This is a genomic window from Micromonospora sp. RL09-050-HVF-A, from assembly GCF_019374995.1.
GTDB classification, from domain to species: domain Bacteria; phylum Actinomycetota; class Actinomycetes; order Mycobacteriales; family Micromonosporaceae; genus Micromonospora; species Micromonospora antibiotica.
The window spans coordinates 1,526,374-1,641,716 of sequence record NZ_JAGKQP010000002.1; the positions used below are offsets into that span (position 1 = coordinate 1,526,374).

Annotated in this window: 76 protein-coding genes (2 of these 76 only partly in view); 31 read left to right on the plus strand and 45 right to left on the minus strand. The window is 72.8% G+C overall.

Annotated features, from left to right (window positions below; genetic code table 11):
• From J7462_RS06990 to J7462_RS07015, 6 genes are all read right to left on the minus strand, one after another.
• Positions 1-481, minus strand: partial view of an SDR family oxidoreductase gene (locus tag J7462_RS06990; protein ID WP_255597620.1) — the beginning only. 512 nt of this gene lie to the left of the window's left edge; only the first 481 of its 993 coding nucleotides appear in the window; it begins with the start codon at positions 479-481; its stop codon lies beyond the left edge, outside the window.
• Positions 478-735: an acyl carrier protein gene (locus J7462_RS06995; protein ID WP_208566720.1), complete on the minus strand. Its 258-nt coding sequence runs from the start codon at positions 733-735 to the stop codon at positions 478-480. The genes J7462_RS06990 and J7462_RS06995 overlap by 4 nt, the downstream gene beginning before the upstream one ends.
• Before the next feature lie 55 nt (positions 736-790).
• Positions 791-1,921 carry a 4Fe-4S cluster-binding domain-containing protein gene (locus J7462_RS07000; protein WP_219462819.1) on the minus strand — a complete coding sequence of 377 codons (1,131 nt, stop codon included), beginning with the start codon at positions 1,919-1,921 and terminating at the stop codon, positions 791-793.
• A 10-nt stretch (positions 1,922-1,931) separates the two neighbouring features.
• A complete protein-coding gene (locus J7462_RS07005; protein WP_208566722.1) occupies positions 1,932-2,654 on the minus strand; it encodes a Phenylacetic acid catabolic protein in 723 nt (240 codons plus the stop codon).
• Positions 2,655-2,817: 163 nt separating this feature from the next.
• A complete protein-coding gene (locus J7462_RS07010; protein WP_219462821.1) occupies positions 2,818-4,380 on the minus strand; it encodes a class I adenylate-forming enzyme family protein in 1,563 nt (520 codons plus the stop codon).
• Complete coding sequence (locus tag J7462_RS07015; protein ID WP_219462823.1) at positions 4,373-4,621, minus strand: acyl carrier protein; 249 nt, start codon at positions 4,619-4,621, stop codon at positions 4,373-4,375. The genes J7462_RS07010 and J7462_RS07015 overlap by 8 nt, the downstream gene beginning before the upstream one ends.
• A gap of 205 nt (positions 4,622-4,826) precedes the next feature.
• Here J7462_RS07015 and J7462_RS07020 point away from each other — a divergent pair, with 205 nt between their 5' ends.
• Positions 4,827-5,909, plus strand: a complete 1,083-nt coding sequence (locus J7462_RS07020) for a helix-turn-helix domain-containing protein (protein WP_219462826.1) — start codon at positions 4,827-4,829, stop codon at positions 5,907-5,909.
• A 225-nt stretch (positions 5,910-6,134) separates the two neighbouring features.
• Here J7462_RS07020 and J7462_RS07025 read toward each other — a convergent pair whose 3' ends face one another.
• Both J7462_RS07025 and J7462_RS33205 read right to left on the minus strand, forming a co-directional pair.
• Complete coding sequence (locus J7462_RS07025; RefSeq protein ID WP_219462828.1) at positions 6,135-10,403, minus strand: family 43 glycosylhydrolase; 4,269 nt, start codon at positions 10,401-10,403, stop codon at positions 6,135-6,137.
• Positions 10,404-10,574: 171 nt separating this feature from the next.
• A complete protein-coding gene (locus J7462_RS33205) occupies positions 10,575-11,891 on the minus strand; it encodes a GNAT family N-acetyltransferase (RefSeq protein ID WP_219462830.1) in 1,317 nt (438 codons plus the stop codon).
• A gap of 696 nt (positions 11,892-12,587) precedes the next feature.
• On the opposite strand from J7462_RS33205, the gene J7462_RS07035 reads away from it, so the two are divergent.
• Genes J7462_RS07035 through J7462_RS07055 form a run of 5 tightly spaced genes read left to right on the plus strand, consistent with a single transcriptional unit; the run spans position 12,588 to position 15,739 of the window.
• Positions 12,588-12,752: a lasso RiPP family leader peptide-containing protein gene (locus J7462_RS07035; protein WP_219462838.1), complete on the plus strand. Its 165-nt coding sequence runs from the start codon at positions 12,588-12,590 to the stop codon at positions 12,750-12,752.
• Positions 12,753-12,776: 24 nt separating this feature from the next.
• A complete protein-coding gene (locus J7462_RS07040) occupies positions 12,777-13,391 on the plus strand; it encodes an ATP-binding cassette domain-containing protein (protein WP_219462840.1) in 615 nt (204 codons plus the stop codon).
• Entirely contained in the window at positions 13,388-14,263 is an 876-nt protein-coding gene (locus J7462_RS07045; protein ID WP_219462842.1) for an ABC transporter permease, read from the plus strand. Before J7462_RS07040 ends, J7462_RS07045 begins: the two co-directional genes overlap by 4 nt.
• Positions 14,264-14,270: 7 nt before the next feature.
• Positions 14,271-15,464 (plus strand): asparagine synthase-related protein, encoded by a 1,194-nt coding sequence (locus J7462_RS07050; protein WP_219462845.1) that lies wholly within the window; start codon positions 14,271-14,273, stop codon positions 15,462-15,464.
• The gene (locus tag J7462_RS07055; protein WP_219462847.1) at positions 15,461-15,739 is read left to right on the plus strand and encodes a PqqD family protein; all 279 of its coding nucleotides are present in this window, start codon (positions 15,461-15,463) and stop codon (positions 15,737-15,739) included. Before J7462_RS07050 ends, J7462_RS07055 begins: the two co-directional genes overlap by 4 nt.
• A 77-nt stretch (positions 15,740-15,816) precedes the next feature.
• Here the strand turns inward: J7462_RS07055 and J7462_RS07060 are convergent, their stop codons facing one another.
• From J7462_RS07060 to J7462_RS07075, 4 genes are read right to left on the minus strand one after another with little or no spacing between them, the layout of a single operon-like run.
• On the minus strand, positions 15,817-16,242 hold the full coding sequence (locus J7462_RS07060) for a lasso peptide biosynthesis protein (protein WP_219462849.1): 426 nt from the start codon (positions 16,240-16,242) through the stop codon (positions 15,817-15,819).
• Positions 16,235-17,182: a nucleotidyltransferase family protein gene (locus tag J7462_RS07065; protein ID WP_219462850.1), complete on the minus strand. Its 948-nt coding sequence runs from the start codon at positions 17,180-17,182 to the stop codon at positions 16,235-16,237. Before J7462_RS07065 ends, J7462_RS07060 begins: the two co-directional genes overlap by 8 nt.
• Positions 17,179-18,081, minus strand: coding sequence for a hypothetical protein (locus J7462_RS07070; RefSeq protein ID WP_219462853.1), 903 nt, complete (start codon positions 18,079-18,081; stop codon positions 17,179-17,181). Before J7462_RS07070 ends, J7462_RS07065 begins: the two co-directional genes overlap by 4 nt.
• 37 nt (positions 18,082-18,118) lie before the next feature.
• Positions 18,119-20,830 carry a fibronectin type III domain-containing protein gene (locus tag J7462_RS07075; protein ID WP_219462854.1) on the minus strand — a complete coding sequence of 904 codons (2,712 nt, stop codon included), beginning with the start codon at positions 20,828-20,830 and terminating at the stop codon, positions 18,119-18,121.
• Between the two features lie 437 nt (positions 20,831-21,267).
• On the opposite strand from J7462_RS07075, the gene J7462_RS07085 reads away from it, so the two are divergent.
• The gene (locus J7462_RS07085; RefSeq protein ID WP_219462856.1) at positions 21,268-21,825 is read left to right on the plus strand and encodes a GNAT family N-acetyltransferase; all 558 of its coding nucleotides are present in this window, start codon (positions 21,268-21,270) and stop codon (positions 21,823-21,825) included.
• Positions 21,826-21,832: 7 nt separating this feature from the next.
• Here J7462_RS07085 and J7462_RS07090 read toward each other — a convergent pair whose 3' ends face one another.
• The 3 genes from J7462_RS07090 to J7462_RS07100 form a co-directional block, all read right to left on the minus strand.
• Positions 21,833-22,438 (minus strand): YdeI family protein, encoded by a 606-nt coding sequence (locus tag J7462_RS07090; RefSeq protein ID WP_219462859.1) that lies wholly within the window; start codon positions 22,436-22,438, stop codon positions 21,833-21,835.
• 109 nt (positions 22,439-22,547) lie between these two features.
• A complete protein-coding gene (locus J7462_RS07095) occupies positions 22,548-23,663 on the minus strand; it encodes a MerR family transcriptional regulator (protein WP_219462861.1) in 1,116 nt (371 codons plus the stop codon).
• Positions 23,664-23,787: 124 nt separating this feature from the next.
• Positions 23,788-25,506 carry a cellulose binding domain-containing protein gene (locus J7462_RS07100; RefSeq protein ID WP_219462863.1) on the minus strand — a complete coding sequence of 573 codons (1,719 nt, stop codon included), beginning with the start codon at positions 25,504-25,506 and terminating at the stop codon, positions 23,788-23,790.
• Positions 25,507-25,822: 316 nt separating this feature from the next.
• On the opposite strand from J7462_RS07100, the gene J7462_RS07105 reads away from it, so the two are divergent.
• The 3 genes from J7462_RS07105 (at position 25,823) to J7462_RS07115 (ending at position 29,160) form a co-directional block, all read left to right on the plus strand.
• Positions 25,823-26,392: a hypothetical protein gene (locus J7462_RS07105; protein ID WP_308290797.1), complete on the plus strand. Its 570-nt coding sequence runs from the start codon at positions 25,823-25,825 to the stop codon at positions 26,390-26,392.
• 822 nt (positions 26,393-27,214) lie between these two features.
• Positions 27,215-27,514 (plus strand): hypothetical protein, encoded by a 300-nt coding sequence (locus J7462_RS07110; protein WP_219462865.1) that lies wholly within the window; start codon positions 27,215-27,217, stop codon positions 27,512-27,514.
• A complete protein-coding gene (locus J7462_RS07115) occupies positions 27,514-29,160 on the plus strand; it encodes an amidase (RefSeq protein WP_255597621.1) in 1,647 nt (548 codons plus the stop codon). The genes J7462_RS07110 and J7462_RS07115 overlap by 1 nt, the downstream gene beginning before the upstream one ends.
• Positions 29,161-29,375: 215 nt before the next feature.
• Here the strand turns inward: J7462_RS07115 and J7462_RS07120 are convergent, their stop codons facing one another.
• A complete protein-coding gene (locus J7462_RS07120) occupies positions 29,376-30,245 on the minus strand; it encodes an LLM class F420-dependent oxidoreductase (RefSeq protein ID WP_219462870.1) in 870 nt (289 codons plus the stop codon).
• A 24-nt stretch (positions 30,246-30,269) separates the two neighbouring features.
• A complete protein-coding gene (locus J7462_RS07125; RefSeq protein ID WP_219462873.1) occupies positions 30,270-30,857 on the minus strand; it encodes a TetR/AcrR family transcriptional regulator in 588 nt (195 codons plus the stop codon).
• A gap of 107 nt (positions 30,858-30,964) precedes the next feature.
• Here J7462_RS07125 and J7462_RS07130 point away from each other — a divergent pair, with 107 nt between their 5' ends.
• Both J7462_RS07130 and J7462_RS07135 read left to right on the plus strand, forming a co-directional pair.
• Positions 30,965-31,381, plus strand: coding sequence for a nuclear transport factor 2 family protein (locus J7462_RS07130; protein ID WP_308290798.1), 417 nt, complete (start codon positions 30,965-30,967; stop codon positions 31,379-31,381).
• The gene (locus tag J7462_RS07135) at positions 31,378-32,235 is read left to right on the plus strand and encodes an NAD-dependent epimerase/dehydratase family protein (RefSeq protein WP_219462876.1); all 858 of its coding nucleotides are present in this window, start codon (positions 31,378-31,380) and stop codon (positions 32,233-32,235) included. Before J7462_RS07130 ends, J7462_RS07135 begins: the two co-directional genes overlap by 4 nt.
• 131 nt (positions 32,236-32,366) lie before the next feature.
• Here the strand turns inward: J7462_RS07135 and J7462_RS07140 are convergent, their stop codons facing one another.
• A complete protein-coding gene (locus J7462_RS07140; protein WP_219462877.1) occupies positions 32,367-33,905 on the minus strand; it encodes a ricin-type beta-trefoil lectin domain protein in 1,539 nt (512 codons plus the stop codon).
• 344 nt (positions 33,906-34,249) lie between these two features.
• Between J7462_RS07140 and J7462_RS33210 the strand changes: the two genes are divergently transcribed.
• Positions 34,250-35,944, plus strand: coding sequence for a tetratricopeptide repeat protein (locus J7462_RS33210; protein WP_219462878.1), 1,695 nt, complete (start codon positions 34,250-34,252; stop codon positions 35,942-35,944).
• A 98-nt stretch (positions 35,945-36,042) separates the two neighbouring features.
• On the opposite strand, the gene J7462_RS07150 is transcribed toward J7462_RS33210, so the two are convergent.
• From J7462_RS07150 to J7462_RS07185, 8 genes are all read right to left on the minus strand, one after another.
• Positions 36,043-38,439 (minus strand): ricin-type beta-trefoil lectin domain protein, encoded by a 2,397-nt coding sequence (locus J7462_RS07150; protein WP_219462880.1) that lies wholly within the window; start codon positions 38,437-38,439, stop codon positions 36,043-36,045.
• 53 nt (positions 38,440-38,492) lie between these two features.
• Complete coding sequence (locus J7462_RS07155) at positions 38,493-39,476, minus strand: aldo/keto reductase (protein ID WP_219462882.1); 984 nt, start codon at positions 39,474-39,476, stop codon at positions 38,493-38,495.
• Positions 39,473-40,336 carry an amidohydrolase gene (locus J7462_RS07160; RefSeq protein ID WP_255597622.1) on the minus strand — a complete coding sequence of 288 codons (864 nt, stop codon included), beginning with the start codon at positions 40,334-40,336 and terminating at the stop codon, positions 39,473-39,475. The genes J7462_RS07155 and J7462_RS07160 overlap by 4 nt, the downstream gene beginning before the upstream one ends.
• Positions 40,333-41,094: an SDR family NAD(P)-dependent oxidoreductase gene (locus tag J7462_RS07165; protein WP_219462885.1), complete on the minus strand. Its 762-nt coding sequence runs from the start codon at positions 41,092-41,094 to the stop codon at positions 40,333-40,335. The genes J7462_RS07160 and J7462_RS07165 overlap by 4 nt, the downstream gene beginning before the upstream one ends.
• 88 nt (positions 41,095-41,182) lie before the next feature.
• A complete protein-coding gene (locus tag J7462_RS07170; RefSeq protein WP_208566745.1) occupies positions 41,183-42,421 on the minus strand; it encodes a mandelate racemase/muconate lactonizing enzyme family protein in 1,239 nt (412 codons plus the stop codon).
• A gap of 1 nt (position 42,422) precedes the next feature.
• Complete coding sequence (locus J7462_RS07175) at positions 42,423-43,250, minus strand: carbohydrate ABC transporter permease (protein WP_208566746.1); 828 nt, start codon at positions 43,248-43,250, stop codon at positions 42,423-42,425.
• A complete protein-coding gene (locus J7462_RS07180) occupies positions 43,250-44,083 on the minus strand; it encodes a carbohydrate ABC transporter permease (RefSeq protein WP_219462887.1) in 834 nt (277 codons plus the stop codon). Before J7462_RS07180 ends, J7462_RS07175 begins: the two co-directional genes overlap by 1 nt.
• 147 nt (positions 44,084-44,230) lie before the next feature.
• Positions 44,231-45,499 carry an ABC transporter substrate-binding protein gene (locus J7462_RS07185; protein WP_219462889.1) on the minus strand — a complete coding sequence of 423 codons (1,269 nt, stop codon included), beginning with the start codon at positions 45,497-45,499 and terminating at the stop codon, positions 44,231-44,233.
• 152 nt (positions 45,500-45,651) lie between these two features.
• Between J7462_RS07185 and J7462_RS07190 the strand changes: the two genes are divergently transcribed.
• From J7462_RS07190 to J7462_RS07200, 3 genes are all read left to right on the plus strand, one after another.
• Positions 45,652-46,416, plus strand: coding sequence for a FadR/GntR family transcriptional regulator (locus tag J7462_RS07190; RefSeq protein WP_219462891.1), 765 nt, complete (start codon positions 45,652-45,654; stop codon positions 46,414-46,416).
• Positions 46,417-46,999: 583 nt separating this feature from the next.
• Positions 47,000-48,754 (plus strand): family 43 glycosylhydrolase, encoded by a 1,755-nt coding sequence (locus tag J7462_RS07195; protein ID WP_255598279.1) that lies wholly within the window; start codon positions 47,000-47,002, stop codon positions 48,752-48,754.
• A gap of 128 nt (positions 48,755-48,882) precedes the next feature.
• On the plus strand, positions 48,883-51,222 hold the full coding sequence (locus tag J7462_RS07200) for a beta-L-arabinofuranosidase domain-containing protein (protein WP_219462893.1): 2,340 nt from the start codon (positions 48,883-48,885) through the stop codon (positions 51,220-51,222).
• A 273-nt stretch (positions 51,223-51,495) separates the two neighbouring features.
• On the opposite strand, the gene J7462_RS07205 is transcribed toward J7462_RS07200, so the two are convergent.
• From J7462_RS07205 to J7462_RS07240, 8 genes are all read right to left on the minus strand, one after another.
• Positions 51,496-53,601: a family 43 glycosylhydrolase gene (locus tag J7462_RS07205; RefSeq protein WP_219462895.1), complete on the minus strand. Its 2,106-nt coding sequence runs from the start codon at positions 53,599-53,601 to the stop codon at positions 51,496-51,498.
• Between the two features lie 346 nt (positions 53,602-53,947).
• Positions 53,948-55,198, minus strand: coding sequence for a multiple monosaccharide ABC transporter permease (mmsB, locus tag J7462_RS07210; RefSeq protein ID WP_219462898.1), 1,251 nt, complete (start codon positions 55,196-55,198; stop codon positions 53,948-53,950).
• The gene (mmsA, locus tag J7462_RS07215; RefSeq protein WP_208566753.1) at positions 55,195-56,733 is read right to left on the minus strand and encodes a multiple monosaccharide ABC transporter ATP-binding protein; all 1,539 of its coding nucleotides are present in this window, start codon (positions 56,731-56,733) and stop codon (positions 55,195-55,197) included. Before mmsA ends, mmsB begins: the two co-directional genes overlap by 4 nt.
• Positions 56,734-56,819: 86 nt before the next feature.
• Positions 56,820-57,962: a multiple monosaccharide ABC transporter substrate-binding protein gene (gene chvE / locus J7462_RS07220; protein ID WP_219462899.1), complete on the minus strand. Its 1,143-nt coding sequence runs from the start codon at positions 57,960-57,962 to the stop codon at positions 56,820-56,822.
• Between the two features lie 663 nt (positions 57,963-58,625).
• Positions 58,626-59,780: a serine hydrolase domain-containing protein gene (locus tag J7462_RS07225; RefSeq protein WP_219462901.1), complete on the minus strand. Its 1,155-nt coding sequence runs from the start codon at positions 59,778-59,780 to the stop codon at positions 58,626-58,628.
• A 2-nt stretch (positions 59,781-59,782) separates the two neighbouring features.
• Complete coding sequence (locus tag J7462_RS07230; RefSeq protein ID WP_219462904.1) at positions 59,783-60,607, minus strand: carbohydrate ABC transporter permease; 825 nt, start codon at positions 60,605-60,607, stop codon at positions 59,783-59,785.
• The gene (locus J7462_RS07235) at positions 60,604-61,422 is read right to left on the minus strand and encodes a carbohydrate ABC transporter permease (RefSeq protein WP_255597623.1); all 819 of its coding nucleotides are present in this window, start codon (positions 61,420-61,422) and stop codon (positions 60,604-60,606) included. The genes J7462_RS07230 and J7462_RS07235 overlap by 4 nt, the downstream gene beginning before the upstream one ends.
• A gap of 148 nt (positions 61,423-61,570) precedes the next feature.
• Positions 61,571-62,929: an ABC transporter substrate-binding protein gene (locus tag J7462_RS07240; protein WP_208566758.1), complete on the minus strand. Its 1,359-nt coding sequence runs from the start codon at positions 62,927-62,929 to the stop codon at positions 61,571-61,573.
• A 411-nt stretch (positions 62,930-63,340) separates the two neighbouring features.
• Here J7462_RS07240 and J7462_RS07245 point away from each other — a divergent pair, with 411 nt between their 5' ends.
• Together J7462_RS07245 and J7462_RS07250 are read left to right on the plus strand one after the other, a co-directional pair.
• Complete coding sequence (locus J7462_RS07245; RefSeq protein ID WP_219462907.1) at positions 63,341-64,366, plus strand: LacI family DNA-binding transcriptional regulator; 1,026 nt, start codon at positions 63,341-63,343, stop codon at positions 64,364-64,366.
• A 111-nt stretch (positions 64,367-64,477) separates the two neighbouring features.
• Entirely contained in the window at positions 64,478-65,416 is a 939-nt protein-coding gene (locus tag J7462_RS07250) for a family 43 glycosylhydrolase (protein ID WP_219462909.1), read from the plus strand.
• A gap of 259 nt (positions 65,417-65,675) precedes the next feature.
• On the opposite strand, the gene J7462_RS07255 is transcribed toward J7462_RS07250, so the two are convergent.
• Positions 65,676-67,247 (minus strand): glycoside hydrolase family 27 protein, encoded by a 1,572-nt coding sequence (locus J7462_RS07255; protein ID WP_208566849.1) that lies wholly within the window; start codon positions 67,245-67,247, stop codon positions 65,676-65,678.
• Between the two features lie 768 nt (positions 67,248-68,015).
• Between J7462_RS07255 and J7462_RS07260 the strand changes: the two genes are divergently transcribed.
• The 5 genes from J7462_RS07260 to J7462_RS07280 all read left to right on the plus strand — a co-directional run bounded on the left by J7462_RS07260 (position 68,016) and on the right by J7462_RS07280 (position 75,720).
• Positions 68,016-69,008: a LacI family DNA-binding transcriptional regulator gene (locus J7462_RS07260; RefSeq protein ID WP_219470104.1), complete on the plus strand. Its 993-nt coding sequence runs from the start codon at positions 68,016-68,018 to the stop codon at positions 69,006-69,008.
• A gap of 556 nt (positions 69,009-69,564) precedes the next feature.
• Entirely contained in the window at positions 69,565-70,548 is a 984-nt protein-coding gene (locus J7462_RS07265; RefSeq protein WP_219462911.1) for a LacI family DNA-binding transcriptional regulator, read from the plus strand.
• Positions 70,549-70,912: 364 nt separating this feature from the next.
• Positions 70,913-72,304: a PHB depolymerase family esterase gene (locus tag J7462_RS07270; RefSeq protein WP_219462912.1), complete on the plus strand. Its 1,392-nt coding sequence runs from the start codon at positions 70,913-70,915 to the stop codon at positions 72,302-72,304.
• Between the two features lie 98 nt (positions 72,305-72,402).
• Positions 72,403-73,869 carry an arabinofuranosidase catalytic domain-containing protein gene (locus J7462_RS07275; RefSeq protein ID WP_219462914.1) on the plus strand — a complete coding sequence of 489 codons (1,467 nt, stop codon included), beginning with the start codon at positions 72,403-72,405 and terminating at the stop codon, positions 73,867-73,869.
• 21 nt (positions 73,870-73,890) lie between these two features.
• Complete coding sequence (locus tag J7462_RS07280; RefSeq protein WP_219462916.1) at positions 73,891-75,720, plus strand: alpha-galactosidase; 1,830 nt, start codon at positions 73,891-73,893, stop codon at positions 75,718-75,720.
• A gap of 160 nt (positions 75,721-75,880) precedes the next feature.
• Here the strand turns inward: J7462_RS07280 and J7462_RS07285 are convergent, their stop codons facing one another.
• From J7462_RS07285 to J7462_RS07295, 3 genes are all read right to left on the minus strand, one after another.
• Positions 75,881-77,194, minus strand: coding sequence for a PHB depolymerase family esterase (locus tag J7462_RS07285; protein ID WP_219462918.1), 1,314 nt, complete (start codon positions 77,192-77,194; stop codon positions 75,881-75,883).
• A 238-nt stretch (positions 77,195-77,432) separates the two neighbouring features.
• Entirely contained in the window at positions 77,433-78,821 is a 1,389-nt protein-coding gene (locus tag J7462_RS07290; RefSeq protein ID WP_208566767.1) for an endo-1,4-beta-xylanase, read from the minus strand.
• A gap of 256 nt (positions 78,822-79,077) precedes the next feature.
• Positions 79,078-80,535 carry a LacI family DNA-binding transcriptional regulator gene (locus J7462_RS07295; protein ID WP_255597624.1) on the minus strand — a complete coding sequence of 486 codons (1,458 nt, stop codon included), beginning with the start codon at positions 80,533-80,535 and terminating at the stop codon, positions 79,078-79,080.
• 550 nt (positions 80,536-81,085) lie between these two features.
• Between J7462_RS07295 and J7462_RS07300 the strand changes: the two genes are divergently transcribed.
• Complete coding sequence (locus J7462_RS07300; RefSeq protein WP_255597625.1) at positions 81,086-83,197, plus strand: cellulase family glycosylhydrolase; 2,112 nt, start codon at positions 81,086-81,088, stop codon at positions 83,195-83,197.
• Between the two features lie 82 nt (positions 83,198-83,279).
• Here J7462_RS07300 and J7462_RS07305 read toward each other — a convergent pair whose 3' ends face one another.
• The gene (locus J7462_RS07305) at positions 83,280-86,186 is read right to left on the minus strand and encodes a condensation domain-containing protein (protein ID WP_219462920.1); all 2,907 of its coding nucleotides are present in this window, start codon (positions 86,184-86,186) and stop codon (positions 83,280-83,282) included.
• Positions 86,187-86,325: 139 nt separating this feature from the next.
• Here J7462_RS07305 and J7462_RS07310 point away from each other — a divergent pair, with 139 nt between their 5' ends.
• The 4 genes from J7462_RS07310 to J7462_RS07325 are packed head-to-tail and all read left to right on the plus strand — an operon-like array spanning position 86,326 to position 97,008.
• The gene (locus tag J7462_RS07310) at positions 86,326-91,941 is read left to right on the plus strand and encodes a non-ribosomal peptide synthetase/MFS transporter (protein ID WP_219462922.1); all 5,616 of its coding nucleotides are present in this window, start codon (positions 86,326-86,328) and stop codon (positions 91,939-91,941) included.
• Entirely contained in the window at positions 91,938-93,446 is a 1,509-nt protein-coding gene (locus J7462_RS07315; RefSeq protein WP_308290799.1) for a class I adenylate-forming enzyme family protein, read from the plus strand. Before J7462_RS07310 ends, J7462_RS07315 begins: the two co-directional genes overlap by 4 nt.
• Positions 93,447-93,469: 23 nt before the next feature.
• Entirely contained in the window at positions 93,470-96,739 is a 3,270-nt protein-coding gene (locus tag J7462_RS07320) for a non-ribosomal peptide synthetase (RefSeq protein ID WP_219462924.1), read from the plus strand.
• Entirely contained in the window at positions 96,739-97,008 is a 270-nt protein-coding gene (locus tag J7462_RS07325) for a phosphopantetheine-binding protein (RefSeq protein ID WP_219462926.1), read from the plus strand. Before J7462_RS07320 ends, J7462_RS07325 begins: the two co-directional genes overlap by 1 nt.
• A gap of 59 nt (positions 97,009-97,067) precedes the next feature.
• On the opposite strand, the gene J7462_RS07330 is transcribed toward J7462_RS07325, so the two are convergent.
• The 5 genes from J7462_RS07330 to J7462_RS07350 are packed head-to-tail and all read right to left on the minus strand — an operon-like array spanning position 97,068 to position 109,251.
• Complete coding sequence (locus J7462_RS07330; protein WP_219462928.1) at positions 97,068-98,939, minus strand: hypothetical protein; 1,872 nt, start codon at positions 98,937-98,939, stop codon at positions 97,068-97,070.
• Positions 98,936-102,487 (minus strand): DUF5682 family protein, encoded by a 3,552-nt coding sequence (locus J7462_RS07335; RefSeq protein WP_219462930.1) that lies wholly within the window; start codon positions 102,485-102,487, stop codon positions 98,936-98,938. Before J7462_RS07335 ends, J7462_RS07330 begins: the two co-directional genes overlap by 4 nt.
• On the minus strand, positions 102,471-103,634 hold the full coding sequence (locus J7462_RS07340) for an AAA family ATPase (RefSeq protein ID WP_208566775.1): 1,164 nt from the start codon (positions 103,632-103,634) through the stop codon (positions 102,471-102,473). The genes J7462_RS07335 and J7462_RS07340 overlap by 17 nt, the downstream gene beginning before the upstream one ends.
• The gene (locus J7462_RS07345; RefSeq protein WP_219462932.1) at positions 103,631-108,379 is read right to left on the minus strand and encodes a hypothetical protein; all 4,749 of its coding nucleotides are present in this window, start codon (positions 108,377-108,379) and stop codon (positions 103,631-103,633) included. Before J7462_RS07345 ends, J7462_RS07340 begins: the two co-directional genes overlap by 4 nt.
• Positions 108,376-109,251 carry a DUF4132 domain-containing protein gene (locus J7462_RS07350; protein ID WP_208566777.1) on the minus strand — a complete coding sequence of 292 codons (876 nt, stop codon included), beginning with the start codon at positions 109,249-109,251 and terminating at the stop codon, positions 108,376-108,378. The genes J7462_RS07345 and J7462_RS07350 overlap by 4 nt, the downstream gene beginning before the upstream one ends.
• A 609-nt stretch (positions 109,252-109,860) precedes the next feature.
• On the opposite strand from J7462_RS07350, the gene J7462_RS07355 reads away from it, so the two are divergent.
• From J7462_RS07355 to J7462_RS07365, 3 genes are all read left to right on the plus strand, one after another.
• The gene (locus tag J7462_RS07355; RefSeq protein WP_219462938.1) at positions 109,861-111,219 is read left to right on the plus strand and encodes a nucleotide sugar dehydrogenase; all 1,359 of its coding nucleotides are present in this window, start codon (positions 109,861-109,863) and stop codon (positions 111,217-111,219) included.
• A 1-nt stretch (position 111,220) separates the two neighbouring features.
• Complete coding sequence (locus tag J7462_RS07360) at positions 111,221-112,597, plus strand: glycosyltransferase (RefSeq protein WP_219462941.1); 1,377 nt, start codon at positions 111,221-111,223, stop codon at positions 112,595-112,597.
• 112 nt (positions 112,598-112,709) lie between these two features.
• On the plus strand, positions 112,710-114,242 hold the full coding sequence (locus tag J7462_RS07365) for a polysaccharide deacetylase family protein (RefSeq protein ID WP_219462948.1): 1,533 nt from the start codon (positions 112,710-112,712) through the stop codon (positions 114,240-114,242).
• 49 nt (positions 114,243-114,291) lie between these two features.
• On the opposite strand, the gene J7462_RS07370 is transcribed toward J7462_RS07365, so the two are convergent.
• On the minus strand, positions 114,292-115,343 hold the 3' portion of the coding sequence (locus J7462_RS07370; RefSeq protein ID WP_219462950.1) for a DUF4139 domain-containing protein. Its footprint extends 529 nt past the window's final position; the window shows 1,052 of its 1,581 coding nt (coding positions 530-1,581); its start codon lies beyond the right edge, outside the window; its stop codon occupies positions 114,292-114,294.

Sequence of the window (115,343 nt, forward strand, 5' to 3'; positions counted from 1 at the left end):
CGTATCCGGGCAGCGCCCGGGTCGAGTCGACGGTCAGCCCGACCACCGCGCCGCCGCCGGGGGCCTGACTCAGCAGCGGCGACAGCGCGGTGGTGAGCTGCTGGAACGAGTACGCCGACGCGCGGAACCCGTCGAGCACCCCACCGGCTGCGGCGGTGACGAACCCGGCCCCCAACGCGTCGGGCGGGGCGGCGGCGATGCTGTGCAGCACCCCGTCGAGCTGCCCCCAGCGGCTGCCGATCGCCTCGGCCAGCTCGTCGACGCTCGCGTCGGACATCACGTCCAGTTCGAGCACCTCGGGGCGGGACGGCAGCAGCTCGGCCACCCGTCGGGTGATCCGGCCGACCCGCCCGTACGAGGTCAGGATGACCTCGCAGCCCTCCCGTTGCAGGGCCGCCGCCACGTGCCAGGCGATGGACTCGTTGTTGAGGACCCCGGTGACCAGGTAGGTGCGCTTGTCCAGGCTCAGCAACGAGCTCAACGCGACGCGCCCGCCACGATCCGCTCGACGAGTTGACCGACGGTGACGTCCGCGAGTTCGCTGCGCGGGATCTCCACCCCGTACTCCTTGACGACCATGGCCATCAGGTCGGCCACGTCGAGCGAGTCGATGTCGAGCGCGTCGAACTTGGCGTCGGCGCTGATCGCGTCCTCCTCGACGCCGAGGTCGATCAGTTCGGCGCGCAGGCGCTCCTCGACGGCGGGGGCGGTGATCTCGGTCGATGGGGAAGACATCCGGATGCTCCTTTTCTCGGTGCGGGTCGCCTAGGCTTTTCTCGGTGCGGGTCGCCTAGGCGGCGAGCGGGGCCTGGCGGGCGAGGTTGGTGTGGTGCCGTTGCGCCCAGTACCACTGCCGCCAGTAGCTCTCGGCCAGCTCCAGCCAGGTCTCCAGCCGGCCGGTGTCGTCGAGGAAGCGGTTCATGCTGACCAGCAGCCAGCTGTAGACGCCCTGGCTGTCCCGGCAGTCCGCGCAGTTGCCGGAGGTGCAGCAGAACTGGAGGGTCTGGTAGTCGGCGCCGTAGACGGCGAAGCCGTCCAGGACCGGGTTGCCGTTGCGGATCCGCTCGGCGTGGTCCGGGTGGTCCACGCTGATGCTGGGGCAGACGTCGTAGCCGAACTGGCCGTCCCAGTGGGTGCGACCGGTGATCAGCGCCTCGATGAAGTACGGGTGGCAGACCACCGTCTCGGGGTACGCCTGCTTGACCCGGAGCGCCTCGGCGAGGGTGCGCTGCTCGTTCTCGATGCGCAGGGCGTGGTCGCTGCCGTGGGCGGAGTAGAAGTTGAAGGTGACCTGGTTGCCGTTGTCCTGGATGGCCCGGACGGTCGGCTCGACGTACTGCAGACCCTCCTCCGACAGCGCGTACACGAAGATCACCCGGGGGTCGTTGCGGTAGTGCCCGAGGGCGGTCTCGAACAGCCCGGAGAACGACGAGCCGTTGACCCGGTAGCCGCGCAGCGCGTCGTCGAGCGGGCCGCCACCGAACAGGCTGATGGCGACCGCGACCTGCTCGAAGCCGACCATGGGCAGCGGCCGGATGCCGTTGGTGGAGATGGTCACGTACGGCAGCCGCTCGACGAACGGCACCACCCGGGGCAGGACCAGGGTCGGCTCGCCGCCGATCAGGGTCGCCTGGGTGACGCCCTTGGCCACGAGCGAGTCCACGAACCGGGAGATCAGCTCCGGGTCGGAGGTCTCGGGGACGGCCGCGTCGAAGCCGCCCTCGAAGTACCAGCACCCCTTGCACCGGATGTTGCAGGTGGTGGTGAGGTGCACCTCGGTCGCGCTGACCCGGCGGCCCATGTCCCGCACGACCTGCAACCGCGCGGCCAGGTCGGGGCGGTCGGCCAGCAGGGACGCCAGACGGGTCTTGGCCTCCCGCCGGGACAGCGGACGGGGATTGATCGCGATGGGAGTGGGCATGACCGTCCTCTCAGGTGCCTGCGGACGGGACGACGAGCCCCAGTGCGTGGATCCGGGGAACGACGGTGTCCTCCCACTGCTGCAACGCCTCGCCGTTGGTGGTGCGGCGCAGGCCGTACCGGACCGCCCGCTTGGAGCGCTCGGATTCGGGCGTGCCGAACAGGTCGCGGAACACCGGCCAGAGCCGGTCCAGCGCGGCCTGCAACTGCTCGCGCCCCTCGTCGGTGGTGGCGAGGTTGCGGCAGACCCGGGCACCGTGTGCGATGTGGATCTTCTCGTCCAGGATGATCGTCCGGACCGCGTCCGCCCACGGTTTGTAGCTGCCCTGGGCGAACTCCTTGATCATGATCAGGGCGCTCTCCTCGCCGATGTAGGAGTAGATGCCCCGCTCGGCCCAGGTGGTGCACTGGTGCAGCCGCTTGTCGGCGAAGAGCCGACGCTCCTCGATGGTCTGGCTCTCCATGTGGGAGGTGTCGATGCCGATCTCGGCCAGCACCCGCTTGCCGATCTTGTAGTGGTCGTACTCCTCGGCGGCCCGCTCGGCGCAGACCTGACGCTCCTCGGCGTTGGGCGCCAGCGGCAGGAACATCATCGTGTAGTCGTCGCCACCGGAGAGCTCACCCTCCGTATTGATCATGATTTGACTGATCAGTGCCTTCTGGTAGGCCCGAGGCATCCGCTTCAGCTCTTCGGGGGTACGGACCACCACTTCTTCGTCGTCAAGGATCTCCACCGACATAACGCAGACCGCCTCCTGTCGCCATTCACACCCGCAAATTACGGAAAAGGGGACACCGGCGCTGCCGCGCCGCCACGACGGACCCGGGACGACTCCCGGTGACCCGATCCCCTGCGAAAATCCCCCCGTTCCTCCTCGCCCGCCACCGACGGTGACGTCAGGTCAGGTTCTCGATCGCCAGCCTGCGCACGTCCGACCGTTGGATCTTGCCGAGCGGAGTACGCGGAAAACTGTCGACCCCGATCTCCTTGAGCGGCACGAACCGACGCGGCACCTTGAAGGCGCTGAGCTGTTTCAGCAACAGCCCACGCCATTCGTCGTCCCGGGCCTCCGCGCCGGGCAGCAGGGTGTACACCAGCACCAGCTCCACCCCCGTCACCGGGTGCGGCAGCGCGGCGACCACCGCATCTTCGATCCCGTCGAGCTGCGGCACGACGTTCTCGATCTCGGCGGGATAGACGTTCTCCCCGCTGACGATGACCATGCTGTCCATCCGGTCGACGATGGTCAGCTCACCGCGTTCGTCGAGGTGGCCGAGATCGCCGCTGCGGACCCAGCCGTCGACCAGCCGCCCGGCGGTGAGTTCCGGCGCCTGCTCGTACCGGGTGAAGATGCTCGGCCCGCGCATCAGCACCTCGCCGCTCTCCCCCGACGGGACGTCCCGGCCGGCCTCGTCGACGACCCGCACCTGGGCGAACGGCACCGGCAGCCCGGCCGTACGGCGGTCGGCCGGCCGGCGGTCCCGGGGCTCCACCACCGTCAGGGAGGTCATCTCGGTCATGCCGTAGACCTGGAACACCGGGATGTCGAAGGTGGCCTCGAACCGGTGGATCAGCTCTGGGCTGAGCGCCGAGCCACCGGCGAGGACCCCCTTGAGCCGGCTGGCGGCCGGTCGTTGCGGTCGTTCGACCAGGTGCGCGAGGTAGGCGTTGACCACCAGGGTCCAGGTGGGCCGGAACCGGTCCACGTAGGTCCAGAACCGGGCCAGCGCCACCTCCGAGCGGACGCAGACCGAGCGCCCCCCGGACCACAACGGCGTCAGCGTGGGCAGGCCCTGCCCACCGACGTGCAGCATGGGGATGACGTTGAGGAAGACGTCGTCGCGGCCCGCGTCGGCCCACTTCACCATCGCCAGCGAGTTGGCCAGCAGGGCGCGGTGCGACAGCACCACCCCCTTGGCCGCGCCGGTCGAACCGGAGGTGTAGACGATCTCGGCGTCCCCCGCCGCGCCGCCCGGAGGTGCGGGCAGGTCCCCCGGGCGCGCGACGCCCCGGTCGAGGACCTCGGTGAGGAACACCTCCGCGTCGTCGACAGGCAGCCAGCGCCGGCCGGGCGACGCCTTCGCGGCGGTCGCTGACGGACCGAGCACCAGCCTGACGTCGGCGTGGGCGAGCAGGGTGTCCAGCTCGGCCGGGCCGGACTTCGGGTTCAGCGGCACCAGCATCCGCCCGGCGGCGATGATCCCGAGGAAGAGCAGCGCGGCCAGCGAGGAGTTGTGCAGGACCACGGCCACCCGGCCGCCCGGTGGCACCCGGTGCTCGTCGAGCAGCGCCGCACAGCCCCGGGTGAAGGTCAGCACGTCGGTGAAGCTGACCACCCGCCCGCCGGGCTCCGCCGGGAGCAGGTACGGGTCGTCGCCGTAGGCCGCGGCGGCCTGGGAGACGAGGTCCAGCAGGTTCGCCGTGACGGTGAGATCCGGCTCGACCAGCGGACTAGGCATGCGACTCGTCGCGGACGGCGGACTCCTCGACGACGGCGCAGAGCCGGTTGACCGTGGGTGTGTCGAAGATGACGTCGACCACGTCCACCCCGTACGCCGCCTCGACCCGGGTCACGATCTCCACCGCGCCCACCGAGTCCATGCCGAGCTCGACGAGATCGTCGTCGGGGCCGACGGTGACTCGGTTGAGCACGTCGGCGCAGATCGAGGTCATGTTCTCGTGCAGATCGGTCGCGGTCACTGAAGCGGTCCCCCCATGTCAGATCACCACACGGGCCACGGCAACGTTGCGGCAGCGGTCCCTTCCCCCAACTCTCGGGACTCGTCGGGACCATACTCAGTCGCGTCGTGAACCGTCCAGGGCAACCGTCGGGGCAATCGTCGGCACCCGCCCCCTACATCGTCATGCGTCATTAGTCCGTGCCATATCCGGATAGGATCCGGGCATGGGGAAGGGGCGACCGAAGGCCAGGCTGGTGCTCACCGACGAGGAACGGGAACAACTGGCGAGGGGGGCCCGCGCGGCCCACTCGACGCAGGCGTTCGCCATTCGCTGCCGCATCGTTTTGGCATGCGCCGACGGGGCCACGAATATCGAGGTCGCGACCCGGTTGAACGTTTCACCCGCGACGGTCGGGAAATGGCGTTCCCGGTTCGCCGCCGCCCGGCTGTCGGGGCTCGCCGACGACCTGCGTACCGGCCGGCCCACCTCGGTGCGTCCCGAGCAGGTGGACCGGGTGGTGGCGGCCACCCTCGGCGGCACGCCCGCGCCGGCCCGGCGGTGGTCCCGGGCGTCGATGGCCGCCCACACCGGGCTGTCGGCGTCCACGGTCGGCCGGATCTGGCGACAGTTCGACCTGCGCCCGCACCTGCAGGACGGCCCGACCCTGGCGGCCGACCCGGGGTTCGTCGCCTCGGTGGTGGCCCTGGTCGGGCTCTACCGTCATCCGCCGGAGCAGGTTCTGGTGCTCTGCGCCACGCCCCGGGGCGACCGCTCCCCGACCAGCGGCAGCCCGCCCCCGACCGGGTCCGATCCGTACCGGCCGGGGTCGCCCGCACCCGTCGGGGAGGACGGCCCGCAGCGGCGGCGACGCGCGGCCGCGTACCGGCGGTTCCTGGTGGCGGTGGACCGGGCGGTGCCCGCCGGGCTGCTGGTGCACGTGATCGCCGACGACCCGGCGTCACACGGGGCTGCGGCGGTCCGGGGTTGGCTGGCCCGGCACCCCCGCTTCCACCTGCACCTGACCCCGACCGGCGGGGCCTGGGCCGACCAGGTCCGACGCTGGTCGGCCCTGCTCGCCGCCAGACACCCGGACGACGCCGGCCCGGTCCGCCCCGACACGGTCGGGCCGGCCCCGGACGGGGCGGTCGGGACCACCGGCGTCGGGGAGGGGCCGACCCGCTGGATCAGCACCGCGGACGGGGTACGGCAGGCGCTCGCCCGACATCGTCAACGGACTTCGGACGCATCGACGTCCGCCGACCGACGGCATGCGCCGGGCCCGCCCGCTGCGGCTACCGGCATGTGAGATGTCGGAGTCGCATCGTGCTCCGGCTCGGACCAGGCGTCGGCCGGACCCGGCACCGCGTCGTACGCCCGAACCGGTCGGGGCCGACCCCGCACCCACGCTCCCGGGGCCGCGACACCCCTCGGGGACCGGCCTGCCCCGGGCAGCGGCCCGCGCCGCCCGACCGTGCTCCGGTCGGGCGGCGCGGGGCGGCTGACGCGTCGGGGCGACGCGGGAGGGCGGCGGTTACCTGACTGCGGGGACCCGCAGGACACCCACCTCACCGACGTTGCCGGCCACGTCGACCGCGCGGTAACGGACCCCGTGCGCCAGGTCGTCCAGCGGCACTGGCCCGGTCCAGGTGGTCCACTCCCCACCGTCGAGGCGGTACTCCACCCGGGCCACCCCGGAGTCGCCGTCGCGACCGGTGACGACCAGCGTGCGGCCCACCAGCGTCGCCTCGGCGGTCGGTGCCACCCGGTCCACCTGCACCGACACCGACCAGGGCTCGCTCCAGAACAGGTTGACCCCCTGCGCCCGGTACTGCACCGTGTGCCGGCCCGCCGGCAGGGCCACCGGCTCCCGGTACGGGAACCAGCCTCCCCCGTCGATCTGGTACTCCACCAACCGGATCAGCTCGCCGTGGGCCAGGGTGAGGGCGGCGTTCGCGCCGTACCAGCCGTCGGCGCCCGGGTCGGTGATCCGCAGCCGGGGCTGCCCGCCCCGGTAGCGCAGCGGCTCGACGCCGCTGAGCGTGGGCACCACCGGTTCGATGGTGCCGTCGTCGGCGAAGTACAACCGGTCGATGGTGGTCTCCCGGTGGGTGCCGTCACCGCCCGGGATGGCGAACCGGTGGTACGCCACGTACCAGTCGTCGGTACCGGGCACCTGGATGATCGAGTGGTGCCCGGTGCCCAGGATGCCCTGGCTCGGGTCCTTGGTGAGGATCTCCCCCTTGCTGGTGAACGGCCCGAGCGGGCTGCTGCCGATGCCGTAACCGACCCGGTAGTTCTCGCTGCCGGTGTCGTCGATCGACCAGGACAGGTAGTAGACGCCGTTGCGCTTGTGCATGAACAGGCCCTCGCGGAAGCCGGTGAGCCCGGTCAGCCGGACCCGCCTGCCGACGTCGTAGGAGACCATGTCGTCGTTCAGCGGCACCACGTACGGGGTGCCGTTGCCCCAGTACAGGTAGCTCTTCCCGTCGTCGTCGGTGAACACCGCCGGGTCGATCTGCTGGGCGTTGCCGTAGTCGGCCTTGCTCACCAGGGGCCGGCCGAGCGGGTCCACGAACGGCCCGAGGGGCGAGTCGGCCACCGCGACGCCGATGTTCTGCTGCGCCGAGAAGTACAGGTAGTACTTCCCGTTCTTCTCGATCGCGGCCGGCGCCCAGGCGTTGGTGTCCGCCCAGCTGATGTCCGGCCCGAGGTCGAGGATGGTGTCGTGGGCGGTCCAGTCGACCAGGTTGCGGCTGGACCACACGGTGAACGTCGAGCTGCCCCAGCCGGGGAACCCGTCGGTGGTGGCGTAGATGTAGTAGGTGTCGCCGAACCGGACGATGTTCGGGTCGGCGTTGAAGCCGGGCAGCACCGGGGTGTTCATCGGCACCGCCCGCACCGTCCAGGCCCGGCTGGCCCCGGCGGCGCTGGTGACGGTGACCGTCACCGGTCGGGTGTAGTTACGCGGACCGGCGGGCTTGACCGTGGAGGTCGGCGCGACCAGGTAGCGCGGGGCGAGGCTGGTCAGGTCGGTGCCCGGCCGGACCGGCAGGGTGATGGTGCCGGTGGCGGCGTCCACGATGGCCGGCACCTTCAGGCTGTCGAGTTCGACGGAGACCACGCTGGTGCCGTTGCTGCCGAGCGCGGCGACCTCGGCGTCGGTGAGCGCCCGGTTGTAGAGCGAGAAGTCGCGGATCCGGCCCTTGAGGTAGCGGTCGCTGGCGTACTGGGAGCGGCCCAGGTAGTTCGCGGTGGTCCGACCGCCGCCGATGTCACCGGGGGCGACGGTCAGCCCGGTCTTCTCGGCCACCCGCACCCCGTCCAGGTAGATCCGCGCGGTGCCGGCCCGGTTCAGGGTGTACGTCAGCGTCTTCCACGCTCCCCGGGGGAGCGCCCGGCCACCGGTGACGGTCTGTTCGCCGGTCCAGTTGCCGAGGCTGATCGAGGTGCGGTAGTCGTTGCCGGTGGTGAACAGGTAGCCGTTGCCGACGCCTGCGGAGTCGGTGTTGCCGAGCCCCCAGAGAAAGTACGGGGTGGCCTGGTCGGCGGCGATGTTCACGTCCATCGACACGGTGATCTCGTCCAACCCGGCCATGATGTTGTCGGGCAGGTCGACGTGGCCGTTGGTGCCGCCGAGGGTGAGGCTGCCGTCGTCCCACCGGGCGTCACCGGCCAGCGTGGCGTGGTGGCCGTTGCCGGAGTCGTCGGTGACCGTGCCGCCGCCTGCCTGGTCGAGCCGGTAGTGGGCCACCACCCCGTCGGCGTTGGCGCTGACCGGCGGCGGCGCGTCGTTGAGCGCGTCGAGTTCGGCACGGGTGACCGGGATGACGGTGCCGTGGCGGGGGCTGGCCGGCAGCCGGTAGGAGGCCGGCACCTTCCAGTTCGGCTTCGCCAGGTCGTCGGTGCCCAGCGGGATGTAGCCCCGGCCGCCGTACTCGTCGACGAAGAGGTAGTAGCGCGAGCCGGAGGTGTCGCCGGGGTTGGCCTTGAAGACGGTGGGGCCCTCGACGGCGGAGGTGCCGGCGTCGCGGCCGATGCACGAGTCGAGCATCGTCCACGCGGGCCGGCCGGGCAGGTCGACGGCGGTCAGCGAGGTCGACTTCTCCTGGATGATGTCGGAGCAGCCGGTGCCACCGCCGCCCTCGTCCTTGGTGAACCGGTAGTAGGTGTCGCCCTCACGGATCATCGTGGAGTCGATCCGCGACTCGCCCCGGTCCTGCCAGATGGTCGCCGGGCTGAACGTGACGAAGTCGCGGGTGGTGGCGGCCAGCATCCGGTTGTAGGTGTTGCCGGTGTGGTTCGGGTCGTTCTCGGCGAACAGCTTCGAGGCCCAGAAGACCAGGTACTCGCCGCGCTCGGCGTCCCAGTACGCCTCGGGCGCCCAGGTGTTGCCGGCGGTCGGCGGGGAGACCTCGACGTGCCGCTGCGCCGACCAGTTGACCAGGTCGGTGGACTCCCACACCTCCAGGTAACGGCTGCCCCGGCGCTGGGCGGCGTCCCAGTCGCCGTTGCGGCCGATCGACAGGTCGGTGGCGATCAGGAAGAACCGGTCCCCCTCCGGGCTGCGGATCAGGAACGGGTCGCGCAGGCCCCGGGTGCCGTACGTCGACTCCAGTTTCGGCTGGCCGCCGTTGACCTCGGTCCACTGCAGGGCGTTGTTGCCCCGGCTGGCGGCGAAGTAGATCTTCTCCCCGGCGATCGAGTTGCCGGTGAAGTAGCTGAACGCGTAGCCGGCGTACGGCGCGGGGGCCGGCAGCTCCCGAACGGTCAGCGGGATGGTCCGTTCGGCGGTGGCGCTGCCGACGGTGACGGTGGCGGTCACCGGGACCGTGACGTCGCCCGCGCCGTGCGCCGGGCGACGGACCACGCCGTCGGGGGTGACCACCTCGGGCCGGGCCGAGCGCCAGGCGACCGTCGCGCCGTGCCGGCCGGTGCCGGGCAGGGTCAGGTTGCCGCGGACGTCGTCGGCGTGCACCAGGGACAGCGCGGCGGCGGCCGACTCGGCCCGGGTCTGGTCGGACTCCTCGGGTCGTACGATCGCGGCGACCTCGGCGGGGGTGAGCGCCCGGTCGTAGATCCGGAAGTTCGCCACCCGTCCCTTGAGGAACCGGTCGGTGGCGTAGGTGGACCGGCCGAGGTGGTTGCTGGTGGTGACGCCGTTGCCGACGGCGCTGGGCGGCACGGTGACGGCGGTGTTGCGGGCCACCTGCACACCGTCGGCGTAGAGGGTGCCGGTGGTGCCGGTCTGGGTGTAGGTGACCGACTTCCAGACCCCCCGGGTCAGGTTGCCGCCGGCGCCGGTGACCTGCTCGCCGGCCCAGTTGGTGGTGGTGATGCCGGCGCGGAACGCGTCGCCGCTGGCGAACAGGTAGCCGGTGCCGGCGGCAGAGGTGGCCGGGTTGCCCAGACCCCAGAGGAAGTACGGGGTCTGCTGGGTCGGGTCGACGAGGACGTCGACCGCGACGGTGAGCGACGACCGGCCGGCCAGGATGTCGTTCGGCAGCTTGACGTGGTCGTCGACGCCGTCGAGCAGCAGCCCGTCCGGGCCGGTCCAGGTGCCGCCGCCGACCAGGGTGCCGTCGTTGCCGTGGCCGGAGGTGTCGGTGATGGTGGTGCCGGTGCGCTGGTCGAGGTCGTAGCGCAGCAGCAGCCCGTCGGTGACGTCGGCGGCAGCCGCGTCGGCCGGGGTCGCCACGGCGGGGGTCAGCGCGGCGACCAGGGTGAGCAGCGTGGCGGCGGCGAGGGTACGGGTGCGGCGGGGGGTGGCGGCGTGGTGGTCCCGGGGAACTGCTGAGCGCATGGGGGATTCCTCGGTGTCATGTGAGCGTTAACAGGCTGGAATTGTCAACGCAACAATCAGACTCCGTCAAGGAGGTGGACCCCGCCGATGCGCTGCGCTCACGCCCGCTCACCGCAGGGCGACCCGGGGGGCCCTTGACGCCGTCGAGCGACCCGAAACCACCCCGCCGACCTACTTGATCTTGCGAGTGGACCGGACCACGATGTCCGCGTACTCCGGGTGCCGGCCCAGCCAGTCACCGAGGAACGGGCAGATCGGCACCACCGTCCGGCCCCGGGAGCGGGCGTCGTCCATGACCGCGCGGGCCAGCGTCGAGCCGGCCCCCCGACCCTCGAAGGCCGGCTCGACCTCGGTGTGCGTGTAGGCGATGATGGTGCCGGTCAACTGGTAGGTGACCATCCCGGCCAGCGTTCCGGTCTCGTCGCGCGCCTCGAACCGCTCCCGGTCCGGCGCGTCTGTCACGGTGAACTCCACCGGACCATCCAAACACGCGACGGCCGGGTCAGGATCGCAGCGTGCGGCTCGGCGGCTGGCCGTAGGCGGCCCGGTAGTCGGTGGCGAAGCGCTTCGCGTCCGTGAACCCCCAGCGGGCGGCGATCGCGGCCACCGTGTCGCCCGCCGCCGGGCCCCCCGGAGCAGGTCCTCGTGGGCGCGGCCCAGCCGAACCCGGCGGGCGTACCGGGCGGGGGTGGTGTCCTGGTAACGGCGGAACGCGTACTGCAACCCTCGGGCGGAGACGCCGGAGGCCTCGGCCAGCTCCGCCAGCGACACGTACCGGTCGCTGTGCGCCTCCACGTGGTCCATCGCCCGGCGTACCACCGAGGGCGCGATGTCACCCGGGCCGCGCGGCTGGGGTACGACGGCGGCGCTCGGGAAGACCGCCAGCGCCGCCGCCGCCAGCATGTGCCGGACCTGCTCGATGACCAGCGGGTTGGTGGCCAGGGCGAGGTCGGCCAGCACCACCTGCCGCACGTACGCCAGCGTCCCCAACCAGTGCCGCTCCAGCCCGACCGAGACCGGACGGGTTCCCACGAAACGCACCCGCCCACCGCCACCTCCGGACCAGGTGTGGGCGACCTCGTCGACCAGCGACGTCGGCAGCCCGACGGCGAACGACTCAACGGCCTCGCCCTCCAACTCCAGCGCCTGCTCGGCCGGCAGGAGGGCCACCTGGCCGGGTGTGACTCGGTGGACGTCCCGGCGGTCGCTGACCGACAACCGTCCGTCGCGCACGTGCAAGATGTTGACCAGTCCGTGCGCGACGGCCTCCACCCGGAGGCATGCCGAGCACCGCAGTCCGTACAGCGTCACATCGCCGAGCATCGCTCTCATGCCCCGCAGTTGCGCCCCCTCGGCCCCGAACTCGGACACCGCGACGGTGACGTCGGCGAACGTGGCCCGCAGGAACGCGCGCACCTCGTCGGCGTCGGTCATGGTGTACCGCTGCCAGGGCAATGGCTGCACCCCGGCCTCGGGATCGGCTTCCACGGCTGGTCGCGCCGTCGATCGCCGGGAAAGGGGCGGCCGGTAGCCAGCCATCCGGTGCCCTCCCGCGGCCACGCCGCCTGGCAACGCACCGGGCAGCAGAAATCCAATAATGCCGCACTATAGGCGACATCACCGATCTGCTACCTGCCCTACCCCGGATCGGACACTCTAATCACGCTACATATTCGCGATTCGCGCACCAAGGTGGTGAAAGACGAAGGTAGAACAGATCCAAGCAGCGCGAAAGCAAATTTCTCGCTCGCGAGAAAAGGTTGCGGCACACGAAGAAGTCAGGTCGAAATCACCCCGGCACACACCAGCCATCGCCCCCCGCCCGCCGGATACCGCTCTGGCCAGCGCAGATGACCCCCTCGACAGAGCACCGTGGACAGTAACCACAGCCGGGAACCGCTCCGACGCAGGCCGCCGCCGGCAGTCACCAGACGGTCGACGCGCGTCGGCCGACTTGCGCGGGATCCCCGGATAGGCAGCCACGACGCGCACAAGGCGCAATTCGCGGAACGAGACCGCCGAGCAGCGTGACCACCACGGTCTCCAAGCGTTAATTCCGACAACGGCAACGCCGCAGGAGTCCGATACCGGAAACACTCCATAGCAGCTACTATCGCCCCAAACGCCTTTCATGACCCGCAATGGGGTTTTCTGGGCGTCCATCTACCGAAGCAGGGAACTGACATGGATTCACTCCGCGACCTCGACGGCACTCCCACCGCACCCGACGCCTCGGGCTACCGGCCCCCGACCGTCACCCGGCTCGGCACCCTCGCCGAACTCACCCAGGGCGGCACCGTCGGGCCCGACGACGGGCTGGGCGGCAACGGCGACGCCTCGCTGCTCTGAACCAACGGTGAGGGCCGGACGCCGATGCTGCGTCTCGTGCGGGCCACCCGACGGTTCGGTCACCGCAGTGTCTTCACCGACCTCGACTTCGAGGCGGCGGCCGGCGAACGGGTGCTCCTGGCGGGGCCCAACGGATCCGGCAAGACCACCCTGCTGCGGTGCCTGTCCGGCACGCTGGCCCTGAGTGCCGGGCAGGCCACCGTGGCCGGCCATCCGGTCGGCTCGCCGGGTGCCCGGCGCGCGACCGGCGTGTGCCTGGCGCCGGAACAGGGCCTCTACGAGCAGCTCACGGCACACCAGAACATCACGCTCGTCGCCCGGCTCCGGCTCCCCCGGCGGGCCGTCCGCGCCGCCGTCGACGCAATCGAGGAGGAGTTGGGCATCGCCCGCTACGCCAGCATGCCGGCCGCCCGCTGCTCGGCCGGCATGCGCGCCCGGATCAGCATCGCCCGGTCGCTCGTCGCCGCACCCGCGCTCCTGCTGCTCGACGAGCCGGGGCGCTCCCTCGACGAGGAGGGCCGGCGGTTGCTCTGGCAGACCATCGACCGGCGGACGGAGCTGACCTGTGTGGTCGCCTCCCACCACGCCGACGACGGCAACCGTTGCCAGCAGCGGCTCACCCTGGCGGCGGTCGGATGACGCCACGGGCCGGCACGCGTCTGCACCCCCGGCCGGCTCCGCCCGCCCCCGGCCCGGCTCCCCGGCCCGGGTCGGCGGCGGGCGGTCGGGCCGTGCTCGCCCTGGCCCGGCGGGACCTGGGCGAGCGACAGCTGATCCGGCTGCCACTGCTGCTGGACCTCGTGTTCGGGGTGGTGAACCTGCTGGTCTTCCTGTTCATCTCCCGGGTGTTGACGCCACCGGGGGCGCACCGCCTGCTGGGCGCGACGACCTACTTCGACTTCGTCGCGGTCGGCATCACCTTCATGCTCGTCCTCCAGGCCGCGAGCACCCAGCTGACCTCGCGGGTGGCCCGGGAGCAACGCAGCGGCACGCTGGAGCTGCTGGCCGCGCAGCCGGTGCCGGCGTCCGCCCTCGCGGTGGGCACGGCCGCGTACCCTTTCCTGCTGGCGTTGCTGCGCGCCGGGTTCTACCTGGTCCTGCTGCACGCGCTGTTCGGCCTGCACACCGCGCGGGCCGACTGGTGGGGCGTCGCCGCGGTCCTGGTGGCCGGCAGCGCGGCGATGATGGGTATCGGCATCGGGTTGACCGCGTTCGCCGTTGCCGTCGGGTACGGCGAGAGCGCCGCCCGCCTGATGATCGTCGGATTGTCCTTCCTGTCCGGGACGTACTTCCCGGTGGCCGCGCTTCCCGGTGGCCTACCCACCCTGACCGCCGTGCTGCCCAGCCGGATCGCGCTGGACGGCCTGCGCGCCGCGTTGTCCGGCGACGCCTGGGCCGGCTCCGCACTCACCCTGTTGGCCGCCACCGTGTTGCTGTTACCCCTGTCGACCTGGTTCTTCGGGCGCGCGCTACGGATCGCCACCGCCCGGGGAACCCTGACCCGTGATTGAGGTGCCCATGCTCCGTCCGACTCCGCTCGACATCGCGTCCGGCACCGTGCTGGGCGTGGGGCCGCCGACCCTGCGGGTCGTCCCCCCGGTCGCCCCGGACCCGCTCGCCGCGCTGGGCCAGGCGGTGCTGCCCGCGCTGCGCCGACCGCCGTGCGTGGTGAGCTTCTCCGGCGGGTTGGACTCGTCGCTGGTGCTCGCCGTGGCCGTCCGGATGGCCCGGTGGGAGGGCCTGCCCGACCCGGTCCCGATCACCTGGCGGTTCACCGGCGCACCCCGGGCCGACGAGTCGCCCTGGCAGGACCGGGTCGTCGCGGCGCTTGGCCTCGGGTCCGCATGGGAGATCCTGCGGGCCGACCACGACCTGGACCTGGTCGGCCCGGTCGCCAGCCGTTTCCTGCACCGTTACGGGGTACGGCATCCGGTGAACCTGCACCTGCACCTGCCGCTGCTGGAGCTGGCCACTGGCGGAAGCGTGCTCACCGGCCTCGGCGGGGACCAGGTGTTGTCGGGATGGCGTCGTCCGCCACCCCGGTCGACCCGGGCCCGCTTGGGACGGGTCCGGGTCCTCGCCCGTGAGCTGTCGCGCCGGCACCGGCCGAAGCGGCTGTTCCCGTGGCTGCCGGCCGAGACAGCCCGGCAGGTCGGCCGCGCGCTGCGGGCGGAGCAGCGGGCCGAGCCGCGCCGGCTCGGCCCCCGCGTCGCGTGGCACACCCGCCGCCGTGACCTGGTGATCACCCGGTCAGCCTTCACCGCCGTCGCCGAGGACCACGACGTCACCCCGGTCCATCCGCTGCTCGACGACGGCTTCCTGGACGCGCTGACCGCACTGGCCGGGCGGCGGCACCGCACCTCCCGGGACGGTCTGCTCGCCGAGATCGTCGGCGACGCCCTGCCGCCCGAGGTCATCGCGCCCCGCCGCAAGGCCCACTTCCGCGACGTCTTTCTGCGTACCCCGACCCGGGAGTTCGTCCGCTCCTGGGACGGCACCGGCGCGGACCCGGAGCTGGTCGACGTGGCCGCCCTGCGCGACACCTGGTCCCGCTGGCCGATCCCCGGCGGCACCGCCGCCCTGGTCCAGCAGCTCTGGCTGGCGACCACACCATCCCCGGCCCCTCGGTTCCCGACGCGGGCCACGCCGATCCGAGCGCTGCCACCGGCCGGAGGGCGACGCGCCGGAGCCGACGCGGAGGTGAGCGGATGAGCCGGCCGGAGACCGTACACCGGGTGGACCCGACCCGGGTGGCCTGGCGGCAGGCCGGCGACGAGGTGGTCGTGCTGGACACCGACCGCTCGGTCTACTTCGGACTGGACCGCTGCGGGGCGATGCTGTGGCAGCACCTGGTCGGCGGCGCGACACAGCAGGAACTGGTGACCGTGCTGGTCGCCGACATCGCCGTGGATCCGGACCGGGCGAGCGCCGATGTCGCGGCCTTCCTCGACGACCTGCGCCGACACGGCCTGCTACCGGGGCCGTGACCCGCTGTCGGCCCGCCAGCCCGACCGGCCCGGATGACCCGACGTCAGGGCCGACCGCCAGGCCCGGGTGGCCGGCGTCAGGGCCGTTCGCCCAGCCAGGCCGGCGGGGTGGGCCGGCGGAGGATCTCCACCATGGCCTCCCGCTCGGCGTCGGTGTCGCCGTCGAGCCAGGCGTGGGCGTGGAAACCGGTGCTCGGGGCGGTCACCCCGATCACGACCGTCCGGGCGACCAGCTGAGCGCCGTACCAGCGTTGCCGCACCAGGGAGCGTTCCAGGCAGTTGGCCCCGGTGCGGCGCAGCACGCCGAGCACCACCGCGCGGTGGGCGGCCGCGCCGGGCGGCGGGGCCGGCAGCCGCAGGTCGGTCATGCCCTGCCGGGCGAGCTGCCGACGCGCCTGATGCACCGCCCGGCCCGTCCAGAGGGCCGTCCGGGCCGCCGGCAGGCCACCCCGGCGCAGCGCCCGCGCCATGGCACGCAGGGTCGACCGGTGCCGGTCAGCCATGGCGGGAGCGCCGCGCCAGCCGGGTGGCGGTCCGCAGCTCCCGCACCGCCGTCGGCAGGCTGACGACGTGCCGGGCGAAACGCAGCAGGTAGGCGGCCGACAGGCCCACCGGACCGCGCCGGGCCAGCCGGCTGCCGTGCCGCATCGCGGTGGGTGGTGGCAGGAGGTACGGCACCAGGTGCCGCCACCGGTCCCGACCGGTGGGCAGCTCGGCGAGCCGGGCCAGCACGTACGCGGGGCCGGAGACCCGACGCACGGCGGCCCACTGCGTCCGGCTCGTCTGCCGGGGCAGGCCGAGGCGGTCCGCCAGCTCCGCGCCGCCCGGAGCCAGGCGCAGCCCGAAGCCGAACGCCGGCACCGCGCCGGTCTGTCTGGCGAGCACGGTGGCCGCCCGCCACACCTCGACCGGGAAGACCACCAACGCACGCCGCAGATCGGCGTACGGCCGGTCGGAGCGACCGGGCATCGCGGCGTGCACGGCGACCAGCAGGGCGGTGGCGGCCACGTCGGGTACGGCGACCGTGCCGCCGGCCAACGGCAGCCGCTGCGCCGACGCCGACAGCAGGGTCCAGAACGCCTGCGGGTCGGCCACCCCGTGAAAGCCCCGGTGCAGGTCGACGACGAGCGGTGCCGGGCCGGGCGCGTACCAGGGGCGCTCATACCAGAGCAGCCGGGGATCGGGGCGGCCCGGCGGCAACGCGCTGCGGAAGCCCGACCCGGCGAGAAGCGCTTCGGCGCGGTCGAAGTCGTCCGGCGCGACCAGCAGGTCGACGTCGGAATAGACCCGGCGTCCCTCGGTGCCGAGACGGCGGGCCAGCCCGGCCCCCTTGAGTAGGATGGCCGGTATCCCCCGGTCGGCCAGCCGGGCGCAGGTCGCCACGGCGGTCGCGTCGAGAGCGAGGTGCCGGACGGCCGCGCCGGTGGCCTGCGATGCGGTCATCGGGACGCCGCCACGGCCCGCGCGGCGGTCAGGGTCCGCTCGACCAGCCGCAGGGTCGGCCCGAACGCGGCCCAGTCACGCGGCCGGGTGAGGTCCCACGCCGGCAGGGCGGCGAGGCCCAGCAGGGCGGCCGGGTCGGTGGGCAACCGGTGCCAGGACCGGCAGCCGGCGAGCCGGGCCAGCAGCTCGACCGGGGGCACCGGGGTCGTCGTCGTCGGGCCCCAGCCGAGGAAGAGCCAGCCACCCAGCGGGGTCCGGTCGGCGATCGGCGGCAGGGCCACCCGCAGCCGCTCACCGGCCCGGACCGCCCGGGTGGACAGCGCCGGCCCCGGCACGGGTTCCCGCAGGTCGATGCAGCGCGGGCCGGCGTAGACCTCGGTCCGGTCGACCACCAGGATGTCGTCGGCGACCACCGGGACGTCCCGGGCGGCCAGGGCGGCGAGCAGGCTGCTCTTGCCGGCGGTACGCGGCCCGACCACCGCCCAGGCCCGCCCGGCGTGGACGAACGCGCCACTGTGGAACGTCTCCCGGCCGGCCCACCGGTTGAAGACCGTCGCCACCGGGGCGAGGTAGGGGTGGGCGAGCACGTCGGGGGCGAGCGGCGGGCCGTGGAAGGTGGCGGTGCCCCGCCGCCGGTCCACCGCGAGGGTCCGCCCGTCGACGAGGACCCGTACCCCGCCGTCGAGGTCGATGGGGACCGGGGGTGGCGGCACGACGGTGGTCTGCCGGACGCGTACCGCCGGACGATCCGGGTGGGCCTCGGCCGGGGGAAGCTCCTCGACCTCGTCCAACCCGTGCACGCACAGCCCGTAGACGGACCGCCCGGTCGCCCCCATCGCTCCCCCGTTCATGTCCTGGTCAACGACCGTCGTCGGCGCAGCGGTGCGGGTGGCGGTCATGGTGACCCGCCACCCGCACCCCTGCTGCGACAGTGCCTCAGCGCACGGTGCCGGTGATCAGGCTCAGCTTCTTCGACTCGGCCAACCGGCGGGCATCGAGCGCCCGCTGCCTGGCCGAGGTGGCCGCCTTGGCCTTCTTCGCCGCCTTGCCGGCGCCCGCGATGGTCGGGGTGTCACCGGTGCCGAGCGCGTCGATGTCGTACGCGATCCAGAACGTGCCCGGCGTGTCGACGGCGAAGGTGAGGGCGATGTGCACCTGCCCACCCGGCCGCAGCCCGCCCAGGTCGAACGGGACGGTCAGGGTGGTGGCCAGCCCGCCGCCGGGCGGGCTGGTGGCCGGCGCGTCCATCGACAGGTTCCGCACCAGCAGGGTCTGACCGGTGCTGATGGTGATCGAGCTGGTCGGGTTGACCGGGTTGACCAGCCGCATGTTGGAGTGGATGGCCGGGGACGACCCGCCGGGCAGCGGTGCCCCGTTCTCCTGGCTCAGGGCGGTGATCCGGACCCGGGCCTGGGTGATCGGCGCGCTGGACCGGTTGGTGAGGGTCCGCCGGATGATCAGCGTTCCCGGGCTGCCGTTGACCCGGACCCGGTTGGGCGCGACGCCCTGGGCGACGCCCGGGTCGAGCAGCGTCGACTGCATGGCGGTGTTCTGCTGGTAGGTGCCCAGGCTGTTCTGCGGCGACGGGGTGCCCAACGCCGACGGCACCCCGTTGATCGGGCCGAGCACGGTCGCCACCAGCCGGAAGTCCGCCGCGTTGTCGTTGGTGTCCTGTGGCTTGCCGCCGAGGCTCAGCCGGACCCACGCGTGGTTCACGAACGGTGGGCTGCCGAAGGTCGGCAGCGGGGTGCCCTCGACGAAGCCCGGCGTGGAGCCGGCCGCATCGGTGACGGTGTGTGCCGTGTCCGGCGCCACCAGCCGCAGGCCGCCCTGGCCAAGGCCCGACACGACCAGGTCGGGCTGAATGTTGGGCAGCGAGTAGGTGGGGCCCACCACCAGGAAGCCGCGGCGCGGTGGGAGCGGTCGGGCGCTGCCCGGAACGACCACGACCACCCCGCCGGGGGCCTCGATCCGGAACCCGGCGATCGGCAGGTCGAGCGCGGTGGTGTTGGTGACCGTGACGTACTGGTCGGCGAGGCCGGTCAGACCCGACTGGGCGAACTGGTTGATCTCCAGTTGCTCCCGCAGGGCGGAGACCTCGACCGTGACCGAGTTCGACACCACCTCGGCGTTCGGATCGACCCCGTCGTACTGCACCCGGAACTGGTTGAGGCCGAAGGCCGGCATCTGCAGGTCGAACGAGGCGCGGTTGAGCGCCACCGGGAACGTCCCGAGCCGGGTCTCGATCCCGTTGGGCAGTGCGTCGATCAACGTCACCGCCCCGTCGGCCTGACCGGGCCCGATGACCACCTCGAAGTGCACCGGGGTGCCGAAGGTGGTGGCGTTGGTGGAGGCGGTCAGGGTGACCACGCTCTGGGGCTGCACCACCAGCCGGATCGGCTTGGTGGCGCTGAAGCCGTTGGCGTCGGTGACCCGGATGGTCGCCGGGTAGGTCCCGGCGAAGGTCGGCCGGCCGGAGATCAGGCCGGTGGCCGGGTCGAGGGTCAACCCGGGGGGCATCGACCCGTCGGCCAGTCCCCAGACGAACGGCGCGGTGCCGCCGACGACGGTGAGCAGGTCGGCGTAGATCGCATCGACCTCGGCCAGCGGCGGCGGCGGGAAGACCAGGGTGGGTGCCTGGTTGACGGTCAGCACGATCAGCCGGGTGCCGGAGCGGGCCGCCGCGTCGACCACCCGGATCACCACCGGGTACTGACCGGCGGTGGTCGGCACCCCGGAGATGCCGTTGGTGACCGGGTTGAGGATCAACCCGGGGGGCAGCGCACCGGAGGCCACCGACCAGGTGAACGGGGGCACGCCGTGGGTGACGTTCAGGGTGGCGACGTAGGCGATCCCGACGGTGGCGTCCGTGGGGGCGTCGAACAGCAGCGTCGGCGACACGTTCGCGGTCACCACCGCCGACTGCGCGGACTCCGGGCCGGTGCCGGCGGCGGTCCGGGCCGCCACGGTGAAGGTGTACGTGGTGGTCGGGAGCAGGCCGGTCACCGTGTTGGTGGTGGCCGGACCGAACGACTGCGCGGCCTGGCGCACCCCGCCGACGTACGGGTGGACCTCGTAGCCGGTGATCGGCGAGCCGCCGTCCGGGCCGGGGGTCCAGCTCAGCACCGCCGAGGCGGTGTCCGCGGTGACCGCGATGATGGTCGGGGCGCCCGGCAGGGCGAGCAGCTTGGCCGCCTTCGAGCGTGGGCTGGCCGGGCTGGTCCCGGCGACGTTCTTCGCGGCCACGGTGAAGGTGTAGCTGCCCCTCGCCGTCAGCCCGGAGACCTTCCGGCTGGTCGTCGAGGCGTCGAAGGAGACCGAGCGGGTCTTCTTTCCGTCCCGGTAGGCGGTCACCGCGTACCCGGTGATGGCGGTGTCCGGCGAGGCCGGTGCCTTCCAGGTGACCGTGGCCGTGGTGCGGAAGCGGGTGGCGGTGGGTGCGGCCGGGGCCGCCGGGGGTTTCGGCCGGGCCGCCACGGTGGTGGCCGGCGCGGCAGGAAGCGGGCGGTGGAGTGTGGACGCCGGGGGCGGGACGGACCGGCCGGGGTCACGCGCCGAGGCGGAGGTGGGTGCGGTGAGCAGGCCGACGAGCAGCAGCAGGGCGGCGACGAAGGCCGCCCGTGGGTGGAGACGGTGCACCAGGGACATGAAGTGTTCTCCCTCTTCGGGGGGGCGGTGGGCCACCCACGGAGGAAGGGACGAGACAGCGGTTCGGCTCTGGACCGCGTGCCCGATGCCCCCGTACCGCGACGGTGACCGGCGGAAATCGACCCGCTCCCCGCCGTCGGCGGGTAGTGGAATCTCGCTCCGTTCCTACCAGTTTTCGCAGCTCAGAGGTGTTCTGCCAGGGCACGGTTCGGGCCCTGCACAGTGGTCGCGCGGGCAGCGTCGCCTACCTGACACTTCGCTGCTGCGCGTACCGGAACTGCGGTTTCCGCCGCCGGAACCGGTGCCCGACCCGGCCGGCCAGGGCGTCGAGGCGGTCCGCCCGATCCGCGACGAGATCCGGGCCCGGGTGGAGCAGCTCCTCGCCGACCTGCGACCGGCCGGCTGAGCCCGACCACTGTGGGTTAGAGTCCGGCCGCATGGAAGGCACCACGCTGCGCACCGCCCGCCTGGAACTCCGCCCGGTACGGGACGAGGACGTCGACCGGATCCTCGAATACCGCAACCTGCCCGAGGTCACCTACTGGCTGCTGCGTACCCAGGTGGAGCCGGCGGCGTTCCGGGCGGCGTGGCGGCGCGCGGCGGCGGACCCCGACGACCACAGCATGGCGGTGACCCTGGCCGGCCTGGTGATCGGCACGGTCTCGCTCGACGTGGTGGACGGGATGGGCCAGCCGGGCATGCCGGCACGCACGGAGGCGCAGCTCGGCTACATCTTCGACCCGGCCCACGGCGGCCACGGCTACGCCACCGAGGCGGTCGCGGCGATGGTGACGCACGCGTTCGCCGGGCTGGGCGTCCGCCGGATCACCGCCGGCTGCTTCGCCGACAACCTCGCCTCGGTACGGGTGCTGGAGAAGGTCGGGATGCGTCGGGAGCAGCACGGCGTCGGCGATTCCTGGCACGCCGAACGGGGCTGGGTGGACGGCTACACCTACGCGCTGTGCATCGACGCCTGGCCCGGGACGCCCCGCTAGAAAGGGATCACGGCGACTGCGGTGGCCTGGCCTTCTGCGGGTGGATCGTCTCGTGGCGGGCCAGCATGGCGACGAACTCGACGATCTTCCGCTCGCGGGTCTGCGCCCGCTTCACCGCGTTGAGGCGGTGGCTGAGCGCGAACCGGTTGGCGCTGGTGAGCACGTCGAACATGGCCTGGGCGGCCGGTACGGCGGCGATGGCGGCGAGCAGGTCGGCCGGCACCTCGACCTCCGACGGCGGGGCGTAGGCCGCCGCCCACCGCCCGTCGGCCTTCGCGGCCTCCACCGCGGCCCGCCCCGAGGGCTGCATCCGCCCCTGCTCCTCCAGCCGCGCCACATGGGCGACGTTGCGTTGCGACCAGATGCTGCGCGGCCGGCGGGGGGTGAACCTGATCCACGAGGTCTCCAGGTCCCGTTTCCGGGCCTGGCCGTCGATCCAGCCGAAGCACAGGCCCTCGTCGACCGCCTGCTGCCAGGTCAGCGTGGTGACCGTGCCGCCCTTGCGGGTCAGGGCGAGCCAGACGCCCGGCGAGGTGGCGTGGTGAGCCGACAACCAGGCACGCAGCGCGTCCGCGTCGGCGACGATCAACTCATCCAGTTCGGCGCTCACCATGACGGCAGGTTAGCCGCCACGGGTGACAGACCCGCCCGGGTCGGTCCCGGCCCGGGCATCCGTCGGCACCACCCCGGCGACCGGCGGACAGGTTTCCCGGCCGGCGTGCTCAGGACACCAGCAGGCGTAGGCCGAGCTCGGCGGTGTCGCGGCTGATGAGGTCGCGGTTGCGCTGCGTCCACCGGCCGGAGGCGAGGTCCGCCCGCAGCATCCGCACGGCCCTGCGCTCGGCCTGCGGCCCGACCCTGGTCCAGACCGACGTCGCCCGCCGCACCGGCTCGTCCAGGTAGGCTTCGGGCCGCCGCCAGTACGCCTCGAAGAGACCGTCGGCGCAGTCCCACGGGACACCCACCGGCTCGGCGCGGCCACCGGTCGCGCGGGTCAGGTCGGCCAGCGCGGGCCAGCCGACGAGCAGTCCCGCAAACTCCGGCAGGTAGTCGCGGGTCAGCCAGAACCGCTCCCGCCAGCCGGTGTCGTCGGCGTCGTAGGTGAACACCACCACCCGACGGGCCACCCGTCGCATCTCCCGCAGCCCGGCGACCGGGTCCGGCCAGTGATGGACGGTGCTGACCGCCATCGCGGCGTCGAAGGACCGGTCCGCGAAGGGCAGGTTCTCGGCGGCGGCGGCCACGCACCGCGCCGCACCCGGGGGGCGCTGCGCCCGCATCACCGCCGACGGTTCCACCGCCGTGACCTCGCGGTCGGGTGGCTCGTAGGAACCGGTGCCGGCCCCGACGTTGAGCACCGTGCGGGCGTCACCCAGCGCCGCCCAGATCCGGGCGGCGATCCGGGGCTCGGTACGCCGGGTCGCCGGGTAGGCCGCGCCGATGGTGTCGTACAATCGCGCGCCGAACACCCGCAGTTGCTCCTCCGGCGGCGTCGCAATCCCCATCGCCCGCGCCTCCAGTTCCCGGTCGATGGCCGTCACCATGGCGGCGGCCCGGTCGCGCTGGTCCGCCAGCAGACCGCGCAGCCGGCACAGGTGCGCGACCGGGTCGGTCGTCGGGTCGTCCACCAGTGCCGCGATCTCCCGCAGCCCGAAGCCGAGCCGCCGGTAGCCGAGCACCTCCCGCAGCCGTCGCACGTCGCCCGCCGAGTACGCCCGGTGCCCCGCCGGAGTGCGGGCGGACGGCGTCAGCAGGCCGATCCCGTCGTAGTGGTGCAGGGTGCGGACGGTGACCCCGGCCAGCTCCGCCACCCGTCCCACGGTCAGGTGTTCCTCCACGGCTCCGACTATCCGCCATGACGCCACGTGAGGAGCAAGCGTCGCGTGCACAAGGTGCGGGCCCGCCTGCTCCGGTGCCGGAGGAGGCGGGCCCGCACGGTCGTCGAGGTCGCGCCGTCGGCCGTCAGGCCACGGTGCAGGGGATGCCGTTGAGGGTGAACGCGGTCGGTTTGGCGGTGTTGCCGGTGTGGTTGGCCTGGAAGCCGATCTCGACGGTGGCGCCGGGGGCGATCGTGCCGTTGTAGCTGACGTTGCGGGCGCTCACCTGACCGCTGGTGGGCGAGATGGTGGCGCTCCAGGCCGACGTGATGGACTGGCCCGACGGCAGGGTGAACACCAACGTCCAGCCGTCGATCGTCGACGTGCCGGTGTTGGTGATGCTGATGCTGGCGGTGAAGCCGGAGTCCCAGCTGTTCATCGTGTAGCCGACCCGGGGTCCGCTGCCGCCCGCCGTGGGGGTGGGGGTCGGGGTGGGCGTCGGGGTCGGCGTCGGGGTGCCCGTGGGCGTCACGGTCGGGGTGGGGGTCGGCGTGGTGCCGTTGACGCTGGTCACGAACGTCATCACGCTGCGCGCGGGCAGGTTGACGGTCAACGAGCCGTTGGACATGGTCAGCGCGCTCTGCGGGGCGACGTTGCGGCTGCCGTCGGTCAGCCAGTTCTGCACGCTGCCCGACGCGGTGGCGCCGGAGAGGGTGAACTGCTGGCTAACCGCCGAGGTGTTCTTGTTGACCGCGACGATGACCACGGTGTTGCCGCCCCGGTAGGCCGAGACGTAGACGTTCGACGCCGGGTTGGCCGTGGCGTCGACGCGGACGTATCCGGGCCGCACGAACCGGGCGAACTGGGCCATCATCGCGCCCCGCTTGCTGATCTGACCGTCCTCGCGCATGGGGCCGTAGCTGCGCCGCAGGTACCACCAGACGTACGTCTGGAACTCGGCGTCGACCATGGACCGGTGGATGTGCTCGCCGACGTCGAGCGCCTCCGGCCAGGCGTCACCCGAGTTCGCGTTGCTGTTCGGGTAGTAGACCTCGGTCATCCACAGTTCCTTGCCCGCCCCCTTCTGCTTGAACAGCGGGTACGGGAAGTTCGAGTACGAGGTGCCGTAGAGGTGGGCCCCGATGATGTCGACGTTGGCCAGTGCGGTGGCGTCGTTGAGGATCGGGTCCGACATCGACTTGACGTACTGGAACGACTCCGGCGCCATCACCCGGGTGCTGATCACCCCGGAGTTCTCCTTGAGGAACTTGATGATCTCGCCGGAGGTCCACCACGTCCAGTCGTGGGCGTAGTCGGGCTCGTTCTGCACGGAGATGGCGTAGAGGTTCACCCCGTTGTTGCGCATGTACACGGTGAAGTCGTTCAGGTACTGCGCATATGCGGCGTAGGAGCTGGCCCGCAGGCGCTTGGCGTTGGTCTGGCTGCCCCGGGTGAACGTCTCGATCATGCTGGCCGGGGGGTTCCACGGCGAGGCGAAGACGGTCACCCCGAGTTCGGCCGCGCGCTTGGCGGTGGCCAGGTCACGGCTCCAGTCCGCCTGGCTCTCGCCGACCGGGATGCGCAGCACGGAGAAGCCGAGCCGGCCCTCACCGGTGCCGAACGCCGTCTCCCGCTGGGCGGCGGTCAGGTCGCCGATCCAGCCGGCGTGGGCCATCGCGCCGTAGCCCTTGATCGTCTGCCGGGTCGCCGACAGGTTGATGCTCGCCGGGGCGGCGGAGGCCTCCGTGGCTCCCAGGGCCGCCGTGGCCGCCGCGACGGGCAGCGTGCCCAGCGTCGTCAGGACTACGCGACGGCTCAGTGTTTTCCGCTCGCTGGCCGCCGGCCCATTCTGATCCTGCGTCATTTCTTTCGTCCTCCTGGTGGTGGTGGTGGTGATACGCGCCCTGCCGGTTCCATCGAGCCGGTCGGCACCGATCTGCTGCGCCGCCACGGGGATGACCTGGACGTCACCGTCGGCGTTTCGACAGCACATATCGACTGTGATAATTGTGAACGTTAACGGCCGGAGTTTAGTTTCCCCTTCCATAGGGGTCAAGCACGCCGGCCGCATCCGGGTCCGCACCGATCCCGCGCGTCCGATGGTCGTCGCACGCCGCCACGACGCGGGCGGCGACAGGGGGCGACCGGCGCGCACGGCCCGCCATCCGACGGTTGCTAACGTGACCGCCGTGACGGAGTTGGCGGACCTGGTCCTCACCCCCGACGAGCGGGCCCGGGGCATCGGGGTCGACAGCGTGCTGTTCGTGATGGACTGGACCGGCGAGGAGGAGCCCGGCGCCCTGGCGGCGTTCGTGGCCGGGCGGATCCGGGCCTTCGGGGCCCAGCCGGACGGCGTCGACACCGACGTCGTCCAGCGGGCCGCCGAGGCCGACCCGACGCTGGGCCGGGGCGACCTGCCGATCCGCCAACTCCACCACCTGTCCGGCGTGCTGGCACCGCTCGGCTTCACTCTCGCGGTGCACGACGACGGCACCGACAGCTACCCGGTGCTGGTCCTGCGGACCGGCGGGCAGCCGCCGACCGGGCTGACCCACCAGGGCCAGCCGGTACGGGACTGGGCCTCGCCACCCACCGAGACCCTGGTCAGCCTCGACTGCCCGGGCTGCGGGGAGATGCTGGTCTGGCAACTGCCGGCGACCGGGAGCCTCGCCGACGAGCACTGCGACTGCGGAACCGCGCTGTTCGACGCCACCGGCCGCCCACTGCCCGACGTCACGCTCCACGACTGAGTCGTTCCCGGCGGCGGACGACCACCGGGTAATGGGGTACGGCCACCCGGCGTGGTCCGAAATACCCGGCATAACGCATGGCACCCAGGGCCGGCCGGGACCGGTTCGATTGTGGCGGGATTCGCGACGACGGCGGGCAATTGATCTGACGTTCCCCCCTTTCCCCATAGTCGAACGGGAATGCCCTGCGGTAACTGTCGGGCCGGCGCGACTCGGTCCACCGCATGGTGGTGCGCGGGTCCGGCGTACCCCGACCGGCGCCGGCCCGACCGCTGCCGGCAGCCGTCCGGCTGCCGCCGCCCCGCCGGTCGTCCGACGGGGGCAGGCGGCACCCCACCGGGGAGCGGGCCGGCCGGGCACCGGCTCCGCGAAACGTCCGACCACGCGCCGGTCCACCGGCCGGTTCCCGCACGGGCCCGACGTCAACGCCGGCCGTGCCGCCGCACGCTCAGGCCCCGGCGTCGACGCCGCCAGCCGGCGGACCGCCCGGCTGGGCACCATCCCGAGCACGGAGAGCACCACCAGCGCAGCGAGGATCAGCACGGTGTCGCGGGTACCGACCACCGCAGCGACCGGCCCGACCGCCACCTGCCCCAGCGCAATGGCCACGAACGGGCCCAACATGTCGTACGAGTAGACCCGTCGGCCGGGACGTGCTGGGCGATCGCGGGGCCCCGATGCGCCGGCCCGGCCGTCCACTGTCGCGCCCACGTACAGGGGCATTGACCTGCGTGGCTTCACGACGCCGAGATCAACATGTCACGTCCGCGACACGATCCGGCTCAACAGTGGGTCAACGTCGCCCACCCCTCAAGGAGCGTCATGGCCCCCACCCCACCGACCGACGCCGAGCTGGACGTCCTCATCCGCGCCCGGCTCGCGTCACTCGGCATCGACCTCGACCAACTCCCACCCGGCACCACCGCCGACCCACAGACCGGCTCCCCCGGCCAGGCCACCGTGCTGGCCTCGCTGCGTTCGTTCGTCCGCAGCACGGTCGGTACCCTCGCCGCCTACCAGCCGCCCGCCCCGGCCGGCACCGACCCGGCCGTGGCCAAGGCGCTGTCCCAGCAGCCCGCGCCGATGCTCTACCCCTCGATCAGCACGGAATGGCGGAAGTGATGAGCACAGCCCCTGCCGACCACGGCGTCGACCGTCGCGCCTTCCTCGCCCGGACCGCCGCACTGGCCACCGCCTCGGCGGTCGGCGGCGTCGTCGGGCTGCCCGCCGTCGCCTCGGCGGCCGGCGTCACCCGCGCGGCGGTCGCCCCGCCCGGCCGCTACAACCCGGCGCTGGCCGTGCCGAACGCCTACGTCAAGCCGCGCCCGGAGGCGGTGGCCGACCCGACCGAGCTGACCATCGCCGAGGCCGCCTGGCTGATCCGGGCCGGCAAGCTCACCCCGGAGAAGCTGGTCGAGGCGTACCTGGCCCGGATCTCCCGCTACGAGCCGACCTACCAGGCGTTCAACCTGGTGCTCGCCGAGCAGGCGGTCAAGGCGGCCCGCGCGATGGCCCGCAAGCCGCACCGGGGCGCGCTGCACGGCATCCCGCTGGCCATCAAGGACAACTACTACACCGCCGGGGTGCCGACCACCGCCAGCTCCTACCTGTTCGCCGACTTCCGACCACCGTACGACGCCACGGCGGTGACCCGGCTGGTCACCGGCGGCGGGGCGATCGTGCTGGGCAAGACCCAGATGGGTCCGCTGGCCACCACCCGGGCCACCACCCCCGCCGGGGTGGTCACCACGGTCAACGCATGGACCCCCACCAACCCGGCCACCGACCCCGGCGGATCGTCCACCGGCACCGCCACCGCCGTGGCGGGCCGGCTCGCCGCGTCCGGCACCGGCACCCAGACCGGCGGCTCGATCACCGCGCCGTCCAACGCGCAGAACCTCACCGGGCTCAAGCCGACGATGGGTCGGGTGTCGCTGCACGGGATCATCCCGCTCAGCTACACCCGCGACCATCCCGGCCCGCTGGCCCGCGACGCCAAGGACGCCGCCATCATGCTCACCGCGATGGCCGGTGAGGACCCGGCCGACCCGCGCAGCCAGGGCCTGCCCGAGGTGCCCAAGCTGATCGACGCGGCCACCCCGACCCACCAGGGCGGCAAGCTCAAGCTGCGGTGGAAGACCCGGATCGGGGTGCTACCCGGCTTCACCGCCGGCACCTCGGAGACCGCGCTGGCCCGGCAGGCGTACCTGGCGAAGCTCGCCGCGATCACCGGCGCGACGATCGTCGACGTGCCGCTGCCCGACGAGTGGGAGCTGCTCACCGGCACCGCGTTCAACAACGTACGGCTGCCGGAGCGCACCGAGCCGTTCCTGCCCTACCTGCGTACCGACCTGCGCGGCTTCGGGGTGTCGGTGACCGGCTGGTTGCAGGGGGCGCTGCTGGGTGGCGGCGAGTTCATCACCGGCCAGCGGGCCAAGCTGCTGCTGATGGAACGGGTGCTCGACCAACTCTTCGCCGGGTGCGACGTGGTGGTGCAGACCGGTCCGGTGCCGTTCGACATCCTCGGCCTGCCGGAGATCGGCTTCCCGATCGGGTTCACCGGCGCGGGCCTGCCGATCGGCACCATCCTCGGTGGCCTGCCGTACGGCGAGGACCGGCTGCTGTCGGTGGTCGCCGCCTACCAGGCGGTGACCGACTGGCACCTGCGCCGACCGGCCGACCCGCCGGCCGTCGCGGCGGCGGCGCGCAGCGCCGCCCCGGCCGGGCTGCGGCTCACCGCCGACGAGGTCGCCCACCTGTCCCAGTGACCGCCACGTCGTCCGCCCCGCCGGACAGCGGCGGGGCGGACGACGGACGGACAGCGGCGGGGTGAACAGTGGCGGGGTGGGCACGGTGGGGTGGACGACCCGGTCCCGCGAAACGGGCGGCGGGGCACGGTGGGGTGGACGGCCGGTCCCGCGAAACGGGCGGCGGGGCAGGGTGGGCGACGCGGTCCCGGAAGACGGACGGCGGCCCGACCGGCTCAGCCGATGGTGGTCAGCCTGGGCAACACCTCGTCGGCGACCCGTCGGGTGAACTCCACCGGGTGCCGGTCCGGGGTGACCTGCACCTCGGTCACGCCGAGCGCCGCGTACTCGGCCACCTCGGCGAGGAACGCGTCCACGTCGGCCAGCGGCGGTCGCATCACGATGACCGTCTTGTCGATGGTGTCGTAGTCGCGGCCCTCGGCGGCGCAGTGCCCGCGCAGCACGTCCAGCTTGTGCGCCACCTCGGCAGGGCTGCTGCCGAACAGGTTGCAGGCGTCGGCGTACCGGGCCACCAGCAGCAGGGTCCTCTTCTCGCCGCTGCCGCCGATCATGACCGGCGGGTGGGGCCGTCGCAGCGGCTGCGGCGAGTTGAGCGTCTCGGCCAACCGGTAGTGCCGGCCCTCGAACGGCCCGTTGTCGTCGCTCCACATCTGCCGGCAGATCCGCAGCGTCTCCTCCAGCCGTTCGAACCGCTCGGCCACCGGCACCACCGGCACCCCGAGGCCGTGCTGCTCGCGCTCGTACCAGGACGCGCCGATGCCGAGCCGGGCCCGGCCGCCGGAGAGCACGTCCAGGGTGGTCACGATCTTGGCGAGCAGCCCCGGGTAGCGGTACATCACGCCGGTGACCAGCACGCCGAGCGTCATCCGCGAGGTCCGCGCCGCGACGAAACCCAGCGTCGTGTACGCCTCCAGCATCGGCTCCTCGGCCGGGGCCATCGCCTCCATCTGGAAGTAGTGGTCCATCACGGTGAACGATGCGACCCCGGCCTCCTCCGCGATCGTCGCGGTCTCGATCAGCGTCGGTGCGATCGCCGCCGGATCGGTCGGGGTCGAGTAGTTCCAGTAGTGCAGTCCGAGTCTCATGCCTCGCCCACCTCCACACCGATCCTAGTGGCGTACGGGGTCACCCGCCCCGGCTGCCGCCGGCGACGCGTCGACGTCCAGCACCGCGCGGGTCAGGGCGGCCAACCCCGTCTCCCAGCGCTCGTCGGGCCAGTCCCGCAGGTGTTCCACCAGGTCGCTGCGCACTGCCGCCAACAGGGCGTGGGCCAGGTAGTCCGCCGACGCGGGGCCGCGCGCCTCGGTGACGAGCGCGACCAGCAGGACGTGCCACTCCTCGTACGACCCGGTGCGGTAGGGGCTGCCGTCGCCCGCGTTCTCCAGGGCCAACGTCAGCACCCGGCTGTCCCGTTTGAACCGCACCACCTCGCGGAGCAGGTGCAGGGCACGCTCCGCCGGCGGCCCCGTCGGGGGCGTCGCCGTCAGTACCGCCCGCAACTGGTCTCCGCGCTGCGCGTACAGGGCCCGGAGCAGCCCCATCCGGTCGCCGAAGCGGCGAAACAGCGTGCCCTTGCCCACTCCGGCGGCGGCGGCGATGTCGTCCATCGAGACCTGGTCGGGGTCGGTCGCGGCATCGAACAACCGATCAGCGGCGGCCAGTACGGCCGTCCGGTTTCGTGCCGCGTCGGCGCGCACCCGCTCTCCCCTCGCAAAACGGACCGCCAGTCCGCTACAGTGAAACGGACCGGCCGTCCGCTATGGTAACCACCCAGCGGGACGGCACCGACGACCAGGGGACAACCGTGTCGAACCCTTCCACCGCCCTGTTCCACCGGGCCATGCACCTGTTGCTCGCCAAGGACATGCCGGGATTCATCGCCCTGTTCGCCGACGACGGCGTCATGGAGTTCCCGTTCGCGCCGGCCGGGCAACCGAGCCGGGTCACCGGCCGGGCCGCCGTGCACGACTACCTCATCGACTATCCGGAGATCCTCGACGTTCGCGAGATCACCGAGGTCACCGTGCACGAGACCACCGATCCGGCGGTGCTCGTCGCCGAGTTCACCGCCGGTGGCGTCGTCGTCGCCAGCGACCGGCCCTACCGCCTGCGGTACATCGCCGTGCTGACCATCCGGGACGGCCACATCGTGCACTACCGCGACTACTGGAACCCGCAGGCCGCACAGGACCTGCTCGACGGCGGGCTGGTGCGCTCGTGATCCTGGTCATCGGCGGCACCGGGACGACCGGCCGGCTCGTCGCCGCCACCCTCGCCGACGCCGGCCGCCCGGTCCGCGTCGCCAGCCGCCGGGCCTGCGCCGGGGACGTCCGCTTCGACTGGTACGACCCCGGCACCCACCACGCCGCACTGGAGGGCGTGACGGGCGTGTACCTGGTCCCACCCGTCGGCGAGGTCGATCCCGCACCGGTCATGCTGCCGTTGCTGGAACTGGCCCGCACCCGGGGAGTGCGGCGGGCCGTCCTGCTCAGCTCCTCGGCGATCGAGGCGGGCACGCCCGGCCTGGGCGAGGTGCAGGCCCGGCTGGGTGGGCTCTTCCCGGAGTGGGCGGTGCTGCGGCCCTCCTGGTTCATGGAGAACTTCGTCGGTGACCGTCCGCACGGGGTGAGCGCCCGGGAACGCGGCGAGATCATCAGCGCCACCGGCGACGCCCGGGTCGGCATCGTCGATCCGGCCGACATCGCCGGGGTGGCGGTCCGCGCCCTCACCGATCCGACGTCGCACGACACCGAGCACCTCATCACCGGCCCCGAACGCCTGAGCTATGCCGACATCGCCGCCGTCCTCACCGACACCGGCGGCCGACCGGTCCGGCACCGTGCCGTCAGCGAGGCCGAGCTCTCGGCGTACCACGAGGCCAACGGCCTGCCAGCCGACTTCGCCCGGTTCCTCGCGAGCCTGGACACGGCGATCGCGGCCGGCGCGGAGGACCGGACCACCAGCACCGTCGCGGACGTGACCGGCCGCCCACCCCGCTCGTTCCGGGACTTCTGCCGCGACCGGCTGCCCGGTGACCCCCGATCCACCCCGGACCGCGCCCCGACACCGACCTGACGGGTCGGCCGGACGACGACCGAGGGTGCCGCCGTCGGGTGCACCCGCACGCGCTGCGGCGATGCTGACCGGTGGCGCGACGGCGCGCGGGGCGGGCAACCCGGTCGTCGCCTGCCCCGCGCCCGGGTCGCTCAGCCGCGCCGCCACTTCTGGTTGGCCCCGCCGGTGCACTCCCAGATGACCAGCCGGGCACCGTCCGCGCTGTTCGCGCCCTGCACGTCGACGCACTTGTCGGCCTGCGGGTTGACCAGGTCACCGGCACCACTGAGGACGAACTGCTGGGCCGGGTTGCCGCTGCACCTGGCCAACTGGACGACCGCTCCGTTGGCGGTCGAGCCCCAGGCCACGTCCATGCACAGCCCGAGCGCCCGCACGGTGCCGTCCCCGGCGAAGGTCCACCGCTGGGCGTTGGTGCCGTTGCAGGTCCACAGTTGCAGGTACTGGCCGTCCACGCCGTTGGAGTTGGGCACGTCGATGCACTTGCCGGCGTACCCGACGAGCTGGCCGGCACCGCCACCGCCGGTGGTGGTCAGCGACAGCCCGTACGCGCCGAGGATCTCGTTGACCGGCTGGTAGACGGTGGTGCCACCGGAGGTGCAGTCGCCACCGGCACCGGAGGTGACGCCCTGCGCCTGGTTGCCGGAGACGAACGCGCCACCCGAGTCGCCGGGCTGGGCGCACGCGCTGCTCGCCACCAGGCCGTACACCAGGGAACCGGAGTAGTTGACCGTGACGTCCCGGGCGGTGATGGTGCCGCACCGCCAGCCAGTGGTCCGGCCGGACCGGCAGACCGCGCTGCCGACGGCGGCCTCCGCCGAGCCGGCCACCGCGGTCGTGCCGCCGTTGTAGGTGTTCACCGTGGGCGTGGCCACCCACGAGGAGTTGGTCTGCACCCAGGCGTAGTCGTTGCCCGGGAAGGACGAGCCCCGGAAGGTGCCCTGCGCGACGCCGCTGCCGCTGGTGGTGCTGCCCGCCCCACCGCAGTGACCGGCGGTGACGAAGCCACCGGCGACGGCGAAGCCGACCGAGCAGAGGGTGTTGTTGTTGATGACGTACTGGTCGCCGCCCCGGATGTCGTAGACCGGGCGGTAGGACTGCGCGGCGACGACCGGTCGGGTCGCGTCGGCGGTGCCGGTGGCCTCGGCGAACGCCCGGGCCGCAGCGGTGTCGGCGGCCTGGATCACCACGCTGTTGCTCGCCGGGTCGACATACCAGGAGTGCACGGCCGGGCCGGCCCGGCCGGCCGCCCGGTCGAGGGTGGCCCGGGCCCGGTCCAGCTCGGCCAGGCTCCGCCGGACCACCTGCGGCTGGGCGCCGGCACGGCGGACCCGGGCGGCGTCGGCGGCCGTGGTCACCCCGACCACCAGGCTGCTCCCGTCCCCCGCGACCCAGGACCCGCCGTACGCGACGCCCAGCTCGGCCCGGAGCCGACGCTCGGTCGACGGCGCAGCGGCCTCGACGACCGTGCGGAGGCGGAGCTGCTCGTCGGTCAGACCGAGATCCCGGCGCAGCGCCGCCCGTTGCCCGGCGGGAAGGCCGGCGGACGGGTCGACGGCGGCCGGCGCGGACGGGTCGGCCGGCGCAGTGACCGGTGCGGCCCCGGCGGGCGCGGCGGCCAGCGCACCGACCAGCGTCGCGGCCCCGAGAACGGCACCCAGGTGACGGATCATTCTGCACCCTCCAGAGCTGTCGACGGATGTGAGAGCGCTCTCAGACAAGAATATTTACTAATTGAGGGACATCTGTCAATGCAACGTCGCCGGACCGGTCGGCGGTCAGGCCACCAGGCCCGCCGGTTTCCCGAGCGCCCTTCGCATTTCCCTTGATCGGGATTAGGCTCTGCGCAGTCCGGAGTGGACGACCACGGAGGTGCCCATGAAGAAGATGACCGTCCGTCGTACGAGTGCACTGCGTCTGGTGTCCGGCGCCCGCCGGCTCTGGATCGAGTGGTGCTGGTAACTGCCGGCCCGGCGGGCGCCCCCGGGCGCCCGCCCTCGGCGACGCCGGCCCGACCGTGACCGACGAGCCACCGCCCTACGACTGCCACCGCGACCACGGGCCGTACGCCGGGGTCGCCGACCTGCTCCAGCGGATCGCCGCGGACCGCCCCCGGCTGGCCGCCCGGCACCGCACCGAGCTACGGGCCATCGCGCCCCGGCTCGACCCGGCCGCCCGCGCCGCCGCCGACGAGGCGCCGATCCGGTTCCACCCCGCCCGGCGCACCGCCGCCCTGGCCTACGGCGCGACCGAGTTCGTGGCGGCCTGGGCGGGCACCCTGCGCCGACCGGTCACGCTCCGGTTCGTCCACGTCGGCGCGGCCGACGAGACCACCCACGAGCTGCTCGACGCGCTGGCCGGCCGACTCGGGGCGTACCCGGTGCGGCTGGAACTGTGTGACGACGGCCCGGCCCTGCCGGCCGTCGACCTGAGCCCGGCGGCGCTGCGCACCGCCCTCGGCGAGAGCCTGGCCGGCGGCTTCTACCACCACGCGGCCCGCACCGCCCGACAGGGGCGTGCCCTGGTCACCCCGGCCGACGACCTGCCGCACTGGTGGTCGTTCACCACCGGCCTGGCCACCGCCCTGGCGGCACTGGACCAGGCCACCGAGGCGCTCGACCTCTACCACGAGACCCGGACCGTCACCGACGATCCGAAGATCACCATGTCGGCCGCGTACGCCACCGCGATGTTGTACGCCCGGCACCTGCCGGCCGCCGCCCAGGCCCCGGCACGGGCGCGGCACTGGCTGGCGGAGGCGCTCCGGCTCGCCCACACGGTGCCCGACCCCCGGCAGCGGCTCCTCTCGACGGTCTTCTACGAGCAGGGCGTCGCCCTGCTGGACAGCCGGGCGGGCGAGCCGGAGCGGGCGCTGCGGCTGATCGACGACGGGCTGGCCCGGCTGACGGCGGTGCTCGCCCCCGGTGAACGCCCCCAGGACGTGGCCCGGCTGCGCCACAACCGGGCCCAGGTCCACCTGGCGCTGGGCGACCCGCAACGGGCCCTGGCCGAACTCGACACCGTGATCGGCCACGACCCCGACAACTGCGAGTACTACGTGGACCGGGCCGCCCTGCACCGGGCCGCCGGGCGACACCGGGCCGCGATCCGGGATTACGGCAGCGCGATCCGCCTCGGGCCGCACCTGCCGGAGGCGTACTACAACCGGGCGGTGCTCCAGCAGGAGCGGGGCCGCACCGGGCGGGCCCGCGACGACCTGGACCGGGTGCTGGCCATCGAGCCCGGACACCTCGATGCCCGGATCGCCCTGGTCAACCTGCACCTCGGCCGGGGAGCCCTCGACGTCGCCGAGACGGGGGCGCGGGCCGGGCTGGTGCTGGCCCCGCACGAACCCGCCCTGCTGTGCACCCTCGGGCTGATCCGCTCGGAGCGCGGTGCGGCGGCCGAGGCCGAGGCGCTGTTCAGCCGGGCGTTGGCCGGCGATCCGGAGCTGGTCGAGGCGTGGACGAACCGGGCCGCCGTCCGGTTCGACCGGGGTGCGGTGGCCGACGCCGTGGCCGACCTGGACCGGGCGGTCGCGCTGTCGGCGGCACCGGTGCCCCGCTACAACCGGGGCACCGCGCTGGCCCGGCTGGGCCGGTGGGACGAGGCGGCCCGGGACTTCGCCGCCGCGCTCGCCGCACCCGAGGTGGACCGGTCACTGCGTCGCGAGCTGCGCACCGCACTCGCCCGCTGCCGCCGCACCTCCTGACCGGCCGCACGTGGCGGTGGCGACACCGGGTGGGCAACGACGTCGGGTGCGCGGGGCCGGGCCGTCCGCCCGACCCCGCGCACCCCGTGGTCGACCGGTCAGCTGCGCAGGCTCCACTGCTGGTTGGTGCCGCCGTTGCAGGCCCAGAGGATCAACTTGGTGCCGTTGGCCGTACCGGCGGCGTTCGCGTCCAGGCAGAGCCCGGACTGCACGCCGGTGACCGTGCCGTTGGCGTTGACGTTCCACTGCTGGTTGGTGCCGCCGTTGCAGTCCCAGATCACCACCTTGGTGCCGTTGCTGGTGCCCTGCCCGGAGGCGTCCAGGCACTTGTTGCCATAGACCATCAACTGCCGGCTGGCGGTTTGGGTCCACCGCTGGTTGGCCGCGCCGGTGCAGTCCCAGAGCTGGGCCTGGGTGCCGTTGGTGGTGCTGGAACCGGTGACCTCGGCGCACCGGCCGGACTGCACCCCGACGAGCTGCGCGCCCTGCGTCGGCGGGTTGGTGGTGCCCTGCACCCCGGCGTTGGCCATCACGGTCTGCGCTGCCGAGGGCCAGCTGTTGTTGCTGACCACGGTGTTGTTGTTGACGACGTTGCCCCGGTCACCGTTGGTCACGTTGGTGCTGTTGTTGGTCGACCAGTTGTTGGTCACGGTGAAGTTGCCCATGTTCTCGGCGTACCAGTAGTTGGCGGTGGCCCAGGTGCCGGTGGAGGAGAAGACGTTGTTGCGGGCGGTGTAGTAACGGGAGCCCTCGTCGAAGTAGAGCCCGAACCAGCCGTTGGTCCGCAGGCAGTAGTTCTCGTTGATGGTCCCGCCCGGGTTCGCCGACAGCGTGTAGAGGCAGCCACCGTCGGTCATCTGCTGCATCACGTCGTGGATGTAGTTGCCGACGACCTGGTTGTTGGCCGCCGTGGTCGCCGTCGAGTAGCGCGGCTGGTAGTTGTACAGCCCACGGTTGGCGTAGTGCTGGCTGCCGCCCGCGTCGTTGGCGCCCCAGCCGTAGCCCACCGACAGCCCGGTGTACGGCATGTTGTAGACCTCGTTGTGCGACACCAGCGAGGTGTTGACGTACGTGGTCAGGATCGACACCACACCCCGGTACTCCAGTCCGAGGTCGTGCACCCGGTTGTTGCTGATGGTGATGTTCCGGTTGGTCATCCGCTGGTCGCCCGGGTGGTGGGCGTCGGCGCGCACCCCGCCGACGACGATGCCGCCGGCCGAGTTGCGGGCGATCTCGGAGCGGGTGACGGTGATGTTGCTGGCCCCCAGGCCGACCCCGCTGGCGTGCGCGTTGGCGTCGTTGCCGATGCCGATGGCGGTCTGCCCGAGGTTGACGAACTGGGAGTCGCCGAAGGTGATGGTGTTGGCGGCGGAGACCTGCACGGCGGCCGGCATCTGGTTCCAGTTCGGCCGGGTCGCCTCGAACAGCGGGCAGCCCTCCTGGCAGGAGGTGAGCGCGTCGGCCGGGCGGGCCCAGGTGCCGGTGATGTGCGCGCCGGTCTGCTGGTCGGCGAAGCCGTTGCTGCTGCTCGGGCCGAGCCAGCTGGTGCCGGTGAAGGTGATCCCGCTGAACGCGATGTGGTGCGCCGGGGCGTCGTAGCTGCCACCGACGTTCACCAGCGACGACAGCTGCGGCAGCTCCACGCTGACGCTGTTCATGTTCTGCCCGGCCAGCGGGATGTAGTTGAGCTGCCCACTGCCCGGATTGAGGTACCACTCCCCCGGGCTGTCCAGGAACTCGTACGCGTTGGCCAGGTAGAACGGGCCGGCACGGTGCGGCTTGGACAGGGTGTCGAAGCCGAAGGTGTTGTTGTTCCAGGCCGGCTGCTGCATGGTCAGGAAGTTGCCGCTGATGCTCTGCACCGGCGAGTACCGGTCGGTGAACGAGCCGACGCTCTCCACCTCGACCCGGTTCTGGTTGCCCAGGTTGTTGAGGTAGCTCAACGCGCCGTTGCTGAACCGCATGCCGCTGGTGGTGAAGGTGAAGTCGGCCCGGTTGACGGCGGTCCGCGCCCGGGTGGCGACCGCGCCGTTGACGTAGAGCTGCCGGCTGTCCAGCCCGGCGGGCACGCTCGCCCGCCAGATGTTCTTCCCGGCGTCGACCTGCGACCAGCCGGTGACCGCGCGCGCCCCGCTGAGCTGCGGGCGGGCGGAGGCGGCGGCCCGCCAGGTCACGGTGTAGCCGTTGGTGCCGGAGTCGGCGGCGGTGAACCGCAGCGGCGCGGCCAGCCGGTAGACGCCGTCGGCCAGCTCGACGACGATGTCGCCGGACATCCCGGCGGTACGGGACCGGACGGCGTTCTGCGCCTCGGTCAGCGAGCAGGGCTGGCTGCTGGAGCAGGCGGTGCCGCTGCCGGCGGGGGACGCGTAGAGGGTGGTGGTGGCGGCGAGGGCGGGACCGGCCGGGGCGAGCACGGCGACCGTGGCGGCGAGCGCCGTGGCGGCCAGGCCGGCCAGCACCGGCCCGCGCCGGGCGGGTGATGTCGGGACGGACACGGGTGGGACTCCAATCCTGGTGGGGTGGTGGGGTGCCCCCGGTCGCGGTGGAATCACGCCGCGGCCGGGTCGAGCAGCCCGGCGGCCCGCAGCGCCGGCCACAGCGCCGCCGGGACGTCGGCGTCCGCGCGGGTCAGCGCCTGCGTGACCTGCGCGCGGTTGCGCAGGCCGACGACCGTCGAGACGACTGCGGGAGGGGAGCGGACGAAGGCGAGCGCCGCCTGCGGCAGGGTGACGCCGTACGCCTGGCAGACGTCGGCGATCCGGTGGGCCCGGTCGATCAGCTCCGGTGGGGCCTGTTGGTAGTTGTAGGTGGCGTCGGCCGGGGGCCGGTCCTGCGACAGCAGGCCGGAGTTGTAGACCCCGGCGATGACCACGCCGACGCCCCGGCGTTCGGCGGCGGGCAGCAGGTCGGCCAGCGCCCCCTGTTCCAGCAGGGTGTACCGGCCGGCGCACATCACCACGTCGACGTCGGTCTCCTCGACGAACCGGGTGAGCAGGTGGGACTGGTTCATGCCGGCCCCGATGGCCCCCACCACGCCCTGGTCGCGCAGCTCCACCAGGGCGGGCACCGCCTCGGTGGCGGCCTGCTCCCAGTGGTCGTCGGGGTCGTGCAGGTAGACGACGTCGATCCGGTCCAGGCCGGTGCGGGCCAGGCTGGACTCCAGCGAACGGAGCACGCCGTCGCGGCTGAAGTCCCAGACCCGCCGGTGGTCGGCGGGCACGTCGAAGCCTTCCGGGTCGCGCCGGTGGGCGTCCTGCGGCGACGGTACGAGCAACCGCCCGACCTTCGTCGACACCACGTACTCGTCGCGCGGCCGGGTACGCAGCGCCGCGCCGAGCCGCCGTTCGGACAGGCCGAGCCCGTAGTGCGGTGCGGTGTCGTAGTAGCGCAGGCCACCCGCCCAGGCGGTGTCGACGGCGGCGGTGAACTCCTCGTCGGTGGTGGCCCGGTAGAGGTTGCCGGCCTGCGCCGCGCCGAAGCCCAGCGCGGTGAGGCGTACCGCCGGTCGGCGCGGCAGCGGGCGGGCGTTCACGACGGCTCCAGTCGGTAGACCCGCCGGGCGGTGTGCCGCCAGATCGCCGCCCGCTCATCGTCGCCGAGCGGGTCCAGCAGTCCCGCCAGCGTGTCGACCCAGCGTGGGTAGGAGCTGGCGAGCAGGCAGACCGGCCAGTCGGAGCCGAACATCAACCGGTCCGGGCCGAACGCGTCGAGGGCGTGTTCGACGGCGGGGCGCAGGTCCTGCGGTGTCCACGGTGCCCGGTGCACCTCGGTGACCAGGCCGGACAGTTTCGCCGTGGCGTTGGCCGCGCCCGCCAGGGCGTGCAGGTCGCGGGCCCACCCGTCGAGGTCCGTCCCGCCCAGCGCCGGTTTGCCGAGGTGGTCCAGGACGAACCGCACCTCGGGCAGGTCGCGGGCGAGCCGACCGGCCGCGCCCAGTTGGTGCTGCCGCACCAACAGGTCGAAGGCGAGACCGGCGGCGCCCACCGCGGTTATCCCCCGCCGCACGTCGACCCGGTCGAGGAACGCCGGGTCGGGCTCGTCCTGCACGGAGTAGCGGACGCCGACCAGCAGGTGGCCGCCGCGCGCCGCCCGCAGCCGGCCCAGTCGTTCGGTGACGTCCGGGGCCGTGACGTCCAGCCAGCCGACGACCCCCCGGATGAGCGGATCGTCGGCGGCGACGCCCAGCAGGTCCACCGTCTCCGCCTCGGTGGAGTTGGCCTGCACCAGGACGGTCCCGGTGACCCCGACGGGACGGGTGACCCGGGCCAGGTCGGCCGGGGTGAAGTCGGCGTCGATGGCGGCCATGGTGGCCGGGTCGATCCAGGGTTGCGGGTGCCGGGCCCGGACCCAGAGGTGGTGGTGGGCGTCGACGGTGCCGGGCGGTGCGCTCATCGGCCCAACCATCCGCCGTCGACGGGCAGGACGATGCCGTTGACGTAGTCCGACGCCGGGGAGGCCAGGAACACCGTGGCGCCGGCGAGGTCGTCGGCGTTTCCCCACCGGCCGGTCGGGATGCGGGCCAGGATGGCCCGGTCGCGTTCCGGGTCCTCGCGTAGCGCCCGGGTGTTGTCGGTGGCGATGTAGCCGGGGGCGATGGCGTTGACGTTGACCCCGTGCGCCGCCCACTCGTTGGCCAGCGCCCTGGTCAGCCCGGCGATGCCGGACTTGGAGGCGGCGTATCCGGGGACGGTGATGCCGCCCTGGAAGCTGAGCAGCGACGCGGTGAAGATGATCTTTCCGTGGCCCCGGGCCACCATCGCCCGGCCGATCTCCCGACTCAGCACGAACTGGCTGGTCAGGTTCACCTCGATGACGTGGTCCCACATCTCGTCGGGGTGCTCGGCCGCCGGGGCACGGGCGATGGTGCCGCCGTTGTTGACCAGGATGTCGACCGGGCCGAGGTCGTGCAGGTCACCGACGAGCCGGCGGACCGCGGCCCGGTCGGCCAGGTCGGCGCGCAACGCGGTGAACGAGCGGCCCGCCGCGCGTACCCGGCGCTCCACCTCACTGCCGGTGGCCTCCAGCTGCGCCGAGACCCCGATCACGTCGGCGCCCGCGACGGCCAGCGCCTCGGCCATGGCCAGCCCGATGCCCCGGCGTGCGCCGGTCACCACGGCGGTCCGGCCGGACAGGTCGAACAGGGCGCTCACCGGTGTGCCTCCACCAGCTCGTCGGGCCGGTGGTGCCGGGCGCGGTGGCAGACCACTGCCTGCATGCGTACTCCCTCGTGGGTCGGGGTCAGTTCCTGACGGCGGACGGCAGGCCGTCGTGGTGGTGCGCCGGGGTGCCGGGCAGCGGCGTGACGTACCGCTGCGGCCCGGCGACGATCTGGTCGTTCTCCGCCAGCAGCCGGCGTCCGGCCCGTTCCGGCCGCACGTTGGGTCCGTCGGGTGTGGGCACGTCCGAACGGCGGGGATGGGTACGGATCTCCTCCTCGGCGACCGTGACGCCCAGGCCCGGTGTGTCGCCGAGGACGAACGCCCCGTCCTCGACGTACAGGTCACGGGTGATCCCGACCGGGGGCCGGAGGTCCTGTAGCTCGCTGACCAGGTGGTTGGGCACCGACGTGGCGGCGTGCAGCAGCCCCACGGGGCTGTTGCCGATCGGGCTGACCGGCAGGTCGTAGGCGTGCGCCAGGGCGGCCACCCGCAGGAAGTGGGTGACCCCCCAGACCGCGGCCATCTGCACGATGTCCACCGCCGCCGCGGCGATCAGCGGCCGGTACTGTTCGAGGCCGGTGAGGTTCTCCCCGGTCGCGACCGACGCCCGGATACCGCGACCGACGACGGCCAGGCCCTCGGCGTCCCACCGTCGGACGGGTTCCTCGATCCAGACGAGGTCCAGGGTACGTTCGAGTTCGCCGACGTGCCGGACGGCCTGCTTGCGGGTCCACGCCTCGTTGACGTCGAGCATCAGGCCGGGGCGCTGCCCCCGACCGGCCTCGGTGAGCACGTCCCGGACCACGTGCAGCCGGTGCCGGTCCCGCTCGATGTCCAGGCCGCCCTTGAGCTTGGCGGCCCGCAGCCCGTGTCGGGCGTAGACCGTGTAGGCCGCCACCAGCTCGTCGTCGTCCAGGCCGATGTCGAGGCCGGACGCGTACGCGGGCACCCGCCGGTCGCGTCCGCCCAGCAGCCGCCAGAGCGGTTGCCCCGCCGACTGGGCCTTGATGTCCCACAGCGCGGTGTCCAACGCCCCGATCGTGCCGAACACCGTGCCGGCGTGGCCCGCCTTGAAGGTCTGCCGCAGCATCCGGTCGTAAAGGGTGGTCACCGCGCGGGGGTCCTCGCCGTCGATCGCGGCGAAGATCCGTTCGAGGTCGGTGTGCGGTCCGAGGCCGACCCCGGTGATGCCCTCGTCGGTCTCGACCACGATGATCGGCACCGTGGTCACCCCGTCGGTGAAGACGCCGTTCGCGTCGCCGACGGGCCGACCCCACTCCTGCACGGTGGTCAGGGTCCGGTATCCGGTGATCCGCATGTCAGCCCTTCGTAGCACCGGCGGCGACACCGTCGGCGATCTGACGCTGGAGAAAGAGGTAGATCACCAGCACGGGTACGGCGGCGATCAGCACCCCCGCGGCGAAGGTGGGGATGTCGGCGGAGTACTGCCCCCGCAGCGAGGTCACCCCGACCATCAGGGTCCGGTGCTCGGCCGAGGGCATCAGCAGCAACGAGATCAGTACGTCGTTCCAGCAGAACAGCGCGTTGAGGATGCCGACCGACAGCAGGGCCGGGGCGCCCAGCGGCAGCATGATCCGCCGGTAGACACCGTAGACGTCGTTGCCGTCGATCCGGGCCGCGTCGATGATCTCCGGGGGTATGGTCCGGTAGTAGCTGGTCATCAGGAAGATGGTGAAGGGCAGGAACTGCGCCACGTAGGCGAGCACCAGCCCCGGGTAGGTGTCGACGAGACCGGCGTCGGACATGATCCGCGCCAGCGGCACCATGATCACCTGGAACGGCACGAAGAGCGCCGCGAGGCAGCACAGGAAGAGCACCGACGAACCCCGGAAACGCAGCTGGCTCAACGCGAAGCCGGCCATCGACCCGAACAACAGCAGCAGGAGCACCGAGACCGTCACCACGACCACCGAGTTGGTCAGGTAGCGGGCCATCCCGACGCTGTTCCACGCCGCCGCGACGTTGTCCCACCGCAGGGAGTCCACCAGCGAGAAGCGGTCGAGGACGTAGTCGCGGCGGGTCTTCATCGCCACGTTGGCGGTGAAGACCAGGGGGTAGACGGTCGCCAGGGCCAGCACGGCCATCGGCAGGGCCAGCAGCCACCGACCCCACCGGACACGGGACATCACGCCTCCCTCACCGCCCGCCGGAGCAGGCTGATCTGCAGCAGCCCCACCACGAGCATGATGAGGAAGAGCACCGTCGAGGCGGCCGAGGCGAGCGCCGGCCGGTTCATCTGGCCCTGCTGGATCCAGATGTAGTACTCCGGCAGGTAGGTCGACCCCTCCGGGCCGCCGCTGGTCATCACGTAGAGCAGGCCGAACATGGAGGTCAGCATCCCGATCATCGTGGTGACGAAGACGAACTGGATGGTGCGGGCGAGGCTGGGCACGATCACGTGCCGGACGGTCTGGGGCAGCGACGCGCCGTCGACCCGGGCGGCGTCCAGCAGCGAGGCGTCCAGGGTGGCGAAGCCGGCGAGGAACACCACCAGCGCCATCCCGAAGGTCGCCCAGACGTGCACCCCGACCACGACGAACATCGCCACGTCCGGGTCGCCGAGCCAGTCCACCGGCCCGATGCCGACCCCGCCGAGCAGGGCGTTGAGCGGGCCGTCGAAGGCGAGCAGCAGGTTGAAGATGGCCCCGACGATGACCGGGGACAGCACGGCCGGAAAGAAGTAGACGCTGCGGTACAGCCGGTGCCCGGGGACCCGCAGGTAGATGAGGGTCGCGAGCAGGCCGGGGATCGCCACCGCCACCGGCAGCAGCAGCACGAGCAGCCCGACGTTGCCCAGCGCGTCCCGGAACAGCGGGTCTCCGAGCAGCTCCCGGTAGTTGTCCAGGCCGACCATCAGCCCGTCACGGTCGCCGTCACCGGTGAAGGAGAAGTTGACCCCGAGCAGCAGCGGCCAGAACCGCAGCAGCGCGAGGATCAGCAGGGCCGGGGCCAGCAGCACGAAGGGGGCGAGCCGTTCCGCCCGGCGGCCACCCCGGCCGCGCCGCGAGACGGCGGGGGCGGGGGTACGGATCTCGGCGGCGTCCCGCCGGCCCGGCCGGTCGGGGCCGGACGGACCGACGGTACCGCCTCGGGAACCGGCACGGGGTCAGCCGGCCTGATCGGAGGCGGCCAGCTGCTTCACCGCCTCGTCGACGCTGATCGAGCCGCTCAGCAGTTGCTGGGAGAGCCGGCCCATCAGCTCCAGGGTCTTGGAGGAGAGCGCCACGTGCAGGGCGGGCTTGCCGGCCTTGAGGTCGGCGACGATGGTGGCCACGGCCGGGCCGCCCTGGGACACGTCGATGGTGGTGTCGGCGGCGATCGCCCCGGCGTCGGCGTAGAAGGACTTCAGCGCGTCGGTCGAGGTCAGCGAACGCACCAGGTCGGCGGCGACCCTGGGGTCCTTGGTCCATCTGGCGACCCCGTAGCCGATGCCGCCGTCGTAGGGCAGGCTCGGGGTGGCCCCGGGTACGACGACGGGGGCGCGCATCACGCCGAGCTTCTCGGCGGTGAGGAACTCGCTGAAGTCCTTCCAGTGTCCGACGTCCGACATCAGCCCGATGACGTGGGCGGCCTTCGCGGACTGGAAGATCGCGAAGGAGTCGTTGAACATCGCCGTCGAGTTCGCCCCGTCGCTGTTCAGCTTCGCGTCCTGGGCCTCCTTCCAGAGCGCGAAGATCCGCTTGACGTGCGGCGAGGTCCAGTCCCGCTTGCCGGCGATCCAGTCGTCGTACTCCTGCGCGCTGAACACGCCGGAGCCGAAGGCGGAGAGGAAGAACTGGATGCCGTAGCCCTCCTTGTTGCCGAGGGCGAGGCACTTCGCGCCGGTCTGCCGGGTGATGGTGGCGCAGTCGGCGAGGAACTTCGACCAGGTGGTGGCGGGGCTGGCGGGGTCGAGGCCGGCCTTGTCGTAAAGAGCCCGGTTGTAGTAGATCGGGTGGCCCTGCAGCGTCACCGGGGCGGCGTAGGTCTTGCCGTCCTTGGTGAACGCGTCCCAGCCGGCGAGCCGCTGCCGGTCGTCGGTGAGGTACTCGTCCAGGGGCAGCAGCGCGTCCGCCCGGTCCCGGATCTGGCCGCCCCCGTTGAACAGCATCACGTCCGGCCCCTTACCGGCCTGGATCGCCGTGCCGAGCAGGGTGTAGTACTGCTCGAAGGGCTGGGCGACGAACTCGACGGTGACGTCGGGGTGCTTCCTGGCGAAGTCGGCCTTCGCCTTCTCCAGGTACGCCCGGGCGGACGCCTCGCCGGACTTCCAGTCCCAGACGACCAGCTTCCCGTCCGCCCCGCCGGACGGGGAACGCGTCCCGCCGGCGCTCCCGCAGCCGGCCAGCGCCAATGCCGCGACGAGAACGGCTGACCACACTGCTCGGTGCTTCATCGCTGCTCACTTTCGACGTCGGCCGACCCCGCTGAATCGAGACACTTGGATTGACGAGAAAGTAACTCGTATGACGTATGACGTCAACACTGGGACGTAGAATTCGCCGCAGGCAGGTCGTGGCGCGGTCCGCGGAATCCACTGGAGGGGACATGACGGCACGGGAGATCACCCTGAACACGGCAACGCCCCCGAGCTGGGCACGACGACCCGCCAACCTCGCGACCGCCGTCACCGCCGAACTGGTGGGACGCATCGTACGCGGAGTTCACCCGCCCGGCGCCCCACTGCCTCCCGAGCCGGCGCTGTGCGAGGCGTTCTCGGTGAGCCGCACGGTCGTCCGGGAGGCCGTGAAGATCCTCCAGGAGAAGGGCCTGGTGCAGGTCCGCCAGGGCAGCGGCACCATCGTCACCCCACCGTCGATGTGGGACATGCTCGACGAACTCGTGCTCTCCGCGACGATCGCCGAGGACGACAGCCTGACCATTCTCGACGACCTGGTGGCCACCCGGCGGGTGCTGGAGTCCGACATGGCCAACGTCGCCGCCCGGCTGGCCGACCAGGAGACCGTCGACCGGCTGCGTGCCCTGGTCGACCGGATGGACGAGCTGGTCGACGACCAGGTCGCCTACCACGAGCACGACCGGGCGTTCCACGACGTGATCATGCAGGCGTCCGGCAACCGGATCGCCAGGGGCGTGGTGCGGTCACTGGAGAGCCAGGTGGTCAACACCGCCCGCTACATGGGCCGCTCCGAACGGGCGCTGTGCGTGGCCTCCAACCGGGGACACCGGCGCATCTACGAGCGCATCGCGGCCCACGACCCGGACGGCGCCGCCGCGGCCATGGTCACCCACATCACCGAGGCCTGGCTGGTCCGGCGCGGCGGACCGGACACCGGGCGATTGGTGCGCTGACCCCCGGCGGCGGGTGGATCACCCGTCGCTCCCGCCCGGCGGACCGGGCCCGCAGGGGGACCCCGATGACGCCCGCGTAACCAACGAACGTCAATGGCTTGCGGGTGTTAACGATAACAAGATACCGTCGGCCGCGGGAGCGAAGGGCACGCCTCCCCCGCTCCACCCCCGGGATCCGGGCGGCGGAGCGGAGTGCGGGCACGGGCGACGTCGGTGGGACACCTCCGGGCACCTCCGTGGACGCTGCGCGCCGCCGGGTCGCATCGACACCTCGACACACCCGGATCCCCCGGCGCACGTCGTCCACCGCCACCGTGGGGTCCTGACACGACCGCGCGCCGACTGCGGTGCCGTCCCTGGCAGGCCGGGAGCGCGATCGCCGACCGTGACGCCACACCCGCGTACCCGCACGGCGGGCAGTCCGGACGAGTCCCGACAGCACCGGCTCACCGGCCGGGGTGTCGGCGGAGTCCGGGCAGGCCACCGAGGCGTGACGCCCCACGACACGCATCGCCCATACTGGGAGGTACTGGTGAAACCCGCACTGCCACCCCTGACCCGACTGCGGCGCTCCTTCGCCTGGTTGACGGCCCTGCTCCTGGTCTCGACCCTGCTCCCGGCCGGCACCGCGAAGGCCGACAACCCCATCGTCCAGCACATCTACACCGCCGACCCGGCCCCGCTGGTGCACAACGGCCGGGTGTACCTCTACACCGGCCACGACGAGGACGGCTCGACCTGGTTCACCATGAAGGAGTGGCGGGTCTGGTCCTCCGCCGACATGGTCAACTGGACCGACCACGGCTCGCCGCTCAACGTCGGCACCTTCAGCTGGGCGAAGGCGGACGCCTGGGCGGGCCAGGTCATCGCCCGCAACGGCAAGTTCTACTGGTACGTGCCGGTGACCGCGAAGTCGACCAACTCGATGGCCATCGGGGTGGCGGTGAGCGACAGCCCCACCGGCCCGTTCCGGGATGCCATCGGCCGCCCGCTGGCGGCCAACGGCGAGATCGACCCGACCGTCTTCATCGACGACGACGGGCAAGCGTACCTCTACTGGGGCAACCCCAACCTGTGGTACGTCAAGCTGAACGCCGACATGATCTCGTACTCCGGCAGTGTCACCAAGATTCCGCTGACCACCGCCGGATACGGCACCCGCAACGGCAACGCCACCCGACCCACCCTCTACGAGGAGGGCCCCTGGGTCTTCAAGCGCAACGGGACCTACTACAACGTCTTCGCCGCCGAGTGCTGCAGCGAGTTCATCGGCTACTCCACGGCGCCCGGCCCCACCGGGCCGTGGACCTACCGGGGCACGGTCATGCCCCGCCAGGGCGGCAGCTTCACCAACCATGCCGGAATCGTCGACTTCAACGGCGGGTCGTACTTCTTTTACCACAACGGCGCGCTGCCCGGCGGTGGCGGCTACACCCGGTCGGTCGCGGTGGAGAAGTTCACCTACGGCACCAACGGCACCATCCCGACGATCAACATGACCAGCACCGGCGCACCGCAGATCGGCACGCTCAACCCGTACGTGCGGCAGGAGGCCGAGACGATCGCCTGGGGCTCCGGCATCGAGACCGAGGCGTCCAGCGAGGGCGGGATGAACGTCGGCTTCATCGAGAACGGCGACTACATCAAGGTCAAGGGGGTCGGCTTCGGTACCGGTGCGACGTCCTTCAACGCCCGGGTGGCCTCGGCCGGCAGCGGCGGCACCATCGAGGTCCGGCTGGACAGCACCACCGGCACCCGGGTGGCGAGCTGCTCCGTGCCGGTCACCGGCGGCTGGCAGAACTGGCAGACCGTCTCCTGCCCGGTGTCCGGCGCGACCGGCACCCACGACATGTACCTGCGGTTCACCGGCGGCAGCGGCACCCTGTTCAACGTCAACTGGTGGCAGTTCAACGGCAGCGGCACCACCCCGACGCCCACCCCGACCGCGACGCCCACCACGACGCCCACCGCGACCCCCACCCCCACCCCGACGACCCCGGCCCCGACGACGCCGGCTCCGACGACCCCCTCCGGAACGACCTGCGCGGCCACCAACACCGTGGTCAACACCTGGCAGGGCGGCTTCGAGGGCAAGCTGACCATCACCAACGGGTCCGCCCCGATCACCGGCTGGCGGGTGAGCTTCACCCTGCCCAGCGGGCAGACGGTGGCCCAGGCGTGGAACGGCACCCTGACCCAGCAGGGCAACCAGGTGACCGTCACCAACGCCGCCTACAACGGGCAGCTCGGAGCCGGCGGCTCCACCACCGTCGGCTATATCAGCTCGACCACCGGCAGCAACCAGCCACCGACCGACCTGACCTGCACCCCCGCGTGACCCCGTCGCGCGGCTGACAGTCGCGCCGGCCCGCTCCGCCCCACCGGGGCGGGCCGGCACCCCACCACCGACACCCACTACTCACCCGGACGGGCGCCAGCCCGTGATCCGGTCCACTGGAGGTTCCCATGTCCCCGTCCCTCAACCGACGCCAACTTCTCCAGGCCGCCGGCGCCACCGCGCTCGTCTCCGCCGCGGGTGGCACCCTACTCGGATCCGGGCCGGCCGCCGCGGCGCTGGTGGTCCCCCCGGCCCGATCGGACCTCGGTGTCTCCGCGTACCCGTTCGAGCTGGGGCAGGTCCGGCTGACCGCCGGCCGGCTGCTGGACAACCAGAACCGGACACTGAGCTACCTGCGGTTCGTCGACGTCGACCGGATGCTCCGCAACTTCCGGGCCAACCACCGCCTCGGCACCAACAACGCCGCCTCCAACGGTGGCTGGGACGCGCCGTCGTTCCCGTTCCGCACCCACATGCAGGGGCACTTCCTGACCGCCTGGGCGCAGGCGTACGCGGTGCTGGGCGACACCACCTGCCGGGACAAGGCGAACTACATGGTGGCCGAGCTGGCGAAGTGCCAGGCCAACAACGGCGCGGCCGGATTCACCGCCGGCTACCTGTCCGGCTTCCCGGAGTCCGACTTCGCGGCCCTGGAGGCCCGGACGCTGTCCAACGGCAACGTGCCCTACTACTGCATCCACAAGACCCTCATGGGGCTGCTCGACGTGTGGCGCTACATCGGCAACACGCAGGCCCGCTCGGTGCTGCTGGCGCTGGCCGGCTGGGTCGACACCCGCACGTCGCGGCTGAGCTACAACCAGATGCAGTCGATGCTGGAGACCGAGTTCGGCGGCATGAACGAGGCGTTGACCGACATCTACCAGCACACCGGCGACGGGCGTTGGCTGACCGTCGCCCAGCGGTTCGACCACGCAGGCGTGTTCAACCCGCTCGCCAGCAACTCCGACCAGCTCAACGGCAAGCACGCCAACACCCAGGTGCCCAAGTGGATCGGCGCGGCGCGGGAGTTCAAGGCGACCGGCACCACGCGCTACCGGGACATCGCCAGCAACGCGTGGAACATGACCGTCAACGCGCACACCTACGTCATCGGCGGCAACAGCCAGGCCGAGCACTTCCGGCCGCCGAACGCGATCGCCGGGTACCTGACCAACGACACCTGCGAGCACTGCAACACCCACAACATGCTCAAGCTGACCCGGGAGCTGTGGCTGCTCGACCCGAACCGGGTCGCGTACTTCGACTTCTACGAGCGTGCCCTGCTCAACCATGTCGTCGGCGCGCAGAACCCGGCCGACGGGCACGGCCACGTCACCTACTTCACCCCGCTCAAGCCGGGTGGCCGACGGGGCGTCGGGCCGGCCTGGGGCGGCGGCACCTTCAGCACCGACTACAACTCGTTCTGGTGCTGCCAGGGCACCGGCATCGAGGCCAACACCAAGCTGATGGACTCGATCTACTTCTACAACGACACCACGCTGACGGTGAACCTGTTCGTTCCGTCGGTGCTGACCTGGTCGCAGCGCGGGATCACGGTCACCCAGAGCACCAGCTACCCGGCGAGCGACACCAGCACGCTCACCCTCTCCGGGTCGATGAGCGGCTCGTGGGGCATCCGGGTGCGGATCCCGGCCTGGGCCACCGGCGCGACGATCGCCGTCAACGGCGAGACGCAGAACGTCGCCACCAACCCCGGCAGCTACGCCACGGTCACCCGCACCTGGGCGGCCGGCGACACCGTCACCGTACGGCTGCCGATGAAGGTCGTCGTGCAGCCGAGCAACGACAACGCCAACGTCGCGGCCCTCATGTACGGCCCGGCGGTGCTGGCGGGCAACTACGGCAACACCGGCCTGAGCGCCCTGCCGTCGTTGAACGCCTCGTCGGTGACCCGGACGAGCACCAGCACCCTGGCGTTCACCGCCACCGCGAACGGCTCCACGGTCAACCTCGGACCGTTCTACGACGCCCACGGCTTCAACTACACGGTCTACTGGAACACCAGCGGTGGCAGCAACCCCGGTGGTGCCAGCTCGCGACTCGTCAACGTCGGCAGCGGCCTGGTCCTCGGCATCCAGAACATGTCCACCGCCGACGGCGGGCTCGCCCTCCAGTGGGGTGACACCGGCACCGCCGACCACAACTGGGTGGTGGTGACCGACGGCGACGCCGTCCGGTTCCGCAACGTCAACAGCGGCAAGGTCCTCGGCGTGGAGAACATGTCCACCGCCGACAACGCCCGCGTCCTGCAGTGGGCGGACAACGGCACCGCCGACCACCGCTGGGTCCTGCTGAACCAGGGTGACGGCACCTACAAGATCCGCAACGTCAACAGCGGGAAGCTGCTCGGCATCCTCAACGGCTCGACCGCCCAGGGCGCCCAGGCCGTACAGGACTCCGACAACGGCAGCGCGGACAACCGGTGGCGGATCGTCGCCAACCAGTAGCGGTTGGCCTGGACCGGCCGCAGGTCCGCCACCGCCGGCGAGACGGCGGCGGACCTGCGGCCTGACGAATGGGGCTGCCCCGATCGGGGCAGCCCCATTCCGTTTGCCCCTGAACCCGGCACGGACCGGAGCCCGGCACGAACCGGAGCCGGCACGAACCCGGAGCCGGCACGAACCGGAGCCTGGCCGCCGGGGCCGCCCGTGCCGACCGGGTCCGCTGGGCGGTCCGACGGTACGGGCGGCCCCGGCGTCTGCCGGCCGCGACCGGGTGGGTCAGGGGGTGGTCAGCTGGAACTGGCGGATCGTGCTGGTGCCACCGAGGGCCTGGGTGGCGTGGTTGAAGATGGCGAAGCGGTAGCCCATGAAGAACTGCCAGTTGCTGTCGAGGGTGAGCGCGTTACCCAGGGCGGTGAAGTTGGTGCCGTCGGTGCTGTAGGAGAACCGGGCCTGCCGGCCGGAGCCGGGCCGGATGTCGGCGGTGGCCCGTAGCCAGATGCGTCCCCCGCTGACCGGGGCGGAGGCGATCTCCGAACCGGTGTTGGTGGTCCGCCAGCTGCCGTCCATGGTGAGGTTGTTGGTCATCGACACCCGGGTCGCGCCGTTGTCCCGGCGGACGCCGATCCAGGCCGACGAGTTGCGCAGCACCGCCAGCCCGGTCCGGTCGCCGTCGCGCAGCGCCGAGTAGTCGAGTTCGACGGTGGCGGTGGAGGTCGGCCCCTGGATCCGGTGGGTCACCGTGTTCCGGGCGCTGTAGAGGTCGTTGGTGACGGTGGCGGTCTGCAGGCGCAGGCCGTTGTTCACCGACCACTTGGTGTTGTCCGGGTTGTGGTTCCACTCCCACTGCGGGCCGAGGGTGCTGCCGCTGAAGGTGTCGGTGCCGGTCAACGGCTTGACCGGTCGGGTCGGCAGCGGGTTCGGGTACGACGTGCCCCAGCCGCCGTTGACCGTCTGGATCTGCGGCCAGCCGTCGGCGGTCCAGGTGATCGGGGCCAGTGCCGGCACCCGCCCACCGGGGTAGGCGTCCACGAAGGACATGTAGTACCACTGGCCGGCCGGGGTCTGCACCAGACCGCCCTGGTGCGGCACGCCGCCGCCGGAGATCGGGCCGGGCATGTTGAGCAGCACCTGCCGCATCTCGTACGGGCCGAACGGGCTCGACGACTTCAGCACGTACTGGCCGTTGGCCGGCCGGGTGAGCCAGATGTAGTAGCTGCCGTTGCGCTTGTAGAACCGGGCCCCCTCCAGGGTGCCCACGCTCGACGGGGTGGAGAAGACCTGCTGGCTGCGGACCTCGCTCTTGCCGTCGGCGGACAGCTGCGCGACGCTGATCTGGCTGTTGCCGTAGGCGACGTACATGGTGTCGTTGTCGTCGACCAGCATGCCGGCGTCGTAGTAGCACTTGTTGATGGTGGAGTGCTGGTTCCAGGCCCCGTCGACGGCGGCGGCGGTGTAGATGTAGGTCTTGGCGAAGTCGATGCAGCCGGCCCAGTAGTAGGTGCGGTTGCTCGGGCGGTAGTTCAGCGTCGACGCCCAGATCCCGTTGACGTACGCCCGCCCGCCGGACATGTCATACTTCGCGCCGAAGTCGAGCTTGGGCACCGAGTGCCCGGCGAACTCCCAGTTGACCAGGTCGTAGGAGCGCAGGATCGGGGCGCCCGGCGAGTAGTGCATGGTCGAGGCGGACAGGTAGAACGCGTCGCCGACCCGGATGATGTCGACGTCGGCGAAGTCCTGCCACACCACCGGGTTGGTGAACGAGCCGCTCGCCGGTGGCGTGGTCGGTGGCGGCGTGGTCGGGGTGCTGCCGCCGTCGACGCGGACGAGCTGCCACTGCTGGTTGGTGCCACCCCAGTCGGAGTACTGGACGATGTTGCCGCCGTCGGCGGTGGAGGCGTTCTGCACCTCGACCGCCTTGCCGCTGTTGCGGTTGAGCAGCCGGACGTAGCCGTCGGCCGAGTCGGCGAGCCGGAACTGCTGGTTGGTGCCGTTGCCGTCGGTCCACTGCACGATCGCCGCGCCGTCGGCGGTGGAGAGGTTGTAGACGTCGAGGACCTTGCCCGAGAGCCGCGACTTCAACCGGTAGTAGCCGCCGCCGGAGTCGACGAACTGCCACTGCTGGTTGGTGCCGTCGCCGCGGGTCCACTGGGTGATCCGCGCGCCGTCGTTGGTGGCGAAGTTGTACACGTCCAGCGCCTTGCCGCTGTTGCGGTTGACCAGCACGTACCAGGCGGTGGTGTCCACCGTCGCCGCCGCCGCGCCGGTCGACTGGACCACGACGAGACCACCGCCGACCAGCAGCGTCAGCAGGGCGGCGACGACCCGTGACCACCAGCCGCGCCGTCGCCGGACCGCGATCGGCACCTCTCCCATGGCTACCATGACCCTCCCTCACCAACGGTCGATCGACGGGGGCCCTGGGTCCGGCCCGGGGCCACCGTCGTCGCATTGTTCGAAGCCTGCCGATGTCAACGTTCACCTCGGCGGCGCGTCCGCGATGGCGCACGACGCGGTACAGCGACAGGTCGGGGGTGCCGACCAGCCGCTGCGGGAACGGCTTCAGCTATCCATAGACTGTGAGCGATAACATGATGCTCGTCAAGCTGAAACAGCGTTGACACGATCGACGGGCGCAAATGCCAACGCCCCGGGCCGCGTCGGACCGTTCCGACGCGGCCCGGGGCGTCCGGGCGAAGGGGTACGACGCGGGCGGGTGCCGCGTCACCGGTCAGCGGGAGGCGCCGGCACGCCGCTTGTTGTAGACGTCGAAGGCCACGGCGACGAGCAGCACCAGGCCCTTGACCACCGACTGGATGGACTGGTCGACGCCCATGAGCTGCATCCCGTTGCTCATCACCGCCATGATCAGACCACCGACCACGGCACCCATCACGGTGCCGACCCCACCGGTGACCGCCGCGCCACCGATGAACGCGGCGGCGATCGCGTCGAGCTCGAACATGTTGCCCGCGGCGGGCTGCGCGCCGTTGGAGCGCGAGGAGTAGATCACCCCGGCAACCGCCGCCAGGAAGCCCATGTTGACGAACATCCAGAAGTTGACCGTCCGCACCTTGACCCCGGAGAGGGTCGCCGCCGAGAGGTTGCCGCCGATCGCGTAGACCTGTCGACCGAAGACGGTACGCCGGGTGAGCAGGCCGTAGACCAGCACCAGCGCGGCCAGGATGATCAGCACGATCGGCAGGCCCCGGGCGTGCGCCAACTGCCAGGCGAAGTACATGATGACCGCGCCCACCAGCACCACCCGGGCGACGAACAGCGGGAACGACTCCACCGGCTGCTGGTAGCGGACCCGGGCCACCCGGGTCCGGAAGCCGCTCACCGCGTACCCGGCCACCGCGACGGCGCCGATCAGCAGGGTGAAGGCGTCGAAGCCGTCCCCGCCGAGCAGCCCGTTGAGGAAGCCGGCCGCGACCTGCTGGTAGTCGGCAGGGAACGGGGAGAGCGAGATGTTGTCCAGCACCCGCAGGGTCAGGCCGCGGAACAGCAGCATGCCGGCGAGCGTCACGATGAAGGCCGGGATACCGGCGTACGCCACCCAGAAGCCGTGCCACGCGCCGACCGCGACGCCCACCGCCACCGCGGCCAGGATGCCGACCCACCACGGGAAGCCCTCCCGGATGACCAGCACGGCGGAGACCGCCCCGGTGAGGGCGACCACCGAGCCCACCGACAGGTCGATGTGACCGCCGATGATGATGATCACCATGCCGATCGCCAGCACCAGGATGTACGAGTACTGCAGGACGATGTTGGTGATGTTGCCGGGGCTCAGCGACACCCCGTCGGTGAGCACGGCGAAGAACCCGACGATGACGACGAGTGCGACGTAGATGCCACTCTGCCGCAGGTTGTTCATGATCAGCGCACGCAGGTCGCTGGTGCCGGCGTGCAGGGCGACGCCCGGACTCTTGTCGGCCGGCGGCGGGGACGGCGGCGATGAGGTCTTGACGCTGGTCATCCCACGCGCTCCTTGTCCTTCGTCATCAGATCCATGAGGTTCTCCTGGGTCGCCTCGGCCACCGGCACCTGGCCGGTGATCCGGCCGGCGGCGAGGGTGTAGATGCGGTCGCACATGCCGAGCAGCTCCGGCAGCTCCGAGGAGATCAGGATCACCGCCTTACCCTCGGCGACGAGCCGGTTGACGATCGTGTAGATCTCGAACTTCGCCCCGACGTCGATTCCCCGGGTCGGCTCGTCGAGGATCAGCACGTCCGGATTGGTGAACAGCCACTTCGACAGCACGACCTTCTGCTGGTTGCCACCGGAGAGCTTGCCCACCACGGCCATCACGCTTGTCGTCTTGATGTTCATGTCCCGCCGGCTCTGCTCGGCGACCTTGATCTCCTCGTTGCCGTTGACCCAACCGAGGCGGGCGAGCCGGCCCAGGGCGGCGGCGGAGACGTTGTGCCGCACGTCGTCGATGAGGTTGAGGCCGAAGCGCTTGCGGTCCTCGGTGACATAGGCGATGCCGTGCTCGATGGCCTCCGCGACGGTGCGCGCCCGGACCTCCCGGCCGCGCACGAACAGCCGACCCCGGATGTCCCGGCCGTACGTCCGGCCGAAGAGGCTCATCGCCAACTCGGTACGACCGGCGCCCATCAGACCGGCGATGCCGACCACCTCGCCGGCACGGACGTCCAGGCTGGCGTCGTCGACGACGAGCCGGTCCTGGGTGGGGTGCCGCACGCTCCAGTTCTCGATGCGCAGCACCTCCTCCCCCGGCGACGAGACCCGGTCGGGATAGAAGCTGTCCAGGTCCCGGCCGACCATGCCGCGGATGATCCGCTCCTGGGTGACCTCCCCGGAGGCCAGGGAGAGGGTCTCCACGGTGCGTCCGTCCCGGATGACCGTGGTCGCGTCGGCGATCGCGGTGACCTCGTTGAGCTTGTGCGAGATCAGGATGCTGGTGATGCCCTGGTCGCGCAGCCGGCGCAGCAGGTCGAGCAGGTGCGCCGAGTCGATGTCGTTGAGCGCGGCGGTCGGCTCGTCCAGGATGAGCAGCCGGACCTTCTTGGACAGCGCCTTGGCGATCTCGACCAGCTGCTGCTTGCCGACGCCGAGCTGGATGACCGGGGTGACCGGGTTCTCGTACAGGCCCACCGAGGCGAGCAGTTCGGCGGCCTCGGCGTTGGCCCGGTTCCAGTCGATCAGGCCGCCCGGACCGCGCCGCTCGTTGCCGAGGAAGATGTTCTCGGCGATCGAGAGGTAGGGCACCAGGGCGAGTTCCTGGTGGATGATGACGACGCCGTGGGACTCGCTGTCGCGGATGCCGCGGAAGTTCATCGGCTTGCCGTCCAGCACGATCTCGCCGTCGTACGAGCCGGTCGGGTGCACCCCGGAGAGCACCTTCATCAGGGTGGACTTGCCGGCGCCGTTCTCGCCGCAGATGGCGTGGATCTCCCCCCGGCGCACCGCGAGGGAGACGTCCGCCAGCGCGGTCACCCCGGGGAAGGTCTTCGTGATGCGTCGCATCTCGAGGATGGTGTCGTCCATGGTCAGCGTCCTGATCGTCGAAGCCTGAGGCGGGCTTGCGATGCGTCGGGCGCGGCGGTCGGTCACCGCCGCGCCCGACGACCGGCTTACTTCTTGGCCTGACCGGCGGCGACCTCTTCGGCCGACCAGTAACCGGAGTCGACGAGCACCTTCTTGATGTCGTCCTTGTAGACGGTCTCGATCGGCAGCAGGTACGCCGGGACGACCTTGATCTTGTTGTTGTAGGTCGTGGTGTCGTTGGCCTGCGGCTGCTTGTCCTGCAGGAACGCCTCCGCCGCGATGACGGCCTGCTCGGCGAGCAGCCGGGTGTCCTTGAAGACGGTGGAGCTCTGCACCCCGTCGTTGATCAGCTTGATCGAGGCGATCTCGGCGTCCTGGCCGGTCACCACGGGGAGCTTCTTGGCGCCCTTGCCGTAGCCGGCGTTCTGCAGGGCGGTGATGATGCCCCGGGAGATCCCGTCGTACGGCGACAACACCCCGTTGACCACGGTGCCGTCGTTGTAGCCGGAGGTGAGCAGGTCCTCCATCCGCTTCTGCGCGGTCTCCTGCTGCCAGCGCAGGATCGCCGCCTGCTCGATGCGGGTCTGGCCGGACTTGACCTTCAGCGTGCCGTTGTCCATGAACGGCTTGAGGGTGTCCATCGCCCCGCCCCAGAAGTACTGGGTGTTGTTGTCGTCCAGCGAGCCGGCGAACAGCTCGACGTTGAACGGGCCGGTGGCGGTGCCCTTGCCACCGTCCTTGGTCTGCAGGCCGAGGCCGACCAGCAGAGCGGTCGCCTGGGCGACGCCGACCTTGTAGTTGTCGAAGCTGACGTAGAAGTCGACGTTCTTGTTGCCCAGCAGCAGCCGGTCGTAGGAGATGACCGGGATCTTCGCCGCTGCGGCGGCGTCCAGCTGGCCGCTGAGCGCGGTGCCGTCGATCGCCGCGATGATCAGGACGTCCGCGCCCTGCGTGATCATCTGGTCGACCTGCTGGGACTGGGTGGGGATGTCGTCACCGGCGTACTGGAGGTCGACCTTGTAGCCCTTGGCCTCCAGCTTCTCCTTCACCGCCTTGCCGTCGGCGATCCACCGCTCCGAGGTCTGGGTCGGCATGGAGACGCCGATGGTCAGATCGGCGGGCTTCTTGTCGCTGCTGTCGCCCCCGCTACCCGCTCCCCCGCCGCTGCATGCGGCAAGGCTGAACGCCAGTGCCGCGCCGCCGAGCGCGACCAGGAATTTCCTGCGCACAGGTTTCTCCTCTCCGGAACTCCCGCCGACTGCGGGGACCACCTGTCACCTTTCGGGGTAGTGTTAGCGCTCACATCGCCCCCGTCAACACCCCCTCGGAAATCCGGACGTCACGGTCTCGTAACGGGCGTCTCCGACTTGTCCACCCACCGGCGTCCCGCCCGCCGGGCCGGCGCGGGGTCGATTCCGTGGTGAACACGGCGACGGCGGCCCGCCCACCACCCCCGGGCTGCGACCGGACGGCGGACCCGCCGACGCCGACGTCCCGCCGGGTTTCCAACCTGTTACGCGGTCGTCATCGACAGCAGGCGATCAATGCCAGGCGCTCCGCTGAATGCACTCAGCGCCCACCCTCCCCACCACGACCGACGCATCCCCCGGAGGACCGGTGGTCGGAGGGTGGATGGCCGGAGGGGGACGGGCGACGGGTGGTGGCGCGGGGGTGGGCGACGGGTGGTGGGCGCGGGGCGGGCGACGGGCGCAGTGTGGTGGGCGGTGGGCGGGCCGTCGCGACTGGGACAGCCGTGCGCCCCGGGTGCCCCGATCGTCGGGGTGCCCGGGGCGCAAAGGAGTCCGGGGTCCGGGGGTCCCGGGGGTCCCGGGGGTCCCGGGGGTCCGCGGGTCGGGGGTGCGAGTTGTGTGGGGGTGTCCTACCTGGCTTGGTCAGTCGTCCAGGCAGGACCGCAGCGCGGCGGTCAGCAGGTTGGCGCGTTCGTCGCCCATGCCCTGCATCTGGTTGACCACGTAACCGAAGCCGACCTGGTGGGCGTCGTCGCCGAAGCCGAGGTTGCCGCCCGCACCGTCGTGGCCGAAGCTGCGCTCGGACAGCAACGGCCGGGCCGGCGGCGAGTGCAGCAGGAAGCCACTGCCCCAGCGTTGGCCGGTGTCCGGCGGGCCGTGCCGCTGCTGGCCCCGGGACCGCACGACCGTCGCGTCGTCGATCGACGCCGGGTCGAGCACGGGCGGTCCCGCCACCGGAGACACGCACGCGGCGTAGAGGCGGGCCAGTCCGTCGGCTGTGCTCACCGCGCCGGCGCCCGGGATGCCGGCGGCCTGGATGGCCGGGTCGTTGAAGCTGACCAGGCCGGCGTCGTCGGCGGGGAACGCGAACGCGCCACCCATGGTGATCCCCCGGTCGGCCACCGGGTCGACGAACGGTTCCGGGTCGGGCGGCGGGGCGAGGTTCCAGGCGACCGTGTCGCGTTCGGTCGCCGGCAACCCGAGCCAGGTCCGCAGGCCCAGCGGTGCCGCCAGGGCGTCGCGGAAGTACGCCCCGGGCAGCTGACCGGTGATCCGGTGGATCACCTCGCCGATCAGCCAGCCGTAGGTCATCGGGTGGTAGCTGTGCGCCGTGCCCGGCTGCCACAGTGGGGCCTGGGCCTCGATCGCCGCGATCACCGGGTCCCACGCGAGCACCTCGTCGAGGGTCAACGGGCGGTCGAGCGCGGGCAGGCCGGACTGGTGGGTGAGCAGCCAGCGCACCGGGATGTCGGCCTTGCCGTGCTGGCCGAACTCGGGCCAGTAGCGGGTGACCGGCGCGTCAAGGTCGAGTCGGCCCTGCTGCACCAGCAGGTAGGCGCAGACCGCCAGGATGCCCTTGGTGCAGGAGTAGACGACGACCGGGGTGTGCGCCGTCCAGGGCCGGCCGGTACGGGGGTCGGCGGTCCCGCCGTACAGGTCGACGACCTGGCGACCGCCGACGTAGACGGTGACCGCCGCGCCGACCTCCCCCCGGTCGGTGAAGTTGGTGCGGAAGACGTCTGCCACCCGCCCGTAGCGTTCGTCGGCGTGGCCGTGGATCTGCGGCTGCGTGGCCACTGCTATCCCTTCAGTGAGCCCTGGATCAGGGCCTTGATGAACTGACGCTGGAAGATCAGGAAGACGATCAGGGTCGGGGTGAGGATCAGCAGCGAGCCGGCGCACAGCAGCACCAGGTCGGTGCCCCACTGCCCCTGGAACGCCCCGAGCGCACCCGCCATCGTCCGCTTGGCCGGATCGTCGACCAGGACGATGGCCAGCAGGAACTGGTTCCACGTCCAGAGGAACATCAGGATGGTCAGCGACGCGATGGCCGGCCGGGCGAGCGGCACCTGGACCCGCCAGAACAGCTGCCAGGTGCTGCTGCCGTCGACCCGGGCCGCCTCGGACAACTCGACCGGCACGTTGCTGAAGTGCGCCCGCATCCAGAAGACCGCGAACGGCATGTAGAGCCCGATCAACGGCAGGATGATCGCCCACCGGGTGTTGAGCAGGCCGAGGTCCTGCATCTGGTAGTAGAGCGGGGTGACCACCGCCTCGAACGGCAGGGTCAGCCCGAGTAGCAGCAGACCGAACACGATCCGGCCACCGGGGACCCGCAGCTGGCCCAGCCCGAAACCGGCCATGGTGGCGATCAGCACCGAGACCGGCACGACGCCGGCCACGATGAGCAGGCTGGAGCGCAGCAGCGCACCCATGTTCGCCACCGTGAACGCGTCGGCGAAGTTGCCCCACTGCGGGTCCGACGGCCAGGCCAGGCCGCTGGGCACGGTGCCCCGGGGCTGCAACGCCGCGGAGAGCATGCTGACGAACGGCAGCAGGGTAACCACGACCAGGACGAGCAGGAAGATCCGGCCGGTCAGGTTCTCGCGCCGGCTCAGGTTCATGACTTGTCCCCCCGGGTCAGTCGCTGGATCGGCAGCACGCAGAGCAGCACCAGCAGCATCAGCACGACGGCCAACGCGGAGGCGAGACCGACCTGGCGCTGCGAGAAGGCCAGCCGGTAGATCTCCAGGCCCGGCACGGTGGTCTGCAGGCCGGGACCGCCACTGGTCGAGATGTAGACGATGTCGAAGCTGGCCAGGGCGGCGATGATGGTCACCGTCAGGCAGACCCCGATCTCCTGGCGCAGGCTGGGCAAAGTGACGGCGAAGAACTCCCGGATCGGGCCGGCGCCGTCGAGGCGGGCCGCCTCGTACAACGCGGGATCGATCTTGCTCATCCCGGTCACCAGCAGGATCGTGCAGAGGCCGAGCAGCACCCAGGCGCCGATGACGCCGACGGCGGGCAGCGCGGTGTCGAAGTCACCGAGCCAGGCGCGGGCCACCCCGCCCAGGCCGACCGCGCGCAGCAGCTGGTTGATCAGGCCGTTGGACGACAGCAGCCAGCTCCACGCGATACCCGCCGCCACCAGGGGGATGACCTGGGGCAGGAACAGCACCGTACGCACCACGGTGCCGAACGCGCCGGTGGTGATGCGGCGGACCAGGCTGGCCACCAGCAGGCCGAGCGCGACCGGGACGAAGCTGAAGAAGACGATCAGGACGAGCGCGTTGCCGATGATCTTCAGCAGGTCGCTGTCGGTGAACACGGTCAGGTAGTTGTCCAGTCCCGCCCAGCGGGCCACCCCGATGCCGTTCCAGTTGTAGAACGAGTACTGGATGGTCAGCACGAGTGGACGAAGGACGAAGGCGGCGTACATCACGACTGCGGGCAGGACGAAGAGCCAGCCCGTCCCGCCCGCGCGGGCCCACCGTTTCCGGGGGCCCGCGCGGCGGAGGGACGGGTGGGACGAGCCGGTGTGGACACCGGGTCACCCCGCCCGACCGGTGCGCTGCCGAAGGCAGACGTCATCGGGAGAGTTCCTTCGCGTACTCGGCCTGGACCGCCTTGACGTACCCCTCGGGGGTCTGCTGACCGGCGATCAGCTTCTGCATCTCCGGGGTGATCGCGGCGGCGAAGATGCCACCGGTGGCGTTCGCGGTGAAGTCCACCGCGCCGTTCTCCTCACCGAGCTGCTGCGACGCCTTGAGCGTCTCGGCCAGCACGGTGTTCGGCGCGGCGGCCGGCACGGCCAGGTCGCTCGGGCCACCCGGGCTGGAGCCGCCGATCTTGACGGCGATCTCCCGGGCGGTGGGGTTGGTGTGCGCCCAGTTCAGGAAGAACGCGGCGGCGTCGGGGTTCTTGGCCTTGGCGCTGATGCCGAAGGTGTTCGGGGCGGACATCGCCACGTGTTTGCCGCCGGCCGACTCGCTCGGGAACAGGAAGAAGCCCACGTTGCCGGGCATCGTCTTGTCGAGGTTGGCCGACTCCCAGTCGCCGTTGAACATGAACAGGCCGTTGTTCTTCTGGAACTCGCCCACCATGCTCGCGTAGTCCAGGGCGTTGGCGTCCTTGGGGAAGTAGCCGGCCTGGGCCCACTTCTGGATGGTCTGGGTGGCCTTCAGCGCGGCCGGAGTGTCGAACGTCGCGCCCGGCTTCTGGAAGATCCAGTCGGCCACCTGGGCCGGGTCACCGAACTGGTTCTGCAACGCCTGGTGCGGGAAGTTGATGCCCGCGGTGTTCTTGTTGAACTGCATGATCGGCTGCACGCCGGCGGTCTTGGCCTTGGCCAGCAGCTGCTCGAACTCGGCGATGGTGGCCGGCGGCTGGGTCATCCCGACCTGCTCGGCGAGCTTCTTGTTGTAGAACACCCCGGTGACGCTGTAGCCGAGGCCCATCCCCCACAGCGAGCCGGTGCCCCGGGTGGTGCCGCCCTCGCCGACCCGCAGCTGCACCAACTGGGAGGCGGGGAACTTGTCCCAGCCGTACGCGGTGAAGTAGGGGTCGAGGTTCTTGAGCAGGTCGTCCTTGACCAGGTCGACCATGGTGGGGAGCCGGATGATGTCCGGCGAGTTGTCCGAGGCCATCACCCGGGGCGCGTTCTCCACGATGACCGTGAACTGGTCCTCGCGGATGTTGAACTTGACGTTCGGGTGCTGCTTGGTGAACTCGTCGGCCAGCGCCTTGGCCAGCGGGAAGCCGGTCTCGGCGTACATCTCCAGGGTGATCGGGTCGCTGCCCAGCTCGGTGCTGACGGCGGCGTCGGACCCGGCGCGCGGCGACTCGTCCGCACCGGGTGCGCTGCACGCCGTGGCGGCCAGCCCCAACGCCAGCACGGGGGCCAGGAGCGCCGTCCGGCGGGAGAACCTTGCCAGTGGTGTAGCCAATTGAGGACTCCTCGACTCTTCCGTGCGTGCCCCGGCCGCGGTACGGGCCGGGTCGGCGGGTCGTCACGGTGGGTGACCAGCCGCAACAGTACGTCGCCGTCGGCATGCCGCCGCAGCACGCGATGTCGTTACCGATGACCACGCCGGGGGTCACCGAGGGTGCCGCCCGACCTGTCAAAAGTAGCCGCTAAACTGATTTAGCAGAGCATGCGCGCGGCGACCTGAGCTGTCAAGGACCAATTGGCAACGGTCCGGAAACATCCGGTTCACGCTCAGCCACCCGCCCCACCGGCCGTCGCGGGTGGTCACCGACACACACCCGGGGTGACCGCCGGCACCGGGCCCGGCCGGACCACGCATCATGATGGGCGGGAGCGACGGCCGCGACGCCGCCGCCGATTCGGAGGACTGATGGGCCGCAACAGAGCAACCCTGGCCGATGTCGCGCGACGGGCCGGGCTGTCCAAGACCGCCGCGTCGATGGTCCTCAACGGCCGGGAGGGCACCCGGCTGTCGGCCGAGGCGCACCAGCGCGTCTTCGCCGCCGCCGAGGAGCTGGGCTACCGGCCCAACCTGGCGGCCCGGAGCCTGCGTACCCGCAAGACCGCCACCATCGCGTTCGTCTCCGACATCGTCGCCACCACCCGGTTCGCCGGCGGCCTCATCCGCGGCGCGCTCGACGCGGCCCGGGAGCGCGACCACGTGCTGCTCATCACCGAGACGCAGGGCGACGCCACCTTCGAGCAGTACGCCATCGAGGCGATGCTCGACCGGCAGGTCGACGGGGTGATCTACGCCGCGATGGCGACCCGGCGGCTGACCGTCCCGGCGGCCATCCTCGGCGGCCCGGTGGTGCTGCTCAACGCCACCAGCCCGGACGACCTGCCCTGCGTGCTCCCCGACGACGAGCGGGCCGGCCGTACCGTCGCCACCACCCTGCTCGACCAGGGCCACCGCGACCGGATCGCGCTGATCGGCCGCAACCGTCTCAAGGAGGACGACGAGGAGGTCTCCCTGGCGGCCCGGGCCCGGCTGCGCGGCGTGCACCAGGCGCTCGGTGCCGCCGGGGTCGAGCTGCTGACCGAGTGCTTCTGCGCCGAGTGGCTGCCCGAACACGGCTACGCCGCCATGCGCACGCTGCTGGGCCGGCCCACCCGGCCGACCGCGATCATCTGCATGAACGACCGGCTCGCGTTCGGCGCCTACCAGGCGCTCGCCGAGGCCGGGCTGACCGTCCCGGACGACCTCTCGGTGGTCTCGTTCGACGACGACCCGATCGCCGCCTGGTTGCGCCCCGGCCTGTCCACCACCGCTCTGCCGCACGAGCAGATGGGGCGGCGGGCCGTCGAGATCCTCCTCGACGGCGGCGACGCCGAACCGTCCCTCGTCCCCATGCCGCTGCGTCGCCGCCGGTCCGTGGCCACCCCGGTCCGATAGCCGGGACCCCCCGGCGCGACCGCCGGGCAGGTGCCCGCCGCAGCGCTCCCACCACCGGCCGCTGGCCACCCGAACTGGTCGCTAAACCGATTTAGTGCTAGCTTCCCCGCCATGCTACGTCTACCCGACCACTGGGTGTGGGACAGCTGGTACGCCCGGGACGACAACGACCGGTGGCACGCGTTCTTCCTGCGCGCCTCCCGTGCCCTGCACGACCCGCACCGCCGGCACCGCCGCGCCACGATCGGCCACGCCGTCTCGACCGACCTGCACACCTGGCACCTGGTCGCCGACGCGCTCGTCCCGGCCGACGCGCCGAGCTGGGACGACCTCGCGACCTGGACGGGCTGCACCGTGCGCGGCCCGGACGGGCGGTGGTACCTGTTCTACACCGGGGTCGGCCGCGCCGAGGACGGGCTGGTCCAGCGGATCGGCCTGGCCGTCTCCGACGACCTGACCACCTGGCGCCGGCACGGCGACGGGCCGCTCGTCGAAGCCGACCCCACCTGGTACGAACTGCTCGACCGGACGCTGTGGTACGAGCAGGCCTGGCGCGACCCGTGGGTGTTCCCCGATCCGGACGGCGCCGGCTGGCACATGCTCGTCACCGCCCGGATCAACACCGGGCCGACCGAGGCACGCGGGGTCGTCGGTCACGCCACCTCACCGGACCTGGTGAACTGGACCGTCCAACCGCCGCTGTCGATCCCGGCCGGCTTCGGGCACCTGGAGGTCCCCCAGGTCGCCGTCGTCGACGGGCAGCCCCTGCTGCTGTTCTCCACCGACGCCGCCGGCACCCGCCACGACGGCCACCGGATCTGGGTGGCGGAGGGTCACGACGTACGCGGCCCGTGGGACATCGCCTCGGCCCGCCCGTTCCCGCACCCGCACCTCTACGCGCCCCGGCTGGTCCCCGGACCGGCCGGGGACTGGTCCCTCATCGGATTCCACGACCACGTCGACGGGGAGTTCGTCGGTGCGCTGAGTGATCCGATCGCGGTCCGTTACCGCGCCGGGGACGGGCTGACCGCCACCGGCACGGCCGGCTGAGCGTTCCTGCGGCCACCACCCGGCCGCAGCGGTACGGGCGGGGGCGGCCACCGCCGTGCCGGACGGGCTCGGAGGCGGCCACCACCGTGCCGGGTTGGACGCGGGGGCGGCCACCGCCGTGCCGGACGGACGGACAGACGCGCAAGCGGACCGGACCCGGACGGCGTCCGCACCACGCCGTCCGGGTCCGGGGCCGCTCACCGGCGTCCGCCCGCCCGGTGCCCGGACCGGCAGCGGGCGGACGGCGGCGGCCGGTCGGTCAGCGGCGGGTCCAGCGCTGGTTGGCCGCCCCGGTGCACGACCAGAGCAGCACCGTGGTGCCGTTGGCGGTGCCGTTGTTGTTCACGTCGAGGCAGAGGCCGGACTGCACGCTGCTGATCGTGCCGTTGGCGTTGAACGTCCACTGCTGGTTGGTCCCACCGTTGCAGTCCCAGATCTGGGCCTTGGTGCCGGCGGTGGCGTTGGTCGGCGCGTCCAGGCACTTACCGAGGGACTGGAGGGTCTGGCCGTTGGCCGTCCAGCGCTGGTTGGCAGCCCCGTTGCAGTCCCAGATCACCGGTTGGGTGCCGTTGGCGGTGCTGCTCTGCGGGACGTCGAGGCACCGACCGGAGGCGACGCTGGCCAGCGCGCCCGCGGTGGACGGCGGCGTCGTCGGCGGCGGGGCGGTGCCACCGCCGCTGACCCGGTACACCACCGTGCCGTGCGACGGCACACTCGCGGAGATGGTGCCGGTGCTGGTGGTGCTCGCGTTGGTCCAGGCGTCGACCAGGGTGAAGGAGGAGCCGGACTTGCCGATGGCGGCGGCGGTGGTGGAGATCGTCGTCGTCGAGCCACCCTGGTTGAACAGGGCGACCGCGACGTCGCCGTTGGCAAGCCGCTTGGCCAGCACCCGGCGGGTGCCGTCGAAGGAGACCTGGGCGCCCTGCAACGCCAGCGCGTCCTGGTTGATGGCGATCAGGTTCGCGTTCTTGAGGATGGTCTGCGTGGCGGAGTTCATCGACCGGACGTCGTTGCCGGCGATCAGGGGCGAGGCCATGATCGCCCACATCGCGAAGTGGCTGCGCATCTCGGTGTCGGTCATGCCGCCCCGGCCCACCTCCATCATGTCGGGGTCGGTGAAGGCGCCGGGCTTCGCGTACGGGGCCAGCGGCACGTTGACGTCGATGATGTTCTGGATGCCCATCGGGTAGCCGTTGGTCTGGCCGCTGTTCCAGGTGTTGGTGATGTCCTCGGTGGTGCGCCACATGTTCGCCACGTCGCCCCAGTTGCGCTGCGGGCCGGTCTTGGCGTGGATGCTGTTGGGGTTGATGCTGTAGACGATCGGCCGGCCGGTGGCGGCCAGGGCGTCGCGCATCTTGGCGAACGTGGTGACCTGCTGGTCGATGGAGCCGTTCGGCGAGCACCAGTCGTACTTGAGATAGTCGACGCCCCAGTTGGCGAACTGCCGGGCGTCCTGCACCTCGTGGCCCTGGCTGCCGGTGGCGCCGGGGTAGGAGTTGAAGTACTGGGCGCAGGTCTTGTCGACCGGCACCTGGTAGATGCCGAACTTCAGCCCCCGGGCGTGGATGTAGTCGCCGAGCGCCTTCATCCCGGAGGGGAACCGGGTCGGGTCACCCTGGAGGTTGCCCGCCGAGTCCCGGTTGGGGTTGAACCAGCAGTCGTCGACCACGACGTACTGGTAGCCCAGATCCCGCATACCGCTGCTGACCAGCGCGTCGGCCGTCTGCCGGATCAGCGCCTCGTTGATGTTGCAGCCGAAGGAGTTCCAACTGTTCCAGCCCATCGGCGGGGTCCGGGCCGTCCCGTTGTCCAGTGCCTGCGCCACCGGCATCCGGATGCCCACCAGGACGCCGGCCAGGAGCAGACCGGCCGCCAGCGCCCGCCCCCAGCTCCGGGCTCGCACGAATCGCTTCACGAAGTCTCCAATCAGTGGTGCCGCGTCGGGCGGGACGTCCGGGAGTCGGCTCGAACCACCCCGGGTGTGAGCGCTCGAACGGCTCGGTGTGAGCGCTAACAACGGCCCCTCATGTTACGTAAGCGTTTCAGCGTATTCAACTGCTTCCATATTTTTACCGCTCTATCACCGGGCGTCGGCAGGTCGGCCCACCGGCGGCCCCCCGAGGGCTGCGGACCACGCCGGGACGCGGGACGCAGCAGTGCGACATGGAGCCATCGTGGAGCTATCTGCACCGCCTGACATCGAATACGCTGGCTCCATGTCAGATAGCTCCAGACGCGGACGGCGCGCTCGCGGCGAGATCGAGCAGCTTCCCAGCGGCTCGCTCCGGGTGCGGGTGTACGCCGGGATCGACCCCGTGTCGAAGCGTCGGCGCTACCTCACCGAGACCGTGCCCGCCGGCCCGGTCGCGGCCCGCCACGCCGAAGCCGTCCGCAGCCGGCTGCTCGACCGGGTACGACGACAGCCCACGCCTGCCGCCCCGACCGGCGACCCGGTGGCCGGCAGGTCGGGTGGCACCCCCGGGCCCCCGCCGCCGTCCCCCCGGCAACCGCCGCGGCGGACCCCGCGCGTACCACCACCCCGACGGTCGGCAGGCCGGCCGGGGCGCCACGACGCAGCCGACGCCGGGGCGAACCGACGCTGACCACGATCGCCCAACTGGCGGACGTCTCGGCGCCCACCGTGTCCAAGGTCCTCAACGGCCGCACCGGGGTCGCGGCGGAGACCCGGGCCCGGGTGGAGTCGCTGCTACGCGAGCACGGCTACCGCCGCCCCGAACTGGGCACCCCGAACGCCAGCGTGGAGGTGGTCTTCTACGGCATGCAGAGCAACCTGGCGGTGCTGATCATGCAGGGGGTGCAGCAGGTCGCCGGGGCGCACCGGCTCGCCGTCGGCTTCATCGACGCCCGCCGCCAGGTCTCGGAGGGGCGGTTCTGGGCCCGCGACCTGCTGGCCCGTCGCCCGACCGGAGTGATCGCGGTGAATCTCGGCTTCACCTCCGAACAGCACGCCCTGCTGGCGGCGAGCGCGATCCCCCTGGTCGTCATCGATCCCACGGGCGAGCCGCCACTGCACGCCGTCCCGTCGGTGACGACGACCAACTGGAGCGGTGGCTTCGAGGCCGCCCGGCACGTACTCGACCTGGGGCATCGGCAGGTCGGGGTGATCTCCGGGCCGACCGAACGGCTGTGCGCCAAGGCCCGCCTGGACGGTGCCCGGGCGGCGTTGGAGGCGGCGGGAGCCGGGCTGCCCGCGCGCCGGCTGCGCTTCGGCCACTGGTTCTCCTTCGAGGACGGTCTCAGCCTCGGCCAGGAACTGCTCCGGCAGAACCCCACGCCCACGGCGATAGTGTGCGGCAACGACCTGCAGGCGCTCGGCGTCTACGAGGCGGCCCGGTTGGCCGGCCGACGGATCCCCCAGGACCTCAGCGTGGTGGGCTTCGACGACATCCCGTACACCATGTTCTGCGGACCGCCGATGACCTCGGTGCGGCAGCCGCTGACCGAGATGGCCGCCGCCGCGACGCGGATGGTGCTGACCCTGGCCGCCAACGAGAACCTCACGCAGACCCGGGTCGAACTGGCCACCACGCTGGTGGTGCGGGGCAGCACCGCGGCGGCACCGGCGCACTGACCCGCTCGGCGCGGCCGGTCCGGGGCGGCGCGGCCGGTCCGGGGCGGTTGCCGGGGCGGGTCCTCGAAACCTGTCCTTGTCGTTGCCGAACGGTTTCGAGTAGCATCCGGTTCGATCGATACGGCAGGTCGTCGTGGTGCGGTCGCCCTGGTCACGGTGTCCTCCGGTTCCACCGGTGGCGCACCGCCCGACGTCTGGTACGGCGTGCGGGTCCAGGTCAGGTCCGTCGTCCGGCACGGCTGGCCGGCCCGACACGGCGTAGGACAGTGACCTTCGAGGAGCGAGGGAGGGCCAGAGGGACCCGTCACCGCCAGTTCGCCTACCGCCTGCGATCCGTGATGACGAATATCACGGCACGCCGGCGACACTCGGCCGCGTCGCCGACCCAATCAGGGCGACACGCCGCGTAGACTCTCGCTGATCCAGCGTTGTCCACGGCGTGCACGCCCATGCCTCGTGTCCGACGTCCCTAATCGGACGCCGGGCCGGGCCGCTTCGCCGTCAGCGGGCTGCGGGGCGGACCGAGAGGTGTGGGATTACTGTGCGCGCTCCTGCGATGAGAGACGTGGCCCGCCTCGCCGGAGTTTCCCACCAGACCGTGTCGCGGGTCCTCAACGGACATCCCCACGTGCGGGAACAGACCCGCCTACGGGTCCAGGCCGCGATCACCGAGCTCGGCTACCGCCCGAACCGGGCCGCCCGCACCCTGGTCACCGGGCGATCGCAGGTGCTCGGTGTGGTGGCGCTCAACACCACCCTCTACGGCCCGGCGTCCCTGCTGTCCGCTTTCGAACTCGCCGCGGCCGAGGCCGGCTTCGCCGTCAGCGTCGGTAGCGTCCGCAACCTGGACCGTACCTCCATCACCGCCGTCGTCGAGCGGCACCTGGCCCACCGGGTCGCCGGGATCGTGGTGATCGCACCGGTGGAGTCCGCCGGCGAGGCGCTGGAGTGCCTTCCCACCGACATCCCGCTGGTCACCGTGGACGGCGACCCCCGCCGTCCGGTGCCGCTGGTCACCATCGACCAGGTGGAGGGGGGCCGGTTGGCCACCCGGCACCTGCTCGACGCGGGTCACCGGACGGTCTGGCACGTGTCGGGCCCGGCCGACTGGTTCGACAGCGCGGGGCGTCTCGCCGGCTGGCGGGAGACGTTGCAGGCCGCCGGCGCGGAGGTTCCCCCGGTGTTGCAGGCGGACTGGTCCGCCGCCTCGGGATACCGGTGCGGCCAGATGCTGGCCCGGACCCCTGAGGTCACCGCGATCTTCACGGCCAACGACGATCTCGCGCTGGGCGTGCTGCACGCGCTGCACGAACACGGCCGGCGGGTGCCGGAGGAGGTCAGCGTCGTCGGTTTCGACGACGTCCCGGACGCCGCGTACTTCATCCCGCCGTTGACCACCGTCCGGCCGGACTTCGACACCGTAGCCGAGGCCAGCCTCGGCCTGCTGCTGACGCAGATCGACGCAGGCGTCGACCACACGCTGCGGCAGACCATCTCCCCCACCCTGATCACCCGGGACAGCGTCGCCGCGCCCCGGTGACGGGCGGACCGTCACCGGTCGCCGCGGTGGCGTGTCCACCCGCCGTGCCGCGCTGACCAGACTGGCGGCGACCCGCCCCGCACAGTGCTGTCCGGCTCTGGACAGCACTTCTTGTTAACGTTAACGTAATGGACGATCGTCGATTTATCGGGTACGGACTCCGGCCGACCGGGTGGCCGCTCGTCCGACCGTAGGCGGAGCCGACGCCGACGCCACGAAGGGCCGGACGGCTACGACCGGCGCACAGCGGTCCGCGCCACCGGATCGCGCCACCGCCGTCCGCGCCCAAGGGTCGACGACCGGACGCGACGCCCGCACCGCCTCCCGGCGCGGCGATCTCCACCCCCTGAAAGAAAGGCCACCGATGAAGGGCAGTCTGCGCGCCGCGCTGGCAGCCGTCGTCCTCGCAATCGCGGCATCCACCGTCCTGATGACGGCGCAGCCCGCGACGGCGGCGACCCTGACCAGAGTGACCGGATTCGGCAACAACCCCACCAACCTCAACATGTACCTGTACGCCCCGAGCACCCTCGCGCCCCGCCCGGCGCTGCTGCTCCTGGTGCACTACTGCAGCGGTTCGGCCAGCGGGATCTTCAACGGCAACGGGCACGACTACGTGACCGCCGCCGACCGCTACGGCTACCTCATCGTGGTGCCCGAGGCCACCCGCAGCGGAAGCTGCTTCGACGTCTCCACCCCGGCCGCCCTCACCCGCAACGGTGGCGGCGACTCGACCGGGATCATGTCGATGGTCGCGTACGCCCGGCAGCGCTACAACGTCGACCCGGCGCGGATCGTGGTCTCCGGGTTCTCCTCCGGGGCGATGATGACCAATGTGCTCGCCGCGCAGTACCCCGACGTCTTCTCCGCCGCGTCGGCGTTCTCCGGGGTGCCGGCCGGCTGCTTCGCCACCACCGACGGATCGCTGTGGAACAGCCGCTGCTCCGGCGGCACGGTGATCAAGACGGCGCAACAGTGGGGCGACCAGGCCCGCGCGATGTACCCCGGGTACACGGGCCGTTATCCCCGGATGCAGTTGTGGCACGGCGTCACCGACACCACCCTCGCCTACCCCAACTACGGCGAGGAGATCAAGCAGTGGACCAACCTGCACGGGTTGAGCACCACGCCCACCGCCACCGACCGTCCCCAGTCGTCCTGGACGCGCACCCGCTACGGCGGGACGGGCCCGCAGGCTCCCGTCGAGGGGATCAGCATCGCCGGGGTGGGTCACCAGCTGCCGATGGCCGGACAGCTCGCGTACGCCATCACCTTCCTCGGCCTGGACGGTAGCGCGCCCACCCCCACCCCCACCCCCACCGCCAGCCCCACGCCCACCCCCACGCCGACGCCGACGCCGACGCCGACGGTCACCCCGACCCCCACGCCGACGGTCACCCCGACCTCGACCCCGACGCCCACGCCGACGTCGCAGTCGGGTGCCTGCCGGGTCACCGACACGATCAGCGCGTGGAACAGCGGGCTGACCGCCAGCATCACCATCGTCAACACCGCCAGCACGACGCTCAACGGCTGGTCCCTCGGGTTCACCCTGCCCGCCGGGCAGGTCATCACCGGCGGCTGGAACGCCAGCTACGCACCGGCCAGCGGCCAGGTCACCGCCACGAACGTCAGTTACAACGGCACGCTGGCCCCCGGAGCGTCGACCACTATCGGATTCCAGGCCACCCACACCGGCAACGCCGCCGCCCCCACGGCATTCACCCTGAACGGGGCGACCTGCGTGGTCGCCTGAACCGCCGCGACCGCAGCCCCCCCGCACCGCGTCGAGGGGTGATCCGTCCCCGCCCTGCCAGGGCGTACCGCACCGTCCAGTCATCATCAGGAGCTCCCGTGCCAGAAACCCGATTCCTCCGTCGGCGGCCGGCGCTGGTCGCCGCCACCACCACCCTCCTGCTCGTCGGTGCCGTCGCCGCCCAGACCGAAGCCTCGGCGGCTGCCGCCGGATGCCAGGTCAGCTATGCGGTCAGCTCGTCCTGGCAGGGCGGCTTCGGCGCCAACGTCACCATCACCAACCTCGGTGACGCGGTGAACGGGTGGCGACTGACCTGGAACTACGCCGCCGGACAGACCATCACCCAGCTGTGGAACGGCAGCTACACCCAGGCCGGCGCCCAGGTCACCGTCACCAACGCCAGCTACAACGCCACGATCCCCACCAACGGCACCGCCAGCTTCGGCTTCAACGGCGCGTGGACCGGCAGCAACCCCGCCCCCACCTCGTTCAGCCTCAACGGCACCACCTGCACCGGCGGGGTGAACCCGACCACCGGACCACCGCCGACCACGCCCCCGCCGACCACACCGCCGCCCACCACCCCGCCACCGACCACCCCACCGCCGGGCACCAGCCAGCCGTGTGACATCTACGCCGCCGGGGGCACCGCCTGCATCGCGGCGCACAGCACCACCCGGGCGCTCTACGCCGCCTACAACGGCTCGCTCTACCAGGTGCGCCGGTCCTCGGACAACACCACCCGCAACATCGGCGTGCTGTCGCCGGGCGGGCGGGCCAACGCCGCCAGCCAGGACAGCTTCTGCGCGAACACCACCTGCGTCATCACGATCATCTTCGACCAGTCCGGACGCGGCAACAACCTCGGCTACCAGGGTGCCGGCGGGGTCGGTGGCGCCGTCCAGCCGGCGGTGGCGAACAAGGAGTCGCTGACGGTCGGCGGCGACAAGGTGTACTCGCTCTACATCCCCGGTAAGAGCAGCTACTGGCGTGACGGTCACCTGACCGGGGTGCCGACCGGCGCCGCGCCGGAGGGCATGTACATGGTCACCAGCGGCACCCACGTCAACAGCGGCTGCTGCTTCGACTACGGCAACAGCGAGACCACCCGGCGGGCCGACGGCGCGGGCGCGATGGACGCGATCTACTTCGGCACCAGCTGCTGGTTCGGTGGCTGCTCCGGCTCCGGCCCCTGGGTGCAGGCCGACCTGGAGTACGGCCTCTACCCCGGCGGCAGCAGCTCCTGGAACTCCAACCAGCGGGCGTTCACCAGCAAGTTCGTCACCGCCACCCTGAAGAACAACGGCACCTCCCGGTTCGCCATCAAGGGCAGCAACGCCCAGTCCGGCAGCCTCTACACCCTCTATGACGGGTCGCTGCCGCGCGGGTACAGCCCGATGAAGAAGCAGGGCGCGATCATCCTGGGCAGCGGCGGGGACTGCTGCATCGACAACACCAACCAGAGCGTCGGCACCTTCTACGAGGGGGCGATGGTCGCCGGCTACCCGTCGGACGCCACCGAGAACGCGGTACAGGCCAACATCACCGCCGCCGGCTACCGCTGACCCGGTGATCGAGGAGGTCCGATGCAGCACCGTGTCATCCATTCAGCGACCCGACGGGCGGCGGTCCTGCTGGCCGCCACCGTCCTGCTCGTGACGAACCTGGTCGGCGTCGGCAGCCCACAGCCGGCGCAGGCGTGGGACAACGGCGTCGCCGACACCCCACCGATGGGCTGGAACAGCTACGACTCGTTCAACTGGAGCGTCACCGAGGCCGACGTCCGGGCCAACGCCGACTACATGGGCGCCAACCTGCGCCAGTACGGCTGGCAGTACATCGTCGTCGACTGGGCGTGGTACTTCCCCGGGCAGCACAACGGCAGCCCCAACCAGGATGCCAACCTGCAACCCCGGCTCCGGATGGACGCCAACGGGCGGCTGCTGCCCGACACCACCCGGTTCCCGTCGGCGGCCGGCGACAACGGGTTCAAACCGCTGGCCGACCACGTGCACGCCCAGGGGCTGAAGTTCGGCGTCCACCTGATGCGGGGCATCCCCCGGCAGGCGGTCGCGGACAACGTGCCGATCCTCGGCACCTCGTGCCGCGCCAACCAGATCGACGCCGGCAACAGCGCGGCCTGGCTCAACCTGATGTGGGGGCTGGACATGTCCAACCCCTGCGCGCAGGCGTACCTCGACTCGGTGTTCCAGCTGCTGGCCGGGTGGGGCGTCGACTTCGTCAAGGTCGACGACATCGCCGCGCCTACCTACCGGCAGGCGGAGGTCGAGGGTTACCGGACGGCGATCGGGCGCAGCGGCCGGCCGATGGTGCTGAGCCTGTCGCCGGGGGCCACGCCGCTGTCCGCCGGCCCGCACGTGCAGAACAACGCGCACATGTGGCGGATCGTCAACGACCTGTGGGACAACTGGTCGTCGGTGGACGCCCTGTTCGACCAGTTGCGCAACTGGACGCCGTACCGCAGGGCGGGGGCCTGGCCCGACCCGGACATGATCCCGATCGGTCGGCTGTCGAAGCACGGCCCGGTCGGCTCGCCGCGCTACTCCAACCTCAGCGCGGACGAGCAGCGCACCCTCATGTCGCTCTGGGTGATCAACCGGGCGCCGCTGATGTGGGGCGGCAACCTGGTGGAGAACCGGCCGGCGGAGCTGGCGTTGATGACCAACAGCGCGGTGCTGGCGGTCGACCAGCGCAGCGCCAACAACCGCCAGCTCACCGGCGGCACCCGGCAGGTGTGGGTCGCCGACGTGCCGGACAGCACGGACCGGTACGTCGCGCTGTTCAACCGGGAGGGCGCGGCGGCCACCGTGTCGGTGAACCTGGCCGACCTGGGCATCGGCTCGGCCACCGCCACCGACCTCTGGTCCGGCGCGGCCCTGGGCACCTCGACCGGGACGTTCAGCCGTTCGCTGCCCGCCCACGGTGCCGGGCTCTACCGGCTGACGCCGCAGACCACCACCCCGACCCCGACGACGTACACGCTGACCGCCCGGCACAGCGCGAAGCTGCTCGACGTCAACAACGCCGCCACGACCGACGGCGCGAACGTCGTGCAGTGGGCCGCGAACGGTCAGGCCAACCAGCGGTGGCGGTTCTCGGACGTCGGCGGCGGCTGGTCCACGGTGGTGAGCGTCAACAGCGGCAAGTGCCTCGACGTCTACGGCGGCGCCGGCACGACCGCCGACGGAGCCCGGGTGGTGCAGTGGACCTGCAACGGGGGCACCAACCAGCAGTGGCGGATCCAGGACGTCGGTGACGGCCAGGTGCAGCTGGTGGCCCGGCACAGCAACAAGTGTCTCGACGTGCTCAACGCCGGGCTGACCGACGGGGTGCAGGTCGTGCAGTGGACCTGCGGCGCCGGCACGAACCAGCAGTGGCGGCGTACGCCGGTGTGACACGGCGCAGGGGTCTGCGTCGGTGAGGCAGGGCGCAGGGCCGGGGAGTGAACCCGGCCCTGCGCCCGGTCGGAGGTCGCCCGGGGTGTCCGGGCGCGACGGGGCTCCGGGCGGAGCACCTCTGCGGGGGTGCGCCGCCCGGAGCCGCCGGTCGTGTCGGTCAGGCGGCGGTGCAGGTCGGGGTCACACCCGCCGCGCTGCCCGTGCCCTGGAAACCGAACTCGGTCGACTGACCGGCACCGAGCGCACCGTTGTAGTCCACGTTCGTGAACCGCACCGTCCCGGAGTTACCACTGGCCGTCGCCGACCACGTCCCGGTCACACTCGTCCCACCCGGCAGGGTCACGCTCACCGTCCACCCACGGGTACCCGACGAACCCGCGGTCACCTTCACCGTGGCCACGAAACCACCCGTCCACGAGTTCAACGACACCGACGCCGAACACCCGCCCGTGGCCGGCGGAGTCGTCGGCGGCGGCGTGGTGGGGTTCGGCGGCGGGGTGGTGGGGTTCGGCGGGGTGGTCGTCGGGTTCGGCGGCGGCGTGGTGGGGCTGGCGCTGTCGAAGCCGAGGAAGCGGACGGCCTGGGCGGCGTCGAACGGGATGGAGTGCCCGTAGCCCTGGAAGCTGATCGCCTCCACCGGCGCGGTGCCACCGGTGCCGCCGTAGCGGGTACGGGTGGCGCTGGTCTGCGGGTAGTCGGTGGAGCTGGGGGTCTGCGCGACACCGAGCACGTTGGTCCACTGCTTGACCTGCTCGCCGAAGTTGACGTAGCTCAGCGTGGTGTCCGTGGTGCCGTGCCAGATCTGCATCCGGGGCCGCTTGCCGGTGTAGCCGGGGTAGGCGTTGCGGACCAGGTCACCCCACTGCTGGGGGGTCTTCACGATCCGCCCGCCGGAGCAGTCGCTGTTCCACTCCGAGCCGTTGGTGGTGGCGAAGCAGCCGAACGGGACACCGGAGGAGCTGACCCCGGCGTTGAACACGTCCGGATAGACCCCCGCCATCACGTTGGTCATCATCGCGCCGGAGGAGAACCCGGCGACGCCGATCCGGTTCGCGTCGACCGGGTAGCGGTTCCGCACGTAGTCGATCATCGACTTGAGGCCCACGGGGTCGCTGCCGCCGTTGCGCCGCAGCGCCTGCGGGGAGGAGACGTCCCAGCACTTGCTGCTGCGGGTCACCGACGGGTAGATCACGATGTAGCCGTAGCGGTCGGCCAGCGAACTGAGCCCGTAACCGGTGTGCAGCGCCGGGCCGCTGCCGGTGCAGTAGTGCAGGGCCAGCAGCAGCGCCGGCCGGGCGGCCACCCGGTCGGGCACGTACAGGTGCATCTGCAGGTTGGTCGGGTTGGTGCCGAAGTTGGTCACCTGGGTCAACGTCGCGGCCGACGCCGGGTTGGGGGCCGCGACCACGGCCGTGACGGTCGCCAGGGCGGTCGCCAGCGCGGCGGCCAGCAGTGCGAGTCGGGGTTTCATCGGCGGTTCCTCTGTCGGAGTCGGTGGTCAGCGACGGACGACGGGCCCTCCCGGCGTGCGGGACGACGGTCCGGACTGGCCCGGTCCGGGGCTGGCCGACGATGGTCCGGCCGGGGCGCGTCGCACCGGCCGGCGGGTCGGGGGTGATGCACCGCCGGCCCGACCCGGGTGCGCCCGGGTCGGGCCGGCGGCGGTGGTGGTAGTCAACTGACGCTGGTACTCAATCTGACGGTGGTGCTCAGCTGGCGGTGCAGGTCGGGGTCACACCCGCCGCGCTGCCCGTGCCCTGGAAACCGAACTCGGTCGACTGACCGGCACCGAGCGCACCGTTGTAGTCCACGTTCGTGAACCGCACCGTCCCGGAGTTACCACTGGCCGTCGCCGACCACGTCCCGGTCACACTCGTCCCACCCGGCAGGGTCACGCTCACCGTCCACCCACGGGTACCCGACGAACCCGCGGTCACCTTCACCGTGGCCACGAAACCACCCGTCCACGAGTTCAACGACACCGACGCCGAGCAGCCCGCCCCGCCCGGAGGCGGCGTGGTCGGGTTCGGCGGGGTCGTCGTCGGGTTCGGCGGCGTGGTGGTCGGGTTCGGCGGGGTGGTCGTCGGGTTGCCCGGGCCGGCGTTGAGCGCGTTCAGCACCGAGTCGTACGCCGGCTTCTTGTTGCCGTTGCAGTCGAACAGCAGCGCGTTGTCGGAGCCGCGCCACGAGTCGCAGTCGCGCACCCCCCACACGGTGATGCCGGCGCACTGCGGGATGGCCATGCAGGACCGGGTGACCGTGCCGAAGATGTTGGCCTGGTTGCCACCGGTCATCACGTCCAGCTCGGTGATCTGGACTTCCACGCCGAGGTCGGCGAAGCGCTTGAGGTTGGCCTGGTAGTCGCCCGGGATCGTGGTGCCCAGGTGGGACTGGAAGCCGACGCAGTCGATCGGCACACCCCGGGACTTGAAGTCCCGCACCATGTTGTAGACGCCAGTCGACTTCGCGTTGACGCCGTCGGTGTTGTAGTCGTTGTAGCAGAGCTTCGCGCCCGGGTCGGCGGCGCGGGCGGCCCGGAACGCCGCCTCGATCCAGTCGTTGCCGGTGCGCTGCAGGTTGGAGTCACGACGCCCACCGCTGCCACCGTCGGCGAACGCCTCGTTCACCACGTCCCAGGCATAGATCTTGCCGCGGAAGTGGGTGGCGACCTGGGTGACGTGGTTGATCATCGCGCTGCGCAGTGCGCTACCCGACATGCCCTGCGCCCAGCCCGGCTCCTGCTGGTGCCAGAGCAGCGCGTGGCCACGCACGCTCATCCCGTTGGCCTGGGCGTGGCTGACGATCCGGTCGCCGCCGGTGTAGCTGAACCGGCCCTGCTGCGGCTCGGTGGCGTCCCACTTCATCTCGTTCTCGGCCACGATCGAGTTGAACTCGCGGTTGAGAATGGTGGTGTAGGTGCTGGTGGACAGCTTGCCCGTCGCGACCGCCGCGCCGAAGTAGCGGCCCTTCTCGGCCGCCGCCGCCCGCAGGGTCGTCCCGGCGCTGGCGGAGGGGGCCATCGCCAGCGTCATTCCGACGGTGAGTGCGCCGGCGACGGCGAGGGTCGCCGTCGCTAGCAGGGCTCTCTTGGGTCTCATGTCGCATCCTTCTCGGTGTGGGTGCAGCGGTGGTGGTGTTGGGATGCCCGACTCCCCGTGCGGCGGACCGCACCGGCCGGCGTGGTACGCCGCCCGGTCAGCCACGGCGCGGACGGGCGGAGACCCCGCCGTGGTCCACGCACGCGATCGACACCGGTGACCTCGACGCCGAGGGCGCAGCCCGGGCCGGCGGGAGGATCGCCCGTACGGTGGAACGGCGTGGCGCCGCCCGAAAAGGGAGCCATGATCCTCCTTGTCAGAGGAGACCGGGCCGGCCGGGCGGAACCGTCCGACCCCATGCGTACGGGGCCGGTCGCGCCGCCACCGGCAGTTGCTGACGGGAATCCTGATCCGACGTCCCGCATGCCCTGGGGGGACGTCGCGATCCAAGGTGCGACCAGCACGGCTCGCCCGGTGAGCCATCAGGCGCTGTCGTCCTCGCATCGACTGTGAGCGATAACATGTCATTCGTCAAGTCGTAGCGATCTGTCCGGGTCGATCCGACCGTCCACCGTCGCCGCCGGGGGCCAGCGGGCCGGGAGTTTCTCGCGGCGATCGAGATCGGCACGCGGATCGGCACACCACGCCCGCCCGACCGGGTCCGGCGGGCGGTCCGGGTGCGGACCGGGCAGCACGCGGGCGGTCGCGGGGCGGCCGTCCCCTCAGGTCGCCGGGGGCGCGGTGCTCTGCCGGACGGTGAGGGTGGTCGCCAGCTCCAGGCGGACCTGGCCGGTCGGCTCCCCCGGCCGAGCGCGAGCGCCAGCTCGGTGGCGGTGGCCGCCATCTCGATCAACGGCTGGTGCACGGTGGTCAGCGCCGGGTCGACCAGGGCGGCCATCGGCAGGTCGTCGAAGCCGACGACGCTGAGGTCGGCGGGAATCCGCAGCCCCAGCGACCGGGCCGCCTGGTAGACGCCCAGGGCCTGCAGGTCGTTGCACGCGAAGATGGCGGTCGGCCGGTCGGGCCGGCGGAGCAGGTCGAGCGCCGCGGCCTGGCCGTCGGCGGGGTTCAGGCCGGTGTGCACGACCAGGTCGGCGGTCACCGGCAGGCCGGCCGCCTCCAGGGCGGACCGGTGGCCGTCCAGTCGGGCCCGGCAGCACAGGACGTGTTCCGGGCCACCGATCATCGCGATCCGTCGGTGACCGAGCCCGATCAGGTGGCGGGTGGCCGACCGGCCGCCGGCCCAGTTCGTCGCACCGACGAACGGCACGTCCTCGGGCAGCTCGGTGGTGGGGTCGAAGACCACGAACGGGATGCCCCGGGCCCGTAGCCGCTGGTGGTCCTCCGCGCCCAGTTGGGCCACCATCACCAGGCAGTCCGGTCGGCGGGCGAGGGTGTCGTCGATCCAGTACCGGATCGCGTTGCGTTGCGGCCCGAACTCCGTCAGCACGACGCCGACGCGCTGCTGCCGGGCCGCCCGCTCGACGCCCCGGATGATCTCCAGGCCCCACATGTCCTCGATCTCGTCGAAGACCAGCTCCATGATGTTGCTGCGGGTCGCCGGGGCGGTCCTGCGGTAGCCGTGGTGGCTGATCGCCGCCTCGACGCGGGCCCGGGTGTCCGCCGCGACACCGGACCTACCGTTGATCACCTTCGACACGGTCGGAATCGACACGCCGGCTGACTCCGCGATCGCCGCGATCGTCACCGGTCTGGTCGGATCGACGAACGACGCCAGGTCGCCGCCCGGCCTGCCCGACTCGACGTGCCTCAACCCGGCCTCCTCCTCTGCGGCGGCTGCCGGTCGGGCCGGCATCGCCACGCGACCGGGCCGCCGGCACCGTTCAGGGAAACCAGGATAACCCGGCGGTCGGCGTCCGGCCCCGACGCACATTCGGGGGTACGACCAAAAGTTTCCGTCATCTGTCGATCTGAACGAAGCACCTTCCGGTGTTCCCGTGTCGCCAGCGGGGCCAGACCAGCGAGTCCGGTCCCGGACAACCCGGGAACTTCCCCTCCATTGACGTGCGTCAACCGACACTTGTATGGTCTGCGACGGAAACTTTCCGAGTCCATCCTCCGATTGTTTCCAGGCGGGAGCCTCGCCATTCCGTACGGACGCACTGGGCAGCGTCCGTATCCGCCACGCCCGGCCGTGCCGTCGGACAGTCACGCCCGCCCGGCGCAACCCCGTTCTCCCGGTTGCGGTGGCCCGGTGCGGTGGCCCCACCCGATCCGGTTCACCCCGGACCCGTCAGGGCGGCCCGGTCGGCGAGACGTCCGACGACCCCAACCACCGTGCCACCATGGCGAGGAGTTCCCAGATGAGTTCACACCACCTCCGAAGAATGCGGCGGCGGGCCGGCCTGCTCGCCGGCGCACTTGCCGCACTGCTGTTCGCGGGCCTGATGATCACCGGCAGCGCCCAGGCCGCCGCCGGCTGCCGGGTGGCGTACACCGTGCCGTCGCAGTGGCAGGGCGGATTCACCGCCGACGTAAAGGTCACCAACCTCGGTGACGCGATCAACGGCTGGACGCTGACCTGGGCCTTCCCGGCCGGCCAGCGCGTCACCCAGGCGTGGAACTCGACGGTCACCGCCGCCGGCAGCCAGGTCACCGCGAAGAACCTGAGCTACAACGCGGCGATCGCCACCAACGGCACGGTCTCCTTCGGCTTCAACGGGTCGTGGACGGGCAGCAACCCCGTACCGACCTCGTTCACCCTCAACGGCGTCGCGTGCACCGGGAACCCGAGCGGCACCCCGACCGCCAGCCCCACCCAGACCCCGACGCCGACGCCGACCCCCACCCCGACGCCGACGACCTCCCCGTCGCCGTCGCCGGGTGGGGACCCGATGGCGACGGTGGCGGCGATGCAGCCCGGCTGGAACCTGGGCAACACCCTCGACGCCATTCCCGACGAGACCGCGTGGGGCAACCCGCTGACCACCCAGGCCCTGCTGCACCAGGTGCGCTCACAGGGCTACAACAGCATCCGCATCCCGGTGACCTGGACCGACCACACCGGTCCGGCGCCGACCTACACCATCGATCCGGTCTGGTTGGCGCGGGTCCGGCAGGTGGTCGACTGGTCGCTGGCCGAGGGCTTCTACGTGATGATCAACCTGCATCACGACTCCTGGCAGTGGATCAACACGTACCCGGGCGACCGCACCACCGTCCTGAACCGGTACAACGCGTTGTGGACCCAGATCGCAGCCACCTTCCGCGACCACTCGGCCAAGCTGGTCTTCGAGAACATCAACGAGCCGCAGTTCACCGGCACCTCCGACGACGCCCAGGGCGACGAGGTGCTGCGGGAGCTGCACCTGGCCTTCGTCCGCCTGATCCGCCAGTCCGGCGGCGGCAACGCCACCCGGCTGCTGGTACTGCCCACCCTGCACACCAGTGGCGAGCAGGCCCGGATGGACGCGCTGAACACCACGCTCAGCCAGCTGCGCGACCCCAACATCGCCGCGACCATCCACTTCTACGGGTACTGGCCGTTCAGCGTCAACATCGCCGGCGGCACCCGCTACGACAGCAACGTCGAGCAGGACCTCGTCGGCACCTTCGAGCGGGCCCGCGCCTCCTTCGTCGCCCGCGGCATCCCCGTGATCATCGGTGAGTGGGCGCTGCTCAGCTACGACTACACCCGCCCCGGCATCATCGAACGCGGCGAACTGCTGAAGTTCTTCGAGGCCGTCGGCTACCACGCCCGCACCCGCAACCTCACCACCATGCTCTGGGACGCGGGATCCTTCCTCAACCGCCCCACGTTGCAGTGGCGGGACCAGGGCATCTACGACCTGATGAAGGCGAACCTGACCACCCGCTCGGCCACCGCGTCCTCCGACCAGGTCTACCTGCCGCGCAGCGGCACCATCACCAGCAGGTCGCTCACCCTCAACCTCAACGGCACGTCGTTCCAGGGCCTGCGGCAGGGCAGCACCAACCTGGTCAACGGTACCGACTACACGGTCTCCGGCAGCACCCTCACGCTGACCGCGTCGGCGCTGAGCCGGCTGGCCGGCAACCGCGCCGCCGGGGTCAACGCCACCATCGAGGCCCGCTTCTCCCAGGGCGTGCCGTGGCAGATCAGCATCATCTCCTACGACCCGCCGACCCAGTCGGCGGCCAGCGGCACGACCAGCTCGTTCGCCATCCCCACCCAGTTCCGGGGTGACCAGCTCGCCACCATGGAGGCCAAGTACGCCGACGGCAGCGGCGCGGGACCGGCCAACTGGACCTCCTACAAGGAGTTCTGGACGCACTTCCAACCGGACTACAGCGCCAACACCATCCTGCTGAAGCCGGAGTTCTTCGCCGAGGTCAACGACGGCCCGGTCACCCTGACCTTCCACTTCTGGAGCGGTACGCAGAAGACGTACCGGATCACGAAGTCCGGGAGCACGGTCACCGGCAGCCCGGCCTGAGCCGGCCGGGGCGTCGCGGACGATGGACCGCGACGCCCCGGCCAATGGGGTGAGGGTGTCCCTCCGGGCCTCTGGGGCACCCTCACCCCGCCGGGGACCACGGCCACGGCACCCCGTGGAAGGCCGCCTCGACCAGCAACGCCTCGATGCCGGACAGCAGCCCCTCGGCCCGCTCGACGGACAGGTAGCGGGTGTCGGCGGTGACGACCAGTTCCACCGCGCCCGGGGCGTCGAGCACCTGCACCCGGCACCGCCACGCGAACCGGTCCAGCTCCCCCACCCAGCGGAACGCGCCGGGCGTCACCATCGCCCGCAGGCCGGCCTCGTCCGGACCGGCCGCGCCGGGCCCGACCTCGGGGGCGAGCCGGGTGTCGTTGAGGTAGCACAGCGGGGCCAGCACGCTACGGTGGTCGTGCCCCAGCTCGGTGAAGGCACGCTCGAACTCGGCCGGGTCGTAGTAGGCGTGCCGGTAGGCGTCCAGGGCCGCCCGCCCGGCCCGGGACAGCAACTCGGCGAAGTCCGGTCGATCGACCAGGTCGAGCCGGCAGAGCCCGATCTGGTTCAGGGTGGCGACCGCCTGGTCGTACCCCGGCGGGAAGCGGTTGTTCGCCATCACCACCATCCCGCAGGCATCCTGCCCACCCCCGCTCAGCACCGCGGCGGTCGCGGCCAGCAGGACGGTCGAGGTGCTGACGCCGTGCCGGGCGGCGACCAGCCGCACCGCGTGGTGGACGGCCGGGGAGACCAGCGAACCCCGCCGGTAGCGGGGCGTCGACCCCGCTCCGGTCGGATCGGCCAGGTCCATCGGCAGGCCCGCGAACTGCCTGGTCCAGTACGCCACCGCCCGCTGCGAACGCCGCCGCTGCACCGTGCGCTCCTGCGCGGCGAGATCCAGCGACTGGAGCCCGGGCGGGCTGTCCAACACCCCCCGTAGCAGCAGCAACCGCAGGTCCCGCAGGACGATGCCGGCGGCGTGGAAGTCGACGGCGCAGTGGCTGAACACCAGCACGACCTGCCGTACCCGATCGTCCACGGTGACCAGCGCGACCCGCAGCGGATACGCCACGGCGTGGTCGAAGGGCACCCCGGCCAGCCGCGCGGCCAGCTCCGCCGCGGTGCGCGCGCCGTCCGGGTCGTCGGCCGGCCGGGGTACGGCGTGCACTCCGACCGGCAGCCGCCCGGCCGCCGACGCCACCTGGCACAGCTGCCCGTCGTGCGGGCGGACCCGGGTGCGCAACGACTCGTGCCGGGCGAGGAGCGCCCCCACCGCCCGCACCGCCCGGGGCACGTCCACCCCGGCCCGTGCCGACACCGCCAGCGTGCGCGGCAGGGTCAGCACCCGGTAGGCGGCGGGCGCCACGAACTCCGCCACCGTCCGCCACATCGCCCGCTGTCCCCACGTCAACGGCGCGGTCGCGTCCCGACCTCCGTCGAACTCGGCGTACGCCACCCGGTCGCCGCCGGGCCAGGCGTCGCCGCCCGTCCCCCCGGTGGGCACCGGCCCGGCAGCCGGGGACGGCCCGGCGGTGAGCGCCGACTCAGCGGCCGGGGACGGCCCGGCGGTGAGCGCCGACTCAGCGGCCGGGGACGGCCCGGCGGCCGGGGACCAGGGCCAGGGCACCTCGTGGAAAGCGGCCTCCACCAGCAACTCCTCCAGCCCGCGCAGGAACGGTTCGACGGCGTCCAGCGTCCGGTGCCGGGTGTCGACCGTGAGTGTGACACCCACCCCCGACGGCTCGTCGACCACGTGGGTCAGCAACTGCCAGGACGCCTGGTCGAGCCCCGTCGTCCAGGAGAAGGTGCTCCGGCCCGTGGCGGCCCGCAGCGCGTCCCGGGTCACCACCGGCACCCGGTCGACCCCGCCGAGGGGCAACCTGATGTCATTGAAGTAGTAGTGCGGCTGGAACGCCGACGCCGGGTCGACCCCCCGTTCGACGAATGCGTGCCGCAGCGCGACCGGGTCGTAATACGCGTGCCGCAGGCCGTCCAGGGAGGCGCTCCACACCCGGGACAACAACTCCCCGAAATGGGGGCGACCGGACAGATCCAGCACACCGAAACCGATCTGGCCGAGATTGGCGACGGCATTCGCGTACCCGGCGCGAAATCGATTGTGGGCCATCGGGAATAAGCCGCGACGGTCCTGCCCGTCACCACCGGCGGCCATCGCCACCACCCCGGCCAGCAACACCGCGGAGCCGCTGACCCGGTGCCGGGCGGCGATCAGCCGGGTGGCCGTGTCGACGGCGGAGGAGACCAGCACCCCGCGCCGCCACGGCGGGGCCAGGCCCGGCCCCGGCTGCGCGGGCGGCGACGTCGGCAGCCGGTCGAACTCCCGCAGCCAGTGCCCGACCGCCCGCGCCGAGCGGTCCCGGTCGGCCCCGTGCTGCCCCCGCGCCACGTCCGCCGACTGCGGTCCGGCGGGGGTGGACACGTCACCACGCAGCATGATCAGCCGCAGGTCCCGCAGAACCGTCTCGGCGGCGTACGCGTCCACCGTGGAGTGGCTGAACACCACCACGACCTGTCGTACCCGGTCGTCGACCGTCACCAGCGCGACCCGCAGCGGCCACTCGGCGGCGTGGTCGAAAGCGACGTCGCCGAGCCGGCCGGCGGCCTCCCGGGCGGCCTCTGCGCCGTCGTGCGCCCCGGCGCAGACCAGCAGCGGCAGCGCCCCGGCCGCCGCCGTCTCCTGGCGTGGCTCCCCGTCGACCTCCCGGACCCGGGTGCGCAACGCGCCGTGCCGACCGACCAACGCGCCCACCGCGCGGGCGACGCCGGGCACCGCCGCCCCCGCCCGCCGGGACACCGGGACGGTACGGCGCAGGTTGAGAAAGACGTGGTTCGAGCCGTTGCGGGCGATCGAGCGCCACATCACCCGCTGGGCCCAGGTCAACGGAGCCACCCCGGCACCGTCGCCGGCGAACTCGGCGTGGACCAGGGTCTCGGACGCCCATTGCGCAGGCACCACCGCGTCGGCGAATCGCATTCCCGACCGTACGACGTGACGACCGTCGCCGAATCGCTCGAAGGTGCTTTCCATAGTGGACCGATCAGCCGATCCGACGGTTCGCACCCGACGTGCACACTACTGGCCACTGCCCGCACCGTTTCGAGTAAGGCACCGCGTGACGAACGTTGACGTACCGACGCGGGCCGCCCCGCCACATTCCGCCATCCCCCGGTCCACCGGAACTCCGCGTCTGTCATTCGGTCAGGAACGGATCTGGTTCACCGAACAGCTCTCCCCCGGCACCGCCGCGTACGTCGTGCACGCGACGGTGCGGCTGCGCGGGCCGTTCGACGTCGACCTGCTGCGCGCCGCCCTCGACGCCACCGCCACCCGGCACGACAGCCTGCGGATGCGGTTCACCGAGAGCGTCGACGGGGAGCCCGTGGTGACGGTGCTGCCCGAGGTGCGGGTGCCGGTGACCGTCACCGCCGCAGTGACGGGGGACGCCGCCCACGCGCTGGTCGCCGAGTCGGTCCACACCCCGTTCGACCTCACCGTCGCGCCGCTGCTGCGGGTGCTCGTCGTCCGGCTGGCCGACACCGAGCACCTGCTGCACCTGGCCATGCACCACATCGTCAGCGACGGATGGTCGTTGGACCTGCTGCTCGGCGAGATCGCCGCCGGTTACGCCGCGCTGCGCGACGGTGGCGAACCACCCGCCCCGCCGGTCACCCGCTACGTCGACTACGCCCGCTGGCAGCGGGACCGGCTCGACGGCCCGGCGACCGGGGACGGATTCGCCCACTGGACCCGCGCGCTGGCCGGCGTGCCGCCGCTGGAGCTGCCCACCGACCGGCCCCGCCCGACCGTGCAGTCCTACCCGGGCGCGACCCACCGGTTCACCGTCGACGCCGACCTCACCGACGGGCTGCGCCGGCTGGGCCGGACCCACCGGGCCACCCTCTACATGACCCTGCTCACCGGCTTGCAGGCCGTGCTGTTCCGACACAGCGGGCAGCGGGACTTCGCCGTCGGCTCGCCGGTGGCCGGCCGGGTGGTCCCCGAGCTGGAACACCTGATCGGTCTCTTCGTCAACACCCTGGCCCTGCGCGCCGACCTCTCCCCCGACCCGACGACCGCCGCCGAGCCGAGCTTCGCGAGCCTGCTGCGCCGCAACCGGGGCACCGTCGTGCGCGCCCTGGCGCACCAGGAGATCCCGTTCGAACGCCTCGTCAAGGAACTCAACGTCACCCGGGACGTCACCCGCGCCCCGGTGTTCCAGGTGCTGTTCACCCTGCAGAACTACGCCCGGGGCGGCGACCGGTGGCCGGCCGGACTGCACGTCGAGGGCGTCGGCACCGACGCCGCCAGCGCCCGCTTCGACCTGTCGCTGTACGTCGGGGAGAGCGCCGACGGACTGCGCGGCACGTTCGTCTACCACACCGACCTGTTCGACGCCGCCACCGTGGCCCGGCTCGCCGGGTCCTTCCAGACCCTGCTGCGGGCCGCCGTCGCCGACCCGGACCGGCCGGTCGTCGACCTGGACCTGCTCGACCCGGCCGAACGGGACCGGATGCTGGCCCTCGCCGGCGCTCCGGCAACGCCGCCCGCCCCGGGGACACCGCCGGCTCCGGACCGGTGGGTCGGGGAGCAGGCGCGCGGGTTGCCGTCGGACGACCGCACCGGGGTCACCGGGGCGGCGGTCACCCTGGCCGACCTGATCGCCCCGCACGTCGCCGCCACCCCCGACGCACCGGCCGTGGTCTGCGGGTCGGACCGGATCAGCTACCGGGAGCTGGACCGGCGGGCCAACCGGCTCGCCCACTGGTTGCGGGCCCGGGGGGTGGGCCCGGACCGGCTGGTCGGGGTGCTGCTGGAGCAGTCGGTCGAGCTGGCCGTGACGCTGCTCGGGGTGCTGCGGGCCGGCGGCGCGTACCTGCCGCTGGACCCGGAGCAGCCCGCCGCCCGGCTCGGCCTGATGCTCGCCGACGCCCGGCCGACCGTGCTGCTGACCAGCGCGGACCTGCTCGACCGGCTGCCCGCCGGGACGGTGGCGACCCGCCTGGACGAGATCGCCACCGAGGTCACCGCCGCACCGGACGACCGACCCACGGCCGGCGTCGGCGGCGAGCACCTGGCCTACGTCATCTACACCTCCGGCTCGACCGGCACCCCGAAGGGGGTGGCCGTGCCGCACCGGCCGGTGCTGCGCTACCTCGACGGGGTGGCGGACCGGTTCGCCGTGGTCCCGGCCGCCCGGTACGGGCTGTTGCAGTCGATGTCGTTCGACTTCGCCGTCACCGTCTTCTACCTGGCGCTGGCCACCGGCGGCACGGTGCACCTGCTCCCCCGCCGGGGCACCGGGGCCGAGCTGGCCGCCCGGCTGCGCGACGAACGGATCGACTACCTCAAGATCACCCCGTCGCACCTGGCGGCGCTGACCGCCGACTGCGCAGCGGAGGACCTGCTGCCGGCCCGGGCGCTGATCCTCGGCGGCGAGGCGTCCGACCTGGAGCGGATCGCCCCGCTCGCCGCCGGGCCGACCCGGGTGTTCAACCACTACGGGCCCACCGAGGCCACCGTCGGCGTGGCCACCTACCAGGTGCCCGTGGACGGGCCGGACGTCGGCCCGGTACCGACCGGCCGGCCGCTGCCGTACGCCTCGGTGCACGTGCTCGACGAGCGGATGCGTCCGGTGCCGGTCGGGGTGCCCGGTGAGCTGTACCTCGGTGGGGACCGGCTCGCCCGGGGCTACCTGCACCGGCCCGGCCCGACCGCCGAACGGTTCGTGCCCGACCCGTACGGGCCGCCCGGGTCCCGGCTGTACCGCACCGGTGACCTGGGCCGGTGGCGGGCCGACGGGGAGCTGGTCTTCCTCGGTCGCCGCGACCACCAGGTGAAGATCCGTGGCTACCGGGTCGAGTTGGGTGAGGTGGAGGCCGCCCTGCGGGACTGCCCGGGGGTACGCCAAGCGGCGGTGCTGCTGCGCGACGAGCGGCTGGTGGCCTACCTGGAGCCGGAACCGGGGCCGGACGCGGATGCCGAACCGGGGCCGGACGCGAACGCCCCGGACCCGGCGCGCTGGCGTCGCCTGCTCGCCGGGCGGCTGCCCGAGCACATGGTGCCCACCCGCTGGGTGGTGCTGGACCGGCTGCCGTTGCAGGAACACGGGAAGGTGGACCGGCGGGCCCTGCCCGAGCCCACCGACGACGGCCCGACCGGCGAGCGGGTGCCCCCGGTGGGGCCGGTGGAGACGCTGGTGGCCGACGTGTGGCGGGCGGTGCTCGGGGTGCCCGAGGTGGGCGTCACCGACGACTTCTTCGACCTGGGCGGGCACTCGCTGCTGGCCACCCGGGTGGTGGCCCGGCTGCGCCGGGAGCTGCCCACCGTCACCGACGGCACCCCGACGGTCAGCGTGATGGACCTGTTCCGGTACCGCACCGTACGCGAGTTGGCCGGCTTCGTCGGCGGGCCGGACCCGGGTCGGGCCGGGCTGCTGCACGAGCTGACGCCGCCGGTGCCCGCCGTCGACCGGGTCGCCACCCTGGTGTGCGTGCCGTACGGCGGGGGCAGCGCGGTGGTGTACCAGCCGCTGGCCGACGCGCTGCCGGCCGGGTACCGGCTGCTGGCGGTGGCCGTACCCGGACACGACATCGGCCTCGCCGACGAGCCCGCACCGATCGCCGACGTCGCCGCCGGGGTGGTCGCGGAACTTCTGGGCCGGGTCACCGGCCCACTGATCGTGTACGGGCACTGCGGCCCCGGCGGGGCGCTGGCCGTGGAGGTCGCCCGCCGGCTGGAGGCTGCCGGACGGGACCTGCTCGCGGTCTACCTCGGTGCGGTGTTCCCGTTCGCCCGCCCCGCCGACGGGCCGCTCGGGCCGCTGCTGCGGCTGCGGTTGGCCGAACGGCTGCGCAGCGACCGGATCTACCGCACCTGGTTGCAGGCGCAGGGCACCGCCGTCGGCTCGCTCGCCCCCGACGAGGTGCGGTTCCTGGTCCGGGCGATGCGGCACGACGCCCGGGTGGCCGAGGACTACTTCACCGACCTGATGCGCCGGCGGGTCACCCCGCTGCGGGCACCGGTCGTCTCGGTGGTCGGTGAGCGGGACCGCAGCACCGACTACCACGAGGAACGGTTCCGGGAATGGCACTTCCTCAGTGACCGCACCGCGCTCGTCGTGGTCGACGAGGGCGGGCACTACTTCCTCAAGTACCGGTCGGATGAACTGGCCGAGATCGTCACCGACGTGCACCGACGGCTCGACACGCCACCCCGGCCCGCCCCGACCGGGTCGGACGCCACGCCACCGGCCTGGCAGCTCGCCGCCGTCTCCCGCCGCAGCGCCGACGCACCCACCACGTCCGACCCGCCCCCGGCAGGCGTGGGTGGCGGGGACCGGGGCCGGACCGCGCCACCGCCGAGCCTGCGCCGCTTCGGCCTGGTCGCGGCCGGTCAGGTCGTCTCCGGGCTGGGCACCGCGCTGACCACCTTCGCGATTCCACTGTGGATCTACACGCAGACCGGGTCACTCGCCCGGTTCGCCCTGTTCGCCGTGCTCGGCCTGCTGCCCGGCCTGCTGGTCGCACCGCTGGCCGGCGCGCTGATCGACCGCACCAGCAGGCGGCGCGTGCTGCTACTCGCCGGCCTCGCCGCCGGCAGCGCCAACGCGGTGCTCGCCGGGCTGGTGCTCACCGACCGGGCGCAGGTGTGGCACTTCTATCCGCTGGTCGGCTGGCTGTCGGTGGCACTGGCCTTCCAACGGCTCGCGTTCGTCTCGGCGGTGCCGCAACTGGTGCCCAAACGCTTCCTCGGGCACGCCAACGGCCTCACCCAGACCGCCGTCGGCCTCACCCAGTTCACCGTGCCGCTGCTCGCCGTGGCCCTGCTGGAGACCGTCGGGCTGCGCGGCATCCTGCTCGTCGACGTGGCGTCGTACCTGTTCGCGGTCGGGGTGCTGGCGGTCGTCCGGTTCCCCCGCACCCTGGCCCTGCAACGCCGCGAGGGCATCGGCACCGAGATCGTCGCCGGGCTGCGCTACGCGCTGCGGCGTCGGGAGTTCCGCGCCATGCTGGCGTTCTTCGCCGCGCTCAACTTCTTCCTGTTCCCGGTGCTGTTCCTGCTCTCCCCGCTGGTGCTCGGCTTCGCCGACCTCACCGACGTGTCCCGCGTCGCGCTGACCGGCGGGGTCGGTGCGGCCACCGGGGGCCTGGTGATGCTGCTCTGGGGCGGACCCCGCCGACGCCGGATGCGGGCGGTGCTGCTGGGCACCCTCGGCATCGCGGTGGCCGCCGTGCTGACCGGGTTGCGACCCAACCTGCTGCTCATCGGGGCCGGCGCCTTCGGCATGTACCTGGCGCTGGGCATCGTCAACGGCGTCTACCAGACGATCATCCAGACCAAGGTGCCGGCCCGGGTGCACGGCCGGGTGTTCGCGGTCAACCAGATGGTCGCCCAGTCCACCCTGCCGCTGGGCTGGGGCGTCGTCGCCCCGTTCGCCGCCCGGGTGGTGGAGCCCACGCTGCTGCCCGACGGGGCGCTGGCCGGCACCGTCGGGGTGGTGCTCGGGGTCGGGCCGGGTCGCGGGCACGGGCTGCTCTACGTGCTGTTCGGGGTGTGCATCGCGCTGACCGCGCTGGTGTCGCTGGCCACCCCCACCCTGGCCCGGTTCGACGACGAGGTGCCCGACGCGCCCCCGGACGACCTGGTCGGCCTCGAGGAACGCCGGGCCCGTACGACCGCCCCCGCCGACCGGACCCCGGTGGGTGTCGGGACGGGAGGGTCGCGGTGAGCACGACACCCACCGGGACGCCACCGCCGCGTACCCTGCCGGAACTGCTCGACTGGCGCACCGGGCTGCACCCGGACCAGGTGGCGGTCGAGGTGCACCAGGTGGCCACGTTGACCTTCGCCCAGTGGTCCGCCGGGGCACGGGCCGTCGCCGCCGCGCTGCGACGTCGGGGGCTGCGCCCCGGCGACCGGGTCGGCCTGGTCTTCGGCCCCCGCGACTGGGTCCGCTACGCGGTGGCGTACTGCGGGGTCCTGTGGGCCGGCGGGGTGGCGGTGCCGCTGTCCGACCGGCTCGCCGCCGGGCAGCTCGGGTACGCGCTGACCCACTGCACGGCCACCGCCGTCGTGTACGGCGACGACACCCCCGCCCCACCCGCCCCACCCGGCGTGGCGGTGTTCGGCGACGCCGAGCTGCGCGCCGACGGGCACCCCGACGACGGCGACCCGGTCACCGTCCGCCCCGGTGACCTCGCGCAGATCCTCTACACCTCGGGGACGACGGGCCGCCCCAAGGGGGTGTCGGCGCGGCACGCCAACCTCACCGCCGGTGCGCCGCACCACCCTCGCCGGTTGGCCCTGGCCCACTCGCAGCGGTTCCTGCACGCCTTCGCCATCGGCACCAACGCCGGGCAGACGATGCTGCTCAACGCGTTGACCGCGAAGGCCGCCGCGCTCACCCTGCCCCGGTTCACCCCGGTCCGGTTCGCCCGGCTGGTCGCCGCCGCCGGCACCGGGACGGTGTTCGTGGTGCCGTCGATCGCCATCGAGCTGCTCGACTCCGGGGCGCTGCGGGACCGCGACACCAGCGGCGTACAACTGATCGGGTCCACCGCCGCGCCGCTGCCACCGGCGGTCGCGGCCCGGCTGGCCACGGCCTTCCCGCAGGCCACGATCGTCAACTACTACACCTCCACCGAGGCAGCCCCGGCGCAGACCACGATGATCTACGACCCGGCCCGGCCGGACGCGGTCGGCCGGCCGGTCGGCGGGCAGCTGATGGTCGCCGACCCCGGGGGCCGCCCGCTGCCGGCCGGGACGACCGGCGACGTGTGGCTACGCTCACCGCACCCGCGCGCCTACTACCGCGACGACTCGGCGAACCGGACCACCTTCCGCGACGGGTGGGTACGGATGGGTGACGTGGGCCGGATCGACGCCGACGGCTACCTCTACCTCACCGACCGGCACCAGGACGTGATCAAGACCGGTGCGTTCAAGGTCTCCACCGTCGAGGTCGAGGCGGCGCTGCACGAGCATCCGCTGGTCGCCGAGGTAGCCGTGGTGGGGGTGCCGCATCCGGTGCTCGGTTCTGCGGTGGCCGCCGCCGTGGTGACCCGGCCGCAGGCCGGCACGGACGGGCTGACGCTGCCGGTGCTGCGCGGCTTCCTCGCCGACCGGCTGGCCGACCACCAGCTGCCCGCCCGGCTGCTGCTGCTGGACCGGCTGCCCCGCAACGAGGGCGGCAAGGTGCTCAAACGGCAGCTGACCGTCCTGTTCGACAACTGACCACCCGCACCGACAGCACGACCATGGGAGAGCATGTGGGCACCGCCGAGGCGACCTTCGCGCAGCACGCCGTCTGGTTCACCGAACAGGCCGGGGTCGCCGGCACGGCGTACCACATGGCGCTGGGCATCCGGTTCGGCGCGGAGCTGGACCGGGCGGCCCTCGTCGCGGCGTGCGCGGCGACGGTCGCCCGGCATCCGGTCCTGGCCGCCCGGGTCGGCACCGACGACGACGGCACCCCCCGGTTGACGCCGGCCGACACCCGCCCGGCGGTCACCTTCGGGGAGCTGACCGACGCCCGGGTCGCCGAGGAGATCGCCCGGCCGTACGACCTGCGGACCGGCCCGCTGGCCCGGTTCACCCTGCTGACCGGGACGACGGGTGCCCACCTGCTGCTGGTCACCGCGCACCACCTGGTCTTCGACGGCACCTCCAAGGACGTGCTGGTCCACGACCTGGCCGCCGGATACGCCGCCGCCCGGTCCGCCGGCCCGGTGCGGCCCGCCGACACCGGCCCGGAACAGCCCGGCGACGACCACGCCGGCCGCGCGGCGGTCGAGCAGCAGCGGATCGCCGTCGACCTGCCCGCCGCCCGCGACTTCTGGGCGCGGCACTGGTCCGGCCCCGGCGACGTGGTGCTGCCCGGCCTGCGCCGGCTACCCACCGGCGCCGAACCCGGCGTCGCCGTCGAGGTGACGCTGCCCGCCGACGTGGTCGACGGCCTCGACCCGGCGGCCCGGTCGCTCGGCGTGACCCGCTTCGAGCTGCTGTTCGCCGCGCTGCACACCCTGCTCGGGCGGTACGGCAACCAGGGCACGCCGGTCGGGGTGGCGCTGTCCACCCGCACCCCCGAGCAGGCCGACCGGATCGGATTGTTCGTCAACGAACTGCCGGTCACCGTCGACCCGGCCGACGGCACGTTCCGCGCGTACGCCCGCGCCGTGCGGGTCCGGCTGCGCGAGGTGTACCGGCACCGGGCCGTGCCGCTGGCCCACGCGGTGCCCGGTCTGCGGCCCGCCCCGGCGGTGACCCCGGTCAGCGTCGGCTACCGGCGGCGCGGCGCGGAACCGGTCTTCCCCGGGGTGACCGCAGCGGTCGACTGGACGCTGTTCGGTGGCGCCGCCCGCAACGCCCTGCACGTGCAGATCGTGGACGCCCCCACCGGCCCCACGGTCAGCCTCCAGCACAGCCCGGCGGCGATCCCGACCGGCGCGGTACGCCGCGTCGGGGCGCACCTGCGTACCCTGCTCGCCGCCGTGGTCGCCGACCCGGACCGGCCGGTGGCGCAGCTGCCGGTGCTGCCCGCCGAGGAACTCGACCGGGTCACCCGGGAGTGGAACGACACCGGCCGGGCGTACCCCGCCGGGGCGAGCGTGCCCACCCTGTTCGCCGCCCGGGTCGCCGCCGACCCGGACGCGCCGGCCGTGGTCGACGACGACCTGATCCTCAGCTACGCGCAGCTCGACGCCGCCGCCGACCGGTTGGCCGGGCTGCTGCGCCAACGTGGGATCGGGCCCGGGTCACTCGTCGCGGTCGCCCTGGACCGGTCCTGGCGGGCGGTGGTCACCCTACTGGCGGTGCTGCGCTGCCGGGCCGCGTACCTGCCGGTGGATCCGCAGCACCCGCCGGCCCGCCGGGAACTCGTCCTCGCCGACGCCACCCCCACGCTGGTGGTGACGCCGACGGTGACCGCGCTGACCTGGCCGACCCTCGCCCTCGACGGGATCGACCTGCTCACCGGGCCGACGCCGGTCACCCCCGCCGTGCCGCCGGACGCCGACGACCTGGCCTACGTGCTCTACACCTCGGGCTCGACCGGCCGACCCAAGGGTGTGTCGGTGCGGCACGGGGCGCTGACCAACCTGCTGTTGGGCGTCCGGGACCTGCTGGGCAGTGGCCCGGCGCACCGGTGGCTGCACCTGACCTCGCTGTCGTTCGACATCTCCACCGTGGAGGTCTTCCTGCCGCTGGTCACCGGCGGCCGGGTGGTCGTCGCCTCGACGGTCGGCCCCCTCGACGGCGCGGGTGTGCTGCGGCTGGTCCACACCGCCGGGGTGACCCACGCCCAGGCCACCCCGTCGGGTTGGCGGGTGCTGCTGGAGGCCGGCCTCGGCACGCCCGCACCGGACGCCGCCGGGCCCACCCCGCCGCTGGTCGCGGTCACCGGCGGGGAGGCCCTGCCGGTCGCCCTCGCCCGGGACCTGCGGGCCCGCACCAGCCGCCTGATCAACGGGTACGGCCCGACGGAGGCGACGGTGTACGCCACGATGGCCGACGTCCCCGCCGATCCCGACGAGGTCACCATCGGACGGCCGCTGCCGAACGTGCGGGCGTACCTGCTGGACACCTCGGGACGACCGGTGCCGATCGGGGTGCCGGGTGAGTTGCACCTGGCCGGCGTCGGGTTGGCCGCCGGCTACCTCGGCCGCGACGACCGGACCGCCGAGGTGTTCGTGCCGGACCCGTTCGGGCGGCCCGGGGAGCGGCTCTACCGCACCGGCGACCGCTGCCGGTGGCTGCCCGACGGGCGGCTGGACTTCCTCGGCCGCACCGACGACCAGGTGAAGATCCGGGGACACCGGATCGAGTTGGGTGAGATCGACGCCCGGCTGCTCGACCATCCGGCCGTGGCCGGCGCGGCGACGGTGCTGCGTCCGGACGCCGACGGGCCCCGGCTCGTCGCCTACCTGGTGGCCCGCACCGGCACCGACCCGGCACCGGCCGAGCTGCGCCGGCACCTGGCGGCGAGCCTGCCGCAGGCCGTGCTGCCGACCGACTTCGTGCCGCTCGACCGGCTGCCGTCGAGCCCGAACGGCAAGGTCGACCGGGCCGCCCTGGCCGCCCGGGACCTCACCGTGGACCTCCCCCGGCCACCGGTCACCGACCCCACCCGCCCGGCCGGCACCGCGACGCCCCCGGCCGGCACCGCGACGCCCCCCGGCACCATCCTCGCGCCCGGCACCGGAGCACCCGGCACCACCGGCACGCCCGGCACCACCGGAACCGACGGGTCGCCCGGCGACCCGGCACCGGGCGCAGCCGTCATGCCGGTCGGGGACGACGATCCGGTGGTGACCCAGCTGCGGCTGATCTGGCAGGAGGTGCTGCGGATCCCCGACATCGGCGTGCACGAGGACCTGTTCGACCTGGGCGGCCACTCGCTGACGATCACCCGGATCAGTGGCCGCATCCGGCAACGACTCGGCGTCGAGGTGCCCCTGGACGCCTTCTTCGACACCCCCACCATCGCCGAGATCGCCGAGATCGTCCGGCCGTCCGTGAAGGAGCGCTGATGGACACCAACGACACCACCGACCTGCGGGGGCGGCTCGCCGACCTGGTCAGCGAGGCCACCGGCGGCGACGTCGCGGCCACCGACCTGCTCACCGGCGGCTCGATGGTCGCTCTCGGCGTCGACTCGCTCGGCCTGCTCCGCATGGTCGACGCGATCGAGCTGGAGTACGACGTCGAGGTCGAGCTGAACGGTCCCGGCCGGCCCCTGGACACCCTCGACGACCTGGTCACGCTGCTGTCCACCGCCGTATCCGACGACGCCCGCTGACCGGCCCGACCCGGGCGGGGCCGGGCCGACAGACGGATGACCCGGCCGGGCGTGAACGGTCACGGCAGCCAGGACGCCTCCGCCGACGCCCGGGCCGCCGCCTCCTCGTAGACCGCCAACGCCAGCCAGGACGCGGCGAACGCCTGCCCGTCGTCGTCGGTGAGCCGCCCGAAGGCATCCCGGGGTCGGGCCCGGGCCGCCGATCCCATCGCGGCGAGCAGGTGCGCGCCGAGGTCCAGGCGGGCCAGCCGCAGCTTCCGTTCCGTCGGGTCGGCCAACGCCTGGATCGCCCGGCCACCCGAGACGACCCGCTCCACCTGCCGGCGCAACGACTCCAGGGCGGGATCGCCGAGCCGGGGACGCGGCACGGCCGGGTCCGGGGCCGCGAGCCGGTCGGGCGGTGGCACCGCCGCAGCGTCCCCCGTCCTGAGCTGGCTCGTGTGCAGCCGGTCGTAGCCGAGATCGGCGTGACCCGCCCAGCTCGCCGGCAGGGTGAGCCCCGGCCCGTCGTCGTCGACCGGTCCCACGGCGAGCGCCTGGACGGTCGCCCGGCGGGTCGGATCGAGCCGACCCACCAGGCGCAGCCGCGCCCCCACCGCCTGCCCCAGCAGGCGCAGGTTGGCCCGGTGCGGCAGGGCGGCGTGCTCGTCGGCGACGGTCAGCGTCAGGACCGCCCCGTCGGCGGTGTCGACCAGGACGGTGTGGTCGTGCCCACCCAGCACCCGTACGGTCAGGAAGAGCAGGTCGGCACCGGCCGGGCGCTCCGGCAACGGCAGGGTCACCGCGCCGAAGGCCCGCCGGACCTGGTCGGGCAGGGGCTGCGCCCAGAGCCCGGCGAGGGGTTCCTCGGCCCAGCCCACCCCGGCGGCCCGCGCCGCCCGGACCGCCCGCCCGGCACCCAACTGCCCCGACTCCGAGGCGGTGCCGCCGGACACCACCAGCCCGGCCCGGGTGAGCTGCCGGTGGCTGAGCCCCGACTCGCCCACCGCCACGGTCGCGTCACCCGCGCCGGCGGCCCGGCCCGCGTCACCCGGGGCGAGATCGGCGACCGTCCAGAGTCGACCGTCGCGGTCCGCCAGGTAGGTGACCACCCCGGCGTACCCGGAATCGGCCACCACCGGGACCGTGCAGAGCCCGTACAGTCGCAGGCCGGCCTGTGGGTCGTAGGTCCGCCGGGCGGTGCCCAGCAACGCGCCGAGGTCACCGGCCGGCGTCTCCCCGCGCAGCCGGCGGGACACCGCCAGCAGCTCCCGCAGGTCGTCGGTCAGGTCGGCCAGCCGGTGCTGGGGTTCGCCCTCCCGGGCGGCCCGCAGCCCGGCCGCGACCCGGGTGCCGGCCGCGGCAGCCCGGTGCAGGCCGTTGGCCCGGGCCTCGTGCACCGCCCGCAGCAGGGCGGTCCGCAGCACCACCCCGCAGCCGACGATCCCCGCCCCGAGCACCGCCACGCCCACCTGCCACAGCCCGTCGGCGGCGGCCCGCTGCCGCTCGGTGGGCGCGGGCGGCGACCCGGCACCCTCCGCCACCGCGTCACCGGTCACCCCGGCGGGCGGTTCGGTCGCGCAAGCCGGATCGACGGGCCGGCCGGCGGCCGCGTCGTCCACCCGGGCCGCGTCGTTCATGGCAGCCGCGTCGTCCACCGGGGCCGCGTCGTCCACCGGGGCCAGGGCGAGCACCGCCATCCGGTGCAGGCAGTTCGGCGCGAGCAGGCAACTGCACCGGGCGTCGGCGGCGCGGCGCACCACCCCGTCGGCCGTCACCAGGGTCACCGTGGTCGCCTCGTCGACCCGGACCGTCGCCCCGCCGTCCGTGCCGGTGACCGGCCAGCCAGCGGCCCGGGCGACCGCGTCGTCGACCTTGCGGCGCAGCCGGGCGGGCAGCGCCTCCAGGGCCTCGGCCAGCACCGGCGCGGTCACCGGCGGCAGGCCGGTCACCGCCGCACCTGCTCGCCGACCCACCGGGCCAGCTCCAGCGGGCTCAACGCGGCAACCGGCATCCCCGCCGCGACCAGCTGACCCGCCGCCGCGACCGAGTAGCGGGGACGGCCGGTGTCGTCCAGGCTGGCACAGCCCAGCACCTGACAGCCCGCCTCCACCAACGCCCGGGTCTCGGCCAGCAGACCACCCATCGGGTACCCCTCCTCGAAGTCGCTGATCACCACCACCATCGTCCGCTGCGGCACGGTGACCAGGGACCGGGCGTAGCGCAGCCCGGCCGCGATGTGCGTACCCCCGCCGACGCTGACCTCCAACAGCAGGGCCAGCGGGTCGTCCACCCGCTCGGTCAGGTCCACCACCTCGGTGGAGAAGGCGACGAAGTGCGTGCTCAGCGCCGGGACACCGGCCAGCACCGCGGCGGTGAGCGCCGACCAGATCACCGACTCCTCCATCGAGCCGGAGACGTCGACGACGAGCACCAGCCGCCAGTCCACCCCCCGGCGGGCCCGGGTCCGGAACACCGGCCGCTCCGGCACCAGCGTCACCCGGCCCTGCCCGTCGCGGCGGGCGGTGGTCAGGTTGGCGCGCAGCGTCCGGGGCAGGTCCAGCGGGCCACCCGGCCGGTAGGTGGGGCGGGGGGTCGTCAACCCGGTCAACGCCGGGCGCAGCCGGGCGGCCAACTGCCGGGTCAGCTCCGCCACGATCCGGGCCACCAGCGGGCGCAGCCGCGCCACCGTGGACTCCGGCAGCCCACCGGCGAGGGTGAGCACGTCACGGAGCAGCTCGACCGACGGGCGCACCGCCGCCGGGTCCAGTTCGGTGACCGCGTCCAGCCGGCCCGCCTCCACCGCCCGGGCCAGCACCTCCTCGCGCACCCCGGGGCCGAACAGGGCGGACAGTTCCTGCGCCCACTCCCGTACGCCGGGGAAGGACGCCTCCCGGCCGGCGCGACCGGCCGCCTCGGCACCGGCCCCCTCACCCCGGCCGGCCCCGTACAGCTCGTCGAGCGCGGTGGCGTAGCGGCGGGCGCGCGGCCCGACCCGGGTCGACTCCCGGCCGAGCACCAGCCGCCACCGGTCCACTGTCGACAACCCACCGGCCGGGGTACGCCGGACGGCCGGCCGCGTCGCGTCGGTGACCGTCGGCGGCTGCGGCGACGGGTCCGCCGGCTCGGCGGCGAGCAGACCCTGCGCCAGGAGCGCCCGGCGGCCCGCCGCGTCGGCGTGCAGCCGGACCAGCAGGGCGTCCGGGTCGTCGAGCACCGCGACGTCGGCGGTCGGACCGGTGTCGTCCAGTCGTTCCCGGACCACGTCCAGCAGCCGGTCCCGCCCGGCCGGGCTGACCACGTGGAAGCCGGCGCGCAGCGCCGGCAGCCGGATGAGGAACTCCTCGTCGGGCAGGGTCTCGACCCGTTCCAGGAGCCCGTCGAGCACCTCGTCGCTGGCCCGTAGCAGCGGTTCGGCGGCGACCAGCAACCCGGTCAGGTGGCCCTGCAACTGCTGGCGTCCGGTGGGCGTCGTCGCGGTGTCCAGCCAGGACGTGACGAGCCGTCCGTAGGCGGCCGGCTCCCGCAGGCCCAGCAGGACCTGGACCGCCCCGGCGGCGGCGGCCATCAGCGGCGAACCCCCGGTGGCGAGCCGGGCCAGGCAGTCGGCCAGGCGCAGCCCCGCCCCGGCGACGTCGGCCCGCTGGGCGAGCGTTGCCAACGCCTCCGCGTCGGATACGTCCTCGGCGCCGAGCAGCCCGTCGACCTGCCGGACCGCCGCGCTCTCCAACGCCTCGACGACCCGGCCCAGTTCGTCCGCCGGCAGCTCCGATGTGCCTGGCAGGTGGCCGAGGCGCAACCGGTCGAGCAGCGCCAACGCGGCGACCAGTTCACCGAGGGTGCCTTCGGCCGGTACGGTGACCGCCACCTCGGCGAGCCGGCGGGCGGCCAACCCGGCCAGGTCGCACCGGGCGGCGTCCTCCAGCCCGGCGATCAGGGCGGTCACCGTCGGTCCGTCCTCGGCCCGCTCCCGCCGTCGCCGCTGCACCAACGCGCCCTCGGCGGCCTGGCCGAGGGTCACCCCGTGCAGCCCGGCCACCTCGATGGTCGCCTCGGTCCGGGGCGACCACTCCACCCGCCAGCGGGTGGTGACCGGGTCGACCCCGCCGACCCCCGTGCCGGCGACCGGCGTGGCGTAGCCGACGCCACAGACCGTCAGCCGGTGCAGGGTGATCTCCCGCCGCCGGTCCAGCGGCGAACGCAGCGGGTCCAACCGCAGCTCCCTGGCTGGGTCGCCGGCCCCGGGCAGGCGCAACCGGGCCAGCAGTTCCCGCACCGCCGGGGCCAGCCCGGAGCGGGGGGCACCGGGGGCCAGCGCGCCGCGCCGGTCCCCGACGAGTACCTCCTCCATCGCGCGGGCCACCGCCCGACCCCGACCGAGCACCTCGCCGTGGGCCAACACGCTCTGGATCGCCTCGACCAGTTCACCCCGGCCCGGTGCGGGCAGGCCGCGCAGTCGGGCCAGGTCGAGGGCGAGCCGGACCGTCTCCCGGGCCTCGCCGGGACCGGCCGGGTGGCCGGCCCGCCGGATCGCCGCGCAGACGGCCACCACGGCGGCGGTCGTGGCCGACTCGACCGCGGCGGGGTCGCCGGCGGCGGTGAGGACCGACTGCTGCCACTGCGGATCGCGGATGCCCGCCGGATAGCCCGACCGGGCGTCGAGCAACCCGAACGTGTACGGCACCAGCGACGTCACCACCGACGACGCACCGGCCGGCCCGGCCCGGGACGGGGCCGGCGCACCGGTCAGCAGCGCCGGGGCGTGGAACGCGCCGACCAGGGCGGCGACCCGACGCTGCCCCGCCTCCGCCAGGCACTGCCGCATCCATGCCTCCCGCCGCAGGTCGAGGGGGGACACCCCGGTCCCCCGTTCGGCGTCGGCCCGCATCGCCCAGCCGACCGCGAGCGCCGCCCGGCGTACCGCCTCCGGGTCGGCGCCCGGGGCGCGGGCCTCGACCGACCGGTCCCACAGGTCCTCGTCGGCCCGCCCGCTGCCCGCCGCGCGCAGCGCGTCGGCGAACGACAAGCCCGGCGTCGGGGCGGCACCCGGCTCGCGCTCCCCCCAGGCCGCGTCCGCCAACGGCAGGTCACACGGTACGACCGGAACCCCGTTACGGGCGGCCCAGCGCACCGCCACCAGTTCCGGGGAGAAGTCGGCGAACGGGTAGAACGCCGGTCCCCCGCCCTCGCCGACCACCCCGGCCAGCGCCACCGGGGCGGTGGTGGCCGGGTCGGCGAGCCACGGCAGCCACTCGCCGAGTTCCGGTGGGAGTTCCAGGAGCAGCACCTCGGGCCGGTACCCGGCCAGCAGCCGGGGCAGGGCCACCGCCAGCGCGGGCGAGTGGTGGCGTACCCCGATCAGGTAGGGCCGCCGGTGCCCGGCCAGCGCGGTGACCGCGACCGTGGGGTCGACCGGTTCCGCCGGTGGCCCGGCGGGCACCTGCGCGGCGCGCGGCGACGGCGGCCCGGCCGGGGACGGCGGTTCAGTCGGCGAGGACATCGCGCAGTTCCCAGAGTTGCCGCCACAGCCGCGCACCGTCCTCGGCCCGCCGCCGCACCGCGCCGTCCCAGTAGCCGAGCAACTTGGCCCCGTCGGCCGGGTCGTCCTTGCGGACCACGCCGAGCAGGTGACCCGGCAGCAGCGACAACACGTCCCGGTCGCCGGGGAAGTAGGCCGCCGCCAGCGCCAGCGACGATGCGACCGCCACCGCCTCGGCGGTGCTCATCACGGTGGAGGGCCGTTCCACCTCCCAGCCCTCGACCGACCGACCCGCGCGCAGGTCCCGGAACGCGGTGACCAGGGCCTCCAGCACGGCCTCGTCGACCGCGAAGGGGGCCTGCACCCGCTCCAGCGTGGCGCGGGCCTGCCGCTGCACCAGGGCGATCTCCTGGGCCAGGTCACCGATGGGGCCGACGGTCTCGAAGTTGAACCGGCGCTTGAGCGCCGCCGACATCTCCGACACCCCCCGGTCACGCAGGTTGGCGGTGGCGATCAGCGTGAACCCGGGCGCGGCGGGGACGGTGGCGTCGGCGGTGCCGGACAGCTCGGGCACCGCGATCCGCCGGTCGGACAGGATGGACACCAGCGCGTCCTGGACCTCCGGCAGGCAGCGGGTGATCTCCTCCACCCGGGCCACCGCGCCGGTACGCATCGCGGACAGGATCGGCGACGGCACCAGCGCGGCGGCGCTCGGCCCGTGCGCGAGCAGCAGCGCGTAGTTCCAGCCGTAGCGGAGCTGGTCCTCGGTGGTGCCCGCGGTGCCCTGCACGACCAGTTCGCTGCTGCCGCAGATCGCGGCGGACAGCAGCTCCGACAGCATCGACTTGGCGGTGCCCGGTTCGCCGACGAGCAGCAGGCCCCGCTCCCCGGCGAGGGTGACGACGCAGCGTTCGACCAGTGCCCGTTCCCCGACGAACTTGGCGGCCACGGTCAGGGTGCGGGGCAGGTCGTCACGGCGGGCCTGTCGGGGCAGTTCCAGCGGGACACCGGCGCTGCCGACGATGAACGTGACGACGGCACGGGGGGTCAACCGCCAGCCCGGCGGCCGGGCCCCGTCGTCGTACGCGGCGAGGAACGCCAGCTCGGTGGCGTGGGCGTGTTCGGCCGGCTCGACCTGACGCGCCGTCGGGGTGGTCGTGGTGGTCATCGGCGGCCTTCCGTAACGAGATCGTCGAAGCGGGGTACGTCGCCGTCGCGCAGCCGGGCCCAGGCGAGCGCGAACAGGCGGGGCGGTGGGGCCACCGGGGAGACGATGCCGAGGGCGGTCACGCCACCCTCGCCCCCGATCAGCAGCGGGAGTTTCCACCGTTCCAGCGGCAGCAGCGGCGCCTTGAGCGCCAACCAGCCGCCGGGCAGGAACAGCGACCGCCCGGCCCGGGGCCGTTTCGCCACCACGACGTGACCGGTCGCGGCCAGCTCGGCGCGGGCCGCCTTGAGTCGGGCCGGCTTCCAGCCGGTCCACCGGGCGACGTTGCGGTCGGTCGGGTCGGGCAGGGCGAGCAGTTGCAGGTAGAGCGCCGCGGCGTCGGCACCCAGCCCGAGCGTCGTGGCGACCGTGGCGACCAGTTCAGGGTCGGACCGGGTCGGGTCCTGCGCGAAGCCGTCGTCCATCGCCGGGACGACGTGCGACACCACCTCGGTGAGCTGGCCGCCGACCAGCGCCCGCAGCGCCGCGAGCAGCTGCTCGTTGACGTGGTCGAGGCGGGCCCGCAGCACGGCCACCGCCGGATCGTCCGTTGCGGACAGCCGGGACGGGTACAACCGGACCCGGTGCCAGCGGTCGGTCGGCGGGATCAGCACCGGGCCGACCTCGGTGCCGGCCGGGCCGGTCGTCACCGGCAGGCCGAACGCGGCGGTGAACGCCGGCAGCTTCGTGCCGTCGACGTGCCCGACGAAGACGGTGAAGCCGGGGTCGGCCAACCGCTGCCGGGCCAGGTCGGCGGCGACCGGCAGCGCCGCCCGGATCGGGTCGTCGACGGCCAGGTGGTACGCCAGCCACGGCAGCGTCCTGGTCAGCGCGATCAGCGCGTCGTCGTCGTCGACACCGGTGCCGGACCCGGCCAGCCAGCGGCCGGTGGCCGCGTTGGCGACCCAGTGGAGCACCGTCGAGGCCGGCAGCGGGCTGGTCACCCCGGCCCGGTCCACCTGAACGATCAACTCGTCGGACACGGGTCGCCGTGGCCCGTGCCGCCGCACCCACTCCTCGACGATCAGATCCTGCCGGGGCCCGTCGACCCACAGCCGCGCCGCGTCCTCGGGGATCAGCCGCCCGAGCAGGTTGGCGAAGACCTGCCGGCCGCGACCGCCGGTGCCCCAGAACCGGGCCGCCGCGGCGGGGGCGGCCGGGTCGGGCAGTTCCAGGATGGTCAGCAGTTCGGCGGGGGCCCTCTCCCACACGAGCCGGGGCAGGCCCGCCAGCAGCAGCACCGCCTCGGAGTAGCTCATGCCCGCCGCGTCGGACAGGGTGCGGGCCCACTCCGGCTGCCACTCCATCGGCTCGTTGGCCCGGGCGAGCCGGACGAACTCGTCGATCCGCTGCGGCGTGACGTCACCGGTCGGCAGGATCCGCTCCTCGGTGATCCGGAAGCCGGACACCGCCGAGAACCGTCCGGTCGGCGTCCAGTCGAGCACGTCGAGTTCACGGTCGTCGGTGTCGACGGCGAGCACCAGCAACCGCCGGCCGGCCTCGGTCAGCACCTGTCCCCGGACGTGGTCGAGCGGCTGGTTGCCGTCGGCGACCAGGGTGACCCGCCGCAGTCGGCTGCCCGGGGCGAGGAGCCCGGAACGGGCGCACACCTCCAGCAGCGTCAGCAGCGCCTCACGGACCTCGGACAGGCAGATCGGGGCCACCGCCCGGTACATCGCGGCCGGCAGTACCCCCAGCAGGTCGAACCAGTCGAGGTCACCGTCCAGCTGGACCCGGGCGGCAGGCGTCGGGTCGGTGCCGGTGAGCGCGGCGCCCGCGCGGGAGATCAGCCGCAGGGAGCTGTCCTCCGCGGCGTAGCAGTACTGGATCAGCCCGGCGAGCCCTTCGGAGAGCAGCCGGTCGACCGCCGGTGACCCGGTCGGGGCCGCCTGCGCCGGCAGCGCGTTGTCCTGCTCGCCGTCGAGCACGGCGGCCAGCGTCCGCAGCCGCGTCACCTGCTCGGCGGCCCGGGTGACGAGCCCGGCGACCCCGGCGACGAGGGCGGGCGCGGTGAGCTGCGGCAGGTGCCGGCCGACCAGGGCCCGCACCTGGGCGGCGTCCAGCCCGGCCGCGTCGGCCAGCAGGGCGCCGGCCTGCGCGTCGGTGACGTCGCGCAGCGCCGCCGAGCCGACCTCGTCGCGGGGGCGCAGGAAGTGCCAGTATTCCGGCGGCGGCACCAGCCGGCTGCCGGCGGCGAAGGCGGACCGCTCACCGCCGGACGGGTAGCGCCCGAGCAGGAAGCCGTCCTCGGCGCAGAGCAGCAGCTCGCCGTTGGCGCCCCGGCCACCGTGCAGCAGTCCGAAGGTGGTGTCCGCGCCGGGGAACCGCACCGCCGCCGCGAGCCTGCCGTCGGCGGCACCCGCCGGCAGGGCGAAGGACCGCCCGTTCACGGCTTCGCCGGACCAGCCGCCGTCCGCCCCGCGCCGCACCCGCCAGCCGGCCAGCCCGTCGGCGCGGCCCAGCGGGCTGTCGGACGACTCGGTGGGGCGCAGCCAGGACGCACCGGCATCGAGGGGTCGACCGTCGACGGTGCCGTCCTCGAAGAACGTCGGCCGGGAGAACCGTCCACGCTCGCCCGTCGTGGGGTCGTACTCCTGCCAGCCCAGCGGGTGGTCGGCGGCGCGTAGCCAGTAGGTGGTGCCGTCGCTGATGACCCGGCCACCGGTTCGCTCGGCCCGGTCGCCGACCCGCAACGGACGCCGCCCCATGGTGCGCCCGCCGCCGGGCAGCGGCAGCGACAGCTGGGGGTAGGTGGTGAAGGCGTCGTCGGCGAGGGTGAAGACGTCGTCCGGGGTGCCGCTCCAGTAGGCGGCCCGGTCCCGGCCCCGGTCCCAGCAGACCAGCAGTTGCCCGTCGACGTGGCGCAGCACCAGCCGCCAGCGGTACCGGTTCTCCCCGGCCGGGATCCGCATCAGGTGTTCCTGCTCCACGGCGTCCGGCCCGATGACCGTCACCAGGTCGCCGGTGAGCAGCAACAGGTTCGGCCACTGCCCGGTGAGCTGCACGTCCGTGGTCGACTCGGTGAGCCGTTCGGCGGCGGTGTCCAGGGCGGGCCAGCCGTACTCGTCGAGCAGGCCGGAGCGCAGCGTACGGCCGAGGACCGGGCCGAGGTCGTGGTCGACGAGTCGGCGTACCGCGTCGGGGTTGACGGCGAAGCCGGTCGGGCAGGCGACGGTACCGACCCGGTCGAGGTGCTGGTCGAGTGTCGGCAACCCCTGCCGCCCGACGGCGTCGGCGAGGGTGTCCAGCCAGCTGCGCAGGGCGGTCCGCAGGCCGGGCACCGCGACGATCTCCCGTACCCGGGGCGTCGGGTCGCGCTGGTCGCGCGCGCCGGTGCGCAGTCGCCGTTCGACGCCCTCGAGCAGCATCGGCAGGAACCGGGGGTCGGCGGCGACGGCGACCAGGTCACGCCGGCCGTCGGTGTCGTCGGAGAACCAGTTGTCCAGCCGGTGCCGGACGTCGCCGGCCGGATCCGCGACGGGCACCCCCAGCGCCAGGCAGGTGTCGAGCAGGTCGAGGTCCACGGCGTCGTGGGCGCGGCAGAGAACGACCGGCACCCCGTCGGCCTTGAGCCGTCCCGCCATCCGGTCCACCAGGGCGAGCAGCCCGGGGTGCCGCTTGCGGACCCGCCACGAGCGGCGTTCCCGGTGCTCGTCGAAGCGGCGCAGCCAGCCGGCGGGTCCGTCCGGCGACTCGGCCTCGGCGGGGACGCCGCCCGCCGGCCCGGTCAGCGCCTGGGTGGCGCCGGCCGACTCCAGCACCTCCAGCCAGACGTCGTCGCCGCAGTGCTGGGGGGTCAGGCCGAGCAGCCGGCCGCGCAGGGCGGGATCGTTCGCGGCGAGCCGGGCCAACGACGCCCGGTAGGCGTTCCAGAACGCCTCCGGCGCCCGGTTGAGCGCGGGCGCGGCCAACAGTTCGCCGAGTACCCGCTCGTCCTCGGCGGCCGGGTCGAGCCCGGCGGCGCGGGCCAGCCGGCGCAGGTCGGTGTGCATCGCCGCGTACGGGGGCAGGCCACCCAGGGTGCGCTCCACGCACAGCCGCAGGAACATCGCGTACGCGTCGGCGGCGGAACGCCGGGTCGCGAGGTCCCGGGCGTGACCGGAGAGCGCCTTCGCGGTCAGCGCCCCGGCCAGCGCGAACTCCAGGAACACGGCGTGCTGGCGGTCCTCGTCGATGGTCAGCCCGTAGGCGCGTTCGGCGTCGCGGGCCTTGCCGAACATGCTCGCGGCGTGGGTGACGCTGTCGGCGGCGAGGAACGCCCGACCGGCCTCCTCGTAGAACGTGGGCAGGAAGTGCGGCACCGACCGGGCCAGCCGCTCCCCGAGGGCGTTGAAGCCGTCCTTGGCCGGGCCGACCCGGGAGCGCGCCGTACGGGCCAGCCGCTCGATCTCCTTGACCAGGGCCAGGGCGTGGTGCCCGTTGGCCGGGTCGTGGACCAGCGCCCAGGCCGGGAAGCCGAGCGCCTGCTGGCGGACCACGCCGACCGGGGTCACCCGCTGCGGCCGGTCGAAGCCGAGGAACTCCATGGACAGGTCCTCGGCCTCGCCCAGCGCCTCGCTGACCAGCCGGACCACGGTCCGTCCGGCGAGGACGGGGTGGGTGTACCGGCGGGCGGTCAGGGTGTCGGTGGTGTCGTCCTTGGCCACCACCGTGCCGACGGGCAGCACCGCGCCCGCCTCCAACAGGTCCATCGCGTCGATGCTCACCGGTCCTCCTCCTGCTCTGCTGCCACGACCCGGCCGGCGTACAGCGCGGCGGCCATCCGGGTTCCCTCCGACCAGGCCACCGGGCCGACCGCGCCCAGCGGCAGGGCGGTGCCGTGCCGGTCGGTGAAGACGAGGTCACCGGTCTCGGTCTCGAAGTACGGGTCCTCCGCGCCGACCCACGACCGGGCCTCGACGGTGCGCCCGTCCTCGACGATCCGGCACACCGCGTTGCCGCCGCGCACCGGGTAGCCGAGCTTCGTCGCGCGGGCCGTCAGGTGGCGCAGCTGGTCGTACCGGCCGCCGGCGTAGTCGCCGAACCGGGTCGCCGTCGCGTCGACCTGCGGCCCCCGGACCCAGGTCTGCCGGAAGAGCTGGTCGACGGACTGGCGGACCTGGAGTTCGGCGGCGAACTCCCGGAGGTCGTCGAGGTCGTCGAGGGTGACCGGGTGGGGGATGACGATCCGTCGGGCGGCCCGGCGGACGGAGTCACCGTCGAGGTCGACCAGCCCGACCTGACCGTCGCCGACCTCGCGGAGCAGACCCACGCCGTCCGGGTCCCGGTGGCCGTCGTCGTCGAGCACCACGACGACGAGGTCGGTCAGCGCGGTGCGCCACGCCTCGTCCGGCCACACCTCGGTCAGGACCGCGACCGGCACCGGCAGCGAACGCACCATCCAGCGTTCGATGTCCGTGCGGCACTGGCCCTCGTGCCGGGTCAGCCACTCGGTGAGCTGACGCAGCCCCACCACGGTCGGATCGTCGCGCAGGGACGCCGGCACGGAACGGAGTTCCCGTCCCTTGGCGTTCCGGGCGACGACATCACCATCGCGGAGAGTGACCTGGTAGCCACCCGACACCTCTGACCATCCCATGTGGACACCCCATGGCTCGGTGGGTTAAGACACCGGAGGCTAGCCCACCCGGGCGACAAAGCCGGGCCGTCGTCCCGTCACGCGGCGGCACCCAGCAGCCGGCACCGCTGCGTCACCGTGGGTGACCATCGACGGGGGTGCCCGGGGTACCCGTCGGAGCAGCCGGGCGACACCACGCCCGCCCGTCGCCCCAGGCGGCGGCAGAGACGGTGAACCACACGGATCGCCGGATCGCACCCGTCCCGCCCGGGCGCTCCCGGGGCGACACGCGGGGCCGTGGAGCCGGGGAACGGCCGACCGGTCGGACCGCCGGCCCCGGCGGGTTGCGCACGATCGACGGCTCACCGCCAGTGATGATTCTTACTCCGCACCGACCGGTGACAGCGGTGGGACGGGCGGGACCCATGATGCGCCGGAGACCACCGCCGGTCAGGACTTCCAGGTGGCAACACCGCTTCCGGGCAGGTAACACGCCGAAAACTGACCGAAAGGACAGTCACCGACCGTAGCCTTTTCGCTTCGTGACGACTGTTCGTCGGACAGCCGACGGGGGTGGGCTAGTCGCACTCTTGGGTCATCCCCGTTCACCGTCCGTGAGGGTCACCGACCATGTCGCAGCTTCTGCCCGCCGCCCGGTCCGACGTCCCGACCAGCGCCCCGACGGCCCCGGCCGCGCCACCGGAGCCGGCCACCGCCACCGCCGCCCCCGGGGCGCGTACCGCCGTGGTGGGCCTCGGTTACGTGGGCCTGCCGACCAGCCTGGCCCTGGTCGCCAGCGGCTCCCGGGTGATCGGGGTGGACATCTCACCGGACCGGCTCGACGACATCCGGGCCGGTCGCGCCGACCTGCTCGACGACGACCACGACCGACTCCGGGAGACGTTGCGGGCCACCGATCCCGCGCTGCGCCTCACCACCGCGGTCGGTGAGATCGCCGACGCCGACACGGTGCTGATCTGCGTACCCACGCCGGTCGACCGGCACCTCGCCCCCGACCTCGCCGCGTTGCGGGCGGCCTGCGCGGCGGTGGTCGCCCACGCCCGCCCCGGCCAGACCATCGTGCTCACCTCCACCAGCTACGTCGGCACCACCCGGGAGCTGCTGGTCGCGCCGCTGGCCGCCCGGGGCCTGCGGGTCGGGCAGGAGGTCTTCGTGGCCTTCGCCCCGGAACGGGTCGACCCCGGCAACGACCGGCACCGCCAGGAACTCACCCCCCGGGTCGTCGGCGGCACCACCCCGGACTGCACCGCACGGGCCGCCGCCGCGCTGTCCCGGATCACCCCCCTGGTGCACCGGCTCGGCTCCCCCGAGGCCGCCGAGATGACCAAGCTGCTGGAGAACACCTTCCGGGCGGTCAACATCGCCCTCGCCAACGAGTTCGCCGACCTCTGCCGGGACCTGCACCTGGACGTCACCGAGGTGATCGACGGGGCGGACACCAAGCCGTACGGGTTCATGGCCTTCCAGCCCGGCCCCGGGGTGGGCGGGCACTGCATCCCCTGCGACCCGCACTATCTGCTGTGGCAGGTACGCGGCCAACGCCGCGAGGCGCCCCTGATCGAGACCGCGATGCGGGGCATCGCCGCCCGCCCCCGCCGGGTCGTCGACCGGATCCGGGAACTGCTCGCCGGGGCCGGCCGCCCCCTGCTCGGCGCCCGGGTGCTGCTCGCCGGGGTGACCTACAAGCCCGGGGTGGCCGACGTACGGGAGTCCCCGGCGTTGGAGATCATCGGTGAGCTGGTCCGGGCCGGCGCGGACGTCGGCTTCGTCGACGAGCTCGTCGACACGGTCCGCACCCCCGACGGCCAGACCCTGCACCGGGTCGCCGACCCGGCCGACCGGGAGTGGGACCTGGTGGTCGTGCACACCCGCCAGTCCGGCCTGGACGAGGCGTGGCTGCGCGGGCAGCCGATGGTGCTCGACGCCACCTACCGGCTGGCCGGGCTGCCCCGGCGGGAGGTCGTCTGAGATGCCGGTGACCGCCCCCGTCCGGCGTGGCCTGCGCCGGCTGCTCACCGTGCTCGCGTTGCTGCCGCTGATCGTGCTGCTGGCCCGGCAACTGCCCCAGTTGCCGTACGCCCCGCTGCTGGCGTTCTACGGCTTCGCCGTGCTCACCGCCACCGTCGCCGTGTTCTACCTGGCCTACGCCCGCTACGTCGACCCCGCCGAGGCCCCGGCGCAGCCCCGGCACACCGCCTCCTTCCCGCCGCTGCCGCCGGCCCCGACGGTGAGCCTGCTGGTGGCGGTGAAGGACGAGGCGGACGGCATCGAGGCGTGCGTGCGGTCGATGACCGGCAGCGACATCCGCCCGTTGCAGGTGATCGTGGTCGACGACGGCTCCACCGACGGCACCGCCGAGGTGCTCGACCGGCTGGCCGCCGAACTCCCGGCCACCGTGCTGCACCTGCCGCGCAACGTCGGAAAGAAGCGGGCCCTGGTGCACGCCGCCCGGTACGCCACCGGCGACGTGCTCGCCTTCACCGACTCCGACTGCGTGCTCGCCCCGGACGCGTTGGGCCGCTGCGTCGAGGCCCTGCTGCGGCAACCCGACCTCGGCGCGGTCAGCGGCCACGCCCGCGCGCTGAACCCCGACGAGTCGCTGCTCACCCGGGTCCAGGACGTCTGGTACGAGGGCCAGTTCCGGGTTTCCAAGGCTGCCGAGGCGTCGTTCGGGGCGGTCACCTGCGTCTCCGGCCCGCTGGCGGTGTTCCGGCGGGAGGCGGTGCTCAACTACCTGCCCGCCTGGGCGGCCGACCGGTTCCTCGGCGGCGAGTTCCGGTTCGCCACCGACCGGCAGCTCACCGGCTACGTGCTGGGGCAACGCTGGATCGGCGACCGGCTCAAGGCGCGCTTCGCCGACTCGCCGTTCATCCGCGACGAGGACCACCCGCCCCGCGCCTGGCGGGTCGGCTACGTGCGTTCGGCGAAGGTGTGGACCACCGTGCCGGCCCGGCTGCGGCCGTTCCTGCGTCAGCAGACCCGCTGGAAGAAAAGCTACGTGCGCAACCTGTTCTTCACCGGCACGTTCATGTGGCGGCGGGGGCCCGGCCCGGCCGCGCTCTACTACGGACACGCGCTGTGGGTGGCGCTGGCCCCGGCGATGGCCTTCTCCCACCTGGTCTGGGCGCCACTGCGCGGCTGGTGGGCGGTGCCGCTGCTCTACCTGTGCGGGGTGCTGCTCAAGGGCACCGCGTGGGGGCTGGCCTACCGGCTGGACAACCCGGGTGACCCGCGCTGGGCGTACCGGCCGTTGATGAGCGTGCTCTCCGCCACCATGTTGTCCTGGTTGCTGCCCTGGTCGGTGGGGACGATCCGGCGTGGCGTGTGGTCGCGGAGCACGGTGTGAACGCCGGGCGGCGGTCGCTGAGCCGGCTGGCCCGGGTGGCGCTCACCCTCGCCGGGGCGGCGGTGCTGGTGCTGCTCTACGCGGTGGTCTTCTCCCGGGGCGAGGTGCTCCGGTGAGCCGGCTGTGGCCCCGCACGCTCGGCGGACTGCTGTCGCTGGTGACCCTGCTGGTGGTGGCGGCGCCCTTCGGGGTGTCCTGGTACCTGGCCGACCTGCGCCGTCACGTCAGCGGGCAGCACGACACCCCGGTCACCCGGGTCGACCCCGCCGACCTGCGCCGCTTCGCCGAGACGGCCGGGCGGCTGCCGGAGCGGGCCGCGCCGGTGGTGGTGGCCTACCACGACATCCGACCGCACGGCGACGACCCGGCGGCGACCACGCCGGGCGGCCGGGAACACTACGTGGTCACCCCGGAGGCGTTCGACGCCCAGCTCACCGCACTGCGCACCGCCGGCTACCGGACGATCTCCTCGGCCCAGTACGTCGACTACCTGCGCGGCGGCGAGGTGCCGGCCCGTTCGGTCTACCTCACCTTCGACGACGGCACCCGGGGCCTGTGGTCGTACGCCGACCCGATCCTGCGCCGGCACCGGATGGTGGCCGCCTCCTACCTGATCACCGGGCAGGTGGGCACCCACCGGCCGTACTACCTGAGCTGGGCGGAGATCGACCGGATGCGCCGCTCCGGCCGGTGGGACTTCCAGGCGCACACCCACGACCTGCACACCCGGGTGCAGACCGCGCCAGGGCGGCTCGGCTCCCCGCTGACCCACCGGCGGTGGGAGCCGACCACCGGCACCCAGGAGAGCCTGGCCGCCTACCGGCAGCGGCTGACCGCCGACTTCGATGCGATGTTCGCCGCGTTCACCACCCACGGGTTGCCCCGGCCGCGCCTGTTCGCGTACCCGTTCTCCGAGATCGGGGACGCGACGACCGACCCGCAGGCCGCCGCGTTCAGCCGCGACCTGATCGCCGCCCGGTTCGTCGGCGCGCTGACCAACAAGTCGCTCGCCCCGCAACCGGGCAGCCGCCGGTCGGCGGCCGACGGGCAGGTCGAGCGGGCCGAGGTGTACGCCACGACCGACGCCGCCGAACTGGTCAGCGCGGTCGTCGAACGCACGGGTGTGCCGGCCGGGGTGACCGACCCGTTCGCCCGCGCCTGGGACTGGCGCGACCAGCACGGCGAGCCGATGACCGACCTGTCCCCGCTGACCGGCGGCCGGTTCCCCGCCGACAGCCCCCGCCGCGCCTACGGCACCCTGCTCGCGTACGCCAGCGCGGACTGGACCGGCTACACGGCCGACGCCACGGTGCGTGGCCTGCGTGCCGACGGCGGCACGGTGACCGTGCTGGTCGGGGTGAACGGTGACGCCACGGTGTCGGTGCGGGTGGCCCACGGCCGGGTGGCGTTGCTGCGCGCCGGCCGGGTGGTCGCCGAGGCCGCGCTGGATCCGGCGGCCACCCACCGGCTCGCGGTCACCGTGCGCGACGGGGAGACGGTGGCCCGGGTCGACGGCGGCCCGGCCCTGCGGGTGGTCACGCCCACCGGGCCGGGGGCCACCGGCGGGCTGGCCGTGGCGATCGACGACGCGCAGGGGCGGCCCCACCCGTCGGTCGCCGCGCTCACCGTGACGGCCGTCGGGTGACCGCCGTGACCCGCCCGGCCGGCCGGGCGGGTCACGGCGGGAGCGGCGGTCACTCCCGCCAGCCGGCCAGGTCGACCCCCTTGCCGAGTTCGACCCGGAAACCGAGGGTGATCTCGCCGCTCTCGCCCGGGCCGAGCCGCAACCGCCAGGTCAGCTCGCCCAGCTCGGTACGCTCGTCCGGCGGCGGGGTCAGGGCGGCCTCCCGGACCGCCACCGCCTCGTCGCGGGAGACCGGCAGCTGGTCGTGGACCTCGACGGTCGCCGGCCGGGGGGTGTGGTTGGCCACGCTGATCCGGTACTCCACGTCCCGCCGCCGGGTGGAGCCGAGGGTGGCCCGGGTGTCGGCCCGCCGGGTCAGCTCCCGTTCCACCCGGACCCGGTCGTCCACCCCGAGCGCCAGCTCGGTCTCCTCGTCGGGCGCCCACGTCGGCAGCCGGGTGGCGGCGACGAAGTCGGCACCGTGGAAGACCGCCGCCGGGCCGGCGCGCAGGGTGTGCGCCGAGGTGTTGCGGACCGTCGCCCGCAGGTGCGCCTCGGCGGCCCGGACCGGCACGGTCACGTGGTCGAGGCGGACCGGCAGGTCCAGCACGGCGATGACGGCCCGGTAGGCGCTGCCGTCGGCGGGCACCGCCACCGGGCGGGCCGGCCGGTAGGTGGCCGCGGTGACCCCCTGCTCGACCTCGGCCACGCTTTCCCGCACCACGGGGCGCGGGGCGCCCGCGCGGGCCACCCCACCACCACCGGCCGGGGCGGCGGCGGGCGCGGGGGGCGGTGGTGCGCCGAAGCTCGCCGCCGTCCGGGGCACCGGCACCGGCCGGACCCGGTCGAGATACCAGGGCGACAACTCGGGTACGCCGGCAGCCACCGCCGGCCGGGCGGTCGAGAGTTGCAGCGCGCACTGCGGCCAGTCTTCGCCGGTGTCCTGGGTGACCAGACCGAACCAGGTGACCGTCATGGTCTCCTCGACCAGCCGCAGGTCGTAGGAGGATTCCCAGCGTGCCCCGTCGACCAGGTAGCTCAGCTCCAGGTCCACGTCGGTGTCGTCGGCGTCCACCGCCACCGTCACCTCGGCGGCCAGCCGGTCCGGTTCCCGTTTGCCGT

What these genes read in the sequence shown, in the direction of transcription:
- J7462_RS06995 (WP_208566720.1), bottom strand. Translation starts at nt 735, where the DNA reads ATGTCTTCCCCATCGACCGAGATCACCGCCCCCGCCGTCGAGGAGCGC.
- J7462_RS07000 (WP_219462819.1), bottom strand. Translation starts at nt 1,921, where the DNA reads ATGCCCACTCCCATCGCGATCAATCCCCGTCCGCTGTCCCGGCGGGAG.
- J7462_RS07010 (WP_219462821.1), bottom strand. Translation starts at nt 4,380, where the DNA reads ATGCCTAGTCCGCTGGTCGAGCCGGATCTCACCGTCACGGCGAACCTG.
- J7462_RS07020 (WP_219462826.1), top strand. Translation starts at nt 4,827, where the DNA reads ATGGGGAAGGGGCGACCGAAGGCCAGGCTGGTGCTCACCGACGAGGAA.
- J7462_RS07025 (WP_219462828.1), bottom strand. Translation starts at nt 10,403, where the DNA reads ATGCGCTCAGCAGTTCCCCGGGACCACCACGCCGCCACCCCCCGCCGC.
- J7462_RS07035 (WP_219462838.1), top strand. Translation starts at nt 12,588, where the DNA reads ATGGATTCACTCCGCGACCTCGACGGCACTCCCACCGCACCCGACGCC.
- J7462_RS07040 (WP_219462840.1), top strand. Translation starts at nt 12,777, where the DNA reads ATGCTGCGTCTCGTGCGGGCCACCCGACGGTTCGGTCACCGCAGTGTC.
- J7462_RS07045 (WP_219462842.1), top strand. Translation starts at nt 13,388, where the DNA reads ATGACGCCACGGGCCGGCACGCGTCTGCACCCCCGGCCGGCTCCGCCC.
- J7462_RS07050 (WP_219462845.1), top strand. Translation starts at nt 14,271, where the DNA reads ATGCTCCGTCCGACTCCGCTCGACATCGCGTCCGGCACCGTGCTGGGC.
- J7462_RS07055 (WP_219462847.1), top strand. Translation starts at nt 15,461, where the DNA reads ATGAGCCGGCCGGAGACCGTACACCGGGTGGACCCGACCCGGGTGGCC.
- J7462_RS07060 (WP_219462849.1), bottom strand. Translation starts at nt 16,242, where the DNA reads ATGGCTGACCGGCACCGGTCGACCCTGCGTGCCATGGCGCGGGCGCTG.
- J7462_RS07065 (WP_219462850.1), bottom strand. Translation starts at nt 17,182, where the DNA reads ATGACCGCATCGCAGGCCACCGGCGCGGCCGTCCGGCACCTCGCTCTC.
- J7462_RS07070 (WP_219462853.1), bottom strand. Translation starts at nt 18,081, where the DNA reads ATGACCGCCACCCGCACCGCTGCGCCGACGACGGTCGTTGACCAGGAC.
- J7462_RS07075 (WP_219462854.1), bottom strand. Translation starts at nt 20,830, where the DNA reads ATGTCCCTGGTGCACCGTCTCCACCCACGGGCGGCCTTCGTCGCCGCC.
- J7462_RS07085 (WP_219462856.1), top strand. Translation starts at nt 21,268, where the DNA reads ATGGAAGGCACCACGCTGCGCACCGCCCGCCTGGAACTCCGCCCGGTA.
- J7462_RS07090 (WP_219462859.1), bottom strand. Translation starts at nt 22,438, where the DNA reads ATGGTGAGCGCCGAACTGGATGAGTTGATCGTCGCCGACGCGGACGCG.
- J7462_RS07100 (WP_219462863.1), bottom strand. Translation starts at nt 25,506, where the DNA reads ATGACGCAGGATCAGAATGGGCCGGCGGCCAGCGAGCGGAAAACACTG.
- J7462_RS07110 (WP_219462865.1), top strand. Translation starts at nt 27,215, where the DNA reads ATGGCCCCCACCCCACCGACCGACGCCGAGCTGGACGTCCTCATCCGC.
- J7462_RS07115 (WP_255597621.1), top strand. Translation starts at nt 27,514, where the DNA reads ATGAGCACAGCCCCTGCCGACCACGGCGTCGACCGTCGCGCCTTCCTC.
- J7462_RS07120 (WP_219462870.1), bottom strand. Translation starts at nt 30,245, where the DNA reads ATGAGACTCGGACTGCACTACTGGAACTACTCGACCCCGACCGATCCG.
- J7462_RS07140 (WP_219462877.1), bottom strand. Translation starts at nt 33,905, where the DNA reads ATGATCCGTCACCTGGGTGCCGTTCTCGGGGCCGCGACGCTGGTCGGT.
- J7462_RS07160 (WP_255597622.1), bottom strand. Translation starts at nt 40,336, where the DNA reads ATGAGCGCACCGCCCGGCACCGTCGACGCCCACCACCACCTCTGGGTC.
- J7462_RS07170 (WP_208566745.1), bottom strand. Translation starts at nt 42,421, where the DNA reads ATGCGGATCACCGGATACCGGACCCTGACCACCGTGCAGGAGTGGGGT.
- J7462_RS07175 (WP_208566746.1), bottom strand. Translation starts at nt 43,250, where the DNA reads ATGTCCCGTGTCCGGTGGGGTCGGTGGCTGCTGGCCCTGCCGATGGCC.
- J7462_RS07185 (WP_219462889.1), bottom strand. Translation starts at nt 45,499, where the DNA reads ATGAAGCACCGAGCAGTGTGGTCAGCCGTTCTCGTCGCGGCATTGGCG.
- J7462_RS07190 (WP_219462891.1), top strand. Translation starts at nt 45,652, where the DNA reads ATGACGGCACGGGAGATCACCCTGAACACGGCAACGCCCCCGAGCTGG.
- J7462_RS07200 (WP_219462893.1), top strand. Translation starts at nt 48,883, where the DNA reads ATGTCCCCGTCCCTCAACCGACGCCAACTTCTCCAGGCCGCCGGCGCC.
- J7462_RS07205 (WP_219462895.1), bottom strand. Translation starts at nt 53,601, where the DNA reads ATGGTAGCCATGGGAGAGGTGCCGATCGCGGTCCGGCGACGGCGCGGC.
- mmsB (WP_219462898.1), bottom strand. Translation starts at nt 55,198, where the DNA reads ATGACCAGCGTCAAGACCTCATCGCCGCCGTCCCCGCCGCCGGCCGAC.
- mmsA (WP_208566753.1), bottom strand. Translation starts at nt 56,733, where the DNA reads ATGGACGACACCATCCTCGAGATGCGACGCATCACGAAGACCTTCCCC.
- J7462_RS07230 (WP_219462904.1), bottom strand. Translation starts at nt 60,607, where the DNA reads ATGAACCTGAGCCGGCGCGAGAACCTGACCGGCCGGATCTTCCTGCTC.
- J7462_RS07235 (WP_255597623.1), bottom strand. Translation starts at nt 61,422, where the DNA reads ATGTACGCCGCCTTCGTCCTTCGTCCACTCGTGCTGACCATCCAGTAC.
- J7462_RS07245 (WP_219462907.1), top strand. Translation starts at nt 63,341, where the DNA reads ATGGGCCGCAACAGAGCAACCCTGGCCGATGTCGCGCGACGGGCCGGG.
- J7462_RS07250 (WP_219462909.1), top strand. Translation starts at nt 64,478, where the DNA reads ATGCTACGTCTACCCGACCACTGGGTGTGGGACAGCTGGTACGCCCGG.
- J7462_RS07255 (WP_208566849.1), bottom strand. Translation starts at nt 67,247, where the DNA reads ATGCCGGTGGCGCAGGCACTGGACAACGGGACGGCCCGGACCCCGCCG.
- J7462_RS07265 (WP_219462911.1), top strand. Translation starts at nt 69,565, where the DNA reads ATGAGAGACGTGGCCCGCCTCGCCGGAGTTTCCCACCAGACCGTGTCG.
- J7462_RS07270 (WP_219462912.1), top strand. Translation starts at nt 70,913, where the DNA reads ATGAAGGGCAGTCTGCGCGCCGCGCTGGCAGCCGTCGTCCTCGCAATC.
- J7462_RS07280 (WP_219462916.1), top strand. Translation starts at nt 73,891, where the DNA reads ATGCAGCACCGTGTCATCCATTCAGCGACCCGACGGGCGGCGGTCCTG.
- J7462_RS07285 (WP_219462918.1), bottom strand. Translation starts at nt 77,194, where the DNA reads ATGAAACCCCGACTCGCACTGCTGGCCGCCGCGCTGGCGACCGCCCTG.
- J7462_RS07290 (WP_208566767.1), bottom strand. Translation starts at nt 78,821, where the DNA reads ATGAGACCCAAGAGAGCCCTGCTAGCGACGGCGACCCTCGCCGTCGCC.
- J7462_RS07300 (WP_255597625.1), top strand. Translation starts at nt 81,086, where the DNA reads ATGAGTTCACACCACCTCCGAAGAATGCGGCGGCGGGCCGGCCTGCTC.
- J7462_RS07305 (WP_219462920.1), bottom strand. Translation starts at nt 86,186, where the DNA reads ATGCGATTCGCCGACGCGGTGGTGCCTGCGCAATGGGCGTCCGAGACC.
- J7462_RS07320 (WP_219462924.1), top strand. Translation starts at nt 93,470, where the DNA reads ATGGGAGAGCATGTGGGCACCGCCGAGGCGACCTTCGCGCAGCACGCC.
- J7462_RS07325 (WP_219462926.1), top strand. Translation starts at nt 96,739, where the DNA reads ATGGACACCAACGACACCACCGACCTGCGGGGGCGGCTCGCCGACCTG.
- J7462_RS07335 (WP_219462930.1), bottom strand. Translation starts at nt 102,487, where the DNA reads ATGTCCTCGCCGACTGAACCGCCGTCCCCGGCCGGGCCGCCGTCGCCG.
- J7462_RS07340 (WP_208566775.1), bottom strand. Translation starts at nt 103,634, where the DNA reads ATGACCACCACGACCACCCCGACGGCGCGTCAGGTCGAGCCGGCCGAA.
- J7462_RS07350 (WP_208566777.1), bottom strand. Translation starts at nt 109,251, where the DNA reads ATGGGATGGTCAGAGGTGTCGGGTGGCTACCAGGTCACTCTCCGCGAT.
- J7462_RS07355 (WP_219462938.1), top strand. Translation starts at nt 109,861, where the DNA reads ATGTCGCAGCTTCTGCCCGCCGCCCGGTCCGACGTCCCGACCAGCGCC.
- J7462_RS07360 (WP_219462941.1), top strand. Translation starts at nt 111,221, where the DNA reads ATGCCGGTGACCGCCCCCGTCCGGCGTGGCCTGCGCCGGCTGCTCACC.